The sequence below is a fragment of the Cohnella soli genome (assembly GCF_042655525.1).
Classification (GTDB): domain Bacteria; phylum Bacillota; class Bacilli; order Paenibacillales; family Paenibacillaceae; genus Cohnella; species Cohnella soli.
Window position 1 is genome coordinate 527,065 of record NZ_JBHSMI010000052.1, and the last position, 115,343, is coordinate 642,407.

Consider the following 115,343-nt stretch of genomic DNA (forward strand, 5'->3'; position numbering starts at 1 on the left):
TTAGTCGCGATGCGCTGGAAAGCTACCTTTCGCGAGCGGTCACGGCCGCGGATCTGGTCAACAGTACGACGTTGGACGACGATTTGCGCATGATCGGCAACATTGGCGCCAAGTTTCTTGGCCGTGCTTCGGGCGTGTGGCTGCTGGAACCGGATGATGACGCGCATTTCCGGAACTCTCAGACTCTTGCGGAACGCGTGCATGAGGTCGACCCGGACATTATGTTGCAGACGTGCATTTTTGAAGCCGTTTACAGCGGCGTGGAAACCATTGAAATACCGGCTTGGGTTTTCGATGCGTTTCAATTGCCGGTCGAACGGCGTACGTTCCGTTATTCGGACATGCTGTTCGATTCGAAACCGAAAGGATTCGTGTGGGATGGGGACGGCGGCATTCCGAACATGAATAAGCTGGAGACGCAGCTATGGTTCTTCTACAGGGCTGCGCGTTATATCGACGCCGGATACGAAGCGATCCATATGGGACAAGTCCATCTATATACCGCAGAAGACAACGGATTTAAGAAAACAATCGCTTTGTTCCAGAAGATAAGGGACTATGCCAGAGCCCATGCAAGACGAGGCATCGTATTGCTTGACGCGCATACGCACGGGGTGAATATTAACGGCACGTTATTGTTTGATTTTCATTCCATGCCCTATTCGCGGATGCCGATCTTGGATCAGACTGGAGAAAAGCTCGCATTAGTGCTAGAGGGATTCAGCGAAGGCGGCGTAACGCCAAGCGGCTGGAGCTGCGATACCTTGCCGATGCTGATGGAGCTCGATAATTGGGGAGGAAAGTTCTTCAGCGAAAGCGACGGCTTCCCGTATGAGCGCCGAGCCTGGAAGGAATGGTGGGGCTACGATCAGATTGCATGGTTTGCCTCGCAGGATCCAGAGAGCCGCAATCATTTCTTGGCTTATGCCTTCAAGTGGACGGCCGTGAACAACATCCATGCTTACTTGCAAATGCCGATCCGCAGAACATTGGGCAGCTGCCAAATCTCGATGCCAGCAAGCGGCGGAGGCGAAGGGGTAACGGACTGCTATCAAGCTAATCAGGCAAGCACCGGGTGTCCGTTCGGATTCGGTCAAGAAGAGACGATCAAGAAGATTTGGCAATCGGAGCACAATCTCCGTGGCCAAGCAAGCAACCCGATACCCAATTCACCCTTTGGTGCAACGAACGACTTCGATCCGGAGACCGGCGTCAAGCTTCCGGCCCGCGTCATTCTGTACGGCAGCTTCCAGCACCAGGTCGGTGCGATCAGTAATGATTCCAACAGTGAGACAACCCGCATGTATTATGCAGGGAAAGGTATTTACCGTCGCACGTTCGTTTTTCCGTTCCGAGGAGAGTTCGATTATGCGGTAGCTCCTTACGGAACCTTGTCTCAGACGTTTTCGATCGACAATTACCCTCGAAGCGGATCTTCGAACAAATCGATATTGATCGTAGAACGGGATAACGAGGTTGTTGAATTTGTATTCGACTTCGCCAAACGGCAACTTACCACTCGTGTAGTCGAAGGCCTATAATCCTTGGAAAGACGGAGCAGCAGCTGGTCACAAAGATCGGCTGCTTTTTCATTGGAAGACGGGAATTTCCGATTCTAATGTTACCGTTAACATTCACTAGCATTTCATTAATTGGCTTGATATAATCAAGCACATGGAAGCGGCATTAGGAAGATCAGGTTATCGTTAACATGAGGTAAAAGGGATCTTGATTCCATTTTTTGTTCATTCGATCTGGAATCGATACCAGCATTGTTTTTTTTACAGAGATCGAGAGGCCGCATTGAGAAAATATTCCTTATGAGGATGTGCAGCATGGAACTATTCATTCAATCTGCAGCAGAAATTAAGCCTTCGGAACGACAGCTGGCATGGCAACAAATGGAGTTCTATGGATTTATTCATTTTACCGTGAATACGTTTACGAATTTAGAGTGGGGGCGGGGGGATGAAGATCCTGCCATTTTCAATCCAAGCGCATTGGACGCGGCTCAATGGGTGGAAGTTTGTAAATCGGCCGGCATGAAGGGGCTGATCCTAACCTGCAAGCATCACGATGGATTTTGCCTGTGGCCGAGCCGTTACACCGATCATTCCGTCAAGAGCAGCCCGTGGAGGGGAGGAAACGGCGATCTGGTTCGCGAGGTTGCCGATGCTTGCCGCGCCGGCGGTATACGCTTCGGCATCTACTTGTCCCCATGGGATATGCATGAACCGACCTACGGAGACTCAGAAGTGTATAACACATTTTTCATGAATCAGCTTCGGGAGTTATTAACCGAATACGGCGATATTTTCTGCGTTTGGTTCGATGGAGCTTGCGGAGAGGGACCTAACGGGAAGAGACAGATATATGATTGGGATAGTTATTACCGGCTTATTCGAGAGCTGCAACCCGGCGCTGTAATATCCGTTTGCGGGCCGGACGTACGCTGGTGCGGCAATGAAGCCGGCCATACGCGCACTTCCGAATGGAGCGTCGTACCTGCGAGTATGCAGGACAACGAGAAGATTCATGAAAATTCGCAAAAAGTAGATGACGGAGAATTCGCCAAGCGAGTGAACTCGCATGAAGATGATCTTGGGAGTCGAGAAGTGATACGAAACGCGGGTAGCGGACTTATTTGGTATCCCGCTGAAGTCAACACTTCGATCCGGCCAGGATGGTTCTATCACTCTGAAGAGGATAACCAGGTTAAGTCTCTTAACGAACTCATGAAAGTTTATTATGGGGCCGTAGGAGGGAATGCTGCGTTTCTGCTGAACTTGCCGCCGGATAAACGTGGATTGATACACGAGAATGATGCGCTGAGGATGAAAGAGCTTGGGCAGGTCATTCAGGGGACCTTTCAGCACGACTTGTGTAAGGGGGCGGTTGTCAGTGCGATCTCCTCGCATGAAGACGCTTTGCACCCTGCGAATCATGTGTTGGACGGAAATCCGGACACTTTCTGGTGCCCTCCGGAAGGGACGGAGCAAGCGGCGATCGTCATCGATCTGCAGGAGGAGAAGGCGTTCGACCATATCGTTCTGAAGGAACATATCCGGATAGGTCAACGAATTGAATCCTTTGATCTTGAGTGGAAAGATGGAGACGAATGGAAACCGCTAGCCCAAGGAACAGTCGTCGGGTATAAACGCATTTGCCGGTTCGACAAAGTCAATGCACGACATATTCGACTCTCCATAACGTCTTCGCGATGGCAGCCGACGCTGGAAAGCTTCCAAGTATATAACAGTCCATCAATTGAGGAGTAAATTGAGAATGACTAGTGTTCCATTGAAGTTTAGAGAGAACGGTACATTTAAAATCGTGCAGTTTACGGATATGCATATCAAGGATGGACGGATAGAACCGGAAAAGGATGACCGAACGCTAACGCTCATGCAGTCCATTATGGCAGAGCAGAAGCCGGATCTGATCGTTCTTACAGGCGATGTGATATCCAGCTACGATGTAGAGGATCAGGAAAAAACTTTCCGCAGGGCGATTGCGGGTGTCGTTCAAACAGGTATTCCATTCGCCGTCATTTATGGTAATCACGATTCGGAGAAGGGAATTACGCGTCAGCGCTTGAACGAAATCGTGAAAGAGTACGCAAGCAACTTAACGGAGGACGGACCTGAAGATATCCATGGCGTAGGCAACTATATTCTGACAGTTGCTGGTTCAAGGAATGATGAGGCTGCGGCTATTATGTATTTCTTTGATTCGGGCGATTCCGCGCCGGAGCCCATCGGGGGATACGAGTGGATTCACCCGGATCAGGTCCAGTGGTATAGAATGGAATCTACCAAGCTCGCACAGAAGAATAGCGGCCCGCTGCCTGGACTCGCATTTTTTCATATTCCAATACCGGAATACGAGCAAACTTGGCAGGATGGTACGATTAATGGAATTAAAGGTGAGAAGGTTTGCTGTCCTAAGTTGAATAGCGGTTTATTTACGGCTATGCTGGAACAAGGGGATGTCATGGGAACCTTCGCCGGACATGATCACGATAATGATTTTATCGGGGAGCTTCATGGCATTCAGCTATGCTACGGCAGGGTTACCGGATATAATACTTATGGGAAGTTGGAGCGCGGGGCAAGAGTCATCACCTTGCATGAAGGGAAGCGCGAGTTTGACACTTGGATCGTATAGGAGAATATCAACCCCCAACAGAAGCCGCATAAAAATCGCGGCTTTTTTTTTGTTATCCAAGCCGCTTCCAGGCAACAAAATGGTTGCGAGGGAAGCGGCTCAGTTTATCATCGGCTCTGATCAACGAGAAAGCATTCGTTCTTTTGTCTTACATCGTAATCAAATAATCGCGACCCAAATTGTTATCGTAGTAATGGGTGCCGTTAGCTAAATAATCGACATAGAACTTGACAGTCTGCCCAGAGGACAATCCCGTGATCTGGAATGTCCAATACTCATATGAAAAATGCGGAGTAGAGTAGCTGGCGGTCACACTGCTCGAGGTTGCCCAGTTGTTCGTGGTATACACGATCGTTACTGTCTTTGTAGGGCTGAGATTTTTTAAAGTAACAGTGCCGTTAATGGAAGTGGAAGAACTTATCTGCGCGTTGGTTATCAGAGCGGACTTGGCTAGCACAACATCGCTTGCTCCAGACAGCGGATCGGAACTGATACTGAAATTATTGCCGCCATTATTGTCGTAATACGTCTGGCCGTTCACCGTATATTGGATGTAAAAGGTTGCTCCCGTAACACCTGTCAACGTGTTGGAGAACTCCCAGTTCTCGTAGCCCGCTCCGGCGGAGCCGACATAATAAGCGTCAGCAAGCTTCGTTCCGGAAGCGCTATACACCTGTACTACTTTTGTATAAGCGATGTTTTGCACTTCTATTTGTCCCTTAAACGTAACATTGCTTGTGCCCACAATTTTGGTCACGCTGGCATTTAGCAGGCTGACTTCAGTCGTACCTGCCCCAGCTATTCCGGTTGGCATAACGATAGCTAGCAAAATAAGTGCCGAAAGCGCAATTTGCAGCAGTTTCTTTTGAATCATTATGAATTCCTCCTTAAAATTGGGATGAGCCGATGATGCATTCATTATATTTCTAAAAAAAGTTATTGTATGTCGAAGTATGGAATATCGGCGCAAGATGCATGTACGATGGTATAATTTAGAAGGGAATAAGGTCCTCGAATGGAGATGGTGTTTTTGAAAAGCACCTTTTTCGGGTTGATTGCTTCAGTGGGATGTATCGTTTTGAGTTGTATTTTTTTATTTTGGAATCCTTATTCGAGAACTCAGTTGAATAAAGAAACGCTCATAATCATTTTTGTCTTGTTGATCCTTCCTGCGATATTAGGCATAGTTAGTTCATTTTTGAAAAACCGCTTCCTAATGTACATGGTATTTATTTGGTCCCTGCCTGTTGGGCTATATCTAACGTTCGCATCAATACCGAGTGTATGGAACCTTTTTGGAGTAGTGCTAATTCTATATCTGATATCCGCTAAGCAGATGAACAGATCTGTTACTCATTAATTAGACCCAACCCTCAAAAAGAACAAGGAGAACTCATGGACCCAAAAATTAAATCAATGTTCCTGGACGAACATGCAGGTGATGGCGCTGAGCGGTTTGGGGTAAGCCTAGAGGATCTTACTTTCGTTGGAGGCTTTCAAAACTTTGTTTATTCCTATAATCGCGATGAATTGAAATACATACTCCGCTTCACTCCGAGCACTCTTCGCACAAAAGAAGGAGTTACAGCCGAAATAGAATGGATTCGTTACCTTTCGGAGAATGGTTTGTCGGTTTCAATCCCAGTTTCTTCGGCTGATGGAGAGGATATTCATCGCATCCACGGGAGCACAATGGATTACTACGTAACTTCATTTAAACACGCACCAGGCCAAAAAATCGGATATCCGGAATGCCTAGGTAATCCTATGCTCTATGAACAATGCGGGCGCATAACGGGGCGCCTTCATGAGCTGGCCAAGCTTTACAAACCTACGGCTAAAAGACACACTTGGGAGTTTAATGAATACCTCAAACGAGCCAAAGATTATTTGCCGTCTGAACTCCTTCATGCTCTTGATGTACTAAAAGCACATTTGGCTTGCCTTCCAATTACTGCTGAGAATTTCGGTTTAATTCACGGCGATATCAATGTAGGTAATTTCACGATCGATGAATTAGGGCAGATAACACTCTTCGACTTCGACGAGTGTCAGTACAGTTGGTATGTTGAGGACATTGCTATCCAACTCTATTATTTGCTTTATGTTTTCGGGGAAGATTCGAAGTCTGAACGCAAGGTGCAATACGAACTTTTCATTAAACATTTCGAACGGGGCTACACAGAGGAAGGCCGACAAATGCCAGATGGTTGGAAGGAGCAACTGGAGCTTTTCCTTAGATTACGCGAAATTATCGTAGTCGTCGGCATGCACCGGAGTTGGGATTTAAGTCAACCAAACGATTGGACTCGCGATTTCCTGCAAGATAGTAGAATGCGGATTATGAAGGGCATTTCTTTGATTGATGAGTTCTAATTCTCTTTGACTACGGATTCTAAGTTTTCTACTAAATAGATGAAATAGGGGGTATAGATATGAGAGTAACAAATTGGCGAGGCTATGAGTGCATTGAGTTTGAATTGGATGGCAAGGAAGGTTTGGTTGTTTTGCCGAAAGTATTTGCCGAAGGCAGGCCGTGGGTGTGGCGAGCAGAGTTTTTCGATGCTTTCGACAATGCAGATATGGCACTGCTTGAAAAAGGCTTCTGTCGCGCTTATTACCGGCAGAACGATCGCTATGGGTGCCCCGATGCGGTGGAGGGGATGAAAAAATTCCAATCTTACGTCACGCGGATGTTCGGGTTGGCGGAGAAGGCAATTATAGCCGGTCTCAGCCGTGGGGGGCTATATGCCTTTAACTATGCGGCAGCATACCCGGACAATGTCGCGGTTTTGTATCTGGATGCTCCTGTGCTAGATATTCGAAGCTGGCCCGGAGGTAAGGGGGAAGGCGTCGGAGGAGAGCGAGAGTGGCAGGAGTGTTTAACTGCTTACGGAATTACGGAAGAGCAGTCGATAACAGCGCAAGTATCTCCACTGAACAAGGTGGAGGCAGTGGCCGCGGCGAGAATTCCAATTATCCTTGTGGCCGGCGATGCGGACGATGTTGTTCCCTATGTGGAGAACGGACTCCTTCTGGCTGAACGTTATAGAGAGCTTGGAGGAACAATTGAGACGATAATCAAAAAAGGTATCGGCCATCATCCCCACGGTCTGGAACAGCCGGAACCTATCGTTTCGTTCGTGATCAGACAATGCATTGCCCCCAAAATGTAAGAGTTCTTGGAACAACGCTTCCGAATTGCCGAAGGGCTCGGTCATTTACTTTCTGCTTTCACAGGCGAGCATGTTGGGGAAACCAGATTGCTTATTTGTTTATATGGCCCAGCCCCTCTTCATGTAGACCTTAAATTTGTACAACTGGAAGAGCTCGAGGCCCGAATTGAGAATCCACTCATTCTTTGGGAGAGAGGTTCTGATATTACAACGATAATCGGTAAAACAAGTCCCTCTCTCCCTGTCCATCATCTCCAGTGGATTGAAGATCGCTTCTGGGTATGGGTACATTACTGCGCCACAAAATTAGGGAGAGGTGAATTATTCGAAGTAATCGATACCCTAACATTTATGCGCAACGTTGTGTTGGGGCCGTTGGTACTCATTTGCAATGGCCATCCAGCAGAGTGCGTCTCAATCGAGTTTCTTGATGGTATCAGGAGTCAATATCAGAATTAGGCACATTAACCCGATAGGATAAATGATAAGGTTGCCGATAGGGGCAGCCTTTATCCTTTTTAAAGAGGAATAGACTTGTCTACAAGGACTCCGCTCTCTGCCAAAATTATGTATAATATGAGGCGAACCCTTTACTAAAGGAGTGGACCGATGTACTTTCAAATTATTTTACTAGCCGTTATTATGATTATCGTCATCGGCCGATTGATCGGGACGAACATCAGCTTCATGAAACAAGTTCTGGCATCTCTGTCCAGCGTCATTGTAACGACTTCCGTCTATTGGTACTCGTACTTGCGTTACCATAACAACAGCGATAGCTTCGGAGCCGACGGATGGTTATGGCTGCTCAGCATGGTCATCGTCGCCTTGCTATTCTATCTCTTGTTCGAGATGTTCGACCCTATTCCTCTTGGGGAGCGGGGCGAGCGTCTCACCGATACGAAAAACCCGTTCAGAAAACTGTCAGCCTGGTGGCGAAGACAGAGAAGATACGTCCAAGTGCTGCTGATCGCGCTCAAGAACGGCGTAGGCAAAAATCTGGCCCTCAAACGATCGGCGGCTTTAGATCAGAAGGTGGCTGTATCGCTTCGCAAAATGCTCGAGGACTGCGGCGGTTTTTTTATCAAATTCGGTCAGGTGTTGTCGACGCGTTCGGATCTGTTGCCCACGGCGGTTATCGAAGAGCTATCGCACTTGTAGGAAAACGTCGCCCGATTGACGACTGCCCAGGTGGAGGAGATATTAGCCAAACAACTGGGACGCCCCAAAGACGAGATTTTTCAAACATTCGAATTGGAACCGCTCGCTGCGGCGTCGATCGGACAAGTCCATCGTGCCACGCTGCTTAAGAGCGGGAAGGAAGTCGTCGTCAAGCTGCTACGTCCGGATATCATTTCCAAGTTACAGCACGATTTGGACATTTTAGTGCGCTTTGCGGCTTGGGCGTGAGCTAAGTAACGCGAAAATACTCGTCATCGAATATTTGGAGGGCGTTAGCGTCAAGAGGGGAACGGCTATACTGGACGAACGAGGCATCGATCGTCAACACGTTCAGCAGCAACTATTCGATTGCATGCTGGAGCAAATCTTCATGAATGGAATTTTCCATGCCGACCCCCATCCCGGCAACGTCTATATTTTGAATGATGGAACCCCTGCACTACTGGATTTCGGTTCGGTCGGGCGACTCGGAACGCTGCAGCGGGATGCCCTGAAGAGGCTGTTGATCGGATTCGAACAGCGCAAACGCGTATGTGATCATGGATGCTCTGCTGCAACTGGTCGAGCCGCAACAGGAAATCGAAAAAGAAGATTTGGAACAAGCGCTCAGTCAGCTACTGGTTCAGACGGCATATGATACGGCGGGAAGCTCGGATGCGTTCATACAGGGATTGTTTCGGATGATGGGGGAGTTCGGATTTTCGTTTTACCCGAATGTTGCGGGCGCGTTTCGCTCACTGATTACACTTGAGGGCACGATGGCGCAATTGAATCCTTTATTTAGCTTAATGGACGAATCCCGCCGCTTCGCCAAGGAGCATAAGGCGGAGTTCTTACCTGTCAGTGATTACACCGATCTGCGGAAAGCGGCAACGAATGAATTGCTTGAGCTGCTCCCCGTTATTCGCAGGCTGCCGCGGCGACTCGACCATATCGGGTCTATGTTGGAGAAAGGCGAGATGTCCGTTAAGGTAGGCTTTTTCTCCGACAAGGCCAATACCTCGTTCGTGACGAAATGGATTTCACAGACTTTGCTGGCCTTCGTCGGAACGGCGTTCGGAGGCATCTCCATCGGACTGCTAAGCATACGCGGCCTTGACACTCGTGATGGGTTTAACATCATGGCTGTTTTCGGATATTGCGGCATATTGATCAGCGCGCTCTTGCTCATTCGAGTTGTAATCCATGCTGTACGGAATTTGAAGCAAACCAAGGAGTAGCTCTTGCAGGCTGTTCAACAATCTATAGAGGGTGTATTTTGGTGAATGTCGACATTGTTTGTTCCATTAAACCGCGTAAATCGCGGTTTCTTTTTTTTATACCCCAAGAAAGATTAGCTTGATCCTTACGTAACGTAATGCTGTAAAGTGAGGGTACCGGTAAAAGCTAGCAATCAAGAAAGGGGATGATCCAACTACGAGAATGGAGAGTTGGAGATTTTACCAAAACTGTAGGACCGACGTTTTGAACATTTCAAATAGGATACAAACGACTATTATTTTTCAACTCATAGGGGGATATTACGATGAAAAAAGTCATTTCGAAAGATGGAACCGCCATTGCATTTGATAAAACCGGGAATGGACCGGCGCTCATTCTGGTATGTGCAGCATTTCAAACCCGTTCGATGATGTCGGAGCTTGCTTCGCATCTGTCAACCCACTTTACCGTGTTCAACTACGATCGTCGCGGTCGAGGGGATAGCGGCGACGGGGCGACGTACGCGGTTGAGCGCGAAGTCGAAGATATCGAAACCCTCATCAACGAAGCTGGCGGATCGGCATTCGTATACGGCATGTCTTCCGGAGCGGTCCTTGCTCTCGATGCGGCAACTAAGCTTACTATCACGAAGCTAGCAGTGTACGAGCCACCGTTCGTCGTTGACAATACGCGACCTCCGCTGCCGAAGGATTACTTAATACAGCTCAAAGAGCTGACAACGTCGAACCGTAGAGGCGATGCAGTCGAGTATTTCTTGACGAAGGCTGCAGGTGTTCCTGCTGAGTTCATTGCATCGATGCGCAGCGCACCATTCTGGCAGGCAATGGAAGATGTAGCACACACGCTAATCTATGATGGAACCATCATGGGGGACTGCATGTCGGGTAACCCACTGCCAGCCGAGCGGTGGTCTTCCGTCTCGATACCTACACTTGTCGTGGGGGGAGGAGCAAGTCCTGAGTACCAGCAAAATGCGGTGAAAGCGCTCGTGGACAGACTCTCTAATGCAAAGCTCCACATGATGGAAGGCCAGGATCATAATGTGGCTCCGGATCTACTCGCTGCCGTTTTGACTGATTTTTTCTCCAAGTAAATTAATTGTGCTTGCCCCCCCAAGCCTTGTCCTGAATATTAAAAACAGAGTGCGGTGATGAAAATTACCAGCACTCTGTTTTTAATGCTCAGAAAAGAGTAGGGATCGGAGGACATGATGAGGCATCGATGAATCGCGGATCGATACCATAGAAGTACCAGTATGATCCACTCCATCTAAACCCTGCAACACCGTCCATATCGACAGATGTCGGATAAAACCAGAAGTTTTCGCCAGACCTCAGCCAAACATAGGTGATCTGGTACATACAGTCGATGAGATAAGAAACTGCGGGTTTCGGCGGAATGACTGTGGGTGGAGGAGACTGCGGCGGTTGTCTAAATGATCTTTTATTTTCCATATGGGCCTTATCATCACTCCTAGCAGAAGATATTCATAATTTCACATGCAAGTGTAACTTAATCTATGTAGGCGACTAACCGCTTGACTGTATGCATGCCTACTTATAGACGATTTGCACAATTGAAACATTGCCTCAAAGTGCCCTCAAATAAAGGGATAGAGTAATGGATGGAGAATTTAGCATTTAATGAGTAAATCCACTAACGGGAGTGTGTTCCTTTGAGTAACGAAATTTATCTTAAGAACTTTCTCCAAGTCAGATTAGTTTCGGATTTCGAAAAAGCAAAAACGTATTATCAAGATGTACTAGGCTTTCAAGTTGACGGTTGGGGGCATACCGAACGTGGTAATAATCTTGGCTTTATCCTTCAACAAGCTCATAAGCCCGAAGACGTTCGCCCTAATCCAAAGCCATATAAACCAACCTGGGACGAGCACACTATTGGATGGGATTCATATTTTTATAGCAATTTTGACGGGGTTGGACAATTGTATAATGAATTTAAGTCAAAGGGAGCGATAATAGCATACGAACCAAGAATAGAACCAATGGGAAATAGAAAATGGAAGCACTTTGCTGTAAAAGACCTGGATGGATATGTCATGGTCTTTGGTGGAAGTGACTAAGTTAACGTGACCTATCGGCAAAAAGGAGGCTGCAAATGGGACGTGTAAATCATGATGATGAATGTGACTACCAGCTGATGGAAAGCGCTTGGCCAGCCATTGCCAGCAGCGGCAACGGACCTCAATTCTTGGTGGACTTCGCACGGAAGCTCGAGCGGAAACCCAAGTACGTCTTCTCGCGGACGCTGGATCACGTGTCGTGGCGCTCCGCTACACATCCGTTCGTTAGTTAACTTGGTGTAGTATTGAATAGGAAAATAAATCGCGGGAATAATCTTCTTGGGTCTGTGGATGCTTCCTCCCTATTTTGATACATAAGGGTGAGACACATGAAACAAAAATTATTCTGGTTAGCAAGAAGTACAATTGTTATTCTGGTGTTATTTTTCGGAAACGAAAGAACAAGTTATGGGGAGAATAACCCTTCGCTGCCGATTATTAAAGACCACGGTATTATATCCATCGAAGTTTACCCGCTTCGCCACAAGCTTGTTGTATCCATGCAAGGACAAGTATTCAAGACCTATTCCATCGCGGTCGGAAATCCATCCACGCCAACACCGGTCGGAGAGTTCCAAGTGATTTCCAAAGGGAAGGATTGGGGGCCATCTTTCGGACCTCGCTGGCTCGGCTTAAATGTGTCCTGGGGCATATATGGGATACATGGTACAAACAAACCGGATTCCATCGGTAAGCATCTCAGCCATGGTTGTATCCGAATGAGAAACAAAGACGTTAAAGAGTTATTCGAGATTATTCCGATCGGAACCGTAGTGACCATATACGGACATGTGCTGGGAGATCCAAATTTTGAACCGAGGAAGCTGGCCGAAGGCGATGTCGGAGGAGATGTTCAACTCATTCAGTCTCGATTAAAGAGTGCAGGGTATTATCAAGGAATTTGTAATGGCAAATTTCGATCCGATACAACTGGGGCGTTAAAAAGATTTCAAAAAGACCGTCAGTTGCCGATCGATGGTGTCGTTTCTGAAAAGGTTTACGAAGTCATGGGGCTGTCGGAATAAATGATAAGTTTCTTATTATATTTTCATGATGTGGTAATAACATGAGCCTAGGGGCATTTCCTTTCTCATTGGGACAAGTTGGGATTGAAAACCGTGATACAATCGGTTTTGTGATTGATCGATCCCAAAATTCTCGAAAGGAAGTGTGCCATCATGAAAAAATGGTCTATTGCTTCTTTAGCTGCTATGTCGATTATTGCAGGAAGCTTCTCAGGTACAGAAACGTTTGCAGCAACCGCTCAAACCACTCAAGCGTTGTCGACGCAAACCGTATCCGCTACATCGACTGAACAATCAATTGTCAAAAATGCATTTTCTTATATAGGTAAAGTTCGTTATAAATTCGGAGTACGCGACACGCATAAGCTCATTCTTGATTGCTCTTCATTCACTCAATTGGTTTTCAAGAATAATGGGATTTCCATTCCTTGGGGTTCTAGAGCACAAGCCCAAATTGGCACGCTCGTTAAATCGAAGTCCGCCCTGCGTGTCGGCGACCTGGTCATGTTTAGCATCGGGACCCCAGGAAAAATTTCACACGTAGGCATCTATATCGGAAACGGCAATTTTATTAACAATCAACCGGGCGTTGGCGTAAATATCAAGAGCTTAAATAGTGGTTACTTCAAAAACCGCTTCATCATGGGACGTCACGTCGTCTGAGGGACAAGCCTAACAAGTATATAAATTTATCGCTAAAAAGTCCGCGCTTCGCGGGCTTTTTTCAATTATAGCTGCGATTATTGTGAACCTACTGGAACAATATCCGGCGTTTTTTTGGGCAAGAGTGCATAAGTCCCAAAGATATTTCAGTGAATTTCGTTAATTCTAGAGCGTGTTTTATCATTTTATGTTTATTGGTGTAATAATTGCTAGTTATTCCGATCGAGAAATTCCCTTATTCATAACCCTGAGTTGATCAACGCTGTTGACTCTTGCGACCTCTTACATGTTTTTGGTCAATTGGAACCAGAAGGTAATTTCGCCGAAAAAAAGCACATCTTTTTCTCCATTTAATCAGGCGGAAATACTCATATCTCTTTATAAATCTCCTGTGATACATTATGGGCGTCATACACCACTGCGGCGATCTGTCGCACAGGAGGGGAATAGTTGATGAATGCAGCATTTAACAAAAAGGCATGGCTGATCATTTGCCTCGCGGCTTGCTTAATGCTTCCGACGATGACTTTCGCGGATGCGGGTGCACCCCCGGCCCAACTGATCGAAGTTTATCAGACCGATGGGCAGGTGCTTGATTTCAATGCGGAGAAAGTACTCGTCTACAAGCCGGAAAGCCAGAAGGTGCTGATCGAGCAATTGGACGGGAGCGCCTCTATAGAAATTGCCACGGGTATCGCAACGAAACCGGATAAGGCAGCTCTTACGTCGGAAGGGGCTATTTTCCACTTGCCCGGTGTGAATGGGGAATCGACGGAATATCGAAACGGTACGCTTCAGAGGTTGCAAGCTTATTATTGGACGGTTAACGGGCCTTATGTCGCCTATTACGACAGCTCAGGCACTGACGGCTCTCTTGATGAATATGGGACGAACGGACTCCGTTTGCGCCATGGCAATACGGTGGAGACGATAGTTAACCCGATTAATCATTATTGGCCGCTTGGAGAGGCTAAAATTCTGGATGATGGAACCGTTCTATATTCCTTCGTGGAGCAATTGTTCCGGTATAAGGATGGGGTAAGCACCGCCTTGACGAATAAGCCGGCATATCTAAACGAGATGGAGGAAGATAACAATAAAATCGAGGTTGACGGCGATTCCATTCTTTATCTCAACTTTAATCCAGACCCCGTTATCCAACTTCTAACCGAATCAGGAACCATTCAATTAGCCGGCCCTTACCAAGATATCTTTGATCGTTATGGGATTGTCCTTCGCCAGCAGAAAATTGCTATCGCAGGGGGATGGACCGCATTTCCTCAATTGGATGAAGATCGGCAAGTCACGCTCAGGCTGCGTTCTCCGGAAGGGGAAGATCAGCAGATCGGTTCGGGCAGCGCCGGGTATAAACTGCAAGCTCTGTCCCCTACCGGGGAGGTAGTCTACAGTCTAACGGAGTCAGGTTCGACCCGGTACTACCTGAACCGTGCAGATGCGGCGGGAGGAACTCGAGTCGAATCTGAAGTGCCTGCAGGAGAGGCGAAATGGTTGAATAATGCCTGGTGGTTCTCGAAGGAAAATGGCGTATTTAAGCTGTCGGAGGGAGAACCTTCGATTGTATCGCTGACAGTTGATCCTGGTGAATTGAGCTTGCTGGTTGGCGAGGAAAGGCAGATTGCCGTAAATGCGAATACCACCAACGGTCAGACGATGGAGGTAACGGAAAAAAGCGGTTATGTATCATCCGATCCTACGGTTGCTACGGTTAATTCGGCCGGACTAGTTAAAGGCGTTGCAGCGGGGAAAGCTCAGATTACCGTGTCCTATGGAGGGGAGCAAGCGACAGTAGCGGTAGAAGTAGAAAATGTTGCTCCCACATTGGAGTTATTGTACTTCACTCCGAATGAGCTGAATACCGAGGTCGGCATGACAGAGACGTTCCGGTTGTTTGCGAAATACAGTGACGGAACGGAGCGGGATGTAACTGCCGAAGCCAATCTAACTTCTTCCAACTCTTCAGTTGCAGCTTTGACGTCAACGGGGAACGGAGTGAATGGGATTGCAACAGGCTCGGCGATAATCCAAGCTTCCTTCGAGGGAGCAACTGCAAATCTGAAGGTGAACGTAGCGGCTCAAAGCGGATTCGTGGAGAAACTGTACACTCTCGGCAATAGCTGGAGTCTGTCGGTGGGAGAGTCGCGAAACATGCTGGTCTACGCGGACTATAGCGACGGACGCTGGGAGGATGTCTCGAATCGCGCTTCCTTTAGCTCATCTAATCCTGCTGTAGCAAGCGTAGATGCTGATGGAAAAGTGCATGCGTTGTCTCGAGGCGTTGCTTTCGTGACGATTACGTTTAATGATGTGCAGAAGCTCGTTAAGATTAAGGTGAAGACGTAACACAACAGAAAATGAATTGGCCCTGACCCTTGATGGTGTGGGCCTTTTTTGATGTAAGGGCTTCGGGCTTTAATACTGTAATCATATGGTCTGTACATGTACGTCCTAATGGAGACCTATATATAAATGACCTGTTGGTATGCATGAACATGCGTAGGCCTTCCATCCCCTTCATCTCGCAACTTACTTCATGTTATGAACGTCAAGTGTATATGCAATGGGTATCCGCCTAGATTTTTGCATCTGAAAAGCCCGGCTGGAGAGAAGGGGATATGATGAGAGCTAGAGGATTATATGTACTGGCGGTCTTGGTAGCCATCTTGCTAGGGATCGGTTCTAGAGAATATGCCTCTGTACTTCCACAGTTTGTAGCGATGCATTTCGGCGATGCCTTATGGGCGGCCATGATCTATTTCGGTATGCGTGTTCTGCTAGATCGGATGTCAGTTCTGCAAACATTCCTGCTTAGCCTTGGATTCTGTTTTGCCATCGAGTGCAGCCAGTTGTATCAAGCAGCCTGGATAAACAACATCCGGAGCACGCTGCTTGGTGGACTCATTCTCGGGCGAGGTTTCCTCTACGCGGATTTAGTCCGGTATAGTGCAGGAACCATAGGCGCTTATATATTGGATCGTCTTATCTTAATCCCGGTTGCAGTTCGCGCCCAAAGATCTTGATATACTCGTAGGCTCTAAGTTAAACCTTTGGTTAATCAGATATTGGCACATGTGAGCAATACTCCGCTGGAAGTTATCGAGTTCTGCCATGAAATGACATACTGTTAAAGGCTATCCGGATCGTATGGATTATGGTGAACACAGCTTCTTTCCGGTATTTGGCGGGATTTAGGCTTTTATCCAGACCTCAACCGGGTGTTTGTCATATAGTGATGTTGAAATTATTTCAGAAGGAGAGGTGTTTGTTTTGACCAATATGACTCATTATCGAGAAATGCATACGGTCACCGATCCTAACCAACTTGCCGGTTATAACTTTGTAAGAGCAGAGCATTTTGAACGAATGAAAATGGCAAATGCAAACAATCCATTATTGTATTTCAAGTATGCCGAACAAGAGTATTATCACAAGGCTCTTGCTCATCATTATCAAGGAATAGCTCATTCCATGGAGAAGTAGGCTTATTTTTGTAACCGTTAGCTTCTTGGGGCCTACAACATGATGGATACTCCGATGATACAAATGGATGCCCCCAACTAATCATTCAAGTCAGGAGTTTTTTTATCGACAAGCCATCCCCATAACTCGGCTAGCGCCACGAAAATACCACCATAAGCAGCATACACTCGTCCAAAAGACGGAAAGCTCTGCATAGTGGGAATGATTCCGTACAAAATAAGAATGAGGCTGCCAAGGATTCCATACCAAATAGGCTTGGATTCCCTAAGCCATAACCACACCAAATAGCCTCCGCCAATTTCCGCAAGACCAGCCAGCACAAAAACAGCAATTGAAATTAAGATTTGAATCATCGAATTCAACTGATTCTTTCGCGCTTCAAGTTCTGAACGTTTTTGTTTCGCCATCTGCTCCCAACGATGGTTTGTTGCGCGACTTTTATAAAATGGATGCGATCTAAAATTCCTTCATCATAACGACGGTGGCCATTCTTCGCTCCGGAGAAGGAAGAAGTCCAACCGAATACTGATTTGCAAATAGGCACAGACTCACATCACCTTGTGATGGGTTGTGCCTTTTTACTGTATGCATTTATCCCAACACAGTCTAATCTATGCTTGAAACCAAACGAGCCCATGCACGAACTGGAAAAGCGCTCATGCCTTGAAGCTTCATAGGAACTGCTGAGAAACGGAATCCTTCGGTTGGTAGCTGCTCCAAGTTACAGAGATTCTCGACGATAGGTATTCCTGCCCCAAGAAGAATAGAATGAGCCGGACGTTTCAAATCGCTAGTGTCATCAATGTTCAGACTGTCAATGGCAACGAGAGCAGCTCCCTCGCAACGTAAGAATTCTGCAGCATCGCGGGTCAAATAAGGGGGAGCGCGAGACAAAAAGAGCGAAAAAGGAAATAAATATAAAGGAGGCGATAAGCTCTCGTAGCCCTCTTGACAGGGGCAGCCAACTCCCCTAGCCGCATCGCGGTCGCTTTTCTGTAGAATGACGCGCACAGCGCGGTATTTTCACAACCATCAAAACAATGTTATAATCAAATACGTCAGATGAACAGATGTATTGGAAGGAGAGTGGGTTACTAAATGAAAAAACTCGATGCTGGAATTAACTACGCTAGATATGCAGTTGGCGAACTTACGGTTGTCGCCCTCCGAGATGGCCAAATTAACATGCCTGCCAGTTTATTACGTCAGAAGGGAAACCGTTCTTTTGAATCAGAAATGCCCGAACAAGTTGAACTAATCGATGGTAAGCTACGACTGTCTGTTAACGCATTTCTTGTCATCGAGCGTGACCAACTTATCCTGATCGACACAGGAGCAGCGAATTCATTGGAGCCATCCTATGGGCCATCTATGGGCTTACTGCTCCAGGCATTGAATGAAGCAGGTATAGCGCGCGAAAAAATCGAAACAGTTGCTTTCACACACACTCACGAAGACCACGTCAATGGGTTGGTAACTGCCGATGGGTCAGACGCGTTCCCAAATCTCCAGCGGCTTTTTGTTCCGAAAGAGGAAGTTCCGCTGTTTGACAACAACCATAGGCTTTCTCGCTTAAGAGCTCGCCGGACGCCGATCGAGAATGGCTTCAAGCTAAGTGCAAGTATTACAGCAATCGAAGCGCATGGACATGAAATTGGCCATACCGCGTATGAGGTATCCAGCGGTGACGAAAGCCTGCTAATATGGGGGGACATTGTTCACGTCCAGACCATTCAGTTTGCCAGACCAGAGCTAACTTGGGGGTACGATACCAATCAAGATGATGCGCGTGCTAGCCGGCAGAGAATGTTTCGTCGGGCGATTCAACCTAACTGCTATGTGGCAGGAGCACATCTTGCTTATCCTGGTGTAGGCGCAGTAACAGAATACAATGACACCTATAGTTACACTCCCGTATAAAGTTATCGGAAGAAAAGCCTGTTTTTACAGGAACGCTCGTAGCAGCCGGTCAAATAACCGGCTGTTTTATTTATTTCAATATGCTAGTCATTTATATTAAGACAAGAACATGCATTGTTTCTCGCGTAACAACTGCTCAATGTGAAACAAAGACCAACCGCTGTTTATGTAAAAGGCGATGAAAATGTGGGATTACAGCGATTGCCATCTTTTGAATTTGTAAAACAATTAAATATTGAGGTGATGGGGTTGGAACCAAAATGGCTTGAATGGTCGAAACAATTGCAGTCAATCGCGCAAACGGGGTTAACGTATTCAAAGGATCAGTATGATATAGAAAGGTTTCAGCAAATTCGTGATATCAGTGTAGAAATGTACGAGAAAAGATGGACGGGAAATGGGCTTTGCCGGGAGGTTGGGCAGATATTGGTTTAACGCCGAATGAAGTAGCAGTTAAAGAATTTACCTTCTCCTTATCATGTATACAAGCTCTTTATACAATGCGAAATCGTAGGCGGACATGCTGCATTTGGCATAGAAACAAGTGGAGTGGAATTCTTTGGCCAAGATGAATTGCCTGAACTATCTATTGAACGAAATACGGAATCTCAGATTAAATCGGCTTTTCGCCTTAAAGGCACAATTGCGCAAGTTGAATGTGATTAAATTAAACGCCAATCAACGACTCTGATATTAAGCTAACGAGCATGTTACAGTGTATCTAGTACGATCGTGCTAATATTTATCCACAGGCTTCGATTGGACAAATTGCTAAACGCGCTGGGGTTAGTAAGGGGGTTATTACGTATCATTTTCCCAGTAAGGATGAACTCATGCACAATATTGTAGAGGATTTGTACTTGAAAGGCGCATCGTTCATGTCAGAAATTGCATCCGAGCCTACTGCCTCAAATATGCTGCGGAGATATATTGAGACGAATTTACAATTTATTCTTACTCACAAACAGCATGTGGCAGCTGTCGCCGAAATTGTAATGAATGTTAGAGATGAGGAGGGAAAACTGATTTATCACCAACCTGCAGATAACGCGATATATGCGTCTCTTATCGAGATATTGCAATGGGGCCAAGAGGACGGCAGCTTCAGACCTATTTTGCCGGCAAGTGCTCAAGTGTTGGCAATGACGATTAGAAGTGCCATTGATCTCGCGAGTCAGCAGCTAGTAGCAAACCCTGATTTTAATATGAAGGAGTATACCAAAGAGCTGATCCAATTGTTTGAAGCAGCAACCCGCAAGTCTCCTATTTGAATGTAAATTGTAAATAAGGAGCTGAAATATTGAAAACATTTCTATTAATCCTCGGTGTCATTTTATTTGGTTTAGGCGTTCGTGGAATGATTATTGGTTTGGTTCACGGTTCGGGTGGTTCATTTCTACTTTACAAAAATCTGCCTGATAACATGGAGATGTATGCCAATATATTGTTTATTATCGTTAGTCTTTTCATATTGGGTGCTTCGAAAAGTAAAAAGAAGGCTTGAGGGTACCAGATGAAACTCGAACCACACAAGACGCATTTGCATTGTTTATAAGATACGTTAAAGTGAGAAGGAGAGTTTACATACTTACTGAAGGGGTGACGTACCGTTATGCCGCAAGACAAGTGGTTTCGTGTCGGCTATGGGATCATCGTCGTTTTACTGATTGCTTTCCTGGCTTCTAAAGTCGATTACGTGTTCGATCCAATTGGAAAAGTGTTGGCTGCGCTGTTCGTTCCTCTATTGATCTCGGGGATGTTCTACTATTTATTCAGGCCGTTCGTGCGTCTGCTGTCCATAAAGCTGCCGAAGTGGCTCGCCATCGTCCTTGTCTACATCGGTGCGATCGGCCTCTGTTACTTGTTCTTTCGGATCATTTGGCCGCCGATTCAGCAACAGTCGGTCAATCTCGTCGACAATTTTCCGCAGATCGTCAAGTCCGTCCAAACCTGGATTGAATCCGCTCAGAAACACCCCTGGTTAAAGGAGATTGGCAACAACGAAGCGCTTTCCACCGAGAATTTGACCGCTAAGCTGTCAGGCGCCATGGACGAAATTCTCAATTCAGTCGTCGGCAGCGTTCGCGGCCTGTTTAATATGATCATGAATTTCTTTTTCCTGCTCGGTCTTGTGCCGTTCATGATCTATTATTTGCTTATTGAAGGGGATAAGTTCCCGCGCATCGTCCTGCGTATGCTGCCTGAAAGATACCATGGCGAGACAAGCAACGCCTTGAAGGAGATTGATGCTTCGATCAGTTCGTTTATTTTAAGCAAAGTACTCACGTCGCTCTTGATCGGCGCATTGACGTTCGTCGGATATTGGATCATCGGCATGCCTTACCCCGTGCTGCTCGGATTGATTGCCGCTATCACGAACTTCATTCCGTACATCGGGCCACTTATCGCATTCATCCCGACAGCTGTTGTGGCACTGACCGTTTCTCCGATGACCGTCCTCAAGGTCGGTCTCGTTCTGATCATCTCCAATCAAATCGAAGCGAACGTGATCGGACCGCGTATCATCGGCAAACAGATGAATGTTCATCCACTAACTGTCATGCTGCTCATCATCGGCGCCAGTGCAATCATCGGTCCTGTGGGCATGATTATCGTCGTACCCACCTATGCCATCATCAAGATCATCGCGATTCGTGTATATAGCTATAACAAGAGCAACAGTCTGCCGAAGGACCACCAATTGCTCTGAGGCAATGAGCTTTGTTCTTTACTGGCGCGGCGGTATAAAGCTAACGAGCAGAATGCTTCCAGTAAAGTTAGCAAGACTATACATTGATATAGAAGGGTTTGACACGTTTTCAGAATTAATAAAAGAAATAATATTGATTGATGAGACTGACGACTGGACTTACTTTGAGAATGTCATTAAATCTTTTGAAATTGACGGATTGGATATTGAAAAAGGGCATCAGATCAGTTGCTGGTTTTTTTGAAGTAAACAATCAAGGAGCACGATCCACGGAGATCTTGCTCCTTGTGCTACATTTAGAGAGAAGTAGGCCCAATGAGTGGGGGTAACGTTCTCGGAGGAGAAAATTATATGCATCTTGAAACGCTCCAAGTTGCAATTATTTTTCCTCTTCGGTTATCTAAACCTCGTTCGTGTTCGAGGTCACCGTAAAGAGCGGGCCGGATAATGTCACTCGAAAGGTTACGACAGCCTGGTTTGCCACTTTATCGTCCGCGGGCGCGCTTTTGGGCCTCGCTTGGAACTCTACTCGGACCGAGGTGTTCGGCTGAAACGTTCAACGGACGTTCGAATCTGGAGCGACGTAGACCGGTGTATGAACGTTTACGGTTACGCGAGAGCTAAATGACCCACCCCTTTAAGCCCTAATCGAGTACACGTAGTCGGTGTCGTCGTCTACTGTGCTCTCTTGGGGTTTCTTTATTTCCACGCTTATTGGAGTTTATGACTTCCCACTAACAATCGTTGGAACCCAATTCCACAGTGCTTAGTGATACCAGATTGCATAAAATCACTTCGCCAGTTAAAACATACACAAAATCAACTTGTTAAAGAAGCAGACCCTAACAATAAATCATCCGGTTCTTACTCCAGTCTCAACTCCGAAAGGGATGTGCTACCAAATGAATGAAGATCGGATTATGACAGCACTTGAAGAAGTGATCGATCCAGAAATCGGCGTGAATATCGTTGATCTTGGACTCGTTTACGGTATCGAAGAAACGAGTACCGGAAAAGTCGTCATCGAAATGACGCTTACTATTCCAGAATGTCCTTTGGCTGATCAAATCGTAACGAATGTCAAGAAAGCGGCCGAGTCGGTTGAGGGGATTGGGCAAGTCGAGGTGAAGCTTGTATTTGAACCGAAATGGACAACTGCACGAATGAACGATGAAGCAAGAGAACAAATTAGGTCTCGTCAGATGACAATAACCTAGGAAAGCATCAAGCCCAATACGGTAAAGAATTTTTGCGATATTGAGATGGAGAGGCGATAAGAAAATGTCAAATAAAAAGAGCTTCTATGCATTCGAAGATCCGTTCGGTACATCAATTGAATTTCAAGCCACTAGTTTACAGCAGGCTGTGGTGATGAAGAAGAAAAAGGCTTTAGAACTGGGGATTCCTAAAGAGGCTTTCGAACTAACGAGTATACGAAAAAAATCAAGCCAGAGAGCATAATATTGAAGGTTATTCCACATGCTTAAGGTTAGTTAACAAGGGGGGATCGTTATTTTCGGATTCAAAAAAGAAAATAAAAGATCTAAGACGGATCTTGCTACAGTCGAATCGCAACGCAACGATCTGGCAGTGGAGGAATTTCCCGAAGGACCATACAGCTCGAGCCTTCAGAGGGAATCTATAGGCAAAAGTGGCGGCTGGAGGGATGATCAACGCTCTCCAAATCCGTACGGCTATGAAAATCATCAACTGCATGCCGGATTGCCACGCCAATATCCTGATGAGGATGTTATAAATGAAGAAGCTGGCGGCAGTGAACCAATTACAATAAATCCAGTAATAAAATTAGAGGATTGAGTAAACGGTGCTGTGTTCGAAGCGTTCGAGACCTCTGGAGAAAAAGCCTCTAGCTTCGGGAAGTTAGAGGCTTTTTTCATCAATTTCGTTATTTCGTCGTTTCTTCTTCTTGAGGCCTTGCTAGTTGAAGAGGAGGGGGGACAAGCCATCCTTTTTCCTTACTTAATCTAAGCGCCTTTAAGCCAATTGCAGCCTTCGTTGCATGGTATTTAGCAAATAGAGCACCAATATCTTCACGAATGCATTTCCCCATGATTTGACTGCAGGCGACTAGTCCTGCGGCCATATCGGTCGATATCATCGCAGCAATTTCAACGTCCGTAAATCTGGCTCCAATCGGTATGTCTTCCAGCTTGGCTTCCGGACGATCCGGTAAATCGGGAAAAGGAACAATTCCGTTGTGAACAAGAATTTCATCGCACTCTGCGATTTCGAGTTCCGCTTGATTGATTATATCTCCGATAATCGACTTTAGGTCTTTGTCTCCTGCATGGTAGCTCAGCGCTCGATTCGCGGACACGCAGCCTTTGGCTACCATTGAAAATTGCCATACATCGTATGCCTCTCCGAAATGCAAAGGTTCATTTTTTTGTTTGCCGCTTAAGACTCCCAATATCAACGACTCCTTTATTTTTATCTTCCCATATCCGCAAGCCTTGCATCCATGCAATGGCCCCAAATTGTTGGATGATGATACATTCCCCAATTAACTGGAAGACTATTCATTTACATATGTTATCCTCATCGGAACTTGAGGAACAAAAGGATCCCTTCGATGCGTTCTCTTAAAGGTGTACGGTGTTGCGCGGTTTTATCGCGATCAACGCCATGACCAAAGATAGGCCTGCACACCCCGCAAGTAGGTAAAATAACGCCTCGTCGTGTATAACAGCCGCTATCAAAGGGCCCAATGCGACTCCAATAAACCGTGCGCTGCTATACAAAGACGCAATCGTACCGCGCTGCTTCTTTTCAATCCCTTCCGTGATCAAAGCGTCTAAGCTAGGAAGGACCAACCCGATTCCAGTTCCGCTTAGGAACATAAGCGAGATAAGCACCCACAGATTCTTAGTATTTATGAATCCGCATGTTAAGATTGCGGCCACTAAAACGATTAACCCAATAACACTGAAAATTTTCATCCGAACATGATGAACATGCTAAGGCAACCGATTGTAAAAATCGCATACTGCCATTTTTTCTATGCCAATAAAGAAGTGGTGTTGCGGACGAAAACTTTAAAACGCGGCACATTAGGCGCGACATCGTCTTTATCATCGCTTTCTTTAGGGACCTTCACCAAGAAAATCACGGCGATAATGGATACAGCCGATATGGCAGGGATGATTGCAAGAGGGAGGTGCCATACGACCAAAGCTAGCGCAGAACCCGTGTAATATCCACTTTGCCCATTCATTAACCAGGCAGCGAGACTTGACACTAAACCACCGATAGCCGCAATGGATAATCCAATAAGAATGATTCGTTTACGTCCGAAGCGGTCGGATAAATAGCCTGCTATCGGAATGAACACGATCGAAACAGCGGCGTACACCGTTATGATTAAGCTGGTTTGTATTGCGGTAACCTTTAATTCCCTCTGCATGAGCGGGAGAACGGGGATCAACATGGAGTTGGCAAGCGTCATAATCAAAGGAATCGAAGATAAAGCTGCAAGGTCAAGTTTCTTCTTTTCTTTCATGTTAGCTCCCTCACCATTCCTTCACCCATTGGGACGAGGATACCTTTTCCGATAATCTGTTTACCTATTCAGGATTTGAACGACATGGCATGAATGAACTTCTAATACAAATTGCATAATTAATGTGAGACCTTTAGATTTTCTATTTTTGGAGGGTGCAAAAATGAAGGCTGTTACCTATCAGGGGCCAAATAGTGTAGAAGTAAGCAACGTGAAAGATGCAGCGATTGAGAAAAATGATGATGTCATTGTTAAAATTACAAGTACGGCAATTTGCGGATCTGATCTACATTTATTTCAAGGGAACTTTCCGCTGCCGAAGGGGTACGTGATTGGGCATGAACCTATGGGGATCGTAGAGGAAGTCGGCCCGGAGGTGAGTCGAGTCAAGAAGGGAGATCGAGTCGTTATCCCTTTTAACGTTGCATGCGGCCAATGCCACTATTGCAAGCACGATATGGAAAGCCAATGCGACAATAGCAATCCGCACTATGATTCAGGAGGGTATTTTGGGTACACTGAAAAATTTGGGAACTATCCAGGCGGACAAGCCGAATATTTGCGAGTGCCATACGGCAACTTTCTCCCGCTTGTCATTCCGCCAACATGCGAGCTTGAGGATGAATCGCTACTGTTTCTATCCGACGTACTGCCTACTGCTTACTGGAGCGTCGAAAACGCTGGTGTAAAATCGGGAGACGTCGTAGTGGTTCTTGGCTGCGGCCCGGTTGGCCTAATGGCGCAAAAGTTTGCATGGATGAAGGGAGCTAAGCGGGTTATAGCCATCGACTATTTACCTTATCGTCTTGAACATGCGAAAAGAGTTGCTCAAACTGAGACATTTGACTTTACTGCTTATGATGATATGGGTGAACACCTGAAGGAAATCACACAAGGCGGATCGGATGTCGTTATTGACTGCGTAGGGATGGACGGTAAAAAGTCGCCGCTTGAGTATATTGGGCAAAAACTCAAGCTTCAAGGTGGGACGATTGGGCCGATACAGATTGCCACGAAGGCGGTACGTAAGTTCGGGACTGTACAAATAACTGGCGTATACGGCGGAAACTATAATGTCTTTCCACTTGGCGCATTTTTCGCACGAAATATTACGTTGAAGATGGGACAAGCTCCTGTCGTTCACTTTATGCCAGAGCTATATAACAAAATAGTCGCTGGCGAATTCGATCCAAAAGCGATTATTACTCATCGTTTACCGTTAGACCAAGCTGAACATGCTTATCGAATCTTTAATGGACGGGAAGAGAATTGCATTAAGGTCGTATTAAAACCGTAGGATTGGCGTCAAATCCGGATGGGCGAACTCCGGGCGTTTCATCGTTAAAAAGCCAATCAGCCAATTCGTTAATTGTACCGGTTGTTGTCTGAGCAATCCTTTAGGCTGAATTGAAGCTCCTACCCCAGCAGATGCCAATTGTAGCAGCAAAGCTGCTGAGCCGGTCTCCATAACTGTCGTTAATTCTAACCCCTCATTTATGCAAACATTATCAATCAAATCACGGCCCAAAAAACCTTTCGGGTACATAACTAAGGAATGATGCTCTAGTTCTTGCAGCGTGATTTCCTTCCTCTCTTCTTGTACGTGTATAGTGGAGAAGGCTTGCAGCTTGATGCCGTACAGTTCCTCGATCCCCGGATAGAAGCTCTATGATAGCATTTTTGGCATCCAGTTCTGCTTGCAACATCTTCACTCCATACAGTCGCAGAAGCTTGCCGGCTTCCGTTGCGACAACCTTTTTACCAATGCGATCAAAGAAAGGCGTGCCCAACTCCGCTTCAAGTATACGAATTTGCTGGCTTAATGTAGGCTGCGAGATTCCAAGCTCTTCGGCAGCTTCGTAAAATGTAGATGCTCATAGACGGCCATAAAATACTGTATATATACTGAAGATGTGATTCACAGATAAGAATGAAGGAGGCAGCAAAGATGAAAAAGTTTTACTTATTATTAGCTATATTTGTTGCAGCATTGAACCTAAGACCGATTATTACATCTGTTGCCCCTTTGATTGGTACCATGCGAAACGATCTAGGGATGAGCGGCTTAACGGCAAGTCTACTGACTACGTTTCCTGTGCTATGTATGGGATTTTTTGCTCCTGTGGCAACCGCACTTCGTGATCGACTAGGCCTTGAGCGTACTGTTTTTGCCGCATTATTACTAATTACAGGGGCAACTGCCCTCCGGGGGATAGTTAGCTCTGTCACGATATTGGTTATAAGTGCCCTGGTTGGCGGGATCGGGATCAGCTTGGCAGGGCCTCTGCTGTCCGGATTTATTAAAAAGTATTTTCCAACAAAACCCGGTATAGTAAGTATTTATTCCGCATCTATGATCGTAGGGGCAGCAATTGCTTCCGCATTTTCTATTCCTATATATAATCGAAGTAATCAGAGCTTAACATTGACCCTGTCGTGCTGGGCAATTCTAGGCGTTATTGCGCTAATTGTTTGGTCGGTTTTTCTTCGAAACAGAGCTAATAAAGAAAGCTTAGTACGTTCTAAGCTTCCAATCCGTAATAAAAGAGCTATTCTGTTAACTTTATTTTTTGGATTAATGGCAAGTATGTTTTATTCCGTTACGGCGTGGATTTCACCTATTGCGCACAGCTTCGGGTACAGCGCAGCAAGTTCGGCTATGCTCCTTACCATTTTTACCATCATTCAAATTCCTGTGTCCTTAACGATCCCCGGACTTGTTGCCAAATTTGGTAAACGGAGGTTTTTCCTGATCTTTTGCAGCGTGTCTGAATTAATAGGAATTGTCATCTTACTACTCCACCTCCCCATGTTGCCGGCTGTCATATTTTTGGGGATTGGGGCAGGAGGATTATTCCCGCTTGCGCTTATGCTGCCAATTGTGGAGACGAATACATCAGAGGAAGCCGGGGCATGGTCGGCTATGTCTCAATGCGGCGGTTACATTATAGGTGCTATGGGCCCATTATTAATTGGCGCGATTTATGATCACAGTGGAAACTTTAATGCTGCGCTTCTCGTCATGCTAGTTATTATTGTTGCAATGATTGGAGTACAGTTGCTCATCACTAGTCGTAAGGCTGAAGTTCAGACGAGCTGAAGGGGCAAGGCCTGACTACACGAAAGAGGGGACAACATGATTTCAATTCATAGAGTCGAATACCATCAAAAATCAACATTAAGAAATCTCATTGAATTATTGGACAGAAGATGGAAGACATCCTTATTTCATTCGAGTTGAAGGTGTACTTGCAGGATTTGTCCTAATTAGGGAAATAGGAACGGCAGAATCAATGAATTATTCGGTAGCTGAATTTTTTGTAATGAAAAAATATCGAAATCAAGGTGTGGGGCAATACGTTGCATTTTATCTGTTTAATACATTCAAAGGCAAATGGGAAGTGGCACAGATAGATTCAAATCTACCTGCTCAAAAATTCTGGAGAAAAACAATTGGAAGATATACGAATAATAACTTTCAGGAAATAAGAAAAGATGAATGGGAAGGACCGATACAGATTTTTACAACAGGAATTCGATGAAGAGTCATACTTCACCAATCCGATTCCCGATTTGTGAACCGAACATTGTCCGATTGCCGAATTCAAGACGGCGAGCGATTTTAAAAGGGAACATCATCTTGTTATGAGGGGGGTGAGAAAAGTTCATCCTCCACCAAACGGTTATTCCCCGATATACTTAACATGAAAAACGAATAACGGTGTTTACATGTCTACATGAAAGGAACCATAGTCGTCTTACCCAATGGAACTGCGATCCCGCCAAAAGCTGAGCAGCGAACATACATATTTGATAAAAAGGATGGCAACTTAACATGAAAAAAATGGTGTGTAATTTAGCAAAAACAGGCTTGGCGCTAGCGATTTACGTAGGCTCGGTCGGCATCGGCGCGAGCGCGGTATCGGCGGCTGCCGCGAAACCGGCGGCAACGGCGTCGTCTGCGGCGGTGGTGGCGTACGACAAATTGTTTGCGGCATTTGCGAAGGTTAATAGCTACTCCTACAAGGCCAAATCCACGATGACGACCGCAGGGCAAAAAACACAGATGACGATGGAAAGCGATATCATCATGAAGCCGAAGCCGGCTTTTTCGATGAAAACATCGTTCAATGACGGCACGCAGAATGTGACGCAAGAAATCATTAGCGTGGGCAACAAAATGTATATTAAGACTCCGGACGGGGAATGGGTGGCAACTCCAGGGGAGGCAAGCAACGAGGATCAGTCAGCCGGTGCAGATAATATTTTCAATAAGCAGTTCAAGCAGGTTATCGACAAGACTGAAGTAAAGAAAGTCGGAACGGATCAGGAAATTACGATCACGGTCAATCCTGCGAAATACAATAAATTGTTCTTGGCAAAAGGTGAAGAAGGAAGCGGAGACGCGGAAACGAAAAAGCTGCAAATGAAGATCACGGTCGATACGAAAACGTCCTTGCCTAAAAAAATGTACATGATTTCCGAAATGACCGTCATGGGTCAAACGATGAAAACCGAAATGACGTATACTTACGTATCCTATAATAAAGTGAAAGAAATCAAAGTTCCGAATGTTTCGCAATAGTTTGAATAAATCGCAATAAACTGATAGTCCAAACTCCTCCATGCGGGGAGTTTTGTTGTTTTGGTAAACCAATAAGAACATACTTTGATTCTGACGTCTGTCTTTATAAGCAAAACGGGAGGATATTGTAATCACTTCGCGAATATTTCGGAATGGGATAATTTGTGAAGTTCGTAAATATGCGATATATGAAACCAACGAGTGGATTTTACTGCCTAGCAGGTAAAGAAAATGACGATCAATTCAATAAATCTGTAATTCGTTTCATGAATGATCCGATGAATCATAATCGTTTTTTTGCATTAGGAATATTCACTGATGAGTGGGATATTGAATTAAATAATACATTTGCTGGAGAAACAATGAAATTTAGAAACGGTTATGAATATTTCCCTTTGAATGAAAAGATCTCAGATGATTATCGAGAGAAGTTCTACCCCTATTACAAGTTGGTCTGGGATTCAAATCAACATTTTTGCAATTTTGGAATTGGTCATTTTCTTACATGTAATAATGATCTAATAAGCGTGTGCACATCGCCATACATTGGAGGGAATTTCGCTGAGATCGATATCATTACTATAGAGAACTATAAAAGACAAGGACTTGCTACAGCACTCGGAGTTGAGTTCATAAAGTTTGAATAAACAATTAACTCCAAATTGGTGTTGTCATTCCAATAACATCGAATCAAATAATCTAGCCAACAAATTATGCTTTGAGAAGATAGATGAAAGGCCAATGTATTGGTATCATGCTTAGGTTTTGCGGTCTCCTTATGCGGGAAATCGTACGAAGAACCTGAGGATTATGGATTCATGTATCATTGGGTCTTCGAGGACTTGGACGGCCATATGTGGGCAATCAACTCTATGAACACGGATGCAGTTCAAGGTTAAGGATAACAGCGAGCGCACTGAATCATCATGATTACGCAGATTTTTTTATCGATGTAAGTTCTTGTCTTCTCCTCGGGGCAAGAACTTGCAGCTTTACTCGATTGAGGACAAACACTCATATCCTTAATCCCGATATTATTTTATAGTAAGGCGCATCTAGGACTTGACTGGAGCATTATTTATGACTAAGCTAATGTTAGTGATTACTAACAATCATTACGTGTCTTATCCTTCAGAAAGGGAGCTGATCATGCGCCAAGCTAAGCAAGTGAGTACGGAGAAATTGTTACGTGCAGCGATCGACCTCATTTCGGAGAGAGGCTATAACGGCGTCACGACACAAGAAATTGCAATAGCCGCCAATTTAAGCGAAATGACGCTTTTTCGACATTTCGGAAGCAAACAAAAATTGCTCGAAACTGCTCTTGAACGTTTTCAATATGCTGAAGAGATGCGAATACTCTTCAGCGAGCAGCTTGTATGGGAGTTAGAAAGTGACCTCCTAACAATAAGCAGAAAATATCATGATATTATGAACCGGGACCGAAAGCTAATACAGATTGCCCTAAAGGATGAGGTCAATATTCCGGGTTTTAAAGAACGTCGATTGAAGCATCCGCGCCAGCTGTTGACGTTACTAACGGATTACTTCACCACGATGAACGAAAAAGGAAAAATCGTTTGTTCGAACCCTACCATGCAGGGTTTCTCATTCATGATGGCCCAATATGGTGCGTTTATTAATGACCTGGAAGCCGGGAACAATTATCCTGGTATCAGTCTCGAACAGTTTATACAAGAGAACGTAAAGATCTTTGTCAGGTCTCTAGCCCCCAATTCCTAAAGCGCATTTAAGAGAGGAGTTAAAAAATATGATGAACGAGGAAGTTTCTGCATTCATCGAAAATCTTAATCAACCATGGCAAATCGAAGTGAGCAACCGATTGCGTCAAATGGTCCATCAAACGATTCCAGATGCAGAAGAACGTATCCAATACAAAAAGCCTCATTTCCTAAAAAATGGGCATTATGCGGCCGTTATTTCACCTTCTAAAGATGCCATTGCATTTATGATCATGAACGCATCCGGCATTACGTTTCCGAAAGGATTTGAAGGGCCTGACGAGAGAAAATGGTTAAAAATCCGCAAAGAGGATACACCCGATTATGATCTATTGGCCAATCTGCTGGTTCAGACTTCCACCAAACTGTAGCATTGAATCGGACATGAGTAGGACATCAAAAATGATAAGCCATGGGAGGAAATACTGTGAAAAATACGGTAAATGTATCGGCAAGACCTGGAATGAAAGAATTAGATCGAATGGTAGGCACTTGGAAGATCTCTGGCGGTGCTAGCGGTACGGTAACTTATGAGTGGATGGATGATGGATATTTCCTTATGCAGCGTAGCGCAATGGATTTCCAGGATCGTGTAATGAAATCGCTAGATATAATTGGGTATGTGAAAGGGTTTGGGGCTGCAGAGTCGGAACCCAATATTACTTCTCGATCTTACTCAGATGGCGGTTATATAACAGATTATACTTATGAATTGAAAGGAGATACCCTAATCATTTGGCGTGGTACCATAGGTTCTTCAACATTTTCCAAATCAACCTTCAGTGAAGATGGAAACACATTGACAGGGGCGTGGGAGTGGCCAGGTGGTGGTTATCAATTTGTAATGACTCGTATGAGTTAAGCGAGGAAGCGGACTCAGGCGACACATCCTCACCACCTAACCGCATCGCGGAAAGCCATAGATAATCGATGTATGTTCTTGTCATTCGACGGGACATAACTGATTGCACCGAAGCTTGAGAAATCAAGCTTTTTTGTTTTTATGTCCCGACTTTTGTGTCGAGAGAAAATGCACAAAAATAGGGACATTGTACTCTAACGACAAAAATCTAAAGACATTATCAGAATTTCCAGAAGAGCTGAAAAACAGGCTTTGATAATGGCTTGGCTAATCGATCGGGCAGTTAAATTGAAGATCAATTGAGGTGAATCGTATCACGAGTAGTGGTAAAACGGAAGCGTTATCAAGAGTGATGACGTGAGACGAATATTGACATTCGCATTTCGTTACACTAAACTGTAACTGAAACAGTGAAGTGTAAACAATTCTTGGATTAGGTAGGTGATCGTGTTGAATATGTACACAGCGAAGCAAATAGCTGATATTTTGCAGAACGACGACCCTCAAATAAACTTAAGAACGGTTAGATATTACACACAGATAGGAATTATCCCGCCTCTTGAATTGGTTGGTAATAAAAGGGTGTATACGGATAATCATCTTCATTTTCTTCGTGCCATTCTCACGTTGTCTAGAAGCGGTGAAACCTTAGCCTCAGCACAAGAAAAGTTAGCGAGTTTGCCGATTGAGGAAATTATTAAAATTGGTGAAAATCTTAAATTATATCAATTAAATCAGATTTTTCGGAACGAAACACATGTCTTAAACGATGATGTTATTATCTCGGTCAGTTCACGTGTTTCACCGGAATTGAAAATTAAGATGATCGAAACCGTTACCCAATTACTGAAAGGAGAGGGGAATCGATGATCAAAGTCCGGCATGCAAAAACAGCAATAGAAAATGAAGAAGGCATGAATCATCTTTGGATTCAAATTGCTCCAATTGGTCAAGTTGAGAATGTTCGAATACAGATATCTCTTCCGATAGGTATTCATCGAACTCGTAGTGTAAATGGTGTTGATGAAGATAGCACCGGAGAAATATTTATTCTTAACCCACGAGTTGCAAATGATGTCTTCATTGAAATCTTCACTCGAGAACCAGTAACATGCGAAAAAAAAACCATCAATGTGGCAATTAGCTACAAAGACGAAGTTGGAAGGGTCACTCGCGTTGAACACTTTGTTCCCTTAATGGTTGTATCAGAAGAGGAAATCGATAGCATTAGCACTGATGAAGAAGTTGTTGAAAAGATTAAAGAACTGAGGCAGCAATTCGAAAGTAGCGATGCACAAGAGTATATCGAACTTACACCAATGAAGATTATCAGAATTGAACATCATATTTCTGAATGGGAAAAGAAGTATCGAATTGAAGGAACTATACAATAGGAAGGCAATCCGTGAATCGTATACCTTACGTTGTGGAACATACATGGATGAACACAGCGTTTCGCCTGACTATGTAGCTCAATCAAGACCGTATTATGCGGTGTGAGTGGAGCCTAGCAACAGGAGGAAAAGAAACATGAGCACAGCGCAGCGAATTATGATATGCGAAGATGATCCGAAGCTGGCGGCGATATTGAAGGCGGCGATCGAGAAATATGGATATGTGGCCGGCGTTGTCGAGGATTTCGACCGGGTGCTTGCGTATTTTCAGGCATTCGATCCTCATCTCGTCTTGATGGACGTAAACTTGCCCAAATTCGACGGCTTCTACTGGTGCAGACAAATCCGGCTTCAATCGAAATGCCAGCTGCTCTTTATTTCCGCCCGTTCCGGCGAAATGGATCAAGTGATGGCGCTCGAATACGGCGGGGACGATTACATTACGAAACCTTTCCATATGGAAGTCGTCATGGCGAAAATTCGCAGCCAGCTGCGGCGCGCTTACGGCGAGTATGCAAACCAAAACCATGCGCACGAGCGAATCGTGAAACTGTCCGGAATGGCTATCTATCCGGAAAGACTGGAAGTGGAATTGAACGGAATCCGTTTGCCCGTTACAAAAAAAGAAAGCGATCTCTTGGAGGCGCTCATGGCGCAACATCCTCGCGTCGTAAGCCGCGAAGCTTTATTGGAAAAGCTGTGGGACGATCAGGCTTTCGTCGATGAGAATACGCTAAATGTGAATATCACCCGGTTGCGCAAAAAATTGCAGGAAATCGGCATCGAAAACGGCATCGAAACGGTGCGCGGTGCCGGCTACAGGCTCCAGGTCACCTGGAACGGCGAGGAGCTTGAGCGATCATGAAATTATTTATGCGCGAGCATATTCCGCTTGTCATCATTCACATCATTCAATTGTTTCTCGTGCTGCTTATTTATTGGCTAGATGGATATCGGAACGTCCCTACCGCGTTATATGCGATTTTTCTAGGTTTGGTCGTGCTGACAGGTTATTTGTTCTATCGTTACTATACCCACCAATCGTTATATCACAAATTGGTGACACCGCTGGAGACGTTGGATGATTCCGTCGCCGATCGCAGCGGCAATGCGCCTTTCGCAGAAGCGTTCGACCGGCTCCTGAAATCGCAGTACGGGCACTATCAGCAACAGTTGAAGCAGCTCGAGAAAATTCAGAGCGATCATCTCGCCTTCATGAATCAATGGATGCATCAGATGAAAACGCCGTTATCCGTCATTCGCCTTTTGATGGAGGAGGGAGACGATCCGCGTTCCGTTAGCGTGCTTGAAGAAACGGACAGAATAGAGAAGGGGCTGGAAACGATGCTGTATGCCGCCCGTCTAGGCGCGTTCGAACGGGACTTCAACGTGGAAAGCGTCGGACTAAGGGCAATCGTGGAAAATGTCATTCACGAACATAAGCGCTATTTTATTGGCAGCAAAGTGTACCCCGAGCTTCAAGTAGATCCGCGGCTGTTCGTGGATAGCGACGGCAAATGGCTTGCTTTTCTGATTGGGCAGGTGGTCACGAATGCGATCAAGTATTCAGCGGATTCGCATCAGAAAATTACGTTTTCGTCCTCCACGACCAACAAGGAGGCGATTCTCGAGATAAAGGACCGGGGCATCGGCATTCCTCCCGAGGATCGCAAACGCGTCTTTCAACCTTTCTACACCGGGGAAAACGGCAGGAAGTATCGCGAATCGACTGGCATGGGGCTATATTTCGTTCAGGAAATATGCAACCGTCTCGGTCATCGCATTGAACTTGAATCGCAAGTCGGGCAAGGTACCACCGTGCGAATCATGTTCGTATCTTACCTTACAAAGATGTAAGGAAAGTGAAAGGTTAATCGATCAGGTACGCTCCCCCTTTTCCTATACACTAGGGTACATAAAGCAAGCTTGCGAAGTGCAAGCGGGAGGAGAAGACAGGGAATGGAAATGTTAAGTGTTCGCCAATTAAACAAAATCTACGAAGGCAAGGTTCCGTCCAGGGCGTTGACCGACATCAATATGTCAATTGAGCAAGGGGAATTTGTCGGTATTATGGGGCCGTCCGGAAGCGGCAAAACGACGCTGCTAAATCTCGTTGCGGCGATCGACGCTCCTACGTCTGGGGAAGTGCTCATTAACGGCAGCAACCCGCACAAGCTCAGCAAGCGGGAGTTGGCGTTGTTCCGCCGCAAGCAATTGGGGTTCGTATTCCAAGATTTCAACTTGCTGAACACGCTAACGGTAGAGGAAAACATCGTGCTGCCGTTAACGCTGGACGGCGTAAGCGTTAAGCATATGGAGGAGAAGGTTGTCGCAATTGCCAAGACACTCGGGATAGAAGCGATTTTGAAAAAACGCACATACGAAATTTCCGGCGGACAAGCCCAGCGGACAGCGATTGCAAGAGCGATGATTCATTCGCCGAAGTTTCTGTTTGCCGATGAACCGACGGGCAACCTTGATTCCAAGTCCGCAAAAGCCGTCATGGAGACTTTAAACGAGATTAACCGCAACGAAGGCACGGCGATGATGCTGGTCACGCATGATGCATTGGCTGCAAGCTATTGCCATCGGGTCATTTTCATTAAAGACGGCCAGCTGTTTAACGAGATTTATTGCGGAAATAGTCGGCAGGCATTTTTCCAGAAAATTATCGACGTACTTTCGCTGCTAGGGGGGAACGCGCATGACCTTTCGTCAATTCGCGTTTAACAATGTCCTGCGCAACAAGCGCACGTATGCCGCCTATTTTCTTAGCAGCGCCTTCTCTGTAATGGTGTTTTTCATCTATGCCGTATTTGCTTTCCATCCGGGGCTCGGGGACGATTCGATCAATAAGAACATCAAGTTCGGGATGCATTTTGCGGAAAGCTTGATTTACGTGTTCTCCTTTTTCTTCGTGCTGTACTCGATGAGCGCGTTTCTGAAAACACGCAAGAAGGAATTCGGTCTCATGGTCATGCTTGGGATGACGAATACGCAATTAAGAACGATGATCTTCCTTGAAAATATTATGATCGGTTTTTTCGCTACGTTAGCAGGTATCGGGATGGGGCTCATCTTCTCAAAATTAATGCTGCTCATAGCGGAAAGATTTATGCATTTGGATACTGCCCTGCCTTTCTACATGCCGTTTAAGGCGCTTGCTTTGACATTTCTCGCTTTCGTTGTCTTGTTCGTGTTCATTTCCTTGTTTACAGTGACAATCTTAAGAACGAACAAGCTAATTGACCTTATCAAGGGTAGCGCGAAACCGAAAACGGAGCCGAAATTTTCGGCTTTATTGTCGTGGCTCGCCGTTTTGCTACTAAGTTGTGGTTACGCGGTTGCTTTAATCGTGAAAGGCATCTTCGTCGTGTACGCAATGGTTCCAGTAACGATCGTTGTTATCATAGGCACTTACTTCTTATTCACCCAGCTTAGCGTATTTCTCATCCATAAGTTCAGATCGAAGCGTTCGTTTTTCTGGCGCAAAACGAATATGCTGTTCTTGTCCGATCTCGCTTATCGAATGAAGGATAATGCCCGGACGTTTTTCATGGTAGCGATATTATCGACAGTCGCTTTTTCGGCCATCGGTTCCCTTGTCGGTTTTCGGGCGATGATGATCAAAACGGTGAAAAGCGAAAATCCTTATGCTTTCGAGTATATCGACTATTCGGGCTCCAATGAGCATGCTGCCGATGATCTCGCTTTGATCGAACGGGAGCTTCAAGCGGATCATATTCAATACAATCGTCTACAAGCCACTATGTCGCGGGTTAAAGCAGTAAATACGCAAATAGACGCAATGATTGTGAAGCAGTCGGAATTTAATCCGATCGCGGTCGCCGCAGGCGAGCAACCCGTCGCCCTGAAGGAAGGCCAGTCGATGATGATTTATTACGAGAACTCGCTCAAATTTAACGCGGCGGCGGGTGCGCTGAAGAAGGTACAATTAGCAGTCAGCGGCATTACCCTTGATCCGATTGGCAGACAACCGTCGGTTGCCATTCCGAACTTCTCAAGCTACTATGTCGTAACAGACACCATGTTCGACAAGTTGGTACCCGGTAAGAAGGATGTTTTTTATGCCTTTGAAGTGCAGACTAGCTTATACGATACAAGGGATGCCGGAGAGAGACTTTCGAAGCAATTAAAAGGAAAAAACAACGGATTCAAGGCACTTGCTTACGATCTTTTCGAAATAGAAAAGGGCTACAGTGTCGTTCTCTTTATCGGCTTCTTCATCGGAGCGGTGTTCTTCGTAGCATCGGGCAGCTTCTTATATTTCCGGCTTTATTCGGATCTGCCGGATGATCAAACAAAGTTCTCCGCCATTACGAAGCTAGGGTTAACGGGAGGGGAATTGTCCGGAATCGTGACGAAACAGCTGTTCATCTTGTTTTTCGTCCCCATTATCGTAGCGACGGTTCACGGTGCGGTTGCCTTAACCGCCATGCAGCATCTCTTCGGCCATTCGTTAATGAAAGAAGCATTTATGGTGCTCGGCACGTTCGTACTGATCCAGCTTGTTTATTTCCTGCTTATTCGTTCCCGTTATGTCAAACAAGTCGCAATGTAGATTAAAGAGCCGATAAAGGTGAATCATTCACCTTTACCGGCTCTTCACATTTGAGGAAACGAGGGCAGGTCTATGGATGATTTGCATTTTTATTTCAAGCTCCCATCCTCCTGCAAATGGAGCTCAATCCCGGATATGACGATCATGTCAGCGATGGAACTAAATCTTGTAGAAGGACAAGAACTTACATTCATTAAGATCCGTGTGCTGCGCGGTTTTTTTATTTTATCGATGCAAGTTCTTGTCTTTTCCTCGGGACAAGAACCCCACAACCACCGTTCTTTCGAATTCTTGTTGTTTGATTCGATAAAAAGTACAAAATTAGTTCACCTAGTTATACTATTGATGAACTGTTCCATAGAAACGGGACAACACCGGAAGGTCATCGACAATGGTATAAACTAAGTGCGAAGGAGACAGTTAGTCATGTCAAATAACAACGAAAGCATTTATTGGACATTGATTGCGCAAGGAGAATGGAAAATGCATATCGCCGTCACAGAAGGTGGGCTTTGCTTTGTAGGCGCGAATAATCATCCGTTTGAAGAATTGGAGGGATGGGCAGCAGTCCATTATCCAAACAAAACACTAGTCCAAGATAATGAAGGTTTGCGTCTCTTTTCAACGGAGATCGTACAATATTTTCAAGGAATCCGTGATTCATTCAGTTTCCCACTTCACTTAAAAGGGACTTCTTTACAACGGTACGATATGTTACTCAACAGAAATGAGGGCAGTGGATTGGACTGGCAAGCTTTGCATCAATCACTTGATGAACATGGTTACGCCAGGTTGCCACGTTTGATTGCCCCAGACGTTTGTACATTGCTTATGGAAGGATACGATGACGAAGCGCTCTATCGTAGCACAATAAATATGAAACGGTACGGGTTTGGTCTAGGGGAGTATAAATACTTTAATCATCCTCTCCCAGACAGCGTGCAACGATTACGTGAACAATTATATCCGGAGCTTGCCAAAGCAGCTAATCGCTGGCTAAAACATTTAGGTCAAGATGCCAGGTATCCCGAAGAATTATCTGATTTTTTATCTCATTGTCATCAAGCAGGCCAGAATCGACCAACGCCATTAATTCTGAAATATGAATCGGGTGGCTATAATTGCTTACATCAAGATCTATATGGGGAAGTATTCTTTCCTTTCCAAGTAGTCTTTGCACTAAACCAGCGAGAAGTGGATTTTTCAGGTGGAGAGTTTTTGCTTGTAGAACAAAGACCACGCGCCCAGAGTAGGGGCCACGTTATCACTTTGAATCAAGGAGAAGGACTTATTTTTCCGACCCAACACCGTCCTGTTCAAGGGACGCGTGGTTATTACCGGACAACGTTAAGACATGGAGTTGGTACGATTCACTCTGGTAATAGATATAGCTTAGGGATTATTTTCCACGACGCAAAGTGACAAATATTATCGGAATATTCTGGTATTAATGTTTACCGATTACCGATCGGTCATATCATTAAGCTAAGGGCAGGGTATTGTAATCACATCGCGAATATTTTGGATATGGGATAATTTAAGGTTAAGGAGTAAACATCATGATTCGGAACTTATATGAGACTCATTTACAAGTTAAAGATCTGAATACATCTATAGAATTCTATAAGAGTTTAGGCCTAGAACTATCGTTAGTAATTAGGACTTTGGGAAGTTCCGAAAGGCAATGAAGTGCAAAGAAGACACTTTGCATTTGGAACTGAATTGGATTTATATAGAACCAATTGTCCATACTTGGATGCCTGCTGCATCTATTTATTTTAATGATCCTGATAATAATGAATTAGAATTGATTTCATGGCTACAAGATGAGCCTCAAGAAATCGGATATGTACCTTATTTAAGTGAATGGAATATCGAGCACGATAGTTGAAACAAGCCCTCTCAATCATAGAGTTGTTTTCTGTATGTCCAACCTGTCCATAAGTTCATATTTCCGTAGATATTTGCTCATGAACCTCGTTGCACGATATCAAGTATCCAGCGGCAGCAACTAAACGACTGCCGCTGGACAAACAATTGTGGAGAATTAAATCTAGGTGTTTAAAACAGCAGCGGTAAGTCCAGCGAAGTTTATCGTCATTGTTTGTTGCCCGGATAGGTTATTGCCTGTAGCCCGAAGAGTATAGGAATGAGTGCCGGTAAGCGGTGCTTCGTCGCAAGTTGTAAGAGCAATCGTGAAAGGTGAGTTAGCCATTGATGAAGTATCCTGTGCGGTACCAATTACTGTTCCATCATCACGAACAATTTGTAATGTTATGAACGTATTATTAGAGCTCGGTGTCCATGTTACGTAGCCGGTCAACCAAACTGTATTGGTAACTGCGGTCACATTTACCGTTACAGTTAACACGGTAGCCGTTGGTGCGGTTGCGGTTAAGACGATAGGTGGAGTACCAGCATACTTTGCACAATTAAATCCAGTTAAGAGCCCTGGGGCTCCAGCGGGTCCTTGTGGTCCAGCGGGGCCTTGTGGTCCGGTGGCGCCTTGTGGCCCAGCGGGGCCTTGTGGTCCGGTGGCGCCTTGTGGCCCAGCGGGTCCTTGTGGTCCTGGAGGGCCCGGAGGTCCTGGTAATCTACCCATTAAACAGTCACTCTCCTTTTTAAGTTCAATGTAAGGTATTCAGTTTCACTGCAAATGTGTAGGTAAATATCTTTATTCGAAAGAACCCTACATAATTGGGTATTGATCTATATAGCATCACTTTTGCTCGGGACAAGTCGGCATCATGACGGGAATGCCGACGGACGATTCGCGCCGACGGCATCCGCGACAAGAGCTCAAGCGGCCGTCATGCTGAAGCGATTCCTTCAATACCTGCATATGATCGATTAAGTTAAGAAACGCGCTTCTTACTATGTAAAAGAAAACGGAACTCAGTCCAATTGGCCGGGTTCTTTTTCATGAATGGGAATCGGCTCGCCCCGGGGCATCGGATAAATTTTTGGCATGTACCCCCTGAAATTCGACATTTGCTGCGAATAGTTATTCATGTTAACCGTAAGCGTATGGAGGAAGTGGCATGGAACCCGTCATCATAGAGAAATCAAAGCAACGCAAAGTATGGAAGAAATTCATGATAGCCGGCTTTCTGGCTTTAGGCTTGTTTATCTTCATAGGGGGGTTCATCTTCGGCCTATTGGTCGACAAGCAGGATGTTTCCCTGCTGGACAAGCCGCTTCCCGCGGCGACGGTCTTTTATGACCGGAACGGTAAGGAAGCGTTGCGATTATCGCCGGTTCACGCGACCGAGGCCGTAAGCTATGATCGTTTGCCGAGGCACTTGGTCGACGCGGTCGTTGCCGTTGAAGATAAACGGTTTTTCGAGCATGGCGGGACGGATTTATTAGGAATCGGCCGTGCGCTATTTACCAACCTGACGAACGGCAAGACGGTACAGGGAGCGAGTACCCTTACGCAGCAGTTGGCCAAGAACGTCTTTCTGTCGCAGGAGCGAACATGGACCAGGAAGTGGAAGGAGCTGCTGCTCGCCCAAAAAATCGAAAAGACGTACGACAAACCGCAAATCATTGCGATGTATCTCAATCAAATCTATTTCGGCGAAGGCGCTTGGGGGATCCAAAAGGCGGCCGATGTTTATTTCGGTGTTAGCGTAAATCGGTTGACGCTTTCGCAATCGGCGATGCTGGCGGGGATCCTCAAGGCGCCTTCGGCACTGTCGCCTTTCACGCACAAGGAGAAGGCGCTACAGCGGCGCGACGTCGTCCTGGGGCTCATGAAGGATCAAGGGAAAATCACCGCCGCAACTTACGATGCCGCCGTTCAGGAGCCGATCAGCTTACGCGGCTCCGACAAGTCAAGCGCGTCCGAAGCGATGAAATACCCGTATTACATCGATCAGGTCATCCGAGAGGCTTCCGATCGGTACGGACTGACGGAAAACGACGTGCTGCATGGCGGCCTGCGAATATACACGGCGCTTGATCCTCGCATGCAGCAAGCCGCTGAGAGCGTCTTTGCGCAGTCTTCCGTGTTCCCAGCTAGCGTGGCCGATCAACTGATCCAGAGCGGCGCCGTGTTGGTCGATCCGCGCGATGGCGGCATCAGGGCGTTGATCGGCGGTCGGGGCAAGCAGCCGTTCCGCGGGTTCAACCGCGCCGTGCAGTTGAAGCGTCAGCCCGGCTCGACCATGAAGCCGATTTCGGTTTATACGCCTGCTTTCGAGCGTGGGTATACCCTGGAGGATTCGTTGTTGGACGAGCCTGTCGATTTCGGCGGCTATCAACCGCAAAATGCCGGAGGGGGATACCATGGGGAAGTCTCGATCTATGACGCGATTATTAACTCTTATAATATCCCGGCCGTTCGGCTGCTGAACGAAATCGGAATCGATGCCGGCATGGATGCGGCGAAACGGTTCGGTCTTGAGCTTACGGATGCGGATAGAACCCTCGGTTTGGCGCTTGGCGGCTTGCAGGAAGGGGTATCACCGCTGGATATGGCCGAAGCGTTCGGCGTATTCGCGAATGACGGGACGAGGATACCGGCTCATTCGATTATCCGTATCGAGACCGCAGATGGCGATACCGTGCCGGCCGATTCCGAACCGGTGCCAGTCAAGACGACCGAACCCGCGGTGGCCCGGACGATGACCTCGGTGCTCGTAGGCGTCGTAAGCGAAGGTACGGGCCAATTGGCCGGTCTTGCGGAACGTCCAGTCGCCGGGAAGACGGGAACAACGGAAATGCCCGGCACCGGCGGGAAGGGCATCAAGGATAACTGGTTCGTCGGGTACACGCCACAACTTGTCGGAGCTGTCTGGCTTGGATACGACCATACGGACGGCAGCCATTATTTGACTACGACCTCCAAAGCGGCGGCCGCCGTATTCCAGAAGCTGATGAGCGAAGCGCTTCGCGGCGAGCCGGTGCTTCCTTTTCCGAAGGCTGACGGAATTTCGCAGAAGAAGCCCGCGAAGCAAGGCGAATCAGAATCGGAAAAGGATCACAAAGACAAGAAAGATAAGAAGAACCAGAAACATGAGAAAAAAGAGAAAGACAAGCATCCGAAGCACGGCAAATCGGAAGGCAAGAAAAACAAAAAGGACGAGTAATGGGAGTGTACTTATGATGAAAGTCGATTACGAAGATGCGAAAAGATTTGCCCCTATTAATGACAATACGGCGCTTGACATTCGTACCGGTACGATAGTGGAAGCAGAGATGGTTGAAGAAGCAATGATCCCTATGATAAAGCTCATCATCGATTTTGGGCCTGAGATCGGGCTGAAAACTTCAAGTTCGCAGATAACGAAGCGAACCAACACGGAGGATATGATCGGAAGGCGAGTGATCGGAATCATGAACGATCCTCCTCGGCGCGTAGCGGGATTCAAATCGGATGCTTTGGTTCTTGGTAGAATCCTGGAAATCGGCGATGTGATTCTCTTGAAACCTGCAGCCTGCTGGGGTGATCCTGAAGGCTGTTCAGCTAACGGGCAGTTCGGCTGGTATTTTTAACCAAAACACATTGACATCATAACAATCGTTGTATAACATACGTTATATAACGATTGTTATTTGAAGGGGATGACGAATTGCCTCCCAAAGCAGTAATAACAAAAGAGAAAGTGTTAAATGCCGCATTTGAAATCGTAAGGGGGCATGGAGTTGAGGTTTTGTCAGCAAGAAGCATTGCCCAAAAGCTAAAATGCTCAACCCAGCCAATATACAGTATGTATGCAAGCATGGAAGAGGTAAAAGACGATGTGTATAACCGTGCCGTTGATTTTGCTCTAGCCAGAATGAATCAGTATTACAACGAAAAGAACTCAGCCGCCATGAATTTGGCTATCGGATGCCTTTTGTTTGCCCAAGAAGAAAAGGGTTTATTCAAAGCACTATATCTTACTGATTACAGAAGACAATTTTTAGCGCGGAACACTGACAAGCTTAGTGAGGAGTTATTTGCTGCTTTTTTACGGATCGATAACCGGCTAAGTGAGCTTGAAGAGAGCAAGGCCAAAAACGTCTTTTTTAAGTTGATTACGTATTGGTTAGGGATTGGAACTAGGATTAACACTAATACAATCGAGTTAGATATTGATGAGGCTACAGAGATGCTAGAAGAAATGTACATAATGCTCACGAAAAAAGAAGGGTTATTATGACTTAAGGGGGCTCCATGCATGACGAATGCCGTAGGACCAAAGCTGGGAGAAGGCGCATGTGCGGAAGTATTCGAATGGGAAGACGGCAGCAAGATTGTCAAATTGGCAAAGCCTAACACAAGCTCCGCTGCCTTACAAAGAGAATGGAATCATTGTCGAAGTGCTTGGGAGTGCGGACTACCTGTGCCCGAGCCGTTCGGCTTGGTTACTGTAGAAGGGAGACCGGGCGTTGTTTTTGAACGGGTTTATGGCGAGTCAATCTTAAACCGTTTTATAAACAAGACGATAGGGTCGAATAAAGGAGAGAACGGACTGGATTTGTCGGAAGACCATTTAGACGCCCGAATCACGGCACGATATTGGCAGAGCACCATTGGCAGAATACATCATTCTGATTCAATATGCGGTCACCCCCCCGTATCTGCCTGCTGAACTGAATCCCTTTTTAGACATTATCAGGGGATCGACAATCCGTATATTCTTAGAGGAGTATGAACGACTATCTGGCATCAGGTACGCAGAAATCGAGCCTTGGATCGCTCCTGTTGCAGCGCGAAAGCTTTCATCAGATGCCACATCTGAAGTGGAAAGAGCCTTACTATTGGATGAAATAAGAAGAAGAATGCGTAACAAGTGAGGTCGAATGTCTCCCATGTAGCGGAAAGACTACACTTGCTCGGCAACTTGAACAGAGATACTCAGCACTTCGTCTTACTCCCGATGAATGGCACACCAGATTATGGTCAGGATCTTGATGATGAGAATCACGAGAAAATACACGAATTAGTAGAATCCATGCTTTGGAAAATCGACGCTCGGGTATTATTGCTCGTAGTTGATATTATTTTAGACTTCTGATGCTGGGTACGTAGCCAACGAGACGATATGCGATTGCGAGCGTCAAAATTGGGTGCGGGTCGATTTGTTACGCTAACTGGAACGAAAGCTCAATCAAGAGGGACAAAAACAGACCCTTCTATTGAAAAAGTGCCAACTTTCCTGGGGTTAAGTAAAAGAGGAATCGTGTGCAATATCAGCTAGTCCTTTGCTTAACTCACTAAAATGGGATGCGGTCAAAGCCATATACGTAAAAGGAATCAAGACAAACAATGCCACGTTTCAAAATTGTCGGATGACAAGAACATTGTCCGTATGTAGTCCGCGTAAATCGCGGGCTTTTTCGTTTATCGAATCAAATTCATGTCATTTGGCGATGTCAAGAACTTGATTCGATTCTCGATTGGTGACAAGAGTATTGTCCGATTGCCGACTTCAATGAAAGCAACCGGTCCGGAACCAGCCTGCATTTCCCAATAGCGACACAGAACCAAAAGACTTCGTCCCATAAAGAAAGGGGATTGATAACCGTGACGTTTCGCGAACATCATGCAGCGACTCATGATGAGTTATTTGAAGAAGTAAAAGTGGGTCGATGTATCTTAGTAGATTCCCGTTCCAGCACGAAGAATAATGACCAACAGTATGAAAAGTACAAGTACAAACGCTGCCGCTTGCATACCGCCATATCCTGCACAAGAAGCGCCTACGCCTCCAACGTCATTGCCCATGCAATTCACCACCAATGTTTATTGTGATTTTCATCACCCGATTAATTTATGGGGGAGACAAATACTCGGTCAGTGCATTCACACAGATCAAATCAATAATCCATACATGTCTAAAAACTCAAGTATGTTAGACATCATCGGACTAACCGCTGATGATATGTACAAACGTCCGAAACCTGTGAAAAATACGTTCGATTCGGGACGAGTTGACGGACAGTGGTCCAGTGCAATTTCAAACCTTAATACATACACTAACCCCGAAGCCGTGACCATAAGGAGGGAATAGATAAACAATATGGGCAAGCTTAAGGTATGGGTAATGTCTAGCGAGTTCCAACCCAATATAAAAGGTGGTTTAGGAATCGCCGCTACTCACTTAACGAGAGCTCTGAGCAAATCTGGTGTAAAAGTCACAGTGCTTTGTTCGGGTAAATCTAATCGCTTGTCAATAACGAATCCGAATGCCAATCTGCGTATTCTTCGATTCCCCCGAAATTCACGATATTATAGCCATTCCAAAAAATCATTCAAAGCTTCCTCCGTTATGCGTGTTGTTTCTTCGGCGGGCTACAATCAACCGGATATTGTTCAAGTGCATAGCACGGAATTTGCAGATTCAGCCAAAGTGGCAAAAATGCGATTCTCGGCCCCGATCATCTATTCATGCCATTCGCTCACTTCGCAAGGTACCAACTCGCCTTCCGGGAAAAACCAAATGAAACTGTTTCGAAGTGCAAAAAAAATCGTCGCTCCGAGCAACTGGCAGATTAGAGCTATAAAAAAACGCTATCCACGAATGGTTAAGCGTTCAGCCATTGTGATCCCTCATGGTGTTAAACCATTATCCAAGAAGAAAAGGGGCACCCCGAATAATTTACTCTATGTTGGCAGATTAATTCCTTCTAAAGGTCTCGAGCCTTTAATTAAGGCAATTGCGTTACTATCTAGAAATCATAGACGTGTTCATTTGACGATCGTTGGAAGTGGTAAACCGAGTTATCAAAGAAAATTAAGAACGCTTGCAAGGCAATTCGGCGTGACGAACCGAATTCGCTGGGTTCAAAAAAAACCGTATAGTACCGTGCAACGAATGTACGGTTCTTACGGAGCTGTTATCATTCCAAGCAAGACCGAATCGTTCTGTTTGGTTGCGCTAGAGGCAATGGCAAACGGGGTACCGCTTATTTCTACTTTGTCGGGCGGGCTAAAGGAATTTGTGAACGGACAAAATGCCCAAATCATACGCGCTGTCGATGGTGCGAGTATAGCCAAGTCCATTAAATCGTTCTGGAGCAATCCTACCCTCTCAAGGAAACGAATAAACAATGCTCGATCAACTGCCGCCCGATTTAGATGGCCTGCTATCGCCAATAAATATAAGTCTTTGTTCAGAGTTTTAAGAAGGGGAAGAAAAGCATGAGCGGATCAATTAACCACATTGCAAAACGTTTTGGGATTAAGATAATCAAGCAGAAGAAAATTCGGGGCGGGATATATCGGGTTGTCACAACTAAAGGGAAGACGTACGCTTTGAAGCGGATGCAAAAGCAAGTAGGAAGAACAAGGTGGATGGACCGAATCTTGCTCAGGATCCGGCGAAATGGATCGCTTCTGGCATGGCGTGACCCTAATGCACGAGAGGGGCGAAAACCATATGTGACCAGTAAAGGTGGAAATTATGTTTTATCGCCTTGGATTTCGGGAAGGAAACCCTCTCCACGTTCATTATCGGATATGCGAGCATGCGGCATTGCATTAGCGCGCTTTCATAAAGCCGGACGTGCCGGACTAAATGGAAAGATTGCATATAGTGAAATTGGATCATGGTACTCCACATTAAGGATTAGAGAGAAGCTTATTAAAAACAAAATTGTTAAAGCAAGAAGAAATGGATTTAGTATGCCGATTAGCCGGTTTATCAAGCAACACGGATCGGAGTTCTTAAGATACTCGAATCAAGCTAAATCACTGTTACGAAGCAGCGGATATTACACCTACAGTCGAAGTCCGCGTAAGAACGGTTTTCTGTGTCATGGAGACGGAGGACCGAGCAACTTTATTTTAAATAACAAAGGTACTTACCTTATCGACTTCGAAACTGTACATGTAGACCTGCGAGCCTATGATTTATATCGGGTCATATATAATTCATGCAAAGATTATAAATGGTATTTTTCGATCGCAGCAGCTATTCTGGATGGTTACCGTCAGGTTTCTAAGCTCCACAAGAAAGATTTCAAGCTTATGCGTGTGTGGTTGCGATTTCCGTTGTCGACATATTTGGTATTTGCCCCTTTCACGAGATTTCCGTTTACAAAAAGTCGTTTACATTGGGCCCTTCAATCCGAAAGAAGAATTGGCCCATTTTTGAAGAAGCTTGATAAATATGCCGCTAAGTATTGTTCCTAATAATGAACAAACAACTTTTGGCAATATTAATTCGCAGCGAGTAAGTTTAGAACAACAGCAACAGTCTAGTGCATGGGCTAGGGAACCCAGTTCATCGAATGTGGAAGGTGGAAAGTAATGATGGTAGCGGAAGCTGTACATGCGTTGGATAATCTTTTTTCAACCAGGGCCAATTGATCTTCGAATACTCCGATCCCGTAGAGAAAGATCCCATGAGATAGGCGGCCGTTTTTTGCGTTTAAAGTAGTTGTGTAGATGATTAGGAAGTATAATGTCCCGACATTTGTGTCGTTAGACATAAATAAGAAGTGTGAAAAACTGTCCAACGACACAAAAGTAAGGACATTGTAGGCAATCGACAAAAAAGTGGGGACATTGTCGCGAGTTGATCGAGCCCCGTCATACAAAAAGAATTATACATCGGATCCCGCCAACAATTCGGCATGAAAGTTAGGGGTGATCTTTGCGCTCTTGAGCACCTTCTTCTTGAGCTTTCGAAATTCGACGGTTTCCGCTTATACCGGCTCGCTCGGCGGAATCAAAGCCTTTAATTTGATCGCAATGGGAGATTGGTGGACGACCGGATTCTAACCGAACTACTTCGACGACGTTTCGGTTAACTGACTGCCATAGATCATTGATTTATAGACGATTTAATCTTCTGTCCTTAAAATCCGGTCAGTCGTATGATGGCAATGAATAAGCGATCCGGAAGGGGACTGACGAGTGCGATGCTTGTTCCTGGACTTTGTTCCGTTACTTTTCGCCGATTGGATCCTGAGACCACTTGCTGACCGCAAATGCCGGGTTGACGGGCATTGAATGGGGAGGCGACGTTTTCGGAAGAGCGATCGTCCCCCAAAAGGAACGGTCGCTTTTCCGTTCAATTGTATTTGCATGAAGCGATGACATCCCTGGTTTCGAGTTACAGCGTGTCTACTTTTTAGTCTACATCCAAAACGGATTATGTTGGCCACTAGTAACATGCTTCGGGAAGGAAGCACACAAGTCCGAGTAGATGAACAGTATAGTGTCGAGGTAGTGAACGGTTTCCGTCATCTACCCACGCCGATAGCGTTGGTGTAAGAATAGATCGATTAGAAGAATCTATCATAAATCCAAGGGCTCGAAATAAGATCCCTCTTATACTTCTTGAACGTTTAACTGGAGATTTGTTTTTTAGCAAATTTAAAAATGACATAATTTATGGAGCAAATTGAACAATCCGAAAGAGTTGTCGAAAAGACATGTGGTAACATGTATAAAATTCCTTATTTCTAGCGTAGCCACAATAGCGGAAGTAGTTATAGTACTGGTCCGAATGCTTCAAGACAAGCAACAAACGGTGGCGGAAATGCTTTTCGACCTGGGGATTGTCCATTTGCGGACACCCTTTCGAGCTTAGGAACAGCACAGTATATATGGGCAAATTCTGTTTGATCGAAAACTTCATGAAGCATGGTTACAGGTTAAGGCAAACAAAGGCGCAGGTGGAATCGACGGCGAAACTTTGGAGAGTTATGAGAGGAAGCTGAATGAAAATCTAAGCGGACTTTTGCAGAAACTCCGAGACAAAACTTATGTTCCATCTCCCGTACGCAGACGATATATTCCAAAGAAGAATGGGAAGATGCGTCCGCTAGGTATACCTAACATCGAAGACCGGATTGTGCAACAAGCCATAGTGAACGTGTTACAGCCCAAGTGCGAAGAAAGCATCTTTCATCGCTGGTCATGCGGGTAACGTCCCAACTATGGAGCGAAACGCGTGGCCCAAATTATCCTGTGGAACATTGAGACAGACTATAATTTTATCTATGACTGTGACATTCGCGGCTTCTTCGATAATATCCCCCACAAGAAACTGATGGGGATACTGACGAAATACATTGCAGATGGAACAGTGTTGGATATGATCTGGAAGTGGCTCAAGGCGGGATATATGGAAGAAGGGAAATACCATGAAGTGGATGCCGGCACCCCGCAAGGTGGTGTCATCTCTCCTTTGCTAGCCAACCTGTAATAATCGAATTGGTCATGTCGGTCTGGATGTCGGGAACGGAAAAATGTTGAATACTTATAAGTCTCCTCCTGACGTAACGGTGACGAAATGGAGAAGTCCTTATTGGCTAAAAAGATATGGAACCGCAAGGGAAATATTGTAACGTAAATTTCGAAGATTAGACGTTTAGCGATGGCATGGAAAAAAATAAGATTCGTTCCGACCCCGTTATGGGGTCATTTTAATTCTCATCGTTTTTTAATCCGAATCACACGGGAATCTCAGGAACTTGGACTACAATAAGAAATGTATTCAAACAAAGAGGAGGAATTGAAGTTGAACAAAAAATTAATGGTCGGCGTCTTGGCAGTCGCGCTCGTCGGAGGAGGGATTGCAGGAGCCGCGTTATTGCCTTCCACGAATGCAGCCACTGCGGATCCGGCAAATTCCACGTCTCCGGTTCAGAAGGATCAAATTCAGCAAGACAACGACAAAGAAGTTAAAGACGACGGTGCGCAAAACGAGCAAGACAACGACAAAGAAGTTAATGACGACGGCGTGCAAAACAAGCAAGACAACGACAAAGAGGTTAATGACGACGGCGCGCAAAACGAGCAAGACAACGATAAAGAAGTTAACGACGACGGCGCACAATCGACTGCAATTACGAAGCAACAGAGCATTGATATCGCCGTTAAACAATCGCCGGGTGTTGTGAAGAGCGTAGTTCTCGAATCGGAAAATGGAGTGTCCGCTTATACTGTAACGATCAAAGATACCGCGGGCAAAGAACACGAGGTTACCGTTAACGCAACGACTGGAGAAGTTGTTCCCGAAAACGATTGAATTGATTATTTTCTTGGCCTAAGCGACTGCTTGGGCTATTTTTGTTATCTTATATCTTAAGACTGTCTGATTTAGACCTCGAATACTCATAATAACCTTGAGAAGGGGGATTTAACGTTGGCCAATGGCGTTTTGATCGTAGAGGACGAAAAGAAAATCGCACGACTGCTCGAGTTGGAACTGATCCATGATGGCTATACGGTAACGATAGCCGATAACGGGCGGGATGGACTCGATCAGGCGCTGTCGAAGGAATGGAAGCTCATCATCCTGGACATTATGCTTCCCGAGCTGAACGGCATCGAGGTATTGAGAAGATTACGAAAGGTCGACGTCGAAACACCTGTCATCGTCTTGACCGCGAGGAATACGACGCCGGATATCGTGTCGGGACTTGACCAAGGTGCGAACGATTACATCACAAAACCTTTCGAAATCGAAGAGCTTCTGGCCAGAATGAGAGCCGCCGTGCGCAATCGTTTCATAGAACAGACTGATCCGAAAGCATCAAGCAGCTCGCTGAAAATTGACAATCTGACCTTGAACAAAGCGACCAGAGACATTAACCGAGAAGGAAAAAAGATCGAACTTACGCCTAAAGAGTACGATCTATTCTTATTTTTGTTGGAAAATAAATACCAAGTGATGAACAGGGAACAGATTATCAATCACGTTTGGGGATATGACTTCGTCGGAGATACAAACATTGTAGATGTCTACATTCGTTATATCCGTAAAAAGATCGATCATGATTTCGATGTCAATCTCATTCACACGTTTCGCGGCGTCGGATATTGCGTGAGGGAGGAGGAGAATTGAAGCTTAGATCAAAGTTCACGCTTTTTACTTCCGCGTTGGTCATTCTAATCCTGCTTAGCGTGGACATCGTTATCTACTTCTTATTCATACGGCTTGCAACCCGCAATGAAATCGAGCTTCTACGTAACAAATCGGAACAAATCATCGAAAAAATCGGTCCGTCGGCCATGATGGAAAAGGGGAATCAACGACTAATTCTAAGTTATCTCCCCGAAGACTCTGCAATTCGGATTTTCGATCCGGATTTGAAGATCGTCCATATTTACCAAGAAGAGCAAGACATTGACTACGCTCGGATTCATCTTAAGTCAGTGGACGGTGCAAGCCTGGTCGAGATCAATGATCAGAAAATTTTAGTCGTCAGATCGCCCATTGAATCGAATAACAAAGTCGTTGGCGTATTTGAAATCGCCGAGAAGATGGAAACGCTGGAAACAAACCTGAACCTGCTCGTTGCGATTCTGATCTTCTCGACCGCTGGAGCCGCTCTGCTTAGCATCGCATGTGCATCGTTCTTAGCCAGGGCATTATTGAAACCGATATCGGACAGTATCGCAACAATGCGGGAAATCGAAAGCAGTCTCGCGTTCAAGAGAATCCCTGAGCGAAGTCCGTCGAACAACGAACTTTACCACATGACGGCAACCTTTAATCGGATGATGGGACGATTGGAGGAAAATTTTCATAAACAGCAGCAATTCGTCTCGGACGCCTCTCATGAATTGAACACGACGACCACCATCATCGAAGGCTACGCAAATATGCTTCGGCGTTGGGGCTCCACCGACAGGCAAATTCAGAAAGAATCCGTTGAAGCGATCTACGAGGAATCCAAGCAAATGAGGAACATGACAAGGCAATTGCTTGATTTGGCGGCTTCGCAACAAAGTGATCGACTGATGATAGAAGAGTTCGATCTTGTGGCGTGCTGCAGGCAGGTGTCCACGAGCGCCAAGCAATTGCACGCACAGAGCATCTCAATCGATTGCGCCGACGAACAAATCAGGATCACAGCAGACCCGACGAAAATAAAGCAACTGCTACTCATCTTGATCGACAATGCTTTGAAATACAGTAAGCGTTCGATCGAAGTGCGATTAAAGAAAGAACTGACGAACGTAGAGATTCGAATAAAGGATTATGGCATCGGTATTGCCCAAGTGGATGTCCGGAACGTATTCGAACGCTTTTATCGTGTCGACTCCTCTCGCAATCGGAAGACTGGGGGAACTGGATTAGGGCTTCCAATCGCCCAATCCATTGTGAAGGAGCATCACGGGACCATCCGCATTGAAAGCAAGGAAGGGATCGGGACGGAGGTTATTGTGCAATTGCCGCTCGAGCATAAAAATCCGCTACCGACGTAATTGGTCGGAAGCGGATTTTTTATTGATTTTCGCTTGTTAATAGCAACAGGATGTCCTTCGGGCGGACGTACGCTGCCCGAGAAGTTCGAAATCGTCACACGGATGAAGTGACCGCTCACGAGAAATCATAATTAGCGAACCTCATCGCATTGCGTAAGCTTGTCCATATATCGGCGCTCTCGCCGCCTAAATACCAGTAACCGTAACCGGCAAGGGAATAAGATTCGCCTAATCCGACTTTGAGGGATAACGATCGCCCATCTTCCAACCAAATCTGATTTAACGCGTTCGGAACGTTGAATTGGGCATAATATTGGCCATGATTCTCGTCCCAATCCGGTATTAACCTTTTCAATAGTATCATGTTATTTTGCCCAGCAAGATCCAACTCTGCCGAGGAAGTCGTATTCGTTGCGCTTGTCGTCCATAGTTGGGTGTAAAATGGCAAAGCAAGGATGACTTTGCGTGGGGACACTTTTTTTAGCAAGGTTTCTACTCCGTGACGCAACCAGGGGAGGGAGGAGACGGATCCCACTTCCGGATCCCCACTCCAATGCTCGTCATAACCCATTAGCACAACATAGTCGGCTGCTTGTCCGATCGCAGAATAATCGAAAACGTCTGTCCAATCCGTACCCGAATCGGGCGAAACATTGACGGATAACGTAGTTGAGATCGATTTCAATTGAGCATGAAGTTCCGTCACAAATGCGGTGAATGAATCGCGATCCTGAGCGCTCATGTTTTCGAAATCGATGTTCAAACCGTCAATGTCGTATTGTTTAACAAGATCAATTAACTGCCGAATGAATTCTTTTCTCTGGTCCTTGCTAGATAAAGTAATATGAGAGGTTTCCTGATCGGAATGATTGCCGACCATCGCCCAAACCTTTTTCCCCCGTTTATGCGCCCAACTAACGAGAGAGGTATCGGCGTTATTTTCGACAGCACTTGTCTTGCCTAGGAAAAACCAACGAGGAGATAAGGTGTTCACGTCGGATAGGGCTACTTGTTGCTCGAATTGTACTGTCGTTTGCCCATATTGCCATCCGAGTTGAATTTTTTCCGACGGAGTCGCACGAATGCGTTCGGACCACCCCGGATACGTCCACGCTCGATGTATCAAGACGGCCGCTTCTTGTCTTGAGATCGGTTCATTGGGGCGAAAACTCCCGTTATCTCCTTTCATTAGTCCGAAGTTCCGTAACCGAATTACGGAGTCTAGTGCCCATGGTGCGATCTTCGCCTGATCTTGGAAGAGAGCGTCGGGCAGAGTGGATGATATCACCAACGATTGCTTTACCGTTTGCTTCAACGCTCGAGACATCAAAACGGCGGCTTCTTCACGGGTCACGTCACGGTTCGGCTTGAATAAATGATGTGATGTGCCTTGAGCGATGTTTAACTGTATGGAAGATTGCACCCATGGGTAATACCAAGCCGAGGTCGGTAAGTCCGAATATGAAGAAATCGCGCCGGCGACCGGTTGGATGCCAAGTAATCGTTCTAACATGGTCACGAACTCCGCACGGGTTATAGCTTTATTCGGTTCGAAGTGCCTCAATCCAGTGCCTGTAATGAGATGATTCTCCGTCAGGTTAACAATCGCTTCCAGTGCATAATTTTTTCGGATATCATCGTAGGGAAGCCGGGATTCAGCAACTGCAGCGGAAGCCCTAACGGGTAGAAGCGTTATAGTCAAGGCAAGGATAAAAGCAGCCAACGAGCACCCGATGATCAAGAGGCGTTTCATGGCATGCAACTCACTTTCACTAGCTTTGTCATATAGATGCTTACTCTATCGTAACGAAAGTAAAGGCGAATACCTATCTTTAATTATTGGTAAGCTCGACCCCAGAACCATTCGAATCGCGTAAACGAATGGTTTTTTTGTGGTCACGAAGTCGACTAAAGGACTTAATAAAATGTTAAGAAACGGTTCACAAGCGCTTCACTTCTTCGAAGTAACGTTAGAGGTAAGGCTCTGTAATCCATTTGAAGGGGGAAGTCCAGTGAAATCAAACACGAAAATACAGATCGTCTATTCTTCCTTTGGGGACGGTCATCTGCAAGCTGCATTAGCACTGCGACAATCGTTCGCCTCCATGGGTATTCATCACGTGACGATGATTGACCTATTCGCGGAAGCCTATCCACGTCTTAACGCGATTAGCCGATACTTCTACTTGCAAAGTACTGTCCGTTTCCCCCGTTTATACGGGCAACTATATCGAATAACTAATCGTAATCCGAAAGGGTGGCATGGTCGACTTTTCCACTCTTTCGGCAAGAAACGTCTCGTTGATTCGTGGAACGGGGAGCGTCCGGATTTGATCATTCATACATTTCCGCAACTTGCAGCGGACGAACTGAGACGTCAAGGATACCACAGCATACCGACGTTTACGGTGATCACGGATTATGTGCTTCACGGCCGTTGGATTCACCCGAGCACATCAGGGTATTTCGTCGCTACCGAAGAACTGATGAACGCACTTATAGCAGCCGGCGTTCCAGAACATCGAGTCAACGTAACCGGTATTCCAATTCGGCAGCATTTCTCGAAATCTTACGATCGGGAAGTGTTAGTCAAGAAGTACGGATTCACTGCCGGATGCCGCCGTGTCTTGATCATGGCTGGAGCTTATGGCGTACAGTCTTCTGTTCGCTCCATGATTGAAATCACATTGGGGGACACGGAATGCGAAACGATCGTCGTCTGCGGAAAAAACCAAAACCTAAAAAACGAGATTGAGATCGCTTACCGAGGAGAGGATAAAGTTCATGTACTCGGGTATGTAGAAAACATACATGAATTAATGGCGCTGTCCGACTGTATGTTGACGAAAGCCGGAGGGATCACTTTAACGGAAGCTCTCGTTATGAGGTTGCCAACTATCGTTTATCGGCCGCTTCCAGGTCAAGAACGCGGCAATGCGGAATATTTGGCCGGCCATGGTGCGATTGCCATCGCAAACGATATCTACGAATTATCTCAGCAGTTGCACAACGTGTTGGACCCATCCCATGCCGCTATCATGAAAGCCGCGATGGAAACCGTACATTACGCTAATTCTGCTTCACTTATTTCTTATGAGGTACTGGCTTGCCACGGTCTTGCTGAGGAAATGCGCCCAGTTGTCGCGACTGCGGAAAGAAAGGCAGTTAGCGCTCATGCTTAAACTGAAAAGAAAAAGTTTGCTCCCAGGGTTCTTGTTTCCGGCCGCCTTATTGCTGTTTGTTGCAGAATGGTTAAGGGGCGCTTATCTGGTTTCATTCTTGCCGAACTATTTAGTTCAACACGCAAACTGGACTGTAGCATTGGCTGGCATCGCAGTCTCTACCCATTATTTAGCGGATAGTGCGGTAAAACCATTTGCAGGATATTTGCTCGATCGATACTCAACCAAGATCGTTCTCCAAGTTGGTTTTCTCATCGCGGCAGGCGGGTTCGCGCTTACGCTGTCAGCGGGTTCGGGGTGGATCACTACGATAGCGTCCGGGTTGATGGGAATCGGGCTTTCTCCAGTATGGCTAGTCGGTGTAAGGCACATCAATGAAGAGAACCGCGCGGCACAAATGGGGGCCTTGTATGCATTCTGGATGGCGGGCTTAGGTTTAGGTCCAGTCATATTGAATTTGGTATTGGATGGAGGAATCGCCATTGGCGTAATTCTTTTGTTGTCGTTCGTGGCGTTAGGTGGGATTATTGCGAGTGTCTGCCGATTCTCAATAAAAGACTTTGACCGTATCGAGCGGACATCAATGAAAGCACAGTGGAAGTCGGTGAGGGAGAACATCAAAAATAATCGTCTAATCCTGCCAGCCATTATTCTGCAGACGACTGGTGCGGGCATTATTGTTCCTTTCCTCTCCAGTTTCGCATTAAAGCGATTGGCGCTTACAAACTCGGAACTTTCCATGATCATGGTATTAGCTGGTGCATGCGTCGTCTTATTGCTCGTGCCAATGGGGAAATGGTACGATGCAACCAAGAGCAGATGGTTCTTGGTGTGCGGCTTCGGACTGTTCGCGGTCAGTCTCGCGGGATTGACGGCAATGCGCTCTTTGGCAGGGGCTACGTTGATGGCGATCGTTATGGGTTTCGCATACGCGATGCTTTTGCCCGCATGGAATGCCCTGTTATCCCGTCACGTTCCCGCCCAATCCCCAAACATGGGATGGGGAGTGCTTTCATCATTAGAAGGCATGGGCGTCGTCCTGGGACCACTCATCGGAAGTTGGGTCGTGGCCAAGGGCAGCTTAGCTTCGCCGTTCTTGCTTTGCGCCGGGTTGTATGGATTGATCGGACTATCCTACATCCTTATGCCATCCGAAGTGTTTGGGTCAAAACGTTCGGTCGAATGGAGCAAGGCATAACCAGTACCAGAATCGAAGCCGAGGTGTGCGAGAGTCATGTCCATCCGATTAAAGTTAATCTTGTCATATTTGGCAATGCTCGTCGTCCCCCTCGTTCTTCTCGTCTTAACGGCGATGCTGCTCGTCGTCGTCTTCCAGGGGGACTTGCAGAATTTTAGGAATGTGTATGAGACCAAAATTGAAGGCCTTGAAGAAAGCGACTTTCATCGGTTGATCAAACACGCGATTGAGAAAGATCCGGGTTTGCTTGAAGATCAGCATTATTTGAATGATTTGTCAGTCGAACTGACGGGCAGGGATACCTACTTGTACATTCGCTCAGTTAATCGCGTATATTTCGCGTCGCCAAATATCCAAGCTAATCCGGAACTAGTCTCTCGGTTGCCGGGATTCACGCATGCCGGTGACCGCTTTTTCTCTCCTACGAAGCCCTACGGAAGTGAATTTTATCAATTCGTCCGATATGACTTCGGAAGCGTGGAACCTGTCAGTCTATATTTGATTACGAAGGTCGACCCGTTTGTCTATTTCGCGAGAAAATACGCCCCATACTTGTTAGTTTCGGCGTTTGTACTTCTCGTACTGACAAATGCGTTATTAACATTATACATGTCTAGAAAAATCATCAAGCCCTTGATGGTCTTGCGTAAATCTGCCATGCAATTCAAAGAGGGTAGGCTCGAATCGCCTGTATCCATCAAAGGGAAAGACGAAATTGGCCAATTGGGCACTGCATTCGAAGAAATGCGTTCTCGGCTGCGCGAATCGATTGCTGTCCAAGCTCAATACGAACGGAATCGCAAGGAACTAATTGCGAACATCTCGCACGACTTGAAGACGCCGATCACGTCGATTCGGGGATATGTAGACGGCTTATTGGAAGGCATAGCCGACTCGCCTGAGAAGTCCGACCGATACATGAGAACGATCGCAACGAAAGCAGCCGAGATGGAACGGCTGATAGACGAATTGTTCCTTTATTCTAAATTGGATTTGCATAGTATGCCCTTCGTTTTCGAGACGGTAAAAATTCATGCGTTCCTAAACGATCTCGAAGAAGAGCTACACTTCGAATTGGAGAAAACGGGAGTTAGGTTTATCTCCGATATTCAGGTGGACGCGGAATCCGAGATGTCTGTCGATTGGGATTCGTTCCGACGCGTCCTTAACAACATCATTCAGAACAGTTTGAAGTTCATGAACAAGTCGGATAAGGAAATTCGGTTGGGCGCGAAAACTGAACAGGGTTTTTTATCCCTTTTCGTTCAAGATAACGGCTCGGGTATTTCGGCGGAATCCTTGCCTCATGTATTCGACAGATTCTACCGGGCTGAACGTTCCCGAAGCGCGGAGTCGGGAGGGAGCGGTCTTGGACTCGCGATCGCGAAGCAGATCGTCTCCGCTCACAGTGGCAATATCCGCGCGGTCAGTGAAGAAGGCTACGGTACACGAATAGAGATTGAATTGCCGATCACAAGGAGGGAATCAACGCCATGAGAAAAACGTCCATCTTGATTGTGGAAGACGACAAATCGATTGCGGAGCTCGAACGTGATTATTTGGAGGCGAGTGGTTACCGAACGGATATTGCCGACAACGGCGAGACCGGCTTGGAGAAAGCGCTAGGTGGGCAGTACGATTTGATCGTTCTGGACGTGATGTTGCCCAAATTAAACGGTTTCGAGGTTTGCAAGCATATTCGCGAAGAAGTTGATATCCCCGTATTGATGGTGACGGCAAGCAGTGAGGATATCGACGTTATCCGGGGGCTCGATTTTGGAGCAGACGACTACATTACAAAGCCGTTCAAGCCTGCGGAGCTAGTGGCGAGAATCAAGGCGCACTTAAACCGGTATGAACGATTGAAAGGAAGAAAGTCCGAGTATGGAGAACTCGAATTCCGAGAACTTCGGATCGATCCTGAGTCCCGGAGAGTGTTCGTCAGAGACGAAGAAATCGTACTCACGGTCAAGGAATTCGACCTGCTTTACTTCCTGGCGAGCCACCCAAATCGTGTGTTCAATAAAGTCCATTTGTTTGAACGGGTTTGGGGCATCGACGCATTGGGAGATACGCAGACGGTTACCGTCCACGTACGCAAACTCCGGGAAAAAATCGAGAGGGATCCTCCTAATCCGAGCTTCGTCGAAACGGTATGGGGAGCCGGATATCGCTTTCGTGCCTAAGAATAAACAAGACGTTTTTACAATGTAATGGAAAACATTATTGGAATATTAAAACGAAGAAGATCTCAAGACATCGAAGTGATTCGACGCTCATGACGGTATTACGCATCGACGATTACGTGTTACGTCACCTCCAGTGTCAAAATATGCGGGACGAAGACCAGCGTAGAGGGCATTCGTGGGGGCAAAGCAGATTTAAGAATTCGCAGGATTCATCTCAATGCTGGCGCTTGCGACCGTCTTCTCAATGGTTGCGCAATTATTTCGTAGCGCGAGCGGCTTTCTCATTTTTTCTATCGTATTGTACGCGGCTGCGAAGATCGCCCCTTATTTTGTCGGAGGCTTCTCCGCGTTTTCCCTCGCATCGTATACAGACTGGTACGTCTTATGTTTAAGTGGGACGGTTGAAACCAGCCGACTGTTCTCATCATCTTTGTTTTTACTATCCGGAACCGTCTTATTCTTCTCGTTAGGATACACACTGTTTGATCGCAAAGAAGCATAGAAGGGAAACGACATTCCCATAACGGAACATAACAGGCATGCTGCTCGATTCTATGAGTGCGTGCCTATTTGCATTCCAATCGGAACTCGCCAGAAAACAATATGAGCAGGTTAAATCAGTGATGAAAGGTTGCGTTTGTCGCGGGCTTTCTCATTTGTGATCTTCATTTCATTAAACAGACATGCATATTTGTTTAAAACGGTTGTCTAGCGACGGCAGATCGGTTATGATACTCCTTGTTGATTATGAAAATCATTCTCAATTACTACGGGAGGTCAATTGAAAGTGTATCGGAATTTGAAAAGCTTAAAAGCGATCGTGTTGTTTACTTTAATTTTCTCTTTCGCATTGGCTGGTTGCCAATCGAAAAATAACAATTCGGTTGCTTCGGAATCTTCCTTCTCGACCGTTGGATCCACTTCGCCGTCGAACTCCACGGTGGGGGACAAGACGCTAACGATATCATGGCCGAAGGATATCGGACCGCTAAATCCACATCAATATGCGCCTAACGAATTTTTCGCCCAGGGGATGTACTACGAGCCACTTATCGATTATAGCGAGGGTGGTAAGCTCGTGCCTAAGCTGGCGGAATCATGGGACATTTCGGAAGACGGTAAAGTGTATACATTCCATCTTCGGCAGAATGTCAAATTCACCGACGGTTCGACGTTCGACGCCAACGTTGTTCAGAAGAACTTCGATACGATCTTGGCAAATCGCGATATGCACTCTTGGTTAGGCGTTATCGCGCAGATCGAGAAGACGGAAGTTGTGGACGCGAATACGTTCAAGATTACGCTGAAAAATCAATACTATCCGGCGCTTCAAGAATTCGCGGTCGTTCGACCGCTTCGTTTCCTCGGCGCGGCCGGCTTCCCGGACGACGGAAATACAGCAGAAACGATCAAGAGCCCGATTACGACTGGACCGTGGGTGCTGAGTGAATACAAAAAAGATGAAGTGGCCGTCTTTACCCGCAACGACAATTATTGGGGCACGAAACCGAAAATCAACAAACTCGTCGTGAAGGTCATTCCGGATCCGGAAGCCAGGGTACTTGCGCTCGAGAAGGGCGATATCGACCTCATCTACGGAGAAGGCACGATCAGCCTGGATGCGTTCGTAAACCTGAGAGACTCCGGCAAGTTCGAAACGTCTGTATCCGATGCGCTCGCCAGCCGCGCGATTATCGTGAACACGACGAAAGGACCGTTCGCGGATCAGAAAGTGCGCTTAGCCCTGCAGCATGCCGTCAATAAACAAGCGCTTGTCGACGGTGTTACGAACGGAGTGGAGAAGTTAGCTGATACGATCATCTCCAGCAACTTCCCATATGCGAACGTCGGCTTGAAAGCCTACGATTACAACGTCGAAACAGCAAAATCTCTACTTGACCAGGCGGGATGGAAGCTGCCTGAAGGGAAAACGATTCGCGAAAAAGAGGGTAAACCGCTACAAATCGAATTGGTGTACATGGGTGATGATGAAGTCGAGAAACCGATGGCTACGGCGATCCAATCGGATCTGAAACAAATCGGAATCGATCTGAAGCTGACCGGCTTGGAAAGACAGCTTCGCAACAAACGTATGGTAGCAGCTGATTCCGATCTGCTATTCTGGAGTACGTATGGGGCTCCTTATGATCCGCACAATTTCGTATCGACCAACTACGAGCCGGGTTACGGTATTTACGAGGCGCAACAAGGTTTGCCGATGGCGAAAGAATTGCATCAGCAAATGAAAGACGTTCTGCTGACGACCGATGAAACGGAACGCCAAAAGCTGTATACGTCGATTTTTACGACGTTGCATGAGCAAGCCGTATATTTGCCGATTTCCTATCTGACGAGCATCGCCGTCTATCCGAAGTATGTGACCGGTTTGAAGTTCCCGGCCCACCGCGACGAAACGCCGTTCGATACGTTGGACATTCAAAAATAAAGGTGTTTTTATGGAATGAAACTATCTAGCTATGTTTGGAGAAGAATACTGACGATGGTCCCCGTTTTATTGGGGGCCTCGTTCGTATCTTTTGTACTTTTGCGGTTAACGCCAATCGATCCTGCGAAAGCCTATTTGTCAGTATCGAATATTCCCCCAACGGAGGAGGCGGTTCATGCGATTCGCGCTCAATTGGGTCTCGATGAGCCTTTCTGGACGCAGTATGCGCATTGGCTATGGCAGCTGTGCCGATTCGACTTCGGTACGTCTTTCTTCAGTAAGCTATCCGTCGCTAGCGAATTCATGAATCGTCTTCCAATTACTGCGACTCTCGCTCTTGTTAGCTTGTTGCTGGCCATCGTGGTTAGCATTCCGCTGGGCATCGTTTCTGCCCTGGGAAAAAATCGGCTGATCGACCACATTTGTCGGTTTCTTGCCTTTCTTGGGGCCTCTTTGCCTCAGTTCTGGCTGGCTTATTTACTCATTTACTTTTTATCGGTCAAGATGGATTGGTTTCCGTTGCAAGGAGCGGAATCTTGGCGCAACTACGTGTTGCCGTTGTTTACGCTCGCTTTTTCCTTGATCGCGACCTATTCCCGACTGTTAAGGGCTGGCTTGCTTGAAGGTCTTGAAGAACCGTTCGTGCTGTACGCAAGGGCGAGAGGATTGGGTACATACACGATTTTGACCAAACACGTACTTCGTCATGCCGTTCGCCCCGTCGTTACCGCCGCGGGAATGAATCTAGGGAAGCTTTTTGCGGGAACGGTCATCGTAGAACGAATCTTTAGCATGCCCGGCATGGGCGGATTCTTCCTCGAATCCGTGTTTCATCGCGACTATCCAGTCATCCAAAGCTACATCTTTGTTATGGCTTTCGTCTTCGTATTGGGGAACTTGGCAGCGGACTTGATCCAATCATTGCTCGACCCGCGATTAACCCAGGTCGACGGGAAAGGGGGCGGGTAGATGGCTAGTCGTCGCAACACTTTCACCACTGCGTTCGCCCGAAGGCGCTGGATGCTGTACCTCTCGTTAGTCATGCTTCTGGCGGTCGTCGTCTGCGGTATCTTCGCCCCTTACTTGGCGCCGAACGATCCGAATTTCGTCGATTTCTCCCATAAACTCCAAAGCCCGTCATTGAATTACCCCCTAGGCACGGATCAATTGGGGCGTTGCTTGTTCTCCCGCTTGTTATACGGGACGCGGGTATCGCTCGGACTTGCTCTTCTGATCGTCGCTGCTTGTTTACTATCGGGTCTTCTCGTCGGCTGTCTCTCCGGCTATGCCGGAGGCTGGATCGATAACGTCATCATGCGGGCTTGCGACGCGGTCCTGGCATTCCCGTCCCTGATTCTCGCGATTAGCCTCATTGCCGTATGGGGAACGGGGTGGAAGCAGATGGCGATCGCGCTCGTTATCGTACAGACTGTCTACTATGCGCGATTCGTGCGCGGACTCGTCATGAATTTGAAGCAACAAACTTACGTGACGGCGGCGCGAGTTAGCGGTACGAATCCGGTTCGAATATTGATGAGGCATATTGTGCCCAACATGCTTCCGCCGCTTCTCGTCGTTGTGACACTGGAGATCGGATGGGTCATAATGGACATCTACGCTTTATCGTTTATTGGACTGGGCATTCAAGCGCCGACAGCGGAGTGGGGGGCAATGATCAATGATGGGAAGTCGTTCATTCGCAGCCATCCGCGACTCATGATCGCTCCAGGCGCGGTGATCTTCATCATGGTAGCGCTCCTGAATCTTGTCAGCGACGCTTTCAGCGAGCATAAAGGATTCGGCAGCCCATTGCGAAGAAAAACGAAAGCGTCAGCATAGACAGATGAATCATGTTCAGGAGGGTACGAGGATGATCGATCAAACGGTACTCGACGTCGAACGGCTGCGAATCGAAGTTGCATCCGAACGAGGAATTGCGCAGGCGGTTCAAGACCTTTCGTTCAAGATCAGTAAAGGTCAAGTGCTCGGCATTGTCGGCGAAAGCGGCTGCGGGAAGTCCATGACCTGCATGTCCATTCTCGGGTTGCTTCCCGCTTCAGCCTATGTGACTCAGGGTAGCATTCGATTAAATGGAGCAGAGCTGAACGCCTTATCGCTTAGGGAACGCAACTGCGTGCGACGCGAACAGATCTCCTTGGTGCTCCAAAATCCGATGACGGCGTTTAACCCGCTTATGACGATAGGCCGGCAATTTATAGAAACGTTAAAGCTGCACAGGAGTTATTCGCGAAAGCAAGCATTGATGCACGCGATGGAATGCCTGGCGGAAATGAATCTTTCCGAGCCCGAACAAGTGCTTCGACAATACCCATATGAGCTAAGCGGGGGCATGCTTCAACGGGTGATGATCGGTTTAGCATTATCCAATAAGCCCGACTTGCTTATCGCGGATGAACCGACAACGGCATTGGATAGCAGGAACCGGGAACATGTGCTTAACGCATTCCGACGTATTAAAGCAGCCAGCGAGACGGCCGTCTTGCTCGTATCGCACGATATCGAGGTAATCGAAGCAGTCGCCGACTCCGTTATTGTCATGAAACAGGGAAAGATCGTTGAAAGCGGATCGACCGTCGACGTCTTGACCCGCCCCGCGCACGAATATACGAAGTTGCTGCTGGATGCGAGATTAACAACGGCGCACAGTGGCAACAAGAACAGGTAGGGAATGCGTTGAAGCCGCTCAACTTAGATAATCCGTTCAATAAGAGAGCTCTCTGGCTCTATATCGTGGCACTGCTATTTTACGGCACCAATCATATGTTGATCATCGCTTTGCCATTTTTGTCCCAATCGTTAGGAGCAGGACAGTCGAGAATCGGCATCATCATGGGCGCTTACATGTTCGTTTCGATGTTCTTGCGCCCAGTCGCAGGCGCCATCGTCGACAAATTCGGCTCTCGTAACATTTTTATGGTTGCACTTGTACTGAACGCAATCGTGTTAGCTGCGTATTCCATTGAGAATCTCTGGGCATTCGCGATCATGAGGGCTTTTCAGGGCGCCATACTTGCCTTCTTCTCAATGACAGTGCATATGCTGATCATTGATCTGATATCGGACAAAGCGAGAGGGCAAGGGTTGTCACTGCTTTCGCTTGCGTCGATGGTCCCGTATACGTTCGTGCCAGCGCTCGTTCTTTACTTGAAAGATCAAGTAACGATGACGCAATTGTTGTTGATTTTCGCGGGCATTGGCTTTTGCAACATCGCTTTCGGTTCGGGGTTGTTTCGGACGCTCGACGCAAGAGCGGGGCAGCTGAACGTCGAAAAGAAACGCGACGAGGAGAGTGAATCCGTCATAAGATCGAATACCACGATTAAGAGGATCGTTTTCCCTTCGATTGTCATGCTGATGGCCTCGATCGTTTTCAGCATGGCGCCGACGTTCTTGCCGTTATATTTGGACAGCAAAGGCATAAACACGGCTCCGCTCTATTTTCTGACCGAAACCGCTGTGTTGATCTTTATTCGATTGTTCGGACGCAAACGGATTCCATCATCTGCAACATTTCCGAGAAAATTGCTCCTTGTGCTAATCATTTGCTTTGTATTATCGCCTGTGTTGTTGTTTTTTTCGTTATCTACTCCGGTATTGCTTATTTCTGCCGTCTGTAATGGCCTGGCGCTTTCTTTGTTGTATCCGACTTTGATCACTTACATTACGTTTATTGTGCCGGAGCGATCGCGGGGATATTCAATCGGCTGGTTTATCGCCGCAGCGGACTTCGGAACATCGTTCGGTGCTTTTGTGATGGGAGCTATAGCGGACGCGTTCTCGTATCAAACAATGCTGGTGACGGGAGCGTGCATTGGCGCTGTTGCTTTAGTCGTTACGTTTGTTTATCGGGGAGAAAAGGCGGTCGTTACATGAGTCTTTTAATTGCGAACAAGATTACGAAAACGTATTCGACCTCCTGGTGGTTTCGCAAGCGGACGTCGGAGGGCAAGGGGGTAAAAGGTGTTTCCTTTACGTTAGATGAGGGGACTTGTCTTGGCATACTCGGAGAAAGCGGAGCCGGAAAAAGCACGTTAGGTCGAATCGTTCTCGGATTGTTGCCACCGGACAGCGGAACGCTAACGTTCAACGGAATTGATCTCTATAAGTCGAATCGGAACGCTCGCAAGCAATGGCGTCGCGACATTCAAGTCGTCTTTCAGGATAGCTATTCCGCGGTGAATCCCCGAATGACTGTACGTGATATCATCGCGGAGCCGCTACGCAACTATGAAAGAATGTCTTCGCAAGAAGAGCGAAGTGCTATTTCGGAATTGCTGGAGTTGGTTGGCCTTGTGGGAGACGATATGTCGAAATACCCGAAACAGATGAGTGGAGGACAACTTCAACGGGTCAATATCGCGCGCGCGATCGCATTAAAGCCGAAGCTAATTGTGCTCGACGAACCGGTGAGCAGCTTGGATATGATCATCCAAAAGCAAATTCTCGATCATCTTAAACATCTGAAGGAGAAGATCGGCACATCATACTTGTTTATTTCCCACGATATGTCGGCTGTTCAATACTTTGCTGATCACATTGCGATTCTCGATCAAGGTTCGCTTGAAGCTCTGGGTGGCCGTTGAACCGTTTTATCAATAATACAGTTGAAGATAATAGGAGAAAAACCCGCGGTTCGCGGGTTTTTCACGTCTTTGTTTATTTTATTCCTCATTATTTCACCGTTTATTCTGTCTGTTCGAATCGGGATGTTTATGGGAGTACTCTACGTGCGGTCACGTAAGTTCTGTCCCATGTGCTTCCAGCGAAGTTGGAAATCGTCACGCCTATTCCGACTCTGTAGGTATGAAGGAGTTGGTTGTTCCCAATATAGATACTCACATGATTGATTTTTCCATCTCTATTCGTATCCGAGAAAATCAAGTCCCCTGGCTGTAATTGATTTCTAGGTACGAAAGAACCCACTTTTGATTGCTGATAGGACGATCGAGGAAGATTAATCCCGTATTGCTTGTACACAAACTGGGTAAACGAAGAGCAGTCGAAAGCGCTCGTATTGTTCGACTTCGTGCCCCAACGATAGGGAACTCCAATATATTGTTTACCTTTGGCGATGATATTATCCGAAATCGAAGTGCTTGCGGCGTATGCTGAATGTGTATTCGTAAACATCGTGCCAGCGGTTAAAACGATCGATAGACTTAGCGTTGCACCGATTAACAGTTTCCCATACCGACTTTTCATATTCACATTCGTGTTCTTATTCATAATTAACGGCCTCCTACAAGTGTTGGATTATAGGCGGTTATCACCTGACCTAACCATAACACATCATTTTTGGCCTTGAATTACCATAGACTGCCGAAGCTCAACAGGGCCAAGGCAATATTGATGTTTATGACAATTCGCTGAGAAAAACCACATCCATTTTTTATTGACTATGCCTATTTCATCTTGAATAATTTTTTTCTGTAACCCTTACAGTCTAAACGCGGATGAAGTATGAGTAAAAGCCTAGGAAAAAAATGTTGAAATTATTCTTAAGTCTATCAAACCAGTTAATAAATAATTTATAATTCCCTTTAATATAGGACACGTGACGCAATTAGGAAAGGGGAGTCCCAATGACGGCCAACAGCAACGTAGTTAAAGGATGGTTAAGCAAAGTACCGGAAGTGACGATTTTTTTCTGGATTATCAAAGTTTTATGTACGACAGTGGGGGAGGCTATATCGAAAGCTAAGGAAAATCGATCGCAAAACATGGACGAAGATCGACGGCACGATCGACGACGTACTGGCTGCGACTCGCACGAAACAACCGAACGCAGACAAATGTCAAAGCTCGTTGGAGGACTCGCTAAGCGCTTTGAACGAGGCAAACCGATAGAGCTGCGTAAATCGTGGTTTTTTCATTTTATCGGCATTGATTCTTGACAAAAACTCGTGTCAAGGATCTATACCGATTGCCGCTTGATGCCAAGAATGTGTACCGATTCCCGATTCTACAAAAATCGAATAACGGATAGTAAAAGTAAAGCAGCTATTAAGAAACAAAGCCTGGTGAGCCATTGATCCTGTCGATCAAACGGGTTCATCGCGTTTCCCCTTTTACATACTTAGTATTGAATAAAAACAACCTCAACAAGAGTACAAGCGCCGGTATCAATAATAAGAGTCCCGCCACGAACGAGATGACCAACGCCCTTCCCATAACGAGGTTCGTCACGCTGCTGGAAAGCGTTAAGTAAGGATAAAGCAAGTAGGGGAGGTGGGAAATACCATAGCCGAAGAAGGCGAATAAAAATTGAAGCATGACAGCAATATATGCGGTTCCATAGTTTTTACGACACCAAATTAGCCAAATCGCAAAAGTAAAACTAACCAGGGACAACCCAAACATCCACCACAATTCCAAAGTTTTTTGAAAATGTACTCGATTGTGGTTGCGAAGCGCAATAAAAACAAATAGGCTCGAGATAACCGTTGGAACGCCTGCCCAGAGAGAAAAAGAGCGAAGCCATTCTAACGCCCTGATGTCTTCCGCTCGAGCGGCATAGTAAGTCAAGAACGTCGAACTGATAAACAGTACGCTTGAAATGGCAAGCAACACGACTGCCCATGAATATGTGCTGAAAAACAGTTCGGCAGGAAAAAAAACGACGGAGTTTCCATGTACGGACAAAAATCCGCCTTCCGAAATCGTAAACACGGTAGAAAGGGCAGCCGGAATGAAAAGTCCTGTAGCTCCATATGCGAGCAAATAAATATTGTTCTTCTTAGCACCATAATTGGCGAAAGCGTAAAAGGATCCGCGGATCGCCAGTAATACAAGGGCAATACTTCCGGGGATTAGTAACGCTGTTCCGTAATAAAACGCGGTTTCAGGGAAAAACCCTACGATGCCGACGATAAAAAACACTAGAAAGACGTTCGTGACTTCCCATACGGGCGATAAATACCTGGAAATGATCGGTGAAATGACCGTGCCGATACCGATTGTTTTTCCGTAGTAAGCGTAAAATCCGGCTCCGAAATCGATGGATGCAACGATCAGGTAGCCATACAGAAATATCCAAAGAACCGCAATTCCAAGCTGTTCAATCGGCATGTTGATCCCTCCTATAAGATGATACGACGCTCTTCCAGTTCCATCTCTGCCGGCTTTTTACGGAACAAACGGATCAAAACAAGCAAGCTGACAAGTCCCAACAACAAATACAAGGCAGCAAAAAGCCAGAACGCGATCCCTACATCGGGGTTGATTGTAGTTGCTTCGGACACTCGCATATATCCCCTAAGAATCCATGGTTGTCTGCCTACTTCCGCGTAGAACCAGCCGAGCTCGATGGCTAACAATGAGAAAGGACCCCCGGCAATAATAGCGCCGAGTATCCATCTGTTATAGGTATTCCATCGCTTTACGCGCGCCATGAAGATAAAAAGAAGGGGTACGCCGAACAAATAAAATCCAAGACCGACCATTCCATCGAATAAATAATGGACATAAAGCGGAGGCCAGTCTTCTTTCGGAAAATCGTTTAAACCGATAACCGTTCCATTTGGATTATGCGTCGCAAGCAAACTTAGAGCGGAAGGGATTTTTAATGCCCCTATTATCTCAAGCGTATGCGGGTTCAATCGTCCGCCGATATAAAGCGGAACGCCATGGCCGGTCTCGAAATGCCATTCGGCCGCGGCCAACTTCTCAGGCTGCTCTTCTGCCAAGAATTTGGCAGATATATCTCCAATCCATATCGTCGCTGCCGCAAGGATCACTCCGGCGACCATATTGAGACGTATTGATTTTTGATAATAATCGTTCTTCCGTCCTCTTATCATTGAGAATGCGGCAATCATGGCAAGTAGAAACGCCGCGGTTAAATAAGCTGAAGACAGTACATGCGCCACCTTAGAAGGCGTTGCCGGATTGAACATCGCGGAGAGCGGATCTAAATGAGTCAACTTGCCGTTTTGGAGCGTAATGCCTTGAGGCGTATTCATAAAGGCGTTGACCATCGTAATGAATAACGCCGAGGCGGATGATCCGATAATAATCGGGATCGTCAGCAACCAATGTAAATAGGGATTGGAAAACCGATTCCACGTGTACATATAAATCCCTAGAAAAATGGCTTCAAAGAAAAAAGCAAAGGTTTCCAAAAAAAGAGGCAAGCTGATCACGTTACCCGCGAACCGCATAAATACAGGCCAGAGCAAGCTCAATTGCAAACCAATGCATGTCCCTGTAACTACGCCTACAGCAACCGTAATGATGAAACCGCGCGTCCAACGTCGGGCCATTAGCAAATAATGAGGGTCCTTTTTTCGAATTCCTATCCATTCGGCAAAGGAGATAAACATCGGTATTCCAACTCCCACCGTAGCGAACAAAATATGGAAAGCTAGAGTCATTTCCGTTAAGCCTCGGCTCCATTCCAACGAAGTCAAACTAAGAACCTCCTTTCAAGTTGCCGTTACATCTTTCCAATTAATTGCTGATTTTATGCCAATGCATCTCAGGTATCATTCTTTTAGGCATAGGCTTCAAAAATTGGTGGGGACTTATCGGATTGGCTCCCATACTAACCGGGGCTACCCGATATTGCCCGGCTAATACCGTGCTTGGAATCGATAACTGCAAAAAGTGGCAAAATTAATTTACACGAGACAAGGAGGAATTTCGGGTCGTGTCAATTTATAACATGTTGCTTATTATTGGGGCGGCCGTATGCATATTTTCATTAATTAGAACATGTGTCGGTACAATCAAAAACGATTATGTACAATCAAGGCGATGCCTCTTATGAATTGGAAATCGTTTCTTCCGAAAACGATGTTGATAAACTGAAGGATTTGTTCAATGAACTTGAGCAATGCGAAGAAGGGACTTATTTTCGAGCTCATCATCCCGGAATCAATACCATCATGACGTCGAGAACGACAGATACGATTACGTACTGAAACAAATTTATGGAATGATTCACGAATTAGGGACGGACGAAACGAAAAGTCATGTCGAATCGATGAATTTGCATTTTGGTGAAGAGTACGAGTGAGGAGTTTAGGTGTACAGAATATAATTGTTGTAATGAAGACCGGCATTTCACTATTGCCGTTTTTGTGCGCTTGGCAGTCACGTGTAGAAGGACAAGAACATACAATCATTAAGATCCGCGTGCTACGCGTTTTTTTTATTTTATCGCGTTTACGGGAATGTGACCGTATCAGTTTTATGCGGGTGATCAATGACCCCCTCCAATTCGGAAAGGGGTCATTGCGGTAATTGCGGATATTCTGAAAGCAAATTAACTTTCTTTGAAAGTGCGAGCAAACAGCGGGCCGTAACATGAAGTAAATCTTGCCGCATCGTCAAATAGAGCCTGAAGTGCATGACGCCTATTCCGTACGTTCCAACGGCAGGCTTTATAACCATTTCATACTTTTGAAGTATTTCACGAAGAGTTTGGCACTACATGAGTTTGGTCGAAGGAAGACAAGATTGGAGCGGCTCATCCTTTAACAACGCATGTGCGAGCAGGAATTGCCAGAGTTATGAAATTTTTAATACTTCGTTAATGGCTTGTTAATGAACGAAGGCTAGTCTAGGGAAGTAAGTTCAATTTCTTTTATGGGAACACTGGAATGAAGAAGAAATTTCCTAGCGGTATGGAATAAAGAAAGTAAGCTGAAACTAATTGAGGAGGTCATTTTTTATGTCGGAACAACCACACAAAATGAAAATTTTACTTAGCAAGGTACCAGAAGTTACGATATATTTCTGGATCATTAAGGTTCTCTGCACTACGGTCGGCGAAACGTTCGCTGATTTTCTGAACTTCAATCTGGGATTCGGGTTAACGAATACGACGATTATTATGGGAGTCGCGTTTTTCATCGTGTTTGTCCTTCAATTCAGAGCAACAAAATATGTGCCCGGCATCTATTGGCTAACCGTCGTATTAATCAGTGTTTTCGGAACCCTGGTAACCGATAATTTGACGGATGCGATGGGAGTACCGTTGGAGAAAAGCACGATCGTATTCAGCATATTACTGGGCTTAACTTTCCTAGTCTGGTACGCAAGCGAAAAGACGCTCTCCATTCACTCGATCTACACAAGGAAACGCGAAGTTTATTATTGGCTAACCATTTTGTTCACATTCGCACTTGGAACAGCTGTAGGCGATCTGTATTCCGAACAGCTCGGACTTGGCTACTTTAACACAGGCATCACGGTCGTAATTATCATTGCGATTATGTATTTAGCTTGGAAATGGCTGCGACTTGATTCAGTTTTGGCTTTTTGGGTCGTATATATTCTGACTCGTCCGCTTGGAGCGTCCTTAGGCGACTACTTGTCCCAAACTAAAATGAATGGCGGATTAGGCTTAGGTACAACGATTACGAGCGTCATTTTTCTAGCGGCGATTTTGGCTGTCACCATTTTCTTAGCTATTACCAAGATCGATACGGTACCGAAAAGCGATACCATAGAGACGGGGCATGTAAAAGAAAGCAAAAGAAACGTTCTCCTTCAAACGGTAGCCGCACTTTGCATTTTCTTAGCTGTCGGCATCGGCGGATATGTTCAGTTAAGCAATCAAATTGATTCTTCTGGATCGGACTCAACGTCAAATTCGGCTTCATTAACCGGACAGCTGACGGATTTCGTGAATATAGAAAATGAAATGTTGAAAGCTGTGAATGCGAAGGGCTTTGCTGCCGCGAAAAAAGGCGCTGACAATTTGGAGCATCAATGGGACACAGCGGAGCCCAAACTTAGAAAAATTGACAGCTCCAAGTGGACCCAGATCGATGGAACGATCGACGCAGTATTGGCTGCTGTCCGCAATGGAAAACCCGATGCGAATCAATGCATAAACGTCCTTCAAAATTCACTAAAGGTATTAAACGATATCAACAACACAGCTCCCGCAGCATCGCAATCCCAGAGTTCTCAAGCACCGGCAGCGTCACCGGCAGCAACAAAAGCTACGCCACATGCGAAATTGGCCGGGCGATTAACGGATTTCGTCAATATTGAAAACGAGATGTTGAACGCAGTAAACGTAAAGGACTTTGATACCGCCAAAAAAGGCGCTGACAATTTGGAGCATCAGTGGGATATTTCTGAGCCTAAGCTTAGAAAAATCGATGGTTCCACCTGGACCACAATCGATGGTACGATTGACATTGTATTGGCAACTGTTCGCAAAGGCAAACCTAATGCTAGCCAGTGCGTCTCTTCGCTTAATGATTCGCTTAGTACCATGAGCAAAGCAAATCAATAAAAATTAAGAACCGTTCCTTAATTAAAGTCAATGAGGGAGGCTTGTCCATTAAACAATATGCTGTCGGTTGGGTAAGATCGAGGGAGGATTCCGGCGCTTTTTGCTTCGCGGCTAGCCGAAGGTGAGCCTAGAGGTCGGATGGCTTTCCCTTACCCATAACTTGTTGAAGAAAGCAACAATTGACCAAAAACAAACAATAGCGGCGCAGGGATAACCCTTACGCCGCTATTTTTCTAATTCAAATCTATTTCTCGCTGGTGAGCTATTTTCAAAGTGAATGGGAACCTACTTTTGAGACAGCCCCTTCATCTTGTTGATAGTGGCTGGAGTCAGCTTGTCACATTCACAATCTACAAGGCTGAGAGTGCTGGTAGAGTCGTGAAACAAGTTGACCCGCGCAATACAACACAACTTTGCTCAAATTACTGTGAAATCGTCAAGAAAGCGTTAAGCGTTCGCGTCCATAGGTGTGAGTCTTGCGGATATGTAGCGGATAGAGACGAAAACGCTGCTAAGAATATCCTGCAAAGAGCAATAGCGTAAACCGTATTCGGCTCGGATGGAGCCTTCGGGGAGAGATACGGGTTGCCGTTCTCAACGATCCGAGAAGCCCCTGCCTTCAGGCACGGGGAGTCATCACCAGGAAGTAGCGTAATAGGGCCACATCTACCTATCTGTTGAAGTTCAGGCGTAGTTAATGTCTGAGCTTTTTGCACTTTGATGTGCATTTTACTACATCAAAGAAAATAATTAACAAGGGAGAATTAGCCTAGTTGGTAGAGCGCATCGCTGGCAGCGGCGGCCTATCTCACATATAATGAGTACAAGAATCTGGCTGACACGCCCAAGCTCTCGACGGCGTTGTGGGTATTCTCCGGCGTGGTCGCGGCTTTCCTGTCTCCCTATATGCTGGAAACCGCTACGGCGATACTCTATGCTACCAACGGCGAAGGAATAAACATGAGGGGAAGTCGATAAGAATGCAGGAACTGCCGCACATCAGAGCACTGCCTAGCATCCAGGTGATTGGGCTAGAGCAAATTGTAGATATGACTTCTATAATGGCTCAGGTTAAGAAGCGCATTGAATACATAAGCGACACGGCAAATCTTGATGACCTTGGTGGGTGGCGGCTACTCATAAGTCTGGTTTTTAACCATGGCAACGTCATCGGTATCGGCAATGATAGTCGACGGGATAGTTTCCACGATCCGGTTGAAGCTCTATTCGATGACTATACGGATTTGCAAACCTGCTTGACCACAAACGTTCTTCGTGGTCTGGATGCAGCATTTGAACGTGGTGTGACCGTCGCGGGAAAACGCTTCAAGCTCACACGTACGGTGAAAGAATAGGCGCTGTAGAGACATCGCACGTGGCTTACATAAGGCGGCAATCGGCGGAGGGGGAGGGATTCGAACCTTCCTTTAGAACATGCCAACTGCTGACAGTCTTTAAAGATCGCAAGTTGATTTAGGTATTATTGCGACAAGGAAGGGCTGAAAGCTCATTCATCCAAAAATATGAAAAATAGGTGTGGTAGAATGTCCGAAGCTGCTGACGTATCGAAATTCCTGATATCGTTCTTCGATGAGATGACGGCCTGGGGAAAGCAAGTGATTGTCTGGTTCGACAGAGACAAAGGTGGGTTGGGAGATCATCATCAGGCCGCTCATGACGCTTTGACGAAGATATATGATGTCTATGTCACCGACCGGGTGCGGAAGACTGGACGCCTTGCGCGGATGTCGTTCTCTCTCGGAATGCCGGACTATGATAAGTCGATCGAAGCGATATGCGAGATTAGCCGGCCTACAAAGTCGTCTTATTTGATCGAAACGATGCGATCCATACCCGACGATGACTATGAAGAACGCTACCGCTTTAAGGTCGTGATCAAAGATGGCGCTTTGCGGCTCGACAAGAGGGAACGGTTCAGTGAATCCGAAAACAGATGGGTTAATGAGATCATTTAACGGAATTTTGTTGCGGGAATCCTATTATTTGAGGCAGTGGTACCCCTGTGAAATTTCTGGAAGGAATTATATAAAAATGGATAGAAAAACTTTTACAAGTGCGCTCGAAAAATATCTCAGCAAGAACAAGAGTGCTTCCTGTCTGACATCTGACGGCGATGCATTTATTGACCGCCTCTTTGCCGAGATGAACAAGGAGAAACCAAGCGTCGTCGATATATGGCTTAAAAGCAAGTTGAACGATAAATTCATCTATGCGGTTGAGCCGCCGAAGTGGAAGGGAGAAAAGGACTGGCCATATTTCCAAGGCGAACCGATGGTCTTCCTGCACCAGTTCACGCTGGATATGGCGGCAGCACGCAAAATGAAAGGCGGCTTTCCCGTCGGAGACACGATTTATGTATTTGGCGCAAAGCGCGCGTTGGCCGGCGATGCCTGGGAGACCGTGTACAAGCTGATAGGGCAGGACAACGGGGGCGGCTCCACAGAGCATCTGAACTATGTGCAAGACGGTACTTCGTGATCGGCTTGGAATGCTCCGGGCATTTAGCGTATCTTATGTCGCTCAATTCCTGATATTTGAGGCGTCGTAAAAATCGACGCAGGAGGCTGATACTACTATGTCGTACGCTGTTGATATTCTGAAGGAATTTGTCGAAGGCCACATGGAAACGCGATCCTTCGAGGAAGCTTTATATAGTGCCCCTGATATTGAAAGCCTGCGGGCGTCCGTGGAGGTTCAAAAATGGCGTATGACAGAATAGATTGGCATTCAGGTGGAGATTTCCCCAAAGACTTGCCTGAGGAAAGTGGCGGCATCCATATCGGCATGTTTTTAGCTTGGCTGGCTTGCGAGAACATGCTGGGCGATTTTCATCGTGAGGAGTCTGCCGATGAGACCAAACGCCTGAAAAATCGCGAAATCACCGGTCTGCAATTTCTGATCGATGCCTGTGATAGTAAGCTCTGGGAAGAAGACCTCAACGATAATGGAAATGCGTTCACCGTCGATTATTACGACGAGAAATCGCAATTCGCCCAGCAGAACGGCTCCTTCCTGCAAGATTATTGTGACGTATTCAATCGTCACGCTGAAGCACACGGGTTCGAATATCCCAGCGTCTATCACGTCGGGAACACGTGGGAGAATTTCGATCGACTGAAGCCGATACTCGACCAGCGTTTTAGCCAGTGGCAGGTCTGGTCAGCCGATCCGGCCAATCGTCAGCTTGATCCGAAGACCCAGTTTCTCCATGCCTGCCAGGAAGTCGGAAAATTTCTTGGGCCGCATGGCTTCAAACCTAACAAGGCGGGAACGGTCTGGAAGAAGACGGCTGCCGATAAAGACACTGTGTTCGAAGTCTCTTTCGAGCCTGAGCTCTATAATTCCCGAAGCGACGTTCGTATGACGGTCGCTCTCTCCATCAGCAGCAAAGCGCTTAAGAAATGGCTTGGCGAGACTATGGGTGGGACCGGATATGACGGCACCGTCCTGTTCGGGAAATTGCGTCAGTTGGATAGATACGCCAATCCCATCGTCTGGCAGGTAGCAGGCTTGAAGATGCGACCCTCAATTGAGGAGATATACGGGTTGCTCAACGAACGCGTCCTGCCGCTCTTCTCATTATTCGCCGATCGTCCTCAGGCGCTCGACCATCTTGCAACGCATGGGGGCGGTTTTTCCGGCATCTGCGATCAGGAGGCGACCCCGCTGTCGTTCATGTTGTGCTTTGGGACACCAGATCAAGCGCAGCGTTTTTTCACCGGCTATGTGGACAGTCGTCCATCCCCATGGCGGCGCAATATCGTCCAGACGTTCGAGAAACTTCAGGCGGGGGAGATTTGGGAGTATTCCGCCTACTCACACGAGAGAGACATAAAACTTGCCTTCCGCAGTGGGCTGACACTGCCGCAAAAATTCTGACTTTCGAACGCTGCAAAATCTGCGATTCGGTTCGTGCAGCACTTGGGATTACTGCGACAATTCGGGTTTTGTGAGGAGAGACGATTTTGAACCGGGAAGAACCCGGCGACAATACCGGGCCAAGGTGGAAAGGACGGGCAAGACCGATCCACGGCAGCAGGCCCATTACAAATGGGCGAGCGCCGAATGGGCTTACGAGAGCTTTGCCGCCGACTCGTTCGACGCGATCTGCGAGCAATTGAGCGAAGCCTGCGCTACGGCGTCCGGTGATGTGGCAGCAATTTGCCGCATTCAAAGCCAATGTAAAACGGATAAGGGATAGTGGGAAGGAAATAATATTGTTTCGGAGGGGCATTTTCCATGCACGTGAATTTGTATATTTATCAGAATCATAACAAAGATGTACTTGCTCTATATCATGCTGCAGTCAGCATTGAAAGGGCGTTTGCTTTGGAATTTAAGCACTTCGATTACTATTATCTGCTCCCCGAGGAAAAAGCTAACCATCCCGGAGATATTGGCGTGAAGTCCGTCAGAAGAAAGAAGCTTGAAGATGGAATTGCATCAGGAGAGATCAGGTCATTTAATATGTCGAATTCCACAGATTTGAGGGAACAACATACATATGCGATATATGTGAATGATGAATCACACGGCGGAACAACCAATATCAGTCTACATTTCCCCCGTAAGTATAGTTACGAATTGCAAGCCATGTTTGAAAATATGGTGGATCTGTCTCGTGCAACCTATGCGTTTCAAATAGAAACAGATTCCGCATTGAAGGGCGTATCTTACATGTTTACGTCAACGGTATACCGAAATGAAAAAATCAATTTCTCATCCTATCTCTTAAATAATGATAAAATTTCCCAACCAAGAATGATGTACCCAGTGAATTATTTCACGGAGACCCAATTGAGCCACTCGCATGATGCCGTAACGTTTCGCGATTTTATCAATGCTTATTTTGGTGCTGACGCGCTTAAATCGTTGGGTACCGATATTTTTGTATTGAAAATAGACTTCGAAAAGCTATCAGAGGTCAATAATGACTTTGGAGAAGCTGGATTTCTCATTTCTTGGATTGAAACCAGGAGGCGAACGAAATGACAAATGATATCCGAAACGATCAGCGGCATGGCGCTGCACACGGACGAGACAAGACTGCTTGTCGGCACATACTACGGAATGCTGCAAGTACTCGATTTGACCAGTACCAAGCCGAGTCCGCATGAAATCGGTACGAGCTCGATCTCTGAATCGTATCGCTGGATCGTATGGGACACAAGGCAATCGCTGTATTGGTAGTTTTTATCGGCACATTCGACGAAACTTGAAGATGGATTGGAATTGCATTGTTTGTAATGATAAATCCTTATTATATCTGGAAGATAACACAACGTTGGAAAGCTTCAAGAGAACCGCCAAGGTCTTATTTTATAATTCAAAGGATTGTTGCAGGTCTATTCGCCCTTATTGGATTATCAATATTGTTACTTCCACATATGTTACACTAACGGGTACGATAGCTCAATTATGATACGACGGCAGCCGGCCTCAGAACGATCGGCTGCCGTCGTTGCGCTAACGGGCAGTTTAGCGCAACATTCGTTTAATTTTTCCGTCCTAATTTATGGAAACAATTAATGTTGCACCCAATTGGGGGGGATACATTGAAAAATGCAATGAGTCTATTATTGGTAATGTGTTTGCTTTCGGGTTGCGTAAATAATGGATACAAAACAGTCGAGGAATCCATGCTCCACGGAGAAATAAAATACAAACAAATTTATTATAAACACGAAGTAAAGAATGGCATAATTGTATTTTATGAAGATCCTTACGGAGGATTAGATGCAGGAATCGTATATAAGAATAACAGCGGATATAATTGGGGCTTCGGTGGTGGTACCGCGGAGATTCCGACTCCCGAAACAGAAGTATCTTGGAACTGGGTAAATCTAGATAACAATGCAAAACGTGAAGATAGGCAATATCAGCTCTATTTTGGCCTAATTAAGGGACAGTCGATCACAAGACTTCATATCGAACATAAAGGTAAGATCAAGTATATAGATAAAGACGCGGAACTTGTGGATCTACCCGATGGGAATAAATTATGGTTCGCATTGCAAGATGAATACAGTGAATATCATCCTGGTTTTATTTTGAACGGTTTTAATAAGAACGGGGAAAACATTGTTCATTTTGAATGATAATCCGAGTAGTGTAATTGAGCTAACGAGAACGATAATGGAACAGCAGCTACGTCGGCCGCTGTTTTTGTTTTCTCCGTTAACGGGCAGTTTTTAGTAACGGTTTCATATTGGATGCTTTGCATAAAAACGGTAAAATAGAATTTGAAAGAGGAAATGGGGGGTGAAATTATGGGTAAAAAAATAAATTTGAAACGAGTTCTTTTCTTTCTTTTAATGATGCTTTTCATATTAAATATCTCTACAGGCTGCAACAATAAATCAAGTAATAAGTTAAAAGACCTCACTTTTCAAAACGTTTCTTCAATTGATTACATCCCTGAATTTAACATAGCAGAAACATCACACTTAGATACCATTCACTTTAAACTAGACTCGCAACACGATCAGGAAGTAATTTCAAAGTTACTAAATTGGATTCAATCATCCAAAGTTTCTTCTTATAATCCTGGCGGAGTACCATCTTCATCTGGAAGTTCTTCTCCATTTATTCAAATTCAGTGTAAGACAGGAAAGTCATATTCTATTTATGCCGCGTATTATGATGAATCTAGCCTAAAGAACGATCAAGATCTCGTTGCCGTTTTCTACAAGGATATCTCCATTTATCTTATTTCACCTGAATTAAGGCAATGGATTGAAGACGGTTGGACAAAAGATTTCCCGCCCACAAAACATTAATCTAACCGAGAGCAACCTCTTCTTAAAATTGGTTTAAATAGCTGCGGTAACGGGTAGTTACTTCATTCTGACAGCCTGTATTGAAAAAAACGCTCATTGATTGGTAAAACCGAAAACGAATTATTCGTTGCCATGTATGCAAAAACGAGCTTAAGTTTACGCTTATTCTTCTGACAAATCGCTGACCATCAACGACAAGTGGCTGAAAGTGTCGCTGCCGGCGGGAACGGGCATCACTTTGCGCCTGTCGATGCAGAGGTATGTGAACTCTCCGACATATGATATGCCTTGGCACCGGGATGAGGCAAACGGCATCATTCACGGACGTGGCGATTCGTAATCATTCCGTCGCACTGCTTGGCAAAAGGAACAAGGAGCGCAGGGTACAACATGGCAACTAATCGGATTGTGGAAGTGAAAGTAGCGCAGCTTCATCCGGAGCGAGTCGAACGTTACGAACAGCTTCATCGGGATATTCCTGAAGTGAAAGAGAGGCATATGCGGGAAACGGGCATCGTGTCTTTGCGGATTTTCCGTGAAGGGCTGACGCTGTTCATGATCGTGGAATAAAGGTCATAGTCCGCTTTTAATTCAGAATATAGATATCGTTGAATGCGCAGCTGTCGGATGTCAAGAATTTGTACTGATTCTTGACATTGTTTTTTGACAAGAATTTGTACCGATAAAATGAAATAACCGCGATTTACGCGGGTTGAATATGTACCGATTACGGATTTGTTCCAATCGACAATTTGCTGTGTTTAAGCCGCTCAGCATCGAGATGGATGAGGGAGACGTGCTGTGTTTCAATCATATGCTCCCTCACCGCGCTGCCTTAAATCAATCGGATACGGTAAGATGGTCGATGGACATTCAGCGGCTCGAGATTTAGTGAGTCATCAAGAAAATTATGGTAGAATTACGACTATGACAAACTTTCTTACGACTTTTTGGCGCAGAGTACTACTGCCATTGTTGCTAGGCTGTGCGGTCGGCGTCTCAGGCTGCGGCGGTGTTTTAGAGTCGGCGTCTCCGGAAGAGACGCCGATTGCGACGACGATGCTGGCGAAGCCTGCTGCAACGCCGGAGGCTTCTATATCCGTTGAAGCTCCTCCCGATCCAATGCCCTCCAAGCTGCTGAAGCTTACATTTCATAGCGAAGCGCTCAACCATAATATGCGCTTGCAGGTTTATGAACCGCCGGGGTATGATCCGTCAAGGCGGTATCCCGTGCTCTACTTGCTGCACGGCTATAACGCCATGGAAACCGCATGGTTGTCCGAGATGAGAATGAGTTATACCGCCGACCGGATGATAGCGAAAGGAAGCATACAGCCGTTCTTCATCGTTGCGCCGGAGATGGACAACAGCTACGGATTAAACACTCAGGATGAGTATCAGGTCGCCGTTCCTTCCGATCCCGTCCACTCCCGCTATTACGGGAGATATGAGGATTATTTTGTGGAAGATGTAATCGGGTACATCGACTCTCATTTCAGTACGATCGCCTCGCGAGAAGGACGCTGGGTCGGCGGCTATTCTATGGGCGGCTTCATCAGCCTGTCCGACGCGTTCCGGCATCCGGAGCTGTTCTCTAAGGTCGGGGGACACAGTGCCGCGCTCTGGCTGAACGACTGGTCGCGAGTGCCGATGATGAAGTCCTGGCTGTATCCGACAAAGAAGGTGCGCAAGGAACGCGATCCCATAGCGCTTGCAGAATCGGCGGATTTGAGTGGAATCGAGGTGTACCTGGACGTCGGGGACAAAGACGACTTCAAATTATACGACGGCGCCAAGGAGCTGTTTGGCATTTTACAGAAGCGCGGCGTGGTCTCTCAGTTGCATGTGAATCCGGGAAAACATAACCGTACTTATTGGAAGAGTCAGTTAGAGAACTATTTGAAGTTTTACGCGGGGAGTGAGTGAGAACAATAAACGGCCTCAGAAAACGAGCTTTTGCGAAGGAATAGAGCAAATAAATTTAGCCGTTATGTCTGAAAATGATTATGCACATAGGGGAACTAAGGGCAAGTTAGAAGTCATGGACGATCAGTGGAGAATTTCACCGTATAATCCTGCATGGCGGGATGTGTCGGATGTCAAAAACATTGTCACATTAAAAATCGCGGCTCTATTCATTTATAGGATCAAGTTCTTGTCGTGGGCCGATATCAAGAACTTGATCCCATTCCCGTTTTTATGTAAATGGTCAAAAGAAGCTGCCATACCAGCGGCAGCTTCTTCTTCATGGTTCCGCATCAAAGAGACGAGTTTTGTCCTTGAGCGTGTCAATGGAAGCGAATGGGGGGCAATGCGTTATGCAAAAGAAGATAGTAACTGGTTGAATCTATCACGCTCCTCCAAAAAAGCACAATGGCCGCTGTATTGGAACGGAACTAGCCGCGAGTTTTTGATCAGCTTATTTGTTTCCTGAGCCTGGGTAAACGGAACGACTTTATCATGAATTCCGTGAATAATTAACGTAGGCACATCGATCTGACCAAGATCGTTGAAAACATTTTCGTCTCTAAGTGTGACCATAATGGCGGAAGTCGACCAATTCGCCGCTTGTAATCCCATAAGAAAGAACCAATCGGATTTCGGTTCGGAAATGAACTGAAAGAAAAAAATCCCCGTTTGATCTTGCAGCATTTTCGGACGGTCATTGTTTGTTTCTTCGATGATTTTATTTGTAAATTCTTTTGGAACGCTCGATGGAGAAGCAGCGTCGATCAGGACGAGCTTAGATACCCCGAACCCTTTGTGACGAGCCATATAACGAATCGAGATCGCGCCTCCGGTAGAGTGTCCTGCCAGGGTAATGTTTTTTAGCTGTAACGCCTCGATGACCATGCGAAGGTCATCTGCTAATCTGTCGAAACCATAGCCGCCGAATGGTTTATCTGAATTGCCGTATCCTCTCCAGTCCATTCCGATACATCGATATCCGAGCGTAGGAAGGAAATTGAACTGATATTCGAACTGATTATGGTTAAGTGGCCATCCATGAATAAAAAGTATCGTTTTATTTCCCTGCGGATTGATGTCCTCAATAAATACGTTGACGCCCGGTTCCACAGTAACGAAGTATCCCAAGTGTATCGCCTCAATTATTAGAAAATAATTACCCACTAAGATATTCGCCCTTGACAGGGGGAATGCCTAATTTCGGCGTCAAACTGTTAACGATCTAATAGCCTGGAATTGCCTCACTGCTCTTATTAGTTGCTCAAGAAATGTTCAATTTCATGAACGGAGCAGCCGGCTCTTGTTTCTTTCCTTCTGAATCGCTATACTTGAAGGCAGTAATTGATGAATCACTTATCAAAAAGGAGAGACTATTCATGGCCAAAATGGAATCAACCTCAGTAAATCGGAAAGCGGACATTATTTCGGCCGCGATCGAAGTGTTCGCGGAGATCGGATACTTCCGGGCAACGACGGCGCAAGTCGCGGAGAGGGCGCAAATCTCGCAACCGTACGTCTTTCGTTTCTTTTCGACCAAAGAAGCTTTGTTGTTGGCTGCGTTAGAAGTGTCCTGGACACGAATGCTCGAATCCTTCCGTCAAGTCGTGCGCACGGCAACCTCTGAACGGCTGGAAAAGGAACTGATCATAGCGTACGAAGAAATTCTGAATTCTTACCATAACGAAACGCTGCTTCAGATGCAAGCCCATACGATTCGGGAAGAGCAGATCCGGGAAGTGATGCGCAACGGCTATGCGGAAGTCCGTAAAATGGTGAGAGATGCTTTCCAGGCTGCCGGATTTCAAGACGCGGAGGAACGGACTATGCTGTTCTTGGCACGCGGAGTGTTGTGCAACATCTCGTTAGCGCTGGAAATGCCCGAATTGAAGGAGAAATAAGGGAGAAATAAAATGCTAAGTTGTGATTGACTAATCAATAACAACATGGTAAATTTAACTCGTAACGTTAGTGATTGATCAATTACATCTTTCGAACGAGGTGACTTCAATGGAAAAGGCAATCGTAATCGGGGCGACGGGAGGTACGGGCGCAGCGATTACAGCGGAGCTAGTTAAAAGGGGAATCAGGACGGTGGCGTTCGGGAGATCGCGCCAGAAGCTGGAACAGCTAAAGGCCGGTTTAGGCCATGCGACGAATTTAACGATCGCAACGGGCGACGCTTTCCGCCCGAACGACATCGTCGCAGCCGCGGAAGGTACGGACGTCCTGTTCCACTGCGCGAACGTGCCGTATCACGAGATGGTAAGCAAGCTGATCCCTCTGGGAGAATCCATAATGGAGGCATCCGATCGGCTGGGTTTGAAGGTTGTGGCAATCGACGGGATCTACCCTTACGGAAGAAGGCAGACGGAAAAGGTGACCGAGGAGCATCCGAAAAACCCTCACACGAGGAAAGGTAAAACCAGATTGGCTTACGAGAAGATGCTGTTCGGCGAACGGTGGAAACGGGCTAAAGTCTTGATCGCCCGCTTGCCGGATTACTACGGCCCCACGGCGAACGAAGCTTCTTATTTGGGCACTACGCTTGAAGCCATCGCGGCCGGCAAGATGGCATTTTTCATTGGCAACATGCACACGGCTCGGGAATTTGTATACTTACCGGATGCGGCGATCATGGTCGCGGAGCTGGCCAGCAGAGACGATGCCTACGGGCAAAACTGGCACATTGCGGGCGCGGGCCTGATTTCGGGCAAGGAGATCGTACGTATTGCACGGAAGGCAAGCGGTATCGCCAAACCGGTCATTCCACTTGGCAAAGTTGGGCTGTCACTGATAGGCTTATCCGTTCCGGTTATGAAGGAAGTCGTCGAAATGCTTTATTTGACCGAGGAGCCTCTTGTCTTGAGCGGAGACAAATACAAAAAGCTGATCGGGCCGATTCCGGCAACGCCTTTCGAAGAGGGAATCGCAGCTACGATTCGCGCGTTGAAAAGTAAAAATCGGAAATAAGCGATCATTAGTTATTGATTAATCACTTTCAAATGAACAGGAGAAATGAACATGAAACATTTGATCGTCTATGCGCACCCGAGACCAAGAAGTTTTAATCGCGCGATTGTGGATACAGTAGCGGAAAGCAAGCGGAAAGAAGGCCATGAGGTTGTCGTTCGCGATTTGTACGAGATCGGTTTCCAGCCCGCGCTCGGATCGACGGAAATGCTCGGAGGGGTGGAAGAGGACGTCAGTCTCGAGCAATCGTACGTGTCGTGGGCCGATCATGTCACGTTTATATACCCGCTTTGGTGGATGGGAATGCCTGCCGTGCTCAAAGGGTATGTAGATCGGGTATTCTCGTACGGATTCGCTCATAAATATGTCGATGGCGTTCAAACCGGGTTGCTCAAGGGGAAAACGGCAGCGCTCATTCATACGCAGAACAAGTCCCAAGAAGAATATGAAGCGAGCGGTATGGAGCAGTCGATGAGACTGACGATCGATAAAGGCATTTTCGAGTATTGCGGTTTCGAAGTTACTCGTCATTTCGTATTCGACTCGATCCTGTCCTCGACTGCCGAGGAAAGAAAAAATTGGTTCGCTATGCGTTCACATTAAATAGTTGTGATTGATCAATCAATATCACCAATACAAAAGGAGTGTCTGCCATGAAATCAATGGCCTCAATGTCTACGAACGCTCGTCCGATCGCATACCGCTGGTGGGCGCTAATTGCGCTGGCACTTGCCCAATTTCTTGTCGTGCTTGATGCTTCTATCGTCAACATCGCGCTCCCGTCTATGGGCGCCGAACTTCATCTCGATACAAATACGCTTAGTTGGGTAATTACGGCATACGTCTTGCCGTTCGGAGGACTGCTGCTGCTGGGCGGAAGACTATCCGACCGCTTCGGGCATCGGCGTTTGTTCATCGCTGGCGTAGCCGGATTCGCGGCCGCTTCGGCGGCAGCCGGGCTGGCCAATACGGGAGCATGGCTGTTAAGCGCGAGAGCTGTACAAGGGGCATCGGCCGCACTGCTTGCGCCGGCGGCTCTCGCCCTTGTCACTAAGTTGTTCGCCGACCCTCGCGACCGGGCGAAAGCGCTCGGCATCTGGGGAGCGGTCGCCGGCGTAGGCAGCGCTGCGGGCGTACTGCTCGGCGGTGTCCTTACTTCCTCGTTCGGCTGGCCGTCGGTGTTCTACGTCAACGTTCCTGTAGCATTGCTCGTTATCGTAGCCTCGCTGTTGCTGATTGCCAAAGATAAGCCAGGCGCAAACGAAAGTCTCGACATGCCCGGAGCGGCCGCCGTTACTGCCGGTATCGTCGCCCTTGTGGCCGCCTTGTCCGAAGTCGAGCGATTCGGTTGGACTTCTCCGTTGACGCTGGTATTAGCTGGAGCAGCCGTTGTGCTGCTGGCAGGCTTTGTACTGATCGAGCGTCGTGTTACAAATCCTTTAATGCCATTAAGCATTTTTCGCAACAAGTCGGTTTTGGGCGGAAATCTAGCGATGTTCCTGATCGGAGGAGCGACAACGGCTTTATTTTTCGCCCTGTCAGTCTACATGCAGCAAGTGCTTCATTACGATGCGATGAAAGCAGGGCTTACTCAGTTGCCGTTAGCCGGAGCGCTCGTGTTAATTGCCGGAGCTGAACCGGCGCTCATTAAGAAGCTCGGAACGAGACTGTCGCTGGCTTTCTCTTTGATTCTGTTTGCCGCGGGGCTGATCTGGCTGTCCTTGGCTCCAAGCAATGCGTCCTTTGCCCTCCATTTGCTCGGGCCTAGCATCGTAATCGGGATCGGAGTGGGAGGAGCTTTCGTATCCGGGACGGAGTTGGCGGTTCATGGCGTTGCAGATAGCGAGGCGGGGCTGGCCAGCGGTCTTGTCAACACAAGCCAGCAAATCGGAGGCGCCATCGGGCTTGCCGTTCTCGCTACCTTATCGTCCACTCGAACAAGGAGTTTGCTCGACAAAGGAATTAGCGAGCCGCAAGCATTAACCGGAGGATTCGCTTGGGTGTTTCTCGGAGCGGCCGCTTTCGCCGTCATCGGTGCGATTGTTGTTCTTGCGGTCGTTCGGAACTCCGGCTCACGAAATGGTATTGATCAATCCATTACCAGAAAAGAAAAGGGTGTCCGTTCATGAGAAAGAAAAAATTCACCAAACGTTTTCTGATCTTCGGAGCTCCGCTTCTACTGCTGATCGCCGTCGTAGTCGGCGTCTATTTCTGGCAAATGCGTCTTCAAAAACCGGTCGAGATCAATATGGCCCATTCGCAACATTCCGGCTCAGCCACCGCTGTCTCAGCGCACGAACATTCTTCTTCAAGCGTTTCCTGCGAGTCGCTTGTAGCGGAGGACACTTCGGGAGCGACTCGTAATTTTGAATTCACGGCGGCGAAGACAGAATTGCAACTGGACAAAGGCAAGACGGTCGCAGCCTGGACGTTTAACGGCGTTTCTCCAGGTCCGGCAATCCGGGTTACGGAAGGCGATCGCGTCGTCGTTACGCTTCATAACAAGGACATCGACGACGGCGTTACTATTCATTGGCACGGGATCAACGTTCCATGCTCCCAGGATGGCATAGCCGGCGTCACGCAAGACGCCGTGTGGCCCGGCGAAAGCTTCACGTACACATTTATCGCTTCGGCTCCGGGCACGTATTGGTATCACTCTCACCAGATGAGTTCGATTCAGGCGCAAAAAGGACTGCTCGGATCCATCGTCGTCGAGCCTCGGGAGCCTGCCGCCGAGCTGGCCGCAGCTACGGATGTATCCGCGCTCTATCAGAGATTAAAGGGTTCGGTGGTTTTGAACGGGAGCACGAACGGTTTGCAGGTAGGGAACGCCGGCGACCTCGTGAGACTCCGGCTGACCAATGCGGACAACGAAACGATGAAGTTCTCGGTTAACGGCGCTCCTTTTCAGGTCATTGCGATGGACGGCCACGATCTGAACGAACCCGACGATCTGCAGGGGACGATCATTCCGGTCGGAGCCGGGCAACGATACGATCTGCTTATCCGGCTGCCCGCGTCCAATAAAGTGATCGTTCGCAACGAATCGGCCAAAAGCTTGCCGATAACGCTTGGAAGCGGCAGCGATCCTGTGTTAACGGAGGGAGGCGATACGTTCTCGTTCGTAGATTACGGTGCCCCGCTAGCGGAAGATCCGCTCGGCAGCGGCAAAGTCGCGGTCGACAAGCGTCTCGAGCTGAAGCTTGGTCAATCGTTGTTCGTCAAAACGATCAACGGCCGTTCTTTCCATGAAATTCCTCCAATGATCGTGAAGGAGGGCGAGCGCTTGCTCATTACGATAACGAATGAAGGAGGCGGCGATCATCCGTTCCATTTTCACGGTCACACGTTCCGAGTACTTAGCAGAAACGGAGTCCCTTTCTTATCTCGACACGCTCCTGACGCGGAAAGACGAAACATACGAGGTATATCTGGTAGCTGATAATCCGGGCTTATGGATGGTGCATTGCCATAACCTCGGGCATGCATCGATGGGGATGAGCATGATGATGAACTATGAGGGAATTACGACGCCATATCGGGTAGGAACCCGGTCGGGCAACCTGCCTGATCTATAAGCGGTTGGCTAAACGATGCAATTCGCACTCAATCCATATCCCATATAAAAACAGGAGTGATCACGATGAAAAAAGCAATGGTCGTAAGAACAGGTAAAGGAATCGGCAAGGCGCTTATCGAGAGATTGATCGGAAACGGGATCGACGTCGTCGCGTATTCGGGCTCTCTTCGCAAGCTGGAGAAGCTGGAGGAAGTTTTCCCGGGCTCCCCGCATTTGCGCACGGCGCTCGGAGACGTCCGGGATCCGAACGTTCTTCTCTCCGCCGCAGAAGGCGTGGAAGTGATCTTCTGCTGCGTCTATACGACTTACGACGAGAAGCCTGATAAAGTTCGGCGGATGCTGGAAGCCGTCCAGAGCGTATCGGAACAAATCGGTGCGAAAGTTGTTATCATGGAAGGCGTCTATCGGCCGACCGGGGAAAATGAACACGCGTTGCACGTCAAAGAGTGGTACATCCGCTTGGCGGTTCCGGAAATCTACGGGGCGGGCGTAACCGACACGTTGCTGCACCATTCGCTCAAAGAGATCACGAAAGGAAAAACGGTGAAGCTGATTGCAAAACCATCGGTCAAACGGCGATTTCTCTATGCGCCCGATGCGGCTCAAGCTGCAGTCGAACTGGCATCCCAGCTCGACTCGTACGGGAAACCGTGGCTTATACAAGGCGGACCGGCCATTTCGACGGAGGAGTTGCTTACCATCGCCGGTTCGGCAGCGAATATGCCTGTCCGGATCGAAAAAGTCGCCGGCTTGAAGCTGAGAATGCTGCAGTGGTATGAACCGAGAGTGAGGAAGCTGCTTGACCGCTACGATCAAGGTTGCGGCGACATTCGGGAATCCGGCTTGGCGTATGCCGGAAGCTTTGCCGTTACTGCCTGCGAAGAGGGTATCGCCGCCACGATCCAAGAGATGGGCGAAAACTCCCCTCGTCCATAAGTCGACATGCGTTTTTCTGCCCAAATGAGTTCCTTTTCCGCCTTATGTCTCCTCTATTCACAACTTATAATGGGGCTGCAACTATACCCTTGAATAGAGGAGCCATTCCTGTAATGAAGTAATTTGCCCTTTGAAAAGAAAAAGCGCCTCCTGTATGCTGGGTCTCGGAATGTTGGCCATTCACTGCCCTAATTGAAGGAGGACGCTCTACATGAAGTATAAGCTGAAACAAAAGCAGAATCAACGTATTACACGAATTACCGATGCCACATTGGTGGTTGGCGCAGATATTGCCAAGAAGATTCACGTCGCCCGTGCGGTGGATTTTCGCGGAATCGAGTTAGGTAAAGACTGCGTATTCCATAATGATCAAGCAGGGCTGACGAAGCTGGCAACGTGGATGAAAGAGCTCGGTCAAACACATAGCAAGACGAATATCGTGTTTGGTATCGAGCCGACAGGACTATAGTGGGAGGATTTAAATGAGTGATGAACAGCGTGCGGCCGGTCCAAATCCTGCTGAGGAACTAGTTTTTAAACGGTCGAAACGAGGACACTATAATAAGTACCAGGAAGCAATTAAACTTCTTGAGTACAGCATAATTTTGGTGGAGTTCTTCCAGTTAAAAGAATGGAGTGCTACGATAAAAATGCAGTCGAAATACATCCTCGTATGAAATAAAATGAAAGCAAACGAGGGGACGAGTGACAATGAACAGGTACGACAAAGCATTCAAAGAAGAAGCAGTCAGATTAAGCGATGAGATTGGTCCCAGGAGCATCTGCCGATAAGACTGCGCGTGAAATCGAATTAGAAAAAGAAATAGGCGAGTTGCGCCGAGCCAATGAAATTCTCAAGGACGCACTCGGTTTTTTCGCAAAAGACCGGAAGCGGTAAAGGCACGCCAGCTCTATGCGTACATCCGTGAACGGCGGGATCGGTGGCCCGTCAAGGAGACGTGTGAAGTACTTGCTGTCAGCGAATCGGGTTATTACCGTAGCTTGAAGCCCACACCGAAACAAGAGCGGCAGCCGCGGTACTGGATTGTTTTAACGGAGAGATCGTGGGCCTCGCCATGGACGACAATATGCGCAAGGAACTCTGCATACATACAAGACTTTGAGAACGCCTGTAGTTGTTTATAGACATATGTATAAAATACGGGTTTTGTGAGTATGTAAATTGAATTTTGCAGGATTAGGTGACCTTGAACTCAATTTATAGCTGCCTTGATAGCATCTCGTGTTTATTGTCCAATGTTCAGTATTCTTCAGCAATTAATGAACTGTCCGTTATTCCGTTTTATTGTCATGTAGGGCTAATTCCAGCGTAGCTGACACCACCCGCAAACATATGGATATAAATGTAAGAACCCTCCGAGTTTGGAGAGTTCTTTTTTATGAGTGATATATATGTTTGTTTAACTACCGTTACTCTATGTTATCTAATCCTTTATACAACAGCAGGACAGTTTCTCATTAAATAGGATCCGACTTTTGAGCTTCGATCACTGGTCAGCATTTCTGGGGTGCCTTCAGCAATAAGCTCTCCACCCTCACTCCCACCATATGGGCCCATCTCAAGAATCCAATCACAGTAGGATAACATGGAAGTATCATGCTCTGTTATAACCACGGTGTTTCCTTGCTCCGTAAGCTCGTCAAGTAATGCGATGAGTTTTTCAATATCCGAGAAGCTTAACCCGGAAGTCGGTTCATCCAGGACATATAGAGTATTTTTCCTCTGAACTTTGCCTAGCTCTTTGGCTAACTTGATTCGTTGCGCTTCTCCACCACTTAATGTCGGAGCTGGTTGTCCGAGGGAGATATATCCCAAACCTACTTTAATTAGGGTTTCAAGCATGTGGGAGATGGCTTTATATTCACCAAATAATCCCAGCGCATCCTCCACACTCATCATTAACACATCGTAGATATTCCTTCCTTTGTACGTGACCTGTAGAATTTCATTTTTATATCTAGTTCCCTTACAAGATAGACATGGTCGGTTGATTAATCCGAGTGGCCCCATATCCACAGTTTCCACGCCGTCCCCCGTACAAGTAGGGCAGGATCCATGCTCCGTGTTAAAGGAGAAGTGACTGGGAGTATAGTTTTTATTAATCGCCTCTTGCTGATCGGCAAATATACTCCGAATTTTGTCCCAGATTCCTACATACGTAATCGGCATAGACATTTTGAAGCGACCTATCGGTTCTTGAGTAACAATCACGCATTTTTCAATCGATTGCCAACCCTCCAGGGTACCGATTTCATGCAGTGCAGATGACGTTTTGTCGAGAATTTCATCTCCTTCGTCCAAGTCTTCTTCTTGTTCTGTATTCAAATAATGTCGGAGCAGGGGCATGAGCGTGTCGGAAATAAGCGTGCTTTTTCCGCTTCCGGAAACGCCAGCTACCCCCACCATGGCACCAAGCGGAATTGCGGCATTTATGTCTTTCAAATTGTGTAAGTTCGCATTACGGATCAACAATTTTGGAGTTTTCTCCGTGATATTACGTCGTTGCTCTATTTTTTTATGCGGCAGAAATTTCTTTCCCGACAAATATGGACTTATTCCCGATGCCTTAGAATGCAGATAATCTTCTAGGGTTCCTTGAAATATCAATTGTCCTCCGTGTTTTCCCGCAAATGGGCCTAACTCTACGATATAGTCTGCACCAAACATTACATTAGGGTCATGCTCAACCGCGATCACAGTATTTCCGGAAGCGGTTAAAGATTTCAATTTGTGTAATAGAATCTTTTTTTCCGATTCGTGCAGTCCTGCTGTTGGCTCATCAAATACATAGAGCAAAGAATCAAATTGGGATTGGAGATGGAACATCAGATAAAGTCGTTGAAGCTCCCCTCCGCTCAAGGAAGGGATACTCCTTAAGACCGTTAAATGAGACAGTCCTACATCAATAAACAAATGCAGCTGCTTTGCCAGCCGACTGACAATTTTCTTACCCTGCGGTGTGAGATCCATTTCTTCATGCGAAAGAGAGTCCACGAATTTCCAAAGATCTGCCATCGTCATATTACAAAGTTCGCCTACGTGCTTTCCGCAGATAAAAGTTTTCCGCGCCGTTTCATTTACTCGATAACCTCGACATTGTTCGCATGCAATGCTTGAGCAATACATCTTTTCCAAGTGTTGCCGTTGGTTCGGCTTACTTTTCATTCGGTTTCGAACCCAGGTGATAACACCTGTAAACTCTCCGTGGCCGTATAAAAAAACGTCTTTCTCTTCTTTTGATAGATCCTCGTAGGAGACTCCCGACCAGCCGATGACATTCGCTTTCGATAACTTTTGGATTTCCCTTGAAAGAACCGAGCTTATTTGCGCACATATTTTCTCAGTTGGCTTGCTCCGGTCTGGGATTACTTTGCTTAAATCAATATCCGTACCAAACCCACGTCCATAGCAAGCCTCGCACATACCTGACTGTAAATTGTAAGCGAAGGCTTCCGCTCTGAGATTGGTTCGCCTCCCTTCCGTTGTTACTCCTTCAATAGAAAACATCAGTTTGATATAATCGAGAATTTTGGTTTTTGTACCGACAACGCTTCGGGGATTGGAATGCCTAATTGTATTCTGCTCCACTGAGATCGCGGGTGGAAGACCGGAAATATCGTCAAAAGGTTCGATGTCTTCCGCACCTCCTCGTAAGTTCAAACCGATGGAGTGGAGATAGCGACGTCTCCCTTCTTCGTATAGAATATCGAAGGCCAAGCTTGATTTCCCTGACCCGCTAACACCAGTAAAAACCACGAATTGACCTTTCGGAATGATGACATTAACGTCTTTGAGATGGTGGATCCGTGCCCCCCGTACTTGGATATGATTCATTGAATGCCTCCAGCTTGCAAAGTTCCTAAAGCTTCGCGCAACTTTTTCAAAGCCTGTAGGCCATCGGCTTCCGCTCTTTTTGCCCCCTGTAGGAGATTAACCGCTTTCTCGATGTTTTGCGTAACTTTTGGATCTCCGCCACCTGGGAAAGGAAACAGATCGGCAAGACCTTGTAGTGCCGCGGCCACCGCTTCATAGTGATGAAGGGCATCAGTTATGAAGGTCCAATCATGCTCCACAAAATCTTCCTTTAATCTACGAAGAAATTGTACTGCGAATTGACGTAACTCCGAATAAACTGCAACATTATAGGCATTAAAGAATGGGACAATCCGGTCCCCCTGAAAAGCTTCGATCCATGCATCATAAGCAGCAAGCCCTTTAGTTAATTCACCATCGCCATGTTTAATGGATTTCATCGTGTTTCCATGCTCCCATATCATATCGAGCATATTACACAATGCTGTCAGTCGGTCAATTCCGTTAGGCTCAGTGATGGCAATGAGACCAATTTCCGAGGTCTTTCCCTTCCCTAATAGATCGTAAGCTAAGGGCGCCTCTTTTAACTTGTCTAGCGCATATAGATGTTGCTGTTTGTCATCGTATCCATATACTAGTCCAAACTCTGCATGGAATAAATCCCAGATGATCGCCGGATATCCTCTATCAATCGATTGGTGAATTGTGTTAAGGACATCGGGGATGATGAGTGGTTCCACAGGTAGAAAACTAAGTACTTTTACATCATAGCCAAGATTGGCCAGTGCTTTCGGGAAGTTCTCTTCCCCTGCAAAAATGAACGGACCACCAATATGAACCGTTTCTTTGAAAATATTTAAACAAAAAGCATACCCTGTTAGGGCATTGACTTCAGCTAATGTTATTCCCTTCTTATCAGAGTACTGTAATAAACCCCACAGGCAATAGGTTACCGACGGCCTTGAACCTAGAAAGTGACTATCACCCACCCGTTCAGTATAGACCACAGGCCGTTCCAAGATTGTTCTTGTCATACATTTTTTCTCCCTTCTCTGGATCAAATGCTCATTAATATAGACTCGAATGCGTTCATGTTGAAGTTTTTGCCGGGTACGGGAAATCGTTTTATAAACGCTGGTCGTCGTTGTATCAAACATATCAGCAATTTCTTGAGGGGAAAGTTGTTTAAAGAAATAAGCTTCAATTATTCCTCTCTCTCGGCGGTTTAAGCAGGTGAAGAGACCGAGTAACGTCTCCAGGTTTTCTTTTCGAACGATATGCTCTTCAGGACTACGATAAGTCTCACTTTCCTTCTCCCTGGTTCTCATCATATACGTCAGGATGCTCTCCACGTCTTCCCAATCAACCCTCTCGGAAAAGACACTGACCTCGAAACTAGTAAATGGTCGTTCTTTCCCATAAGGTCCCCCGCGTCTGAGCTTCATCATGGCCTGATTACGTACGATTTTGTGCAGCCATGGAAGAAAACGTGTAACGTCAACTAATGTACCAAGATGCATAAAAGCCTTTAAGAGCGCATCTTGTACAATGTCTTCTGCCATAAACGTATCCTGAGTAATGCCCGAAGCCCACGCATGCGCTTTAGACCGATGTCGGCGAACCAGCTCGCTAAAAGCATCGTGATCCCCTTGTTGTGCCCGTTCAATTAGCGCCGATTCAACTTCTTCCTGGTCGCCGAGACTTGACTGTCCTATTACGATTTCCTTCACTGTCCGACTCCTTCATCGATCGTCATTCGTCTATCCGCATAATAGATGCCACAAAGAGAAATTTTTTGACATGTATTAAAAAAATTTAGACGGCTGCAGCGAAACAATCGTAATTACGTAAATGGGCAAAATGCTTCTGAGGTTATTGTGGTAAAAATCATCTTTTCACTCAAATAATAAAGTTCCGTTTTTATTTTTGTAAATGGAACATCGAACTTTATGAAACTCATATTGTCTAAAATATACAGCTTGGATATACTGATTTCAAACACTAAGTTCCGATACTCACTGTTATAGGAACTTTACTTTGGAGGGGATAACATGAAAGGATAACCTTCGCAACGCGATTTCCGAAGTAGTAAACGCTATCTTCAAAGTACGAATGCAGGAAATATGGGGTGAGGGAACAACTTCTTGTGCCTCCGATTCTAAAAAATTCGGGGCATGGGATCAAAACCTAATGACGGAATGGCATACCGGTACCGCGGCCGCGGTGTTATGATTTATTGGCATGTAGAAAAAAATTCGACTTGTATCTACTCACAGCTTAAATCGTGTTCTTCATCAGAAGTCGCTGCCATGATGGAAGGATTGTTGCGTCACTGCACCGATATGGAAGTGGAGAAGAATTATGTTGATTCACATGGACAGAGTGAGGTTGCATTCGCCTTTTGTTATTTGCTTGGTTACAAACTCACGCCTCGATTAAAAGCTATTCATACACAAAAGTTATACCGACCGGAGGCAGGAATGACTGACGCTTTTGCGAACTTGCAGCATGTACTCACTCGCCCGATTAATTGGGAACTGATCCGTCAGCAGTATGATCAAATGATGAAGTATGCTACAGCTTTACGGCTTGGTACGTCTGAAACGGAAGCCATTCTGAAAAGGTTTACCCGGAACAATTTAAAGCATCCAACGTATCAGGCGCTAGGTGAGTTGGGTAAGGCAGTTAAAACCATCTTCCTCTGTGAATATTTGCATTCGGAAGAATTACGCCGAGAGATTAATGCTGGTTTAAATGTCGTGGAAAACTGGAACTCGGCCAATTGGTTTATCTTCTATGGCAAGGGTGGAGAAATTGCCACAAATCGCATGGAAGATCAAGAAATGGCCGTTTTATCTCTTCATCTACTGCAAAATTGCTTAGTCTATATTAATACCATCATGTTCCAGAACGTTTTATCGGAGAAGAAATGGTTTGATCTAATGACTCCGGAAGATTTACGTGCAGTGACACCCTTGATCTATACGCACGTTAATCCATATGGCACATTCCGATTGGACATGACGGAAAGACTTCCATTAGAAGGTGAACTTGCATGATTGAAAAACGCGCATCTGCAAAAAAGAAAGCCCGGGAGCTGGCGAAGTACATTCGCTCAGAACGACCGGACTATGCTTACTTAAAGAGTTTGTTTCAGCATTTAAGAAGCGAGCTTGAAATTGAGGTTCCTAAATCAAATAAAAAGCTGCCTTACGTACCTACTGAGGAGGAATTAAAAAGATACTATGAAGTGGTTTGGAAGGCCAAGAATTTTCAGGACATGATGATCGTGAAGACCCTCATGTATACAGGTGTCCGGGTCAGTGAGTTAATCAGCATTAAGCTAGCGGACATCGATTTTCATTACTGTCAGATCCGGATCAACAAAGGAAAGGGCAGCAAAGACCGCATTGTTCCATTTCCTCAGACGTTCAAAGAGCTACTGGCCATGCACACTGATTCGATGAAAAAGAAGCAAGCGGCCTATCTGTTTGAGTCCTCATGGAAGAAAAAATACACTGACAGGGGAATACGCAAGATTTTGGCTAAATATTCAGAGGAGGCCAAGTTATCTCAAAACCTTTCTCCTCATAAACTACGTCACTTTCTATTAACCTGGCTAAAAAAGCAGGGCATTGATGACGCGTTGATTCAGCCCTATTCCGGCCATGAAAGCAGAAAATCTTTGGAAGTATACTCAAAGCTGGCAATTACCGATGCTCAAAATGAATATAATGAGGTTATAAATGAGTTTCCAATTTAACCCATGTGTTTGCGGGTGGTGTCAGCTACGCTGGTATTACCCGTGTTAATCTTATCAATCCCATCGGGACTCAACTTGAAGTTCATTGCTGAAGAATTTCATTAATATACATAACTATAATTATGTAAACCAATTATTTAATCATATTAAATAAATATCATTCTGATTTGAAGCGATATTCCCCTGCCAGGTGTCGCTCCTCCTTGGATGAAAGCGAGAAAGGAGCTTCCCCAATTGAGAAAAGCTCCTTTCTACTCACGTGCTATTTGTCATTTAAAATACAATTCAATCTCTGCCTCTCCGCCGAAGTTGTCCAGCCGCACGCTCTCCTCTTCCGGTAAATAGACGCCCCCGCCCGACAAGCGGATTGCTCGTTTACCGTCGGGATGCGGCAGCCGTAACAGCACGGTTTCAGGTCCTCGCTCTGGGCTGCAGGTGATGTTCGCCGACAGACGCCCGCCTTCGGACATTACCCGCAAAGTGAAGCTGCCGAAATAACTGTGTACGTCCTGAAGTTCAATCCGCTTTCCTTGCTCCAGCCACTTGCGCGGAATGCCCGGCAGCAGCTTAAGCATCGCGCCTTCCTCCATGTACAGCATCCAGCGGGTCTGCATCAGGAACCAACCTTCTTCGTGCGTCTTGTGCGGGCTGACCTGATAGTAATGCTCCCAGAACGTATACGTTTCCCTGTCTGCCAAACCGGCGAAAGTGTTGTAATATGCTTTGAGAAACGGCTTTACCTCGCCGCGTTTCAAGTGCGCCCAGGGATGCATGCTGTAATAAGGTTGGCTGAACGCCACATTGCGCGTAAACATCAGCTCGTTATGGTATTGGACAAGGTAATCCGCGGCGCGTTCGCGCGGATCGATGACCTCCTGAAACAGCAAATTCATCGGTCGCGAAGAAGCTCTATGGCACGCGTCTTTGCTTCTTTCCGGGACATTTTACGATGCTGTCGCAAGTTTTCTACAATTTGAAAGCCAATGGAGTATACCGGATTAAGCGCGCTCATCGGGTCTTGAAAGATCATCGCAAGCGCCGTCAAATTATCGGCGATCTGTTCGAGGCTGTGAATTTGAATCGCGATTATATGGATCGTTATCCGAATGAGTTCTCGGGCGGTCAAAGACAGCGTATCGGTATTGCAAGAGCGCTTAGCGTCAATCCGGAGCTCATTGTTTGCGGCGCGTTCCGGCTCATATGCAAATTACCGTAGCTGTCCTTAATCGCGACAAAGCTGCTTGGATAATTCAACACCGAGTACATCATTTCGGTAAACATATTGTTCAGCATTTTGATGTTGGTGAAAATGTTGACCGGGTCGTCGTAAATGTTTTTGGACAACACCTCCCCCATATCGTTATTTGCAAGCACGACGTGGGTGGTCGTTACCATGTCCTTGAATACGACGTTCAAGTTTTGACCGATTTGCTTCGTGATCTCCCTATGAGTTACGATAACTTTTTCTTTCAGGACGTTCTGCGTGTAATAGACGTAGGCAAGCGAAAGAAGAAGGAATGGGATTAAAATCTGAAAAATAAAAATCGCGATCAGCTTGAATTTGATGCTGGTCATCTTCAATAAGCCGGGAAAAATGAGGCAGTTCATCGTATCCCCCTTCTAGCAAGCGGCTGCCGAATTTATTAGGTAAGATAGCATGACCGAGACCAAATGGAAATAGAATCCGAAAGTGAGCTCAGGGCAAGCGATTACCCTCCGTCAAACCAAAAAAAGGCTCCGCCGTCCAATCAGGGACGACGAAGTCGCACGCCATCGGGGACTATCCCGATGTGCGCCGTTACTTTCGATATATGATTCCGATTGCCAGTTATGCCCGCGAAAGCGGAATGCTCAGCTTGACGGTCGTGCCGCTGCCCGGCTCCGAGATTAAGCGCAGTTCGCCGGCGACGGCGCGCGCGCTCCTCCATGCTGAACAGCCCGACGCCGCATCCCCGCTTCTGAGTGGTTGAATCCGGCGCCCCGATCTTCGACTGATGCCTCCAAATTCGTTCCCGTATCATGCAAGGTTACCGTCGCTTCCGATACGCCGGCATATTTACCAACATTCGTTAACGCCTCTTGAATGACGCGATAAATCGTCGTCTCGATGAGCAGATCGGGCCGTTTGCGCAGACTGCAGTCAAACCGCACGCGAATGCCGTAATGGCGTTCGTAATTGTCGATATACGTCCGCAGCGCCGGCACGACACCGAGATCGTCGAGTACGGACGGACGAAGCTCTCATGCCAGTCCTCTCACTTCAGCCATCAATTGCGACACCTCGCGCCCGAGCGTCTCCAGTTCCTTGTCCCCGCCTTCGGAGATCATGCGATCCAATCTAAATTTGAGCGAGAACAGGCTTTGACCGATACCGTCATGCAGGTCGCGCGAGAAGCGTCTGCGCTCACATAGACTGATTTCTTCTAACCATTTGTTCGGCATTGCATACTTGGGGTACGTTGAATGTGAACTTCTCCAGGCTGTCATACGGAGCCCCGGTAGTTCTTTATTGTCCGTTATTTATTGTCCCAGCCTCGTCTTCGCATTTCCCGGTGGAACTTTCTTATTTTCTTTCAGCTACGTAGCTGGACTGCTTGTTCTTCCGCCACCTCGCGGTGTACTGGAGACTTTCACTCCTTAGTCGATTGCGCTGCCAAGCGCACAAAAGACCCATCGAGCCATACAACTCGATGAGCCCTTTTCCCGTGTGCATCAAGAAATAAACAGTCCGTTAAATGAATAATTGGGCGGATCTCTCCGTCAAAAGAGTACGACCAGCTAGGCTCTTCGGAATCAAGATCTCCAGGAGTGACGCAGACGATTTTTGCATAGCCGTCACCCGTGGCCAGCTTCTCTTTTTCCTCGTCTCCGAACCCATTCGCGGCCAGGAACTTTCGATCGCCGATCGAGCCAAACCCGCTAAAGATTCTATATAGAATAATCGCGTTAAGGACATCATGTCTTGTCTGGTAATGAACGAGTCGGAGGTGAAGCGGACGTCTCCGGTTCCTTTGGCGATGCCGATCGTTTGTGAGGCGGCGGCCTCGTCGTAGTAGTGAGTCAAGGAATCGACGTCAACGAAGCCGCCATCTTCAGCTCGAGTTTCTTCGGATACGGCGCTGCTCTTCCGTGAATACTGCTTAATCCACGGCCGACTTTACGAACGCAAAATCGTCGAGATAGGCGATTTCACCCGGGGCGAAATTTAACGCTTCAACTCCAGCCCATACTCTGGCGATATGTGTTCCGTCGACCTGTTCTGGAATCTGCACGTTCCATTTGATTTGCGTCCAATTACCGTTACTGGTTACCGCTTGCACCTGCACGTCTCGGTAAGCAGCCACCAAATCTCCTTCGGCTGGCAAAAGAAATGCGTACAACTGAATCGTGCCCTTAGTCGTAGAGCCATGCGGCGTATACAGCCAGACCGAGTATTCATAATCGCCATAGTCGGTCAACACGACCTCCTGATTCGGCCAGGCCACAGCCGTTCCGGACAGCTTCAAGCTATACTTGCCGGTTCTGGACTGTTCATCGCTTCTGGTCATGATATTCGGCGCTATGCCCTCATACCAATATCTCCATGGATAAGCATTATATTGTGCGCCAGTAGCTGTATATCCGATTTCGAAGGACGAGTTTCGGATCAAGGAAGCTTGCGGATTCGCAGGCACGATGTTCGCCGGACTGTCGAATGCCTCCCCGCCATTGTACGCGACCCGATAGACCACGGATTGCTGCAAGTTCGTTTGCTCGACGAACGGAACAGCGAGCGTCGCCGTGTTCGTCGCTGCGTTCCAACTTACCTCGGTCGGATGTTCTACTAATGCCGCAGTACCGTCAATGACCGCCTGCACGGTAAAGTCTGCCGTTCCGGGCTCGCTCGCCGGGGAGCGATTTAGAACGGCCTGTACGGCTCCGTTCACGCCCGTTACTTGATTGAATAGCATGTTCCGATTAAGGCGTACCTCTATCTCTATAGCCTTCACCAGCGTCCCATTTGCTTTCACTTGTAGTATAACCGTATACGTCCCATCTTCCAGTGTTGGAGATACTTCAATCTTCCCATTCAACGTTGTGAATTCGCCAGCTACCAATGTGAAATCACTAATCGCCACCACTTGTAACGGCCCTTGATCTACTTGCTCCACGGTCACTTCTGCAGCTTCTGCACCCGTATTCATCATGAAGAGCTTAAACGGAGTTTGACCCCCTTTAGTGATGTTAATTGCACCGCCCTTTAAGAACGCTTCAACATTTCCAGCAGCAGGAAAGTTTTGTGGAGGAAGCATTTCTTCAGCAATAAAATGGAAGTTGTCAAAATATAAGGTTCTTGGCTCAGGCGACTCCCACATCCAAATTTCAAAGCCTTCCATCTGCGTTTTAGCCAAATCGCCCAGTGCTGATAACGGAACTCGTATGCTTTCCCCGGTGTTCCCGGCAATATTTACTGTATATCCATCCTTCCTTCCACCCAATTCATCGAAGAATTTAACATAAAAGCTTAGTGTTTCATTGTTCGGATTGTAAACATTAAAACGTAATTCCCTGTATTTGGACCAATCCTTATTAACAAAGCCTTGCCCTTCATTCAGCAATCGAATGTTAGGAAATTCAACATTAGTATGGAAATCTACCCTCATAGAGTAATCTCCTTGCACCACATGTTCAGTTGATAAGCTAGTCGTTGCGTTACTAATCGTCCAACGTTCCAAGTCGATCTGTGAATCCACATCATTCAAAGGAATAATATAATGCGATTCTTCTGAACCACCCGACTTTCCTGCCAGAAATACATTCAACGTATTAGTGTCGGCTCCCTTGACCGTTACTAGCCGCACCTCATTTAATGGGGCGTTCACTTCTATAGAGTACTGATAAACATCATGAAGCCTATTTTGCTGCTGGGGCTGGAGGGCTACGCCATTTACTTGCAGAGCTGCGCCTGGTTCTGTATAAATCGTCATTTCACGCGTCGTTTCATCTGTCTTAGCTACTGTAAATAGAATAGCTGGATCTTGTGCCAATGAAATAATTTGTTCTGCAATCTCGCGTCTTACCTGCATCAAAACGTAAGGATCTTCATTATAATCATTCATTTTGCTGTATAGACGATCATAGTAAACCTTCATCGCTGCTTCGACATCATAAGAGCTCAGGCCCAGCTTTTCCGCTGCTGCTTTCATTCGCTCTTCGAATATCCATAAATACTCATAATCCTCCATACCGTCACGTATCGTTTCAAGCCGTAAAGACGGTATTGGTTTATTTAATCCAAGCTCTTTACCTGGATAAAGCAGAAATCCGTCCCCGTTCGCCCCAGGGAATGCAAGTGGATCGTTCCAGACGTCACGGTCAACATACTGCATTCCAGTATATTTGCGAAAAATCGTCGTCGACCAATACAAATTGCCTTCCACTTTATAATCCTTTTGCATCCATGAAAGCAGCCTTGCGCCAACCAATAAATCATCAATATGATAGGATGGAGACGGATAGGTTGGGTAAACCATTGTGTACCACCAGAAGTGCTCGCCGAGGGCTTCACGCTTCTCAGCAATACTTCTATGGTAGGTATTAATAGGAGGTGCCCAATATTCAATATCTCCATATAGCTCCTTTACGGGTTGCTTGGTCAGTAAATGCTTGACGTCAGGCGCGATCTGCTTCAGCAGCTCCGCATATTGCTTCACCAAGGGATACATTGCGCTGGAAGGCTCATCGATCAAACCTCCCAGATAAAAATACCCTTTGCTCAACCAGCCTTTATCCCGCAGCTTATCAACCAGATCCTTGGTCTTGTCGGGATCGTTATTATAGAACGGAATCCTGAAGCTGTTAACCCTAGGATCATTCAAATAACGTCCGGCCTTCGCAATGTATTGATCGACATCATCATCGGGAATGGGCAAATCGTCCGGCGGAAGCCTGTACTCCGTTTGCAACCAATAATAGTTATCCAACAGCTCCCAATACTCGGGCGTATTCGGCTCAACACCGTGATAATAGGCGACCTGGTCGTTCCAAATGGCAAAAGCCGTTTGCGTGTGACCTTCATCGGACAGTTCAAAATCCCACACTTCAATCTGAATCGGGATTTCTCGGGTCAGGCCATCCGCCGCAATCGTCATTGCGCCTTTATAGATGCCAGCCGGCTGTCCTTTAGGTACTTTAACGGTAATCCAGAACCCTTGATTCCGATCGGAACGTATCTCAATACGATCTGCAGCAGTAATGGGAATGAGCGCATCCGGATAAAATCCTTTGGGAAAAGCTCCGGAGGTTTGCGTCGTGACTTCAGTATAATACTGCTTGAACAACTGGATCTGGTCTATGCCTATTGCGGTTCCATCCTGCTTCTTTAACGGGCTGACCGAGACGGAAACGCTCTTCGGCGCAGTTTCGGCCGTTCTGACAATGATTTGACCGCCCTCATACTCATTTCTGGCCGCTTCCAGCCGTAGTTCCTGTTGCAACTGGCCGCTAGGAAATGCCTGATCGCGCCTAATTTTGTCCACGTTCGTAGGAACCCAGACCGTTAGCGGCAACTGTTCCGGCGTCTCAGTTGGCGATGATGGCGAAGCAGGCGCAGAAGCATTTTTATTCTCCGTCACCTTAAGCTTCTCGATGATCGCCCAAATCCCGTTCCCAAAAATCGCCTTCAATGGCCACTTGCTCAAGTTGACACCACTTGCATTCAAAATGGCAAGTTCAATGGTTCCATCGCCATCAACAGTGGCTATAGCATCAAATATGAATTTGCCGACAGTGGAATTCCCCTTGAACAGAAATGCAATCCCATTCGTTTTATTCCATACTTGTGCGAGTTTACCGATCAAGGTTACATTCTTGTTCTCCGTGCCTTCCGGAATGTTTACTTCAATAGATTCGAAACCGGTGTTCGTCTGTCCATCTTCCTCCAACGTCCCTCCGGATAACAAGAGTGTATGCGCTATTTCGGTCTTTCCCGACACTATAACTCTGATCAGGGAGTTCCATTTATCAATGATCAATTTTCCTAGTAGCTTCGAATCATGAATCTTAATACTATTCTCGCCGCCGCCCCATATATAAGTTTCACCTTGTACTGTGACGCCATCCAGCGTAAGATCGCCTTCCCCAACACCCTGGGCAACATAAAGGTTGCCAGAAATGTTCATATCCTTCAAAGTAACGTTGTCTGCGTTCACGACGAGATTACCAGAAACATCCCCCGTTATTGTTCCCGAAGCATTCACTAATGTCCCCATTACATTGTCAATAAGCTGGACAATTTCTGCCCTAGTAATGCTTTCTTTAGGAGCAAATGCGTTCTTTCCACGCCCCTTGACATTCCCGCCTGCTTGCAACGCATCTACCGCTTCAACTGCATAAGAAGATATAAGATTATGGTCAGAAAATGTCACGGCTGCTGACCCTTGTCCATCGGAAGCAATTCGAAATGCCCTTGCTACGATGACAGCTGCATCTTCACGCGATATACGGACTTCTGGATTAAATTTGCCTCCGCCAACACCGTTGATAATACCGGCAGCGTGTACTTTGGAAATAGCATCCGCATACCAAGCATCTTTCTTCACATCTATGAAGGATTCGTCCGAACGTTGTACAAATTTGAATATACTATTAATAAATACGACAAACTCCGCTCGGGTAGCTATTTGATTCGGGCGGTATTGGTTAACGCCAACCCCCTTAAGCAAACCCTGCTCAATCCATTTGCCCATCACGGGCTCGGACCAGTGACCTGTTAAATCAGACTGTTGGCTTGCTAATCCGCTTCCTTGTACGGTTGGGCTTAACTGTACGATAGAAGTGATCATAATACACAAAATCAGGAATAATGATAGCACACGATTAATTCTTCTACGCATAATCGATTCATCTCCTTATTGTTAATTACTTAAAACTCCAGCCGAATGTCAGCCTGCCCCACAAAAGCATCGATGAAGACCGTCTCCTTCTCCTACCAGTTTCCGCCTTCGGCATAGAGCGACAGCGGTCCGCGATATTCGAATGAACTGAATCCCCGCCCCAAGCGCAACTCGTTCAAGCGAAATCGCGAAAGCGTGGAGAAACTTGGCATCGTCCAATATTTTCATATAGGCGCCCCATGTGAAATCGACAGGTAGAAATAGCACCTTGCCGCCTTCCACCGCCGATTTGTCGCGAAGAGACACCGCGGCCGGATCACTCCCCCTTCAGATCGCCGCTTTTCGTTCTGCAGGAGGCCTCAAAAAAAAGCTACGATAGCACAATTGTTGCCTGATTACACAGAGTCTGTTCCAAAGAGAGCTGCGTCCGGGATCCGGGTTCCGGGTAGACGCCCCACTCTTTCTCGGCCCTTTTGCCAATATCCCATTCACTCAGCTTGCTGATGTAATTTCGAGATGTTTGTGGACAATCATCAATTGGCTGGCCTCCGGTAATGCATTATTCGTTAATAGTGCGCTCCTAAAAAAAGGAACCCATCGAGCCAACACACGATGAGTCCTTTGTCCACAAAACCGCCACTTTCAACCCGAGTTTCTGCTTATACGGCGCTGCTCTTCCGTAAATACGTTTAATCCACTGCCGACTTGACGAACGCAAAATCGTCGAGATAGGCGACTTCACCAGGGGCGAAATTTAACGCTTCAACTCCAACCCATACTCTGGCGATGTGCGTTCCGTCGACCTGTTCTGGAATCTGCACGTTCCATTTGATTTGCGTCCAATTGCCGTTACTGGTTACCGCTTGCACCTGCACGTCTCGGTAAGCAGCCACCAGATCTCCTTCGGCTGGCAAAAGAAATGCGTACAACTGAATCGTGCCCTTAGTCGTCGAGCCATGCGGCGTATACAGCCAAACCGAGTATTCATAATCGCCATAGTCGGTCAGCACGACCTCCTGATTCGGCCAGGCCACAGCCGTTCCGGACAGCTTCAAGCTATACTTGCCGGTTCTGGACTGTTCATCGCTTCTGGTCATGATGTTCGGCGCCATTCCCTCAAACCAATATCTCCATGGGTAGGCATTGGTAAAGTGTGCGTCAATACCGGAATATCCGATTTCGAAGGACGAGTTCCGGAGCAAGGAAGCTTGCGGATTCGCAGGCACAGTGATCGCCGGGCTATCTAGCGTCTCCCCGCCATTGTACGCGACCCGGTACTTCACCGATTGCTCCATGTTCGTCTGATCTACTCCTGAAACATTGAGCGTCGCCGTCTTCGTCGCTGCGTTCCAGCTGACGCTGGCTGGATGTTCCTGATTTGACACCTGCCCGTCGGTTATGAGTTGTACGGTGAAATCCGCCGCTTCAGGCGCGCTCGACGGGGAACGATCCAGAACCGCCTGTACGGTTCCGTTCTCGCCTGTGACTTGCGTCAATGCGGCTTCATCTGCGGGTGACCATTCGGTCAACGTGAAGTCGTCCGCATACACTGCGACACCCGAGCCTTCTATATAAATGACGATTGTGGCATAAGCGAACTGCTCGGGCGGTGTCAGGATAAGGGTATATTTCTTATAGTCCGCCGAGTCGACCGTCACATGCTGGCCGCTCTGCAAGCCGCTGGCCCCCCAGTAATTTATGCCAAGCAAATTAAAATTGTTTGCCCCTGTTGCTTTCGCATAGAATGAAAGCTTGTAGGTTTTACCGCTCTTTAGGAATACTTTCTGCTCCCTGCTGCTATAGCTAACTTTGATCGCCTGATTGCCGGAGTGCGCATCGTTCGTAAGCTCGGATTGCGTATCCCAGAAACCGAACCAGCCCGTCATTCCGTCTTCAAACCCCGGGTTTACGACTCTCGTTCCGAAAGTGGCCCCGAGTATTTCATTCATTTTATCCCGAACTCTTGTGGACGACGAATCGGCTGCAGCCAGCTGTTCTATACGACGTGCCGTGTCGCCTACGGAATGATCCTTGATCCACTGTGATAGCGCCGCTTGTTCTTTGTTCGTAACAACCTCCCAGGCAAAGGCCTCTAGCGATTGGAAATAGAGATCGTTCGTGGCGAATTCAGCAGCCAGCGCCATCCGTTGATCCATGTTGCCAAGCTTAACCAGAATATGATCGAGCAGCGCCCCTGCCTCATCCTCACTCGTCGGATCGGCAATCTCATCGCTGATGTCCGGATAGCTTTTCTTCGACAACTCATAGAATTCAAACATTTTCAGCAAATCTTGCGCCCGCTTCTTCTGCAACGGTGTCCCAGCCTTGCTGACGGCAGATTCGAGAAGTCTCCGGCTTTCTGCAAGATCCTCCCATGAGACATCTTTTAAATAGTCAGCGGAGAACAGCGGCATAAAATTTGTTCTTACAGGCGCATTTTTCCATGCCTTAAACCAGTCGGAATTGTATATATCTTGTTCCCAGAATCGTTGCCAAATCGCATAATAAGCTTTGAGATCTGCCGCAGCCTCCGTACCTACTGCCCGCTCATACCATTCGTCAAGCAGCGCAGCCTTGTCCTGATTCGGATCCCATTGCAGTTTGGCTGCCAAGTAAGGCTTGGGGCCTTCTCCAAAGTTAGGATAAAGCTCACTGTAATACGCGCCCACCCCGATTGAGGCCGCATATCGATATTGATCCTCCATAAGCTGAAACGCCGTTCTCGGTGCCATGTAAGGCGTGCCGTATACGTAATCGTAGAAAGCTACGGTAGCTCCAGTCTTTGTCCATTCTTCCGACAGCGTATGCGCCTTTGCCTGCAACTCCCCGTCATTCCAGGACAAACGATCATCGGTAATAAAGACAACAACGCGCGGATCGAGTTTAACTTTGGTTGGCGGGTCGTAAACATTGTAATACGCATAAGTGCCCAAATATTTGTCAGGATGCCTGGCGAACACGCCTTCAGCAACTTGATCTATCCATTCGAAAAAGATGTCGGACATATCGACCCTGCCAACGGAATTCGTCTTCCCGGGATAATAAGGATTAGACGGCATTCCCTCACAGAAATTCGATGTATCGTTCATTCCGAGCGAATAGGAGGTCGCTTCCGGATGCGAATCGAAATACGCGTTGATAATGCGGATCGATTCATCTACGATACCATCCGCTTTGAAGCAAGGGTTCATGGTCGTTTCGCCTTTATCCACCGTTCCCACCGGATAGAACTGCGGATATCGGGAAACTGGAAGCATGTTGAACAAATTATGGCCAAAATCAACTTGCCAATGCATCCGTACGTTTCTCATCCACTCCGTGCGCACTTTCTTGCTTGACGTTTCAAAGGTACGCGAGAAAAATGCAGGCTCTTGCTTTACTTCATCCCCGATCGGAACCGCCAAGCTTGTATGCTGCGGAACGTCTTCCCAATCTTCACCCGGCATTAACCAGCGTACGCCAACATAACGCTCCAGAAATTCATCGACACCGAACTCTGTCCCCCACGAGGTCGGTCCTGCAATCGTAATCCTCTCGCCATTCTGGTGGATAACAAATCCGTCTCCGAGCATTCCGTTCAGCAAGCCGTCTTGCTCCTGAGCGGTCAGCCCCCTCTTGCCGACGTAAATTTGAGTTCCATCATAAGACTCAGGCAATTCATTCTCGATCGTTCCGCCATTATTCGGTGCTTCGTTGCCGATCACATCGTTGTTATCAGCAACAGCATCCAAATAGACAAACTTAAAATCATCGAGATAGGCGATCTCACCCGGGGCGAAGTTCAAAGCTTCAACTCCAACCCATACTCTGGCAATGTGTGTTCCGTCGACCTGTTCCGGAATCTGCACGTTCCATTTGATTTGCGTCCAATTGCCGTCACTGCTTACTGCTTGCACTTGCACATCTCGGTAAGCAGCCACCAGGTCTCCTTCAGATGGCAAAAGAAACGCGTACAACTGAATCGTGCCTTTAGTCGTCGAGCCTTGCGGCGTATACAGCCAAACCGAGTATTCATAATTGCCGTAACCGGCCGGAACGACCTCCTGATTCGGCCAGGCCACGGCCGTTCCGGACAGCTTCAAGCTATACTTGCCGGTTCTCGCCTGTTCATCGCTTCTTGTCATGATATTCGGCGCTGTGCCCTCATACCAGAATCTCCATGGATAGGCGTTTTCAATACCTGAGTATCCGATCTCAAAGGACGAGTTACGGATCAAGGAGGCATGCGCATTCGCAGGCAGGGTGATCGAAGGGCTGTCTAGCGACTCTCCTTCTTTGTTCGTGACCCGATACTTCACCGATTGCTGCGCGTTCGTCTGCTCGACGCTAGGAACAGTGAGCGTCGCCGTCTTTGTCGCTGCATTCCAGCTCACGCTGGCCGGATGTTCCTGATTTGACACCTGCCCGTCGGTGATAACCTGTACTGTGAAGTCCGCCGCGGTGGGAGCAGTTTTAGGTGGATTGAACATCTCGACATGGACAATGCCGTTCTCGGCCGTCAATTTATCCGCAGTCAACCGATCAACCAGCAAGGGCAGCTCAACACCCGTCGATTTCTTAATGTAGTTGATCAGTTTGCTCGCGGCATTTCTTGTCTGCTCATCCGCTGAGGCGCTTACGACAACGGAAGCTCTCGGAACCACTTCGTCAACGATGAACAAGGAATCCGAATCTGGACTCGGAGTTGGTTCCGGGCTTGGACTTGGACTTGGGCCTGGATTTGTCGGCGTAGTCGTACCCGATCCGGACGAGCCATCTGTCCGATCCTTGTCTACAAGCTTCCCTTCGATGGTGACCGTGATATGACTGCCAAAGTTCACTTTATCCGGCCATTTGCTCAGATTGGAACCGCTAACATAAATATTCGCAATGCGAATCGTTCCGTCTCCCGTCACTGTAGCGATAGCGTCAAAGGTGAACTCTTCGACTACCGTGCCCTGTTTGAGCACAACATTGACACTGACGCCTAAATGGTGTACTTGTCCGAAATGACCAAGCAGCACCACATCCCGCGATTGGGCGGTTGCACCAATGTCCACGTCTACATCGTTAAAGCCGCTCCCGGCGCCGGTCAGTTCTCCTTCTTCCAGAATGCCTCCGCTTAGCATAAGAACATTTGTAACACTGGTTGCGCCAGAGACGAGAACTCGAACTTGAGTGGTGCGTTTGTCGACGATAAGCGTCCCCATCAATCGGGAATCCTTGATCTTCACACTGTTGATCCCGCCGCCAAACACATACGTCTTACCTTTGACCGTTACACCGTCCAGCAGAACATCGCCTTCGCCGACGCCTTGCGTAATGTAAAGGTCTCCTGCGATAACGAGATTTTTTAACTCAACGCCAGCCGTGTTCACGACGACATTGCCTGCATAATCCCGTTCGTAATTACCTTTGTTCTTAATGAGCGCTCCCATGACATTGTCGATCATTTGCACGACTTCTGCTCTTGTGATGAGCTCTTTCGGAGCAAAGCGGTTGCCGCTTTTCCCCTGGATGTAACTATGGCTGTGCAATGATGCAACTGCTACAGACGCATAAGCGGAAATCTGCGATGCATCGGTAAATGCAACCCCTGCCGCGGCATCCTCCAACTGAAAAGCGCGCGCAACAATAACAGCCGCATCCTGCCTCGTGATGGCAGCTATCGGATCGAACTTGCCCTTGCCCGTTCCTTGAATCATTCCGGCGACATACACATTGGCAATCGCGCCGGCATACCAGGCGTTGCTCTTCACATCCGCAAACGGATTGACGTCCGACGCTTGCTGCGGCAGATTGAATACGCGATCGATGAGCGCTGCGAACTCCGCTCTCGATATCGCATCGTTCGGACGATATTGCCCTGCCCCGTTTCCTGTTAACAGTCCGCTATTCACCCATTTCGTCATCGTATCCTCCACCCAATGGCCGGTCAGATCGGACGGAAAACTTCCTTCGCTGCGAACTTCCGCATGAACGGCAACTTGCCCCCACAGTGACGCGATTATGCTGATTACTAGCAGAATCGACCATAGTCGACTATTGACCATCTTCGACATTTAATCAGCCTCCTCTTCCAAAGTTAAAAACTTTGCCTGCACCTGGTTTCATTCAGCCTGTGAGAATCATCGTGATTCTTCATTGCGAACGGCGACCGTTTCTCCAGCATGAAACGCAAATTCGAAAATACAGGCGATCGCCGGATCGGATTGCTTCGTCTGGATTCTCTCGATCAATCCCCAAATAATCTGCGATATCCTTCTTTAGAACTGTCATCCTCCGTTTCTCCCTTTCTTCGATGCATTCAATATCAGGATCAGGAAAGATTCATTCAAAATGCAACTCAATTTCAGCGTGCCCGCCGAAGTTATCCAGCCGCACGCTCTCCTCTTCCGGCAAATAGGCGCCTCCACCCGATAAGCGGATTGCCCGTTTGCCGTCGGGATGCGGAAGCCGCAGCAGAACGGTTGCAGGTCCCCGTTCCGGGCTGCAATCAATGCTCGCCGACAGACGCCCGACTTCGGACGTTACCCGCAAAGTGAAGCTGCCGAAATAACTGTGTACGTCTTGCAGTTCAATCCGCTTCCCTTGCTCCAGCCACTTGCGCGGAATGCCCGGCAGCAGCCTCAGTGTAGATCCTTCCTCCATATACAGCATCCAGCGGGTTTGCATCAGGAACCAGCCTTCTTCGTGCGTCTTGTGTGGACTTACCTGATAGTAATGCTCCCAGAACGTATACGTTTCCCGATCCGCCAAGCCGGCGAACGTATTGTAATAAGCTTTCAGGAACGCTTTCACTTCGCCGCGTTTCAAGTGCGCCCATGGATGCATGCTGTAGTAAGGTTGGCTGAACGCTACATTACGCGTGTACATCAGCTCGTTATGGTACTGGACAAGGTAATCTGCAGCGCGTTCGCGGGGATCGATCACTTCATGGAACAACAGATGCATTGGCCCGAGTATCGAATCGCGACTGAGGAACGAACCGTGCGTATACCAGTTTCCGCCTTCGGCATAGAGCGACAACGGTCCGCGATATTCCGACCAAGGCGGCGCGCTCGGCACCCATGTGCCGTCCCCGATCGGGACGACAGGTGAACGGGCAACCGCTTCGTCGAAGGCGACGCGAATATCCCTCTTCAGCCCATTCGCGTTAACGCGTATTTGCTCGGACAGTTCGGCTTCGATATCCCCCATCATTTCCGCCAGTCGGCTCAATCCGAGATACGCGTATCCGCTCAGCATAAAGGAATGGAACGGGTCTTCCGGATCGGCCGTCTTGCCCTCCAGCATGCCGTAACCCCGCCCTCGCAAGCTTTCCGTTTCGTTGCGTTTCCGCCAGTCCATCAGGAAGGCGTAAGCTTGAATCAGCCTCGGCTTGATCTCGCGAATCCAGTCCGCATCGCGCGTATAGCGGTAATACTCCCCGATGCACCACAACGCTGCACCAGTCTCCAACATGTAACCGCCGAAATTTTGTATAAAACCGTTCTCATGCTGCTTATCAAGGAAAAAACGCAATCCCCGCTTTGCTGTGTCGCTCCAACCCATTACGTTCATGAATTGGATGATCGGCGAGCTTTCCGAGCCGATTGCGGTATAGATGCCGATAGCAGGAACAAGCGTACCTTCAGGCTCTTTGCCGTAAAAAATCAGATCCGTGTGCAGCAATCCCGCCCGCAGCATCTGCTCGATACGTGGCTCCGGCAGCCGGATTTGCGCTCCGACGGACAGCTTGCCTTCCCAGAAAGCGCGGCACTCCGTATGGCGCGTTTCGAAACTTTGCCCGATCAGATTCAACGCCCGCTCGCGCGGGACAGGCTCATGCGGCAAATAAAACTCGAAGATGGCTTCCTCGCCGGGCATCACCAACTCAGCCGTCTCTTCCGCATAGAGCGGCCGGCCGTTCAGCTTCGATACGCAGAACACGCGGTCGTCTCCATACTGTGAGAATCCGTCGATCCCGTCGAACGAGTAAGGAATGGCACCGGTATTGGGAATCAGGTTTTTGAACCAGGCGTATCGCGGAACCGAGCCGGTATTGGTAGCCGTAATCCGGCAGTAGTATACCGTTGTCTCAGGAGCGATCTTTTCGCCCTGCAGCAGGTTTTCCCGCTCTCGAGTTTGGGACTCCGTAAACATATGACCGAATCCGTCTCCGTCGGCAAGCAAATAGTGCGTCCCGTCTACGTTGCCGGGTACAAGCGAACGAACCTCATAAGATACGAACGATACCGCCGTATAAACAATCTCGTCATCCGTTATCGTCGTATGGAGAATCGGCAGCGCGTCATCTTCCAGCTTGCGGACGATCCCGTCCGTGCAGCCCATCCCCCGGCCAACCATATAATAGTAGCGAACCGGCTGGCCGTCACTCTCCGACAAACCCGCTTCTTTGCTATGCCGACGCGGCTGAACCCAATCCCATTGCAACGCCGAGCCGCCTGCAGGCGGATTCCAGAAGTTGTTGCTCGGCCTGCCGCGCACTTGAGATTCGAAAATCCGCGTATCTCTGCTCACCCCTTGCCAGATCGGGCATGGCTGGTCTTTCGTCGCGGCGCTTGCAGCCTCGAACGATTCCTCCGGTTCCTCAGCGAGCTTCTGCAAGTTCGTTCGCAAACCTCTCTGCCCGATATCGATGCTAATCTCCTCATAGGAACGAGGATCATCCGCAGTCGTAACCGCAACTTCATAGTCGGGAATATAGATGGGATACGCTGCATGAACATCCTCCGCGAAGAAACTGAACGGATTCGGGCAATCGGCGATGCTGACAAGCGTTTTCCCTTTGCCGGACGCCGGGAGAAGCGCTACATCCAACAGCAAAGCCAGCGCCCCTTCACCCTGATCACGCCAACAATCCCCCTCTGCAATCCCACCTCCCGCCACCACTCGGCAATCAACCAGACTTCCGCTCCAAATTTCAACGCGGCCCGCTTCTGAACCATTTTTCCACGCTACTTTTATGCTCTTCAAGCTGAAACACTTCCTTTTTGTACGGGGACTCTCGTTACTCTTTCACAGACCCAAGCGTAATGCCGTGAATGAAATACCGTTGCAAGAACGGATACACAAGGAGTACCGGAATGATCGTGACAAATATTTTTGCCGCATTCAGCGACTTGTTCGAGAGCTTCGCCGCTTGCGCGAGCGTCTCGGAATCGGTCTCGTTCAGGTCGAGTTGTACGACCAGTTGCTGAATGTACGTCTGCAGCGGATAGTTTTCGGGTCTGCTCATCAGAATAAGCCCTTGGAAAAAGTCGTTCCAGTGCGCCACGATGCTGAATAATGTGACGGTTGCGAGCGCCGGAACGGCAACTGGAATATAGATGCGAAGCAATAATTGCCAAGGACCCGCCCCGTCGATATAAGAGGCCTCCTTCAGCTCCTTGGGAAGATTACGCATGAAGTTCATGACAAGAATGACATTAAAGACCGGTACCGCACTCGGAATGACCAACGCCCAGATCGAATTGAGCAGGCCGAGCGATTTGATCACCAGGTACCACGGAATCAAACCGCCGCCGAACAGCATCGTAAATACGATGAACCACATATATACATTCCGGCCAGCGAACTCGCGTGTACTCATCGACATTGGGTAAGCCATCAGCACGGTCAGAATAAACTGAAGCCCCGCCCCAAGCGCAACCCGTTCAACCGAAACGCCGAACGCGCGAAAAAACTTGGCGTCGTCCAACATTTTCATATAAGCGTCCCACGTAAAATCAACTGGCACAAACAGCACTTTGCCGCCTTCCACCGCCGATTTGTCGCTGAGCGATATCGCAACCGTATGCAAGATCGGCGCTACGCAAACGAGCGTAATCAACACAAGCAAGGCTGCAAGCAAAT

99 protein-coding genes and 12 pseudogenes (2 of these 111 only partly in view) are annotated in these 115,343 nt (G+C 47.0%); 88 read left to right on the forward strand and 23 right to left on the reverse strand.

Annotation, left to right across the window (positions count from 1 at the left end):
* The 3 genes from ACFPOF_RS26300 to ACFPOF_RS26310 form a co-directional block, all read left to right on the forward strand.
* Positions 1-1,541, forward strand: the 3' portion of a protein-coding gene (locus ACFPOF_RS26300; protein WP_378138308.1) for a hypothetical protein. It extends 28 nt beyond the left edge of the window; the window shows 1,541 of its 1,569 coding nt (coding positions 29-1,569); the start codon falls outside the window, past its left edge; its stop codon occupies positions 1,539-1,541.
* A gap of 294 nt (positions 1,542-1,835) precedes the next feature.
* On the forward strand, positions 1,836-3,278 hold the full coding sequence (locus ACFPOF_RS26305) for an alpha-L-fucosidase (protein ID WP_378138310.1): 1,443 nt from the start codon (positions 1,836-1,838) through the stop codon (positions 3,276-3,278).
* A 7-nt stretch (positions 3,279-3,285) separates the two neighbouring features.
* Positions 3,286-4,167, forward strand: coding sequence for a metallophosphoesterase family protein (locus ACFPOF_RS26310; RefSeq protein WP_378138312.1), 882 nt, complete (start codon positions 3,286-3,288; stop codon positions 4,165-4,167).
* Positions 4,168-4,315: 148 nt separating this feature from the next.
* On the opposite strand, the gene ACFPOF_RS26315 is transcribed toward ACFPOF_RS26310, so the two are convergent.
* Entirely contained in the window at positions 4,316-5,041 is a 726-nt protein-coding gene (locus ACFPOF_RS26315) for a hypothetical protein (protein WP_378138314.1), read from the reverse strand.
* Positions 5,042-5,562: 521 nt separating this feature from the next.
* On the opposite strand from ACFPOF_RS26315, the gene ACFPOF_RS26320 reads away from it, so the two are divergent.
* From ACFPOF_RS26320 to ACFPOF_RS26385, 14 genes and pseudogenes are all read left to right on the forward strand, one after another.
* Entirely contained in the window at positions 5,563-6,543 is a 981-nt protein-coding gene (locus ACFPOF_RS26320) for a phosphotransferase enzyme family protein (RefSeq protein WP_378138316.1), read from the forward strand.
* A gap of 59 nt (positions 6,544-6,602) precedes the next feature.
* Positions 6,603-7,343: an alpha/beta hydrolase family protein gene (locus tag ACFPOF_RS26325; protein ID WP_378138318.1), complete on the forward strand. Its 741-nt coding sequence runs from the start codon at positions 6,603-6,605 to the stop codon at positions 7,341-7,343.
* Positions 7,344-7,742 (forward strand): annotated as a pseudogene (locus ACFPOF_RS26330) (oxalate:formate antiporter); the annotation flags it as partial. It abuts the gene before it with no gap.
* 210 nt (positions 7,743-7,952) lie between these two features.
* Complete coding sequence (locus ACFPOF_RS26335; RefSeq protein WP_378138320.1) at positions 7,953-8,504, forward strand: hypothetical protein; 552 nt, start codon at positions 7,953-7,955, stop codon at positions 8,502-8,504.
* 15 nt (positions 8,505-8,519) lie between these two features.
* Positions 8,520-8,753 carry an AarF/UbiB family protein gene (locus ACFPOF_RS26340; RefSeq protein WP_378138322.1) on the forward strand — a complete coding sequence of 78 codons (234 nt, stop codon included), beginning with the start codon at positions 8,520-8,522 and terminating at the stop codon, positions 8,751-8,753.
* 34 nt (positions 8,754-8,787) lie between these two features.
* Positions 8,788-9,162 (forward strand): AarF/UbiB family protein, encoded by a 375-nt coding sequence (locus ACFPOF_RS26345; RefSeq protein WP_378138548.1) that lies wholly within the window; start codon positions 8,788-8,790, stop codon positions 9,160-9,162.
* Entirely contained in the window at positions 9,065-9,745 is a 681-nt protein-coding gene (locus ACFPOF_RS26350) for an AarF/ABC1/UbiB kinase family protein (RefSeq protein ID WP_378138324.1), read from the forward strand. Before ACFPOF_RS26345 ends, ACFPOF_RS26350 begins: the two co-directional genes overlap by 98 nt.
* 305 nt (positions 9,746-10,050) lie before the next feature.
* Positions 10,051-10,839 (forward strand): alpha/beta fold hydrolase, encoded by a 789-nt coding sequence (locus ACFPOF_RS26355; protein ID WP_378138326.1) that lies wholly within the window; start codon positions 10,051-10,053, stop codon positions 10,837-10,839.
* 582 nt (positions 10,840-11,421) lie between these two features.
* On the forward strand, positions 11,422-11,829 hold the full coding sequence (locus tag ACFPOF_RS26360) for a VOC family protein (protein ID WP_378138328.1): 408 nt from the start codon (positions 11,422-11,424) through the stop codon (positions 11,827-11,829).
* A 329-nt stretch (positions 11,830-12,158) separates the two neighbouring features.
* Positions 12,159-12,854, forward strand: a complete 696-nt coding sequence (locus ACFPOF_RS26365; protein WP_378138330.1) for a L,D-transpeptidase family protein — start codon at positions 12,159-12,161, stop codon at positions 12,852-12,854.
* Between the two features lie 153 nt (positions 12,855-13,007).
* Positions 13,008-13,517, forward strand: coding sequence for a C40 family peptidase (locus tag ACFPOF_RS26370; protein WP_378138332.1), 510 nt, complete (start codon positions 13,008-13,010; stop codon positions 13,515-13,517).
* 453 nt (positions 13,518-13,970) lie between these two features.
* Positions 13,971-15,878: an Ig-like domain-containing protein gene (locus tag ACFPOF_RS26375; RefSeq protein WP_378138334.1), complete on the forward strand. Its 1,908-nt coding sequence runs from the start codon at positions 13,971-13,973 to the stop codon at positions 15,876-15,878.
* Between the two features lie 272 nt (positions 15,879-16,150).
* The gene (locus ACFPOF_RS26380; protein WP_378138336.1) at positions 16,151-16,555 is read left to right on the forward strand and encodes a ribosomal maturation YjgA family protein; all 405 of its coding nucleotides are present in this window, start codon (positions 16,151-16,153) and stop codon (positions 16,553-16,555) included.
* Between the two features lie 256 nt (positions 16,556-16,811).
* On the forward strand, positions 16,812-17,015 hold the full coding sequence (locus tag ACFPOF_RS26385; RefSeq protein WP_378138549.1) for a hypothetical protein: 204 nt from the start codon (positions 16,812-16,814) through the stop codon (positions 17,013-17,015).
* Between the two features lie 77 nt (positions 17,016-17,092).
* On the opposite strand, the gene ACFPOF_RS26390 is transcribed toward ACFPOF_RS26385, so the two are convergent.
* Positions 17,093-17,368 carry a YnfA family protein gene (locus ACFPOF_RS26390; protein WP_378138550.1) on the reverse strand — a complete coding sequence of 92 codons (276 nt, stop codon included), beginning with the start codon at positions 17,366-17,368 and terminating at the stop codon, positions 17,093-17,095.
* Positions 17,369-18,113: 745 nt separating this feature from the next.
* On the opposite strand from ACFPOF_RS26390, the gene ACFPOF_RS26395 reads away from it, so the two are divergent.
* The 8 genes and pseudogenes from ACFPOF_RS26395 (at position 18,114) to ACFPOF_RS26430 (ending at position 23,106) form a co-directional block, all read left to right on the forward strand.
* Positions 18,114-18,935 (forward strand): MBL fold metallo-hydrolase, encoded by an 822-nt coding sequence (locus tag ACFPOF_RS26395; RefSeq protein WP_378138338.1) that lies wholly within the window; start codon positions 18,114-18,116, stop codon positions 18,933-18,935.
* Between the two features lie 249 nt (positions 18,936-19,184).
* Positions 19,185-19,601: pseudogene (locus ACFPOF_RS26400) on the forward strand (NUDIX hydrolase).
* Between the two features lie 74 nt (positions 19,602-19,675).
* Positions 19,676-19,762: pseudogene (locus ACFPOF_RS26405) on the forward strand (TetR family transcriptional regulator); the annotation flags it as partial.
* 6 nt (positions 19,763-19,768) lie between these two features.
* Complete coding sequence (locus tag ACFPOF_RS26410) at positions 19,769-20,206, forward strand: TetR/AcrR family transcriptional regulator (protein WP_378138340.1); 438 nt, start codon at positions 19,769-19,771, stop codon at positions 20,204-20,206.
* Positions 20,207-20,235: 29 nt separating this feature from the next.
* Positions 20,236-20,439, forward strand: coding sequence for a hypothetical protein (locus ACFPOF_RS26415; RefSeq protein ID WP_378138342.1), 204 nt, complete (start codon positions 20,236-20,238; stop codon positions 20,437-20,439).
* Between the two features lie 108 nt (positions 20,440-20,547).
* Positions 20,548-21,645 (forward strand): AI-2E family transporter, encoded by a 1,098-nt coding sequence (locus ACFPOF_RS26420; protein ID WP_378138344.1) that lies wholly within the window; start codon positions 20,548-20,550, stop codon positions 21,643-21,645.
* Positions 21,646-22,547: 902 nt separating this feature from the next.
* A complete protein-coding gene (locus ACFPOF_RS26425) occupies positions 22,548-22,862 on the forward strand; it encodes a metal-sulfur cluster assembly factor (RefSeq protein WP_378138346.1) in 315 nt (104 codons plus the stop codon).
* Between the two features lie 64 nt (positions 22,863-22,926).
* Complete coding sequence (locus tag ACFPOF_RS26430; protein WP_378138348.1) at positions 22,927-23,106, forward strand: hypothetical protein; 180 nt, start codon at positions 22,927-22,929, stop codon at positions 23,104-23,106.
* A gap of 445 nt (positions 23,107-23,551) precedes the next feature.
* On the opposite strand, the gene ACFPOF_RS26435 is transcribed toward ACFPOF_RS26430, so the two are convergent.
* From ACFPOF_RS26435 to ACFPOF_RS26445, 3 genes are all read right to left on the reverse strand, one after another.
* On the reverse strand, positions 23,552-24,076 hold the full coding sequence (locus ACFPOF_RS26435) for a DUF3231 family protein (RefSeq protein ID WP_378138350.1): 525 nt from the start codon (positions 24,074-24,076) through the stop codon (positions 23,552-23,554).
* Positions 24,077-24,248: 172 nt separating this feature from the next.
* The gene (locus ACFPOF_RS26440) at positions 24,249-24,605 is read right to left on the reverse strand and encodes an MFS transporter (RefSeq protein WP_378138352.1); all 357 of its coding nucleotides are present in this window, start codon (positions 24,603-24,605) and stop codon (positions 24,249-24,251) included.
* 59 nt (positions 24,606-24,664) lie between these two features.
* A complete protein-coding gene (locus tag ACFPOF_RS26445; RefSeq protein WP_378138353.1) occupies positions 24,665-25,165 on the reverse strand; it encodes an MFS transporter in 501 nt (166 codons plus the stop codon).
* Between the two features lie 163 nt (positions 25,166-25,328).
* On the opposite strand from ACFPOF_RS26445, the gene ACFPOF_RS26450 reads away from it, so the two are divergent.
* Positions 25,329-26,462, forward strand: a complete 1,134-nt coding sequence (locus tag ACFPOF_RS26450) for a zinc-dependent alcohol dehydrogenase (protein WP_378138355.1) — start codon at positions 25,329-25,331, stop codon at positions 26,460-26,462.
* Between the two features lie 84 nt (positions 26,463-26,546).
* On the opposite strand, the pseudogene ACFPOF_RS26455 reads toward ACFPOF_RS26450, so the two are convergent.
* A pseudogene (locus ACFPOF_RS26455) lies at positions 26,547-27,053 on the reverse strand (LysR family transcriptional regulator); the annotation flags it as partial.
* Between the two features lie 60 nt (positions 27,054-27,113).
* On the opposite strand from ACFPOF_RS26455, the gene ACFPOF_RS26460 reads away from it, so the two are divergent.
* The 20 genes and pseudogenes from ACFPOF_RS26460 to ACFPOF_RS26555 form a co-directional block, all read left to right on the forward strand.
* Positions 27,114-28,265 (forward strand): MFS transporter, encoded by a 1,152-nt coding sequence (locus ACFPOF_RS26460; RefSeq protein WP_378138357.1) that lies wholly within the window; start codon positions 27,114-27,116, stop codon positions 28,263-28,265.
* A gap of 91 nt (positions 28,266-28,356) precedes the next feature.
* On the forward strand, positions 28,357-28,707 hold the full coding sequence (locus tag ACFPOF_RS26465; protein WP_378138359.1) for a GNAT family N-acetyltransferase: 351 nt from the start codon (positions 28,357-28,359) through the stop codon (positions 28,705-28,707).
* Between the two features lie 293 nt (positions 28,708-29,000).
* The gene (locus ACFPOF_RS26470) at positions 29,001-29,750 is read left to right on the forward strand and encodes a DUF6612 family protein (RefSeq protein ID WP_378138361.1); all 750 of its coding nucleotides are present in this window, start codon (positions 29,001-29,003) and stop codon (positions 29,748-29,750) included.
* Positions 29,751-29,929: 179 nt separating this feature from the next.
* Positions 29,930-30,397, forward strand: coding sequence for a GNAT family N-acetyltransferase (locus tag ACFPOF_RS26475; protein ID WP_378138363.1), 468 nt, complete (start codon positions 29,930-29,932; stop codon positions 30,395-30,397).
* A gap of 502 nt (positions 30,398-30,899) precedes the next feature.
* Complete coding sequence (locus ACFPOF_RS26480; protein WP_378138551.1) at positions 30,900-31,493, forward strand: TetR/AcrR family transcriptional regulator; 594 nt, start codon at positions 30,900-30,902, stop codon at positions 31,491-31,493.
* A gap of 31 nt (positions 31,494-31,524) precedes the next feature.
* On the forward strand, positions 31,525-31,863 hold the full coding sequence (locus ACFPOF_RS26485) for a DUF1801 domain-containing protein (RefSeq protein ID WP_378138552.1): 339 nt from the start codon (positions 31,525-31,527) through the stop codon (positions 31,861-31,863).
* A gap of 56 nt (positions 31,864-31,919) precedes the next feature.
* Positions 31,920-32,354: a hypothetical protein gene (locus ACFPOF_RS26490; protein ID WP_378138365.1), complete on the forward strand. Its 435-nt coding sequence runs from the start codon at positions 31,920-31,922 to the stop codon at positions 32,352-32,354.
* Between the two features lie 456 nt (positions 32,355-32,810).
* Entirely contained in the window at positions 32,811-33,224 is a 414-nt protein-coding gene (locus tag ACFPOF_RS26495) for a MerR family transcriptional regulator (protein ID WP_378138367.1), read from the forward strand.
* Complete coding sequence (locus ACFPOF_RS26500) at positions 33,221-33,748, forward strand: hypothetical protein (protein WP_378138369.1); 528 nt, start codon at positions 33,221-33,223, stop codon at positions 33,746-33,748. The genes ACFPOF_RS26495 and ACFPOF_RS26500 overlap by 4 nt, the downstream gene beginning before the upstream one ends.
* Before the next feature lie 136 nt (positions 33,749-33,884).
* Complete coding sequence (locus ACFPOF_RS26505; protein ID WP_378138371.1) at positions 33,885-34,613, forward strand: response regulator transcription factor; 729 nt, start codon at positions 33,885-33,887, stop codon at positions 34,611-34,613.
* Complete coding sequence (locus tag ACFPOF_RS26510) at positions 34,610-35,605, forward strand: sensor histidine kinase (protein WP_378138373.1); 996 nt, start codon at positions 34,610-34,612, stop codon at positions 35,603-35,605. The genes ACFPOF_RS26505 and ACFPOF_RS26510 overlap by 4 nt, the downstream gene beginning before the upstream one ends.
* Before the next feature lie 102 nt (positions 35,606-35,707).
* The gene (locus ACFPOF_RS26515; protein WP_378138375.1) at positions 35,708-36,478 is read left to right on the forward strand and encodes an ABC transporter ATP-binding protein; all 771 of its coding nucleotides are present in this window, start codon (positions 35,708-35,710) and stop codon (positions 36,476-36,478) included.
* Positions 36,453-38,330, forward strand: coding sequence for an ABC transporter permease (locus ACFPOF_RS26520; protein ID WP_378138377.1), 1,878 nt, complete (start codon positions 36,453-36,455; stop codon positions 38,328-38,330). The genes ACFPOF_RS26515 and ACFPOF_RS26520 overlap by 26 nt, the downstream gene beginning before the upstream one ends.
* A 426-nt stretch (positions 38,331-38,756) precedes the next feature.
* A pseudogene (locus ACFPOF_RS26525) lies at positions 38,757-38,999 on the forward strand (methylated-DNA--[protein]-cysteine S-methyltransferase); the annotation flags it as partial.
* A 42-nt stretch (positions 39,000-39,041) separates the two neighbouring features.
* Positions 39,042-39,752, forward strand: coding sequence for a 2OG-Fe(II) oxygenase (locus tag ACFPOF_RS26530; protein WP_378138553.1), 711 nt, complete (start codon positions 39,042-39,044; stop codon positions 39,750-39,752).
* Between the two features lie 137 nt (positions 39,753-39,889).
* Positions 39,890-40,221, forward strand: a pseudogene (locus tag ACFPOF_RS26535) (VOC family protein).
* Between the two features lie 1,150 nt (positions 40,222-41,371).
* Complete coding sequence (locus ACFPOF_RS26540; RefSeq protein ID WP_378138379.1) at positions 41,372-43,423, forward strand: transglycosylase domain-containing protein; 2,052 nt, start codon at positions 41,372-41,374, stop codon at positions 43,421-43,423.
* Positions 43,424-43,436: 13 nt separating this feature from the next.
* Positions 43,437-43,829, forward strand: a complete 393-nt coding sequence (locus tag ACFPOF_RS26545) for a tRNA-binding protein (RefSeq protein ID WP_378138381.1) — start codon at positions 43,437-43,439, stop codon at positions 43,827-43,829.
* Between the two features lie 77 nt (positions 43,830-43,906).
* Positions 43,907-44,479, forward strand: a complete 573-nt coding sequence (locus ACFPOF_RS26550) for a TetR/AcrR family transcriptional regulator (protein WP_378138383.1) — start codon at positions 43,907-43,909, stop codon at positions 44,477-44,479.
* A 659-nt stretch (positions 44,480-45,138) separates the two neighbouring features.
* Positions 45,139-45,234, forward strand: a pseudogene (locus ACFPOF_RS26555) (hypothetical protein); the annotation flags it as partial.
* A 684-nt stretch (positions 45,235-45,918) separates the two neighbouring features.
* Here the strand turns inward: ACFPOF_RS26555 and ACFPOF_RS26560 are convergent.
* A complete protein-coding gene (locus ACFPOF_RS26560; protein ID WP_378138385.1) occupies positions 45,919-46,047 on the reverse strand; it encodes a sporulation protein YjcZ in 129 nt (42 codons plus the stop codon).
* A 295-nt stretch (positions 46,048-46,342) separates the two neighbouring features.
* Between ACFPOF_RS26560 and ACFPOF_RS26565 the strand changes: the two genes are divergently transcribed.
* The 6 genes from ACFPOF_RS26565 to ACFPOF_RS26590 all read left to right on the forward strand — a co-directional run bounded on the left by ACFPOF_RS26565 (position 46,343) and on the right by ACFPOF_RS26590 (position 53,490).
* Positions 46,343-47,467, forward strand: coding sequence for a glycosyltransferase family 4 protein (locus ACFPOF_RS26565; RefSeq protein WP_378138387.1), 1,125 nt, complete (start codon positions 46,343-46,345; stop codon positions 47,465-47,467).
* Entirely contained in the window at positions 47,464-48,456 is a 993-nt protein-coding gene (locus ACFPOF_RS26570; protein WP_378138389.1) for a phosphotransferase, read from the forward strand. Before ACFPOF_RS26565 ends, ACFPOF_RS26570 begins: the two co-directional genes overlap by 4 nt.
* Before the next feature lie 1,768 nt (positions 48,457-50,224).
* Positions 50,225-50,479, forward strand: coding sequence for a reverse transcriptase domain-containing protein (locus ACFPOF_RS26575; RefSeq protein ID WP_378138391.1), 255 nt, complete (start codon positions 50,225-50,227; stop codon positions 50,477-50,479).
* Between the two features lie 315 nt (positions 50,480-50,794).
* On the forward strand, positions 50,795-51,304 hold the full coding sequence (locus tag ACFPOF_RS26580; protein ID WP_378138393.1) for a PepSY domain-containing protein: 510 nt from the start codon (positions 50,795-50,797) through the stop codon (positions 51,302-51,304).
* 117 nt (positions 51,305-51,421) lie between these two features.
* Positions 51,422-52,123 carry a response regulator transcription factor gene (locus ACFPOF_RS26585; protein ID WP_378138395.1) on the forward strand — a complete coding sequence of 234 codons (702 nt, stop codon included), beginning with the start codon at positions 51,422-51,424 and terminating at the stop codon, positions 52,121-52,123.
* Positions 52,120-53,490 carry a HAMP domain-containing sensor histidine kinase gene (locus ACFPOF_RS26590; protein ID WP_378138397.1) on the forward strand — a complete coding sequence of 457 codons (1,371 nt, stop codon included), beginning with the start codon at positions 52,120-52,122 and terminating at the stop codon, positions 53,488-53,490. Before ACFPOF_RS26585 ends, ACFPOF_RS26590 begins: the two co-directional genes overlap by 4 nt.
* A 115-nt stretch (positions 53,491-53,605) precedes the next feature.
* Here the strand turns inward: ACFPOF_RS26590 and ACFPOF_RS26595 are convergent, their stop codons facing one another.
* Together ACFPOF_RS26595 and ACFPOF_RS26600 are read right to left on the reverse strand one after the other, a co-directional pair.
* Complete coding sequence (locus ACFPOF_RS26595) at positions 53,606-55,003, reverse strand: glycosyl hydrolase family 18 protein (RefSeq protein WP_378138554.1); 1,398 nt, start codon at positions 55,001-55,003, stop codon at positions 53,606-53,608.
* Between the two features lie 18 nt (positions 55,004-55,021).
* Positions 55,022-55,243: pseudogene (locus ACFPOF_RS26600) on the reverse strand (hypothetical protein); the annotation flags it as partial.
* Positions 55,244-55,502: 259 nt separating this feature from the next.
* Between ACFPOF_RS26600 and ACFPOF_RS26605 the strand changes: the two are divergent.
* From ACFPOF_RS26605 to ACFPOF_RS26650, 10 genes are all read left to right on the forward strand, one after another.
* Positions 55,503-56,672, forward strand: coding sequence for an MGDG synthase family glycosyltransferase (locus ACFPOF_RS26605; RefSeq protein WP_378138398.1), 1,170 nt, complete (start codon positions 55,503-55,505; stop codon positions 56,670-56,672).
* Complete coding sequence (locus tag ACFPOF_RS26610) at positions 56,665-57,870, forward strand: MFS transporter (protein ID WP_378138399.1); 1,206 nt, start codon at positions 56,665-56,667, stop codon at positions 57,868-57,870. Before ACFPOF_RS26605 ends, ACFPOF_RS26610 begins: the two co-directional genes overlap by 8 nt.
* Positions 57,871-57,906: 36 nt before the next feature.
* Positions 57,907-59,367 carry a sensor histidine kinase gene (locus ACFPOF_RS26615; RefSeq protein ID WP_378138400.1) on the forward strand — a complete coding sequence of 487 codons (1,461 nt, stop codon included), beginning with the start codon at positions 57,907-57,909 and terminating at the stop codon, positions 59,365-59,367.
* Positions 59,364-60,056 (forward strand): response regulator transcription factor, encoded by a 693-nt coding sequence (locus ACFPOF_RS26620; RefSeq protein WP_378138401.1) that lies wholly within the window; start codon positions 59,364-59,366, stop codon positions 60,054-60,056. Before ACFPOF_RS26615 ends, ACFPOF_RS26620 begins: the two co-directional genes overlap by 4 nt.
* A 790-nt stretch (positions 60,057-60,846) precedes the next feature.
* Positions 60,847-62,505 carry a nickel ABC transporter substrate-binding protein gene (gene nikA / locus ACFPOF_RS26625; protein WP_378138402.1) on the forward strand — a complete coding sequence of 553 codons (1,659 nt, stop codon included), beginning with the start codon at positions 60,847-60,849 and terminating at the stop codon, positions 62,503-62,505.
* A gap of 15 nt (positions 62,506-62,520) precedes the next feature.
* Positions 62,521-63,474 carry a nickel ABC transporter permease gene (gene nikB / locus ACFPOF_RS26630; RefSeq protein WP_378138403.1) on the forward strand — a complete coding sequence of 318 codons (954 nt, stop codon included), beginning with the start codon at positions 62,521-62,523 and terminating at the stop codon, positions 63,472-63,474.
* Complete coding sequence (locus ACFPOF_RS26635; RefSeq protein WP_378138404.1) at positions 63,475-64,344, forward strand: ABC transporter permease; 870 nt, start codon at positions 63,475-63,477, stop codon at positions 64,342-64,344.
* Between the two features lie 31 nt (positions 64,345-64,375).
* A complete protein-coding gene (locus tag ACFPOF_RS26640; RefSeq protein WP_378138405.1) occupies positions 64,376-65,191 on the forward strand; it encodes an ABC transporter ATP-binding protein in 816 nt (271 codons plus the stop codon).
* A gap of 8 nt (positions 65,192-65,199) precedes the next feature.
* Positions 65,200-66,399 (forward strand): staphylopine family metallophore export MFS transporter CntE, encoded by a 1,200-nt coding sequence (gene cntE / locus ACFPOF_RS26645; protein ID WP_378138406.1) that lies wholly within the window; start codon positions 65,200-65,202, stop codon positions 66,397-66,399.
* Entirely contained in the window at positions 66,396-67,109 is a 714-nt protein-coding gene (locus ACFPOF_RS26650) for an ABC transporter ATP-binding protein (RefSeq protein ID WP_378138407.1), read from the forward strand. Before cntE ends, ACFPOF_RS26650 begins: the two co-directional genes overlap by 4 nt.
* Before the next feature lie 127 nt (positions 67,110-67,236).
* Here the strand turns inward: ACFPOF_RS26650 and ACFPOF_RS26655 are convergent, their stop codons facing one another.
* The 3 genes from ACFPOF_RS26655 to ACFPOF_RS26665 all read right to left on the reverse strand — a co-directional run bounded on the left by ACFPOF_RS26655 (position 67,237) and on the right by ACFPOF_RS26665 (position 70,934).
* The gene (locus ACFPOF_RS26655; protein ID WP_378138408.1) at positions 67,237-67,752 is read right to left on the reverse strand and encodes a C40 family peptidase; all 516 of its coding nucleotides are present in this window, start codon (positions 67,750-67,752) and stop codon (positions 67,237-67,239) included.
* Between the two features lie 825 nt (positions 67,753-68,577).
* On the reverse strand, positions 68,578-69,594 hold the full coding sequence (locus tag ACFPOF_RS26660; RefSeq protein ID WP_378138409.1) for a cytochrome d ubiquinol oxidase subunit II: 1,017 nt from the start codon (positions 69,592-69,594) through the stop codon (positions 68,578-68,580).
* Between the two features lie 11 nt (positions 69,595-69,605).
* The gene (locus ACFPOF_RS26665) at positions 69,606-70,934 is read right to left on the reverse strand and encodes a cytochrome ubiquinol oxidase subunit I (protein ID WP_378138410.1); all 1,329 of its coding nucleotides are present in this window, start codon (positions 70,932-70,934) and stop codon (positions 69,606-69,608) included.
* A 44-nt stretch (positions 70,935-70,978) separates the two neighbouring features.
* Here ACFPOF_RS26665 and ACFPOF_RS26670 point away from each other — a divergent pair, with 44 nt between their 5' ends.
* The 15 genes from ACFPOF_RS26670 (at position 70,979) to ACFPOF_RS26740 (ending at position 82,503) form a co-directional block, all read left to right on the forward strand.
* Positions 70,979-71,143, forward strand: a complete 165-nt coding sequence (locus tag ACFPOF_RS26670) for a YgaP family membrane protein (protein ID WP_378138411.1) — start codon at positions 70,979-70,981, stop codon at positions 71,141-71,143.
* 1,056 nt (positions 71,144-72,199) lie between these two features.
* Entirely contained in the window at positions 72,200-73,777 is a 1,578-nt protein-coding gene (locus tag ACFPOF_RS26675; RefSeq protein ID WP_378138412.1) for a COG4705 family protein, read from the forward strand.
* Positions 73,778-74,050: 273 nt separating this feature from the next.
* Complete coding sequence (locus ACFPOF_RS26680; RefSeq protein WP_378138413.1) at positions 74,051-74,320, forward strand: zinc ribbon domain-containing protein; 270 nt, start codon at positions 74,051-74,053, stop codon at positions 74,318-74,320.
* 437 nt (positions 74,321-74,757) lie between these two features.
* The gene (locus ACFPOF_RS26685) at positions 74,758-75,132 is read left to right on the forward strand and encodes an Imm9 family immunity protein (RefSeq protein WP_378138414.1); all 375 of its coding nucleotides are present in this window, start codon (positions 74,758-74,760) and stop codon (positions 75,130-75,132) included.
* A 189-nt stretch (positions 75,133-75,321) separates the two neighbouring features.
* A complete protein-coding gene (locus ACFPOF_RS26690; protein WP_378138415.1) occupies positions 75,322-75,753 on the forward strand; it encodes an NTF2 fold immunity protein in 432 nt (143 codons plus the stop codon).
* A gap of 76 nt (positions 75,754-75,829) precedes the next feature.
* Positions 75,830-76,276: a hypothetical protein gene (locus tag ACFPOF_RS26695; protein ID WP_378138416.1), complete on the forward strand. Its 447-nt coding sequence runs from the start codon at positions 75,830-75,832 to the stop codon at positions 76,274-76,276.
* A 222-nt stretch (positions 76,277-76,498) separates the two neighbouring features.
* Positions 76,499-77,677 (forward strand): DUF7832 domain-containing protein, encoded by a 1,179-nt coding sequence (locus tag ACFPOF_RS26700; RefSeq protein ID WP_378138417.1) that lies wholly within the window; start codon positions 76,499-76,501, stop codon positions 77,675-77,677.
* 360 nt (positions 77,678-78,037) lie between these two features.
* Complete coding sequence (locus tag ACFPOF_RS26705; RefSeq protein ID WP_378138418.1) at positions 78,038-78,790, forward strand: hypothetical protein; 753 nt, start codon at positions 78,038-78,040, stop codon at positions 78,788-78,790.
* A gap of 3 nt (positions 78,791-78,793) precedes the next feature.
* On the forward strand, positions 78,794-78,988 hold the full coding sequence (locus tag ACFPOF_RS26710) for a hypothetical protein (RefSeq protein ID WP_378138419.1): 195 nt from the start codon (positions 78,794-78,796) through the stop codon (positions 78,986-78,988).
* Positions 78,989-79,029: 41 nt separating this feature from the next.
* Entirely contained in the window at positions 79,030-79,197 is a 168-nt protein-coding gene (locus tag ACFPOF_RS26715) for a DUF6199 family natural product biosynthesis protein (RefSeq protein WP_465251472.1), read from the forward strand.
* A gap of 156 nt (positions 79,198-79,353) precedes the next feature.
* A complete protein-coding gene (locus ACFPOF_RS26720; RefSeq protein WP_378138421.1) occupies positions 79,354-79,896 on the forward strand; it encodes a hypothetical protein in 543 nt (180 codons plus the stop codon).
* Between the two features lie 171 nt (positions 79,897-80,067).
* The gene (locus tag ACFPOF_RS26725; RefSeq protein WP_378138422.1) at positions 80,068-80,577 is read left to right on the forward strand and encodes a hypothetical protein; all 510 of its coding nucleotides are present in this window, start codon (positions 80,068-80,070) and stop codon (positions 80,575-80,577) included.
* Positions 80,578-80,967: 390 nt separating this feature from the next.
* Positions 80,968-81,147 (forward strand): L-rhamnose mutarotase, encoded by a 180-nt coding sequence (locus tag ACFPOF_RS26730; protein ID WP_378138423.1) that lies wholly within the window; start codon positions 80,968-80,970, stop codon positions 81,145-81,147.
* A 148-nt stretch (positions 81,148-81,295) separates the two neighbouring features.
* Positions 81,296-81,469: a hypothetical protein gene (locus ACFPOF_RS26735; protein WP_378138424.1), complete on the forward strand. Its 174-nt coding sequence runs from the start codon at positions 81,296-81,298 to the stop codon at positions 81,467-81,469.
* Positions 81,470-81,504: 35 nt separating this feature from the next.
* Positions 81,505-82,503 (forward strand): alpha/beta hydrolase, encoded by a 999-nt coding sequence (locus tag ACFPOF_RS26740; protein ID WP_378138425.1) that lies wholly within the window; start codon positions 81,505-81,507, stop codon positions 82,501-82,503.
* A 390-nt stretch (positions 82,504-82,893) separates the two neighbouring features.
* On the opposite strand, the gene ACFPOF_RS26745 is transcribed toward ACFPOF_RS26740, so the two are convergent.
* On the reverse strand, positions 82,894-83,673 hold the full coding sequence (locus ACFPOF_RS26745) for an alpha/beta fold hydrolase (protein ID WP_378138426.1): 780 nt from the start codon (positions 83,671-83,673) through the stop codon (positions 82,894-82,896).
* Positions 83,674-83,921: 248 nt separating this feature from the next.
* Here ACFPOF_RS26745 and ACFPOF_RS26750 point away from each other — a divergent pair, with 248 nt between their 5' ends.
* From ACFPOF_RS26750 to ACFPOF_RS26785, 8 genes and pseudogenes are all read left to right on the forward strand, one after another.
* Positions 83,922-84,443, forward strand: coding sequence for a TetR/AcrR family transcriptional regulator (locus ACFPOF_RS26750; RefSeq protein WP_378138427.1), 522 nt, complete (start codon positions 83,922-83,924; stop codon positions 84,441-84,443).
* A 109-nt stretch (positions 84,444-84,552) separates the two neighbouring features.
* Positions 84,553-85,515: an SDR family NAD(P)-dependent oxidoreductase gene (locus ACFPOF_RS26755; protein ID WP_378138428.1), complete on the forward strand. Its 963-nt coding sequence runs from the start codon at positions 84,553-84,555 to the stop codon at positions 85,513-85,515.
* 51 nt (positions 85,516-85,566) lie between these two features.
* Entirely contained in the window at positions 85,567-86,118 is a 552-nt protein-coding gene (locus tag ACFPOF_RS26760; protein ID WP_378138429.1) for an NAD(P)H-dependent oxidoreductase, read from the forward strand.
* Positions 86,119-86,168: 50 nt separating this feature from the next.
* A complete protein-coding gene (locus ACFPOF_RS26765) occupies positions 86,169-87,644 on the forward strand; it encodes a DHA2 family efflux MFS transporter permease subunit (RefSeq protein ID WP_378138430.1) in 1,476 nt (491 codons plus the stop codon).
* A gap of 119 nt (positions 87,645-87,763) precedes the next feature.
* Positions 87,764-89,096 (forward strand): annotated as a pseudogene (locus ACFPOF_RS26770) (multicopper oxidase family protein).
* 65 nt (positions 89,097-89,161) lie between these two features.
* Positions 89,162-90,034 (forward strand): Rossmann-fold NAD(P)-binding domain-containing protein, encoded by an 873-nt coding sequence (locus tag ACFPOF_RS26775; RefSeq protein WP_378138431.1) that lies wholly within the window; start codon positions 89,162-89,164, stop codon positions 90,032-90,034.
* Positions 90,035-90,245: 211 nt separating this feature from the next.
* Positions 90,246-90,497 (forward strand): annotated as a pseudogene (locus ACFPOF_RS26780) (IS110 family transposase); the annotation flags it as partial.
* A gap of 19 nt (positions 90,498-90,516) precedes the next feature.
* A complete protein-coding gene (locus tag ACFPOF_RS26785; RefSeq protein WP_378138433.1) occupies positions 90,517-90,711 on the forward strand; it encodes a hypothetical protein in 195 nt (64 codons plus the stop codon).
* Positions 90,712-91,487: 776 nt separating this feature from the next.
* Here ACFPOF_RS26785 and ACFPOF_RS26790 read toward each other — a convergent pair.
* Positions 91,488-93,890, reverse strand: coding sequence for an excinuclease ABC subunit UvrA (locus ACFPOF_RS26790; RefSeq protein ID WP_378138434.1), 2,403 nt, complete (start codon positions 93,888-93,890; stop codon positions 91,488-91,490).
* Positions 93,887-95,599: an RNA polymerase sigma factor gene (locus tag ACFPOF_RS26795; RefSeq protein WP_378138435.1), complete on the reverse strand. Its 1,713-nt coding sequence runs from the start codon at positions 95,597-95,599 to the stop codon at positions 93,887-93,889. Before ACFPOF_RS26795 ends, ACFPOF_RS26790 begins: the two co-directional genes overlap by 4 nt.
* A 325-nt stretch (positions 95,600-95,924) precedes the next feature.
* On the opposite strand from ACFPOF_RS26795, the pseudogene ACFPOF_RS26800 reads away from it, so the two are divergent.
* Together ACFPOF_RS26800 and ACFPOF_RS26805 are read left to right on the forward strand one after the other, a co-directional pair.
* Positions 95,925-96,928: pseudogene (locus ACFPOF_RS26800) on the forward strand (transposase); the annotation flags it as partial.
* The gene (locus tag ACFPOF_RS26805) at positions 96,925-97,632 is read left to right on the forward strand and encodes a tyrosine-type recombinase/integrase (protein ID WP_378138436.1); all 708 of its coding nucleotides are present in this window, start codon (positions 96,925-96,927) and stop codon (positions 97,630-97,632) included. The pseudogene ACFPOF_RS26800 and the gene ACFPOF_RS26805, both read left to right, overlap by 4 nt.
* A gap of 269 nt (positions 97,633-97,901) precedes the next feature.
* Here the strand turns inward: ACFPOF_RS26805 and ACFPOF_RS26810 are convergent, their stop codons facing one another.
* Entirely contained in the window at positions 97,902-98,525 is a 624-nt protein-coding gene (locus tag ACFPOF_RS26810) for a hypothetical protein (protein WP_378138437.1), read from the reverse strand.
* 56 nt (positions 98,526-98,581) lie between these two features.
* Between ACFPOF_RS26810 and ACFPOF_RS26815 the strand changes: the two are divergent.
* Positions 98,582-98,812: pseudogene (locus tag ACFPOF_RS26815) on the forward strand (ATP-binding cassette domain-containing protein); the annotation flags it as partial.
* Here the strand turns inward: ACFPOF_RS26815 and ACFPOF_RS26820 are convergent.
* The 7 genes from ACFPOF_RS26820 to ACFPOF_RS26850 all read right to left on the reverse strand — a co-directional run.
* A complete protein-coding gene (locus ACFPOF_RS26820; protein WP_378138438.1) occupies positions 98,755-99,240 on the reverse strand; it encodes a hypothetical protein in 486 nt (161 codons plus the stop codon). The pseudogene ACFPOF_RS26815 and the gene ACFPOF_RS26820 sit on opposite strands and share 58 nt — an antisense overlap.
* A 279-nt stretch (positions 99,241-99,519) precedes the next feature.
* Positions 99,520-99,837, reverse strand: coding sequence for a sensor histidine kinase (locus ACFPOF_RS26825; protein WP_378138439.1), 318 nt, complete (start codon positions 99,835-99,837; stop codon positions 99,520-99,522).
* A 36-nt stretch (positions 99,838-99,873) separates the two neighbouring features.
* Positions 99,874-100,119 carry a histidine kinase gene (locus tag ACFPOF_RS26830; protein ID WP_378138440.1) on the reverse strand — a complete coding sequence of 82 codons (246 nt, stop codon included), beginning with the start codon at positions 100,117-100,119 and terminating at the stop codon, positions 99,874-99,876.
* A 653-nt stretch (positions 100,120-100,772) separates the two neighbouring features.
* Positions 100,773-105,506: a glycoside hydrolase domain-containing protein gene (locus ACFPOF_RS26835; protein ID WP_378138441.1), complete on the reverse strand. Its 4,734-nt coding sequence runs from the start codon at positions 105,504-105,506 to the stop codon at positions 100,773-100,775.
* A gap of 689 nt (positions 105,507-106,195) precedes the next feature.
* Entirely contained in the window at positions 106,196-111,547 is a 5,352-nt protein-coding gene (locus ACFPOF_RS26840) for a DUF4838 domain-containing protein (protein ID WP_378138442.1), read from the reverse strand.
* A gap of 268 nt (positions 111,548-111,815) precedes the next feature.
* Positions 111,816-114,464, reverse strand: a complete 2,649-nt coding sequence (locus ACFPOF_RS26845) for a hypothetical protein (protein ID WP_378138443.1) — start codon at positions 114,462-114,464, stop codon at positions 111,816-111,818.
* Positions 114,465-114,498: 34 nt separating this feature from the next.
* Positions 114,499-115,343, reverse strand: the 3' portion of a protein-coding gene (locus tag ACFPOF_RS26850) for a carbohydrate ABC transporter permease (RefSeq protein WP_378138555.1). Its footprint extends 37 nt past the window's final position; only the last 845 of its 882 coding nucleotides appear in the window; the start codon falls outside the window, past its right edge; the stop codon is at positions 114,499-114,501.

Coding starts and splice junctions, on each gene's coding strand:
- ACFPOF_RS26810 (WP_378138437.1), bottom strand. CDS start 98,525: ATGAATTTGCTGTTTCAGGAGGTCATCGATCCGCGCGAACGCGCCGCG.
- ACFPOF_RS26395 (WP_378138338.1), top strand. CDS start 18,114: ATGAAAAAACTCGATGCTGGAATTAACTACGCTAGATATGCAGTTGGC.
- ACFPOF_RS26610 (WP_378138399.1), top strand. CDS start 56,665: ATGCTTAAACTGAAAAGAAAAAGTTTGCTCCCAGGGTTCTTGTTTCCG.
- ACFPOF_RS26425 (WP_378138346.1), top strand. CDS start 22,548: ATGAATGAAGATCGGATTATGACAGCACTTGAAGAAGTGATCGATCCA.
- ACFPOF_RS26805 (WP_378138436.1), top strand. CDS start 96,925: ATGATTGAAAAACGCGCATCTGCAAAAAAGAAAGCCCGGGAGCTGGCG.
- ACFPOF_RS26500 (WP_378138369.1), top strand. CDS start 33,221: ATGATCAAAGTCCGGCATGCAAAAACAGCAATAGAAAATGAAGAAGGC.
- ACFPOF_RS26460 (WP_378138357.1), top strand. CDS start 27,114: ATGAAAAAGTTTTACTTATTATTAGCTATATTTGTTGCAGCATTGAAC.
- ACFPOF_RS26705 (WP_378138418.1), top strand. CDS start 78,038: ATGCACGTGAATTTGTATATTTATCAGAATCATAACAAAGATGTACTT.
- ACFPOF_RS26495 (WP_378138367.1), top strand. CDS start 32,811: ATGTACACAGCGAAGCAAATAGCTGATATTTTGCAGAACGACGACCCT.
- ACFPOF_RS26840 (WP_378138442.1), bottom strand. CDS start 111,547: ATGTCGAAGATGGTCAATAGTCGACTATGGTCGATTCTGCTAGTAATC.
- ACFPOF_RS26740 (WP_378138425.1), top strand. CDS start 81,505: ATGACAAACTTTCTTACGACTTTTTGGCGCAGAGTACTACTGCCATTG.
- ACFPOF_RS26835 (WP_378138441.1), bottom strand. CDS start 105,506: ATGCGTAGAAGAATTAATCGTGTGCTATCATTATTCCTGATTTTGTGT.
- ACFPOF_RS26785 (WP_378138433.1), top strand. CDS start 90,517: ATGAGTGATGAACAGCGTGCGGCCGGTCCAAATCCTGCTGAGGAACTA.
- ACFPOF_RS26420 (WP_378138344.1), top strand. CDS start 20,548: ATGCCGCAAGACAAGTGGTTTCGTGTCGGCTATGGGATCATCGTCGTT.
- ACFPOF_RS26700 (WP_378138417.1), top strand. CDS start 76,499: ATGGCGTATGACAGAATAGATTGGCATTCAGGTGGAGATTTCCCCAAA.
- ACFPOF_RS26380 (WP_378138336.1), top strand. CDS start 16,151: ATGATGAGAGCTAGAGGATTATATGTACTGGCGGTCTTGGTAGCCATC.
- ACFPOF_RS26480 (WP_378138551.1), top strand. CDS start 30,900: ATGCGCCAAGCTAAGCAAGTGAGTACGGAGAAATTGTTACGTGCAGCG.
- ACFPOF_RS26335 (WP_378138320.1), top strand. CDS start 7,953: ATGTACTTTCAAATTATTTTACTAGCCGTTATTATGATTATCGTCATC.
- ACFPOF_RS26315 (WP_378138314.1), bottom strand. CDS start 5,041: ATGATTCAAAAGAAACTGCTGCAAATTGCGCTTTCGGCACTTATTTTG.
- ACFPOF_RS26505 (WP_378138371.1), top strand. CDS start 33,885: ATGAGCACAGCGCAGCGAATTATGATATGCGAAGATGATCCGAAGCTG.
- ACFPOF_RS26725 (WP_378138422.1), top strand. CDS start 80,068: ATGGGTAAAAAAATAAATTTGAAACGAGTTCTTTTCTTTCTTTTAATG.
- ACFPOF_RS26325 (WP_378138318.1), top strand. CDS start 6,603: ATGAGAGTAACAAATTGGCGAGGCTATGAGTGCATTGAGTTTGAATTG.
- ACFPOF_RS26310 (WP_378138312.1), top strand. CDS start 3,286: ATGACTAGTGTTCCATTGAAGTTTAGAGAGAACGGTACATTTAAAATC.
- ACFPOF_RS26350 (WP_378138324.1), top strand. CDS start 9,065: ATGGATGCTCTGCTGCAACTGGTCGAGCCGCAACAGGAAATCGAAAAA.
- ACFPOF_RS26760 (WP_378138429.1), top strand. CDS start 85,567: ATGAAACATTTGATCGTCTATGCGCACCCGAGACCAAGAAGTTTTAAT.
- ACFPOF_RS26445 (WP_378138353.1), bottom strand. CDS start 25,165: ATGAAAGAAAAGAAGAAACTTGACCTTGCAGCTTTATCTTCGATTCCT.
- ACFPOF_RS26355 (WP_378138326.1), top strand. CDS start 10,051: ATGAAAAAAGTCATTTCGAAAGATGGAACCGCCATTGCATTTGATAAA.
- ACFPOF_RS26615 (WP_378138400.1), top strand. CDS start 57,907: ATGTCCATCCGATTAAAGTTAATCTTGTCATATTTGGCAATGCTCGTC.
- ACFPOF_RS26695 (WP_378138416.1), top strand. CDS start 75,830: ATGGATAGAAAAACTTTTACAAGTGCGCTCGAAAAATATCTCAGCAAG.
- ACFPOF_RS26710 (WP_378138419.1), top strand. CDS start 78,794: ATGATATCCGAAACGATCAGCGGCATGGCGCTGCACACGGACGAGACA.
- ACFPOF_RS26545 (WP_378138381.1), top strand. CDS start 43,437: ATGATGAAAGTCGATTACGAAGATGCGAAAAGATTTGCCCCTATTAAT.
- ACFPOF_RS26820 (WP_378138438.1), bottom strand. CDS start 99,240: ATGAACTGCCTCATTTTTCCCGGCTTATTGAAGATGACCAGCATCAAA.
- nikB (WP_378138403.1), top strand. CDS start 62,521: ATGAAACTATCTAGCTATGTTTGGAGAAGAATACTGACGATGGTCCCC.
- ACFPOF_RS26520 (WP_378138377.1), top strand. CDS start 36,453: ATGACCTTTCGTCAATTCGCGTTTAACAATGTCCTGCGCAACAAGCGC.
- ACFPOF_RS26375 (WP_378138334.1), top strand. CDS start 13,971: ATGAATGCAGCATTTAACAAAAAGGCATGGCTGATCATTTGCCTCGCG.
- ACFPOF_RS26735 (WP_378138424.1), top strand. CDS start 81,296: ATGTACCGATTACGGATTTGTTCCAATCGACAATTTGCTGTGTTTAAG.
- ACFPOF_RS26365 (WP_378138330.1), top strand. CDS start 12,159: ATGAAACAAAAATTATTCTGGTTAGCAAGAAGTACAATTGTTATTCTG.
- ACFPOF_RS26530 (WP_378138553.1), top strand. CDS start 39,042: ATGTTACTCAACAGAAATGAGGGCAGTGGATTGGACTGGCAAGCTTTG.
- ACFPOF_RS26685 (WP_378138414.1), top strand. CDS start 74,758: ATGCAGGAACTGCCGCACATCAGAGCACTGCCTAGCATCCAGGTGATT.
- ACFPOF_RS26390 (WP_378138550.1), bottom strand. CDS start 17,368: ATGATTCAAATCTTAATTTCAATTGCTGTTTTTGTGCTGGCTGGTCTT.
- ACFPOF_RS26750 (WP_378138427.1), top strand. CDS start 83,922: ATGGCCAAAATGGAATCAACCTCAGTAAATCGGAAAGCGGACATTATT.
- ACFPOF_RS26475 (WP_378138363.1), top strand. CDS start 29,930: ATGCGATATATGAAACCAACGAGTGGATTTTACTGCCTAGCAGGTAAA.
- ACFPOF_RS26510 (WP_378138373.1), top strand. CDS start 34,610: ATGAAATTATTTATGCGCGAGCATATTCCGCTTGTCATCATTCACATC.
- ACFPOF_RS26450 (WP_378138355.1), top strand. CDS start 25,329: ATGAAGGCTGTTACCTATCAGGGGCCAAATAGTGTAGAAGTAAGCAAC.
- ACFPOF_RS26370 (WP_378138332.1), top strand. CDS start 13,008: ATGAAAAAATGGTCTATTGCTTCTTTAGCTGCTATGTCGATTATTGCA.
- ACFPOF_RS26755 (WP_378138428.1), top strand. CDS start 84,553: ATGGAAAAGGCAATCGTAATCGGGGCGACGGGAGGTACGGGCGCAGCG.
- ACFPOF_RS26730 (WP_378138423.1), top strand. CDS start 80,968: ATGGCAACTAATCGGATTGTGGAAGTGAAAGTAGCGCAGCTTCATCCG.
- ACFPOF_RS26595 (WP_378138554.1), bottom strand. CDS start 55,003: ATGTTAGAACGATTACTTGGCATCCAACCGGTCGCCGGCGCGATTTCT.
- ACFPOF_RS26660 (WP_378138409.1), bottom strand. CDS start 69,594: ATGCCGATTGAACAGCTTGGAATTGCGGTTCTTTGGATATTTCTGTAT.
- ACFPOF_RS26515 (WP_378138375.1), top strand. CDS start 35,708: ATGGAAATGTTAAGTGTTCGCCAATTAAACAAAATCTACGAAGGCAAG.
- ACFPOF_RS26655 (WP_378138408.1), bottom strand. CDS start 67,752: ATGAATAAGAACACGAATGTGAATATGAAAAGTCGGTATGGGAAACTG.
- ACFPOF_RS26570 (WP_378138389.1), top strand. CDS start 47,464: ATGAGCGGATCAATTAACCACATTGCAAAACGTTTTGGGATTAAGATA.
- ACFPOF_RS26440 (WP_378138352.1), bottom strand. CDS start 24,605: ATGAAAATTTTCAGTGTTATTGGGTTAATCGTTTTAGTGGCCGCAATC.
- ACFPOF_RS26765 (WP_378138430.1), top strand. CDS start 86,169: ATGAAATCAATGGCCTCAATGTCTACGAACGCTCGTCCGATCGCATAC.
- ACFPOF_RS26675 (WP_378138412.1), top strand. CDS start 72,200: ATGTCGGAACAACCACACAAAATGAAAATTTTACTTAGCAAGGTACCA.
- ACFPOF_RS26560 (WP_378138385.1), bottom strand. CDS start 46,047: ATGGGCAATGACGTTGGAGGCGTAGGCGCTTCTTGTGCAGGATATGGC.
- ACFPOF_RS26485 (WP_378138552.1), top strand. CDS start 31,525: ATGAACGAGGAAGTTTCTGCATTCATCGAAAATCTTAATCAACCATGG.
- ACFPOF_RS26790 (WP_378138434.1), bottom strand. CDS start 93,890: ATGAATCATATCCAAGTACGGGGGGCACGGATCCACCATCTCAAAGAC.
- ACFPOF_RS26620 (WP_378138401.1), top strand. CDS start 59,364: ATGAGAAAAACGTCCATCTTGATTGTGGAAGACGACAAATCGATTGCG.
- ACFPOF_RS26470 (WP_378138361.1), top strand. CDS start 29,001: ATGAAAAAAATGGTGTGTAATTTAGCAAAAACAGGCTTGGCGCTAGCG.
- ACFPOF_RS26385 (WP_378138549.1), top strand. CDS start 16,812: ATGACTCATTATCGAGAAATGCATACGGTCACCGATCCTAACCAACTT.
- ACFPOF_RS26410 (WP_378138340.1), top strand. CDS start 19,769: ATGCACAATATTGTAGAGGATTTGTACTTGAAAGGCGCATCGTTCATG.
- ACFPOF_RS26320 (WP_378138316.1), top strand. CDS start 5,563: ATGGACCCAAAAATTAAATCAATGTTCCTGGACGAACATGCAGGTGAT.
- ACFPOF_RS26430 (WP_378138348.1), top strand. CDS start 22,927: ATGTCAAATAAAAAGAGCTTCTATGCATTCGAAGATCCGTTCGGTACA.
- ACFPOF_RS26690 (WP_378138415.1), top strand. CDS start 75,322: ATGTCCGAAGCTGCTGACGTATCGAAATTCCTGATATCGTTCTTCGAT.
- ACFPOF_RS26775 (WP_378138431.1), top strand. CDS start 89,162: ATGAAAAAAGCAATGGTCGTAAGAACAGGTAAAGGAATCGGCAAGGCG.
- ACFPOF_RS26830 (WP_378138440.1), bottom strand. CDS start 100,119: ATGACAGCCTGGAGAAGTTCACATTCAACGTACCCCAAGTATGCAATG.
- ACFPOF_RS26635 (WP_378138404.1), top strand. CDS start 63,475: ATGGCTAGTCGTCGCAACACTTTCACCACTGCGTTCGCCCGAAGGCGC.
- ACFPOF_RS26565 (WP_378138387.1), top strand. CDS start 46,343: ATGGGCAAGCTTAAGGTATGGGTAATGTCTAGCGAGTTCCAACCCAAT.
- ACFPOF_RS26305 (WP_378138310.1), top strand. CDS start 1,836: ATGGAACTATTCATTCAATCTGCAGCAGAAATTAAGCCTTCGGAACGA.
- ACFPOF_RS26650 (WP_378138407.1), top strand. CDS start 66,396: ATGAGTCTTTTAATTGCGAACAAGATTACGAAAACGTATTCGACCTCC.
- ACFPOF_RS26540 (WP_378138379.1), top strand. CDS start 41,372: ATGGAACCCGTCATCATAGAGAAATCAAAGCAACGCAAAGTATGGAAG.
- ACFPOF_RS26640 (WP_378138405.1), top strand. CDS start 64,376: ATGATCGATCAAACGGTACTCGACGTCGAACGGCTGCGAATCGAAGTT.